Here is a 115,343-nt window from a genome sequence, read left to right as displayed (position 1 = left end):
ACCTGATAACATGGGATCAAATGACCGGCGGCCGGAAACCTAACGAGGAGTATATTTGCAGCAATTCAGACAGTCTTATCGGAGAAGTTGGGTTACATATCCTGTCCCGGAAGCATTTCATCAAGCGTGTGTGCTGTTTTCCTGATAATGACAAGTCAGGGGCGGGAATGAGGGCAATGCACGCCCTCGGATCTATTTTGGAACCCGAGGACATACAGTTTGGCTTTATGGATCATTTATATGAAGGGCATAAGGACCTCAGCGAGGGTAGGATGAAAAACAACACAGCAAATATCGGTGTCGGTTCACCGGGTCCTTCAATAAGCTTTAAGCCCAAGTTTTAATCTGGGGTATAATACGGATTTTTGGAAGCCCGGTCTTTTATCGCATTTATATTATAGTAAGGATGTTTGGCAAATTTAACCGGAGGCCGCTGTTCAATAAAGGTAAAGATATGGTCTTGTGATCCTCTCCTTACTTCATCTGGCGTGATTAACGGTCTAGACACTGGTCGAGCTTGCCGCATTCCGGGGATGTTTGTGTCATAATTCAAGTATGTGGACGATCCGGCCATCCGAGAGACGTAATCAGCGGTGAAATTGTCGTTTACCCCGAAATAATGCTTAATGGCAGCCCCGGCCATAAAAACTTCCCATCCATCACCGTAAATAGAATACAACTGGCTTAAACTTTGGAAGATAGGCCATAGGGTAATGTTGTAGCCTGCACCCATTGCCATGAAGCTGCTGATATCATTAATTTTACCAAGCGAGGGGAATTCGTCCAAAATAAAAGTTACTCTTTTTTTTCGGTTGCGGACAACCGCTCTTAAAGAAGATGCTACGACAATACGAAGCCATTTATATTGACTATCAATTTTATCGGGTGGAATAATCACATAGACCGTTGTATTGCCGTCTGAGATCTCATTGACATTAAAGTTTGAGTGTTCTACAGATCGCTGGAGAGAGGGCGATTTTAAAAAATCAGTGTGAGAACAGCAGTTTGACATGATGCTGCCATGGGTTTTAGGGCTGTTATTAATGATGTTTTGAGCTTCATTCGATGCCAAAGACACAATTTCGTTCGTTGACACGGACATTTTCATGAGAAGCTGCAAAAATTCATCCTCCGGTAGTCGTAGCCACCTCCAAATAGTTGTTAAAGTTTTAGTGTTTTCAACTTCATCACCCGACAACTTGAATCCCTGCTCTTCATCATCCATATCCTTTTGGTGGAGTTTTTCCCTATAATCAAGGATGCAGTGAGTAATTAATGCTGAAATCAATGACCTGGCGCGATTATCCCAATAGGGATCAGATGAGCCTGATTTTTCTGGAACTATCATCTCTGCGATCATCGAAGCGTCATCCGCGATAGCCTCGTCATCATCAAGGGGAATAATATCGAGAGGATTAAAAGTATCGGGGTTCTGTGAGTAGACTTTCCATGGGTCAATTACCCTTACTGTCCTGCCGGGGATTGACCTTTGATAATCAGCCGTGACAAAAGCGCACTCCCCCTTCGGGTCGATAACAAACCAAGAACCATCATACTCTCCAAGGCCTAGGAGGTTAGGGGCTATCAGATTAGTGAATTTACCTGAACGGGTTCCGGCCACTGTTATCAAATGCCCCTGTTTATGATAATCATACCCTTCTCCGATGAAGATTCCTTTTTTGTCAAGGTCTTCCAAATCACCGCCGTGCGCCCACCTTGCCGTGCCGAACATGTTTAAATTTGTTCTATGGTCAACCATCCGGTTTCTCCAAACATCAAATCCAAACATAAGAGCGTAGTAGCTGACTGAATAAGACAGGACGTAAATGACAACCTTTAAAGGATCACTACTCCAGCCAAAGATGGATACAAAGAACGTTATCCACAGGAAGTATAAAACAGCAAGCACCACCCAAATAAATAACGCAAAGATGATCATAGACAGCCGGGCGAACGGGTGCAGGGGGTATAAGGTGGGAGGGACATTCAAATGAAAAAGCTTCCGGTTGTAAGCTCGAATATATCCCCAGAGCGAACCCGCCAGAGTAATGGGGGAGAAGAACAGCCCTACTAGAAAGAGCGCGGTCTTGATCTTGGATTCCGGATCATACTTTGTTTTAAAAAGGTCGGCAACATCCTGAGATGTCCATGAGTTAAGCTTGTTCTTCATCATTGAGAATAATTAGGTGATAAAAAGAATAATTTGCACTTAACCCATAAGTGTAACCGCTGGCTAATTACTTGCATGACTTATTAAACGGTCATAAATATCTGATCTAGAGGGTGATAGGGGTTGTGAGGGCGGGATTTTTGGTATATATTGCAAGGACATGTTCTATATGTATCAAAACTCCGTTTGGACCCATTTAGAACGCCTTGCAATTGAGACGTTGCACTCTCCCTTGACCCTCACGTTGGAAACCATGGCACGACCACAATCCCTATCTAAGCGAAAAAACAAACCTCAGATATGCTTCTCGGATGCAGAGCTTGCGACCGCAGAGCAGAACGCCAGAGACGCGCGGATGACCTTTTCGGAGTATGGAAGGTTCTTGATGGCAGGGGTGAGACCGAGGCGTTTGAAGGCCACCGAAGCGCAGGAAATCCAATTGAAGGCTTTGTCGGCAATTCAGGAAATATCCGGAGCACTGGATAGGTTGAAATCCCGACTTCCTGATGATATCCTCCGTGAACTTTCAGCCGTCGTAAAATCGGCCGGCCAAAAAATAAACAAAGGTCTGTAATGGTAATCCGTGGAGCATCTAGGGGAAATGGACGGCAGTTGGCGAAATACCTTCTGACGAAATCTGACAACGAGCATGTCGAGCTGTTCGCCATTTACGGAACCTTGGATACGGACAGTCTTTCAAATTCCCTGATCGAGATGGACAGGTTTCACCTTCTTACCAAGAGCGAGAAACCGCTGTATCATTCCATCATCAGCCCAAGGCCTGAGGAGAGCCACCAGATGACAGACGAGCAGTGGATCAGATGTGCCGAGATACAATCTCAGGAGTGCGGATATCAAGGCCTTCCATGGGCGGCTGTGAGGCACTTAAAAGACGGCAGGTGGCATCTTCACCTCGTCTCACAGCGTTACGATCCCGCACTTGGGAAAATGCGGCCTGACGGGCTAAATTACCAAGCTCACGACCGGGCAAGGGAAAAAATGGAAATCGAATTTAATCACGAACGCACACCGAAGAAAAATCTCCGCCGTCCTGTTTTGAGAAAAGACGTGATCGATGCCTGGCGCACCTCTTCAACCGGGGAAGAGTTTATCGCCAAGTCCGCCGAGTATGGATACACCATTGCCGCCAGCACAACACGCCGTCCATATATGGTGATTGACGACACCGGGCGAAGTTATGACCTCATGAAAAAACTTCGTGTCAAGGAAGAGAAATTCTCTGTCCGCACCTCGGAAATGAGAAAAAGGCTCGAAGGAATTGAGCTTCCGATGGACAAAAACGTCATCCGAGACATTCGCGCACAGCAAAAAGTCAGGAACAAAACCAGTGAAATGAGACAGGAAGCCCTCGACGTTCAACGGCCAGAAACTGAGAAAGAGAGGCGCCAGAGGGAATTTATGGGAAAGTTCAAGCCCCGCGACCGGGATAAAGACCGGGAGCGTTGACATCAGCTAAAACGACAGCTAAAATAGAAATACTGGTGGGACGGCCATCCCCGAAAAGTCAGACGCTGCCAACTCAGCGCGAGAGCCAGTTTCATTTTTAACTAGTTGGAGTATGGTTATTGACCAAGCAAATCCCCGTATCAAAAGGCAAGTATTTCACAACCGTCGATGATGCTGATTATGATTGGTTATCAAGGCATAAATGGTCATTTTCAAATGGATACGCGTATCGCAGACGGAAAAAAGAAGATACTGAGGGGCCGAAATTTATTGCCATGCACCGTCAAATAATGGGCTTTCCATCCGGTATGGAGATTGATCATATTGATAGGCAGAAACTGAATAACTGCCGGTCAAACCTACGGATCTGCACAAAGGCTGAAAATACCAGGAACAGTAAAGCAAAGGGATCTAGTTTAAAGGGCACTACATTCATTCCCCGATTGAACAAGTGGATGGCGCGAATACGTGTAGACGGAAAGCTTTTTCATCTAGGAGTGTTTTCGAGCGTAGTCGAGGCATCAAAAGCTTATGACGATGCAGCAAAGGTACATTTTAGGGAATTTGCCTTTCTCAATAATTTTTGATTTATTTTTGACTGAAACAAAAAAGCCCCTAAAAAAGGGGCTTTCTGCGTAGCGGGGAGCAGGATCGAACTGCCGACCTTAGGGTTATGAATCCTACGCTCTAACCATCTGAGCTACCCCGCCGTAATTGTGGTGCAAAAGTATGTTAAATTAAATTATTACACAACGAATCCGTGTATTTTTTCGTTAAATTTTTGATTTGGCAAAACACTTAAAATTAACTTTAAGCAACATTTATTATTGAATTATGCTATATTACGACTTTTAAATCAGCGTATAAGATCTGTACTCTTATGGTCAACCCATTTAATTTTAGTTCGTATGGAAAAATATAAGTTTATTACTGAATTTGAATTGCGTTCATCACCCAAAGTACTCTTTCCATATATATCTACACCTTCTGGGCTGGAGCAGTGGTTTGCTGAGAAAGTGACCGTCCTGCCAGATCACCGCTTTGATTTTCAATGGGACGGCGACAGTCATATCGCTAAACAGACGGGATTAAGGATCAACAAGGCAGTGAGGTTTGATTTTGAAAACACAAGTGAGGATAATCTTGACAACAACCATGTGGAACTAAAACTTGAAGTAAGCGAGTTAACCCAGACGACCTTTCTTCGTGTGATAGATTATTCCTCGAACCGTGATCAGGATGAATTGACGTCACTTTGGGATGGATTTATAGTTAATCTGAGAGAAATTGTTGGTAGTTGATGAAAAAGCTTGATAAGCTTGTGCTTTCCTCCTTTTGGGGGCCTTTTATAATAACTATGTCGGTTGTGGTTTTCGTTTTTCTGATGAGGATCATGATCTTTTACATAGACGACTTTGTTTCCAAGGACCTGGGTATTTTTGACTATGCTCAGCTTTTTTTCTTCTTCAGCCTCATTACAGTTCCAACCGCGCTTCCGCTTGCTATGCTGCTTTCTTCTTTGATGGCATTTGGAAATCTTGGGGAGTTCTTTGAACTGACAGCTTTGAAAAGTGCCGGTATCTCAGTTGTAAGGGCGATGGCCCCGCTTTTCATCGTAGCGATTGGTATCAGTATTTTCTCATTTTTTTTCAACGACCGTGTTTCTCCGTGGGCGAATTTGAAAGGATACAGCCTTCTGTACGATATCAAAACGACAAAGGCCACACTCAAAATCAAGGAGGGGATTTTTTATAATGACTTGCCGGGTTACAGTATTAAGGTAGACGAAAAGGAAGAAAACGGCAAATTAAAGGGAATGGTCATTTACAAGCATAGCAACCGTTCTTACGAGCTTGGCAATACAGAAATAATCCTGGCAGATTCAGGAAGGATGTATTCGATCAATGACAACAGGTATCTGGTAATTGAATTATATAATGGAACGCGATATACTGATGAGGTGAACTCAGGGGGTGGGAGACCGGCGTATATCTCTTCAAGTATGACTGGTGCAAGCCCGAATTTTTCAAATTTCAGCCGCAATGGGTTCCGGCACTACCGTCTGACAGAAAGCTTGTCGTCATTTGGTATGAAGCGTACGGATGAGGGCCAGTTTAAATACCATGAGTTTATGAAGAATATCAATGATCTGACCTCAACGGCCGATTCGCTTCGAACTTCTTATATTGAAACCCAAAAGAACCTTGTCCCTGGCAGCCAGCAATATTATTCCTATAATTATAAGGAGGGAACTGATAAAACGATAAAAAGCGGGCCCTGGATTGATTCTTTGTTGGCGATACCTCTGTCGGACAGTCTGAAAAAGGAGGTTCTTACCAATACAAAAAATGCATCAGCCAGTATGCTCAGTTACGTTAAGTCACAGACGGATTATCTGCAGACGAAACTGAAAGATGCCAACAAGTATGAATTAGAAAAACACCATAAATATACCCAGGCGTTATCTTGTCTGATCATGTTTCTGATCGGCGCACCACTTGGCGCGATTATTAAAAAGGGTGGTTTTGGAGTGCCGGTGCTGGTGTCAATATTGTTTTTTATCCTGCTTTATGTACTGACCAATCAGGGTGATAAATGGGTGAAGGAAGGTTTGTTGGTTGTGCCCGTTGGTGCCTGGATGGCCAATACTGTATTGTTTTTGGCGGGGATGTATTTCATTAGCAAGGCCCGAAGTGATTCCCGACTTTTCGAAAAAGATGTCTATCAAATGTATGTTAAAAGAATTAAGACTAAGTGGGCAAGTAGATTCGGTAAAACACGCCTTATGGAATCGTAGGAAAATTATATTTTTATAATACGAGTAATAATATTAATTTTGCAACCTTATTTACGGCAAGGAGCCGTAAATTACTTTTTTATATTAAATCTGTTGTTACAATTATGTATTTAACCGCGGAAAAGAAGAGAGAGATCTTCGAGGCTAAAGGTTTTAAAAAAGAAGGCGGAGACACTGGGTCTGCTGAATCACAAATTGCTTTATTTACGTACCGTATCAATTATTTGAACGAGCACTTAAAAACGCACAAAAAAGATAATGACACAAGGCTGGGCCTCCTTAAAATGGTAGGAAAGCGCAGAAGATTGCTGGATTATCTTTACAAAAAAGACATTAACCGCTACCGTGCGATTATTGCCGAATTGAACATACGTAAGTAATTTTAGATCAGGGAACTTCATATCAATGAAAGTTCCCTGATTTTTTGCGGAAATTAACGAATTCATGAACGTCAGGATGGCGTTTTGCAGCTACAAAAAATCACAACTTTATGCTCTTTAATATAGTTACCAAGACTATACCCTTACCAGACGGCAGGGAAATCACAATTGAAACAGGAAAATTAGCGAAGCAGGCCGATGGTTCGGTTGTAGTAAGACTGGGCAATACGATGTTGCTTGCCACGGTTGTTGCAAATAAAGATATTAAGGAAGGTCTTGATTTTTTACCGTTATCGGTAGACTATCAGGAAAAATTTGCTGCTGCGGGAAGAATCCCAGGTAGCTTTCAGCGTCGTGAAGGTAAACTTTCCGATCATGAGGTATTGACCAGCCGTTTGGTTGACCGTGTGCTGCGTCCGTTATTCCCGGATGATTATCATGCGGAAGTACAGGTAAACATATTATTGATCTCAGCTGATGCGACTGCTTTGCCGGACGCATTGGCCGCACTTGCTGCTTCTGCTGCTCTTGCTGCTTCTGATATTCCTTTCAATGGTCCTGTTTCCGAAGTTCGTGTAGCCAAAATTAATGGTGAATATGTGATCAATCCTGGATCAGCGGAACTTGAAAAAGCTACTCTTGATCTGATGGTTGGCGCTACGTATAGCGATATCGCTATGGTGGAAGGTGAAATGGATGAAGTTTCAGAAGAAGAAGTTGTAGAAGCATTGAAAGTAGCTCACGAAGTTATTAAGAACCAATGTCTTGCTTTGAAAGAATTTGAAGCGGCGGTTGGAAAAGTAACCAAGCGTGAATATGTAGGTGACGCGTCGGATGTAGAGTTGGAGCAACGTTTGAGAGCATTTGCTTATGACAAAATTTATGCGGTGACTCAATTGGGTTCAACCAATAAAACAGTTAGAAAAGATGGTTTCAAAGCAGTTTGGGAAGAATTTACAGCTTCAATCGCAGAAGATGAAGAGGTAAACCAGTCGCTGGCGAAACGTTATTTCAATGACCTCGTTTGGGAAGCTTCCCGTCGTTTGGTATTGGACGAAAGAAAACGTTTGGACGGTCGTCGTCTTGATGAAGTAAGGCCTATCGCTTCCGAAGTTGACTTTTTGCCAAATGCTCACGGGTCAGCACTTTTTACAAGAGGAGAAACACAGTCATTGACCACGGTAACTCTTGGTACAAAAAATGACGAACAAATCATTGATACTCCTTTGAAGTATGGATACAGCAAATTCATGCTGCATTATAATTTTCCAGGATTTTCTACGGGTGAAGTGAAGCCTAACCGCGGACCGGGCCGTCGCGAGGTTGGTCACGGTAACCTTGCTTTGCGTGCATTGAAAAAAGTGCTGCCGCCTGTTGAAGATAATCCATATACAATCCGTATTGTCTCTGATATCCTTGAATCAAATGGTTCATCATCAATGGCTACAGTATGTGCAGGCTCACTTGCACTGATGGACTCTGGCCTAAAGGTGAAAGCACCGGTATCAGGAATTGCTATGGGGCTTATTTCAGATGAAGTGACTGGCAAATATGCTGTTCTGTCCGATATTCTTGGTGACGAGGATCACCTGGGTGATATGGACTTCAAAGTTACAGGAACTGAGAAAGGTATCACAGCATGTCAGATGGATATGAAAGTAAACGGACTTTCATTCGAAGTTTTGACAGAAGCTTTAATGCAGGCGAAATCGGGAAGGTTGCACATTCTGGGTGAAATGAACAAAACTATCACAGAAAGCCGTGCGGACCTCAAACCACATACACCTCGCGCAGTTGTTATTAAAATTGACCGTGAAATGATCGGTGCGGTAATCGGACCTGGCGGTAAGGTTGTTCAGGATATTCAGAAAGAATCCGGTGCAACTGTTTCTATCGAAGAAAAAGATGGCGCTGGTTTCGTAAGTATATTCTCTGCCGATAAGACTTCAATGGATAAAGCTGTGGCGAGGATCAAAGGAATTATTCTTGTACCTGAAATCGGAGAGATCTACAGCGGAAAGGTGAAGTCAATTATGCCGTTTGGTGCATTTGTTGAATTTTTACCCGGAAAGGATGGTTTACTACATATATCTGAGATCAAGTGGGAACGTCTGGAGAAAATGGATGGTGTGTTAGAGGTAGGAGAGGAAGTTCAGGTTAAGTTGGTTGAAATAGATAAGAAAACAGGAAAATATCGCTTATCCCGCAAGGTGTTGCTGCCAAAGCCGGAGAACAAAAATGATTAAAATGTTGTTTTTGGTAACAAGGGCAGTATTTAATGTCGTTATATATACATATTAATAAAAGATAGATGAGACAGCTAAAGATCAGTAAACAAATTACCAACCGGGAAAGTCAATCGTTAGATAAGTATTTGCAGGAAATCGGTAAGGTGGATTTGTTGACGCCGGATGAGGAAGTGACGTTAGCTCAGAAAATTAGGGATGGTGACCAGCTTGCTTTGGAGAGATTGACCAAGGCGAACCTGAGGTTTGTGGTTTCCGTTGCAAAACAATATCAGAACCAAGGCTTGTCGTTGGGTGATTTGATCAATGAAGGCAATTTAGGTCTGATCAAGGCTGCACAGCGTTTTGATGAAACTAGGGGTTTTAAATTTATCTCTTATGCAGTTTGGTGGATTCGTCAATCCATCCTGCAGGCGCTTGCTGAGCAGTCACGTATTGTACGTTTACCGTTGAACCGTGTAGGCTCTTTAAATAAAATTTCAAAGACTTTTTCTGAACTCGAGCAACGCTTCGAACGTGAGCCGTCACCGGAAGAGCTTGCAGAAGTGCTTGAAATTTCGTCTTCCGAGGTTGTAGATACCATGAAAATCTCCGGAAGACACGTTTCTATGGATGCACCATTTGTCCAAGGGGAGGAAAACAGCCTTTTGGATGTTTTGGAGAACGATCTGGAAGATAAACCTGATTCTGGTCTGGTAAATGAGTCACTACGCAAGGAAGTTCAGAGGGCTCTCTGCACTTTGACGCAGAGAGAGGCAGACGTAATTGCACTTTATTTCGGATTGAATGGAGAACATGCAATGACACTGGAAGAAATAGGAGAGAAGTTTAATCTTACCCGTGAGCGTGTTCGTCAGATCAAGGAAAAAGCGATTAGAAGGTTGCGTCACGTCTCCCGAAGCAAAGCTTTGAAGACATATTTGGGTTAGTGGAGATCAGTTTCCCTAAATAATTTATTATCAGTTAAATGGCCTCTTCATGAGGCCATTTTTTTATCAATATGGCAATTTTACAACCCTTGGTAGATCTTGCTGCTATTTGCTACAGGCAGGGAATACGGCATGTTGTTATTTCTCCGGGATCCAGAAGCGCTGCACTTACGCTGGCCTTCGCCAGGCATCCAGGCTTTCAAATTCAGGTCTGTATGGATGAACGCTCAGCTGGCTTCATAGCGATGGGCGTGGCACAGCAAACTGGCGTTCCTGCCGTTTTGATTTGCACTTCCGGCAGTGCTGCCTACAACTTCGCTCCGGCGGTCTCAGAGGCGTTTTTTCAGCAGATTCCGCTGCTAATTTTGACTGCGGACCGACCGAAGGAATGGCTGCATCAGTATGACGGTCAAACGATCCATCAGTTTGAGATTTACGGGAAGCATGTCAAGAGATCATTTGAACTCGCCGCTGACTATTGGCACAGTGACGTTCTGTGGGCTATAAACAGGATCACAAACGAGGCTGTCAATCTAACCTCTATGATTCCAATGGGCCCGGTTCATATCAATGTCCCGATCCGTGAACCCTTTTATCCGTCGGCTTCCGATTTATTTGTGCCCTCGCAAGATGTCAGGATTATCCGGCGGGAGCAGGCAGATGCCAGCTTGCCGGTGGAGACATGGCACCAGCTTATTAATGAATGGGAAGACTCTCCGAAAATACTTATTGCAGGTGGTCAGGGCAAAGCATGCGCAACTTTGAGTGAAGTATTGTCTTTAATTTCAGAGGAATGGGACATTCCGGTATTAGGGGATTGTATCTCTAATCTTGCCGGAAACGCTCGCTTTATTAAGCATCATGATTTGTTTTTAGGCAATGTCGATACTGAAAATTTGGCTCCGGACTTATTGGTTACCTTCGGGTTGTCATTTTTATCCAAGGAATTCAAACAGTTTATCCGGAAACATAAGCCCGTGAAGCATTGGCATATTACCCAGGATGAGATTATGACTGATCCAATGCAGTCCGTGACCCGGATCATTCCCGTTTCAGCGCTATATTTTTTTAAAAATATTTTTGAAAAGATTGATTATCAGCTTTTTGTTCAAAATTCAGATCCAGAATCTGACTCTTCGTACTTTGGCGAATGGATAAAAAATGAGTTGGATACAAAGCAAAAAGCGCAAATTTATCTGCAAAATCTAACATCGTTAAATGATTTAACTGTATTAAACTATGTTTTTAAGTTTGTAAAACCCGTCTATCAGTTACATATCGCAAACAGTATGCCGATCAGGTATGCGAATGTATTAGCAGAAAAATTCGAGAATAGCGAAGTTTACTGTAACCGAGGTACGAGTGGGATCGATGGTTGTGTTAGCACGGCAATCGGAGCTGCAATGGTCAATGGCAAACCAACAATTCTGATCAGCGGCGACGTTGCGTTTTTGTACGACCGAAATGGTTTACTTATTCCCGATTTGCCAGATAATCTTAAAATTGTGGTGATTAATAATGCAGGCGGAAATATCTTTCGGATGATTGATGGTCCAGCTGCATTGCCCGAAACAGAACAGTACTTTGAAACAAGGCACTCATTTTCTGCCAGGAGGACCTGTAAAGATTCAGGTATAGCCTATTTTGTTGTGAATGAAATTGATGCGCTTGAAACCACAATCCACTCTTTCCTGGAAGTCGAAGGAATCAGTTTGCTTGAGATATTGACCGATGCTTATGAAAATGAAAAAGTATGGAAAAATCTCAAACAAACATGTAGGGAAGTTAACCGCTAACGGCAGAATTCTGCCGCTTTTTCGATCGCCAGGGAATCATTCAGTATGATCCCCTGCCTCCATATTTTACATGCCTCTGACCTATTGTTCTGGTCAAAATGCGCCTGGCCGGTCAGGCCATATAACATTTCCACCGGTTCGGCGATTTCGATTGCTTTTTGAAATTCGGTTATGGCTTTGTCTGTCTGACCGGCCTTTTGGTAATAGATCCCCAAATTACGCAAGGCATAGCCATTTTTGGGAAGTACGGACAGTGATCTTTCAATCAGTTTTTTTGCTTCTTCCGGTTTGCTGGTTTGCAATAACACATAGCCTTTATTGTTGAGAGAAAACGGGTCGTTTGGTTTTGTGTTCAGGACCAAGTCGAAATACGAAATCGCCGTTTTCCAGTCTTTCTCTTTTGTCGCGATTAACCCAAGATTGTTTAGGGCCTGAGGCTGGGAAGGATCAAGTCTTAGCGCCTGGTTAAAATTATCTTTCGCGACTGCATAGGAGTGTAGCCGGTAATAAATTGCCCCTCGGTTCACGAGCGCTTCCACGTTGTTTTTGTTTAATCGCAGCGCGTGATCGTATTCAGAAATTGCTGAGGATTCGTTTCCTTCAACTTCCAAAATATTTCCTTTAATAAGGTAATACTTTGACGAATCCTTATAGTCTTTTTCGATCTGCTGAAGATCCATTCTCGCTTCTTTTAATTTTCCAAGATAAAGTCCGGTTTCTGCCCTGACGAGATTTGCTTGTGCGAGCGTAGGATCGAGGTTAATCGCCGCTGTTAAAATCTCGTAAGCTTCGTCAGGTTTGCCTAATTTCAACAAAGTTATCCCCTTATTGAGGTAGGCGTCTGAAAATTCTGCATTTTTGGCAATTGCTTCATCATATAGTCTCAGGGCTTCGGTATAGTTATTTTGATTGAGAGCCTGGTTTCCTTTTAAGAAAAAATCAGCAGCATCTTTCTTGTCCTGACTTCTGCACCCTGGGATCATTAGTACTAATATAGTTAGCACTAATGAAGTGAAGGTCTTGTAATACAACATATTAAATATTTAATTAAAATAATGAGATACATTAAAGACATTCCAAATGAAAATTTTAAGATTGGTTTGTACCACTGGAATAATAAGTACATCATTAAAATTGAGTCCGGTATGTATGAGCAAACTTACAAAATCGATGATTACGAACTTCAGAATCAGAAGGAATTAGAGGTTTGTCTCGATAAGCAGTTTTTGGCTACACTCAACGAGAAGTTCTCGTCTATGCATGAAGATTTTATGGAAGCCTTCCGGCGGAATGATATTTATATATAATAAGTAGACGGCTCCGTTGTCGCGGATGTATACGGTTTTTATGCACTCTTCGTTAAATATCAAATAATTTTCGAGAGGTAAGTGCGCACCAAAACAGCCTTTACTTGTATATGACCAATTACAATAATTCAATTAAAAACTCCACCAACTCACTCTCTATGGTTTTTAAACATGGCGCCTCCACTTTTGGAATGGGAATGCTTTTATATGTAGGCGTAAATACGGCTGCGGCCCAGAACACAATGAGTGTTACTGAACCCGAAGCCCACTTTCGGAATGGTTTAGAATATTATCAAAAATCTAATTTTGTCGCAGCCAGGCAGGAATTCGGGGAATTTCTAAATAATGATCATAAATTACTCAGTACCAGTGACTATAACAGGGTTACTGCGGAATATTATGTTGCGGTAACGGGTCTTTATCTGAATTATCCAGAGGCCGAAATACAGGTTGACAGGTTTGTTAAAAACCATGCAGAACATCCGAAGGCGCAGCAGATATACAGCGATCTCGGGAAATACTATTACGAGCAGGGGTCTTACGAAAAAGCCATTACCTATTTGGAAAAAGCCGTTCAGCATTCAGGTAACGGCATAAATAAGACGGAAAGCACGTACCAGCTGGCTATGTCTTTTTATAATACCAAGCAACCCGACGCAGCTTTGCCGTTATTTAATCAGGTCAAAACTGATGCCTCTTTTGCCAATGCTGGGGACGCTTCTTTTTACGCAGGAATTATTAACTATCAGAAAAACAACTTTCAGGAGGCTTATCAGGATTTTCAAAGAATAGAGAGTCATCCATATTATAAAAATGAAGCGCCCAACTGGATTATTTCCTCCCTGTATCAGCTGAAAAAATATGATGAGCTTGTTCAGTACGGGGAGAAGCTTTTAGCGCAACAACGAGGAAATACTAAACTGGATGACGTTGCTTTGTATGTCGCCGAGGTATATTACGAAAAGGGTGATTATGAAAAGGCTGTTACTTCTTACGAACGATACAAGCGTATGAAACCTGGGAATGTACCTCCCGCGGTTTCACTTCATCATGGGCATGCTTTGTTTAGAACTGGTAAGTTTGACGGAGTTATAACGACGCTAAAACCTCTCGGGATGGGCAAAGATTCTATTTCGCAGTACTCATCTTACTTACTAGGTATCAGCTATTTAAAGACAAGTAATTTAAGTTATGCTTTAACATCTTTTGATAACGCGGCTAAACTTGATTTCAACACCGTCGTAAAAGAGGAGGCCGCTTATAACCACGCAAAAGTTCAGCTCGAGTCGGGTAATAACAATGAGGCAGTGAAGGAATTCAGCGATTTCATGGCCAAGTATCCGCAGAGCAAACATACTGAGGAAGCAACAGAGTTAATTGCTGAGGGATATGCAGGTGCGAGTAACAACGCTGGCGCTATTAAATACATTGAAGGCCTTTCCAAGCGTAATGCTAAGATAAATGGCACCTATCAGCGTCTGACTTTTAATCAGGGAGTCGCGGAATTCAATCAGGAAAAATTTGAGGCTGCCATAGTTTCTTTCGATAAGTCACTGAAATTTCCGATTGACGAGCAAATCTCCAACTCGGCCAGCTATTACAAGGCTGAGTCTACCTATGGCTTGAAAAGAGTGGATGAGGCAGCAGCATTATATAATCAAATATCTAAAAATCCGAAGGCCGGCATATACGCCAGGAAAAGTCAGTATGCTCTGGGTTATATCTATTACAATCAAAAGAAGTATAGCCAGGCTTTGGGGCACTTCAAAACATTTGTAAGCAATACAGAAGGCATAGAGAGCCAAATGATCGAGGATGCGCACTCGCGCCTTGCTGACTGTTACCTCGCTGCAAAGAATTATACCGAGGCGATCAGAACATACGAGCAGGTGGCAGCCAAGGGAAAGGTTGATAAAGATTACGCTTTGTTCCAGAAGGCACGTGCTTATGTATACATGAGCCGTGAGGCAGAGGCCCGTCGTCAGTTTGAATTGCTGATCAGCCAATATGCGAACTCGAGATATCTGGACGACGCTTATTTTCAAATAGCAGATATGGATTTTCAGAGCCAGAGCTATTCAGCGGCTGTAAAAGGATTTACGAGGATGATCAATGAAAAGCCGCAAAGCCATCTGATTCCGGCAGCTTTATTACGGAGAGCGCAGTCTTATTATAACCTTCAGGTCTACGAACAGGCAATCGTCGATTTCCGCAAAATCCTGACGGAATATTCCGAATCTCCGTCAGCAAGCAGTGCATTGGAAGGAATTCAGGAAAGTTATACCGCTGTGGGGCGTCCGGAGGAATTTACGCAGGTACTTGGTGTGGTCAGGAAAAACAATCCTGGTAATGAAAAGCTGGAAGAAGTCGAGTTTGACAATGTCCGGAACCTTTATTATGCTGAAAAATATGAAAATGCGATTTCAGCTCTGCAAGAGTTTGTGCGTAGCTATCCTGCCAGCAAGCATCAGTATGATGCCAACTATTTTATCGCTTCGTCTTATGATAAAACAGGGAAAGTGAATGAAGCACTTCAGTATTTTGGCAAGGTGGTGAAGGAAAACCGCTCAACTTTCGTAGCAGCAGCGGCGCAAAGATCCGCGGAACTCGAAATCGGGCGCGGGAACTATAACAATGCAGTGACCAATTTCAGGATTTTACTTCGTAACTCTGAAAGTAAAAAGGAGCAGACACAGGCTTGGGTGGGGTTGATGGACACTTATTATACGTTGAAAAGCTACGATTCCACTTTGTATTATGCGCGCGAGGTGATCAATGTGGGCAATGTGGTTCCTGGAAGCATTGGAAAAGCGCAGCTTTATCTTGGCAAGGTTCCTTACGATCGTGGTGATCTGACCAAAGCAGCAGATGAGTTTAAGAAGATTATAGCTACATCCAAAGATGAGTATGGAGCAGAAGCAAGTTACTGGGCGGCTACGATCCTTTATAAAAACAAAAAATACAAGGAGGCCGAAACAGCGATTATCGAAATGGGTAAAGCCTTCGAAGGTTATGATTACTGGCGTGTGAGATCATTTATTCTTCTGGCCGAAGTTTATGTGGGTCTGAATGAAATGGGTCAGGCGAAAGCCACGCTGACGTCCATCATCGATAATTCGGATGATAAGGAGGCAGTGGAACTTGCGAAAGAGAAGTTGACCCAAATCGAAAAAAAATAGTGATAACCCACACAAGCTAACTGAAAATGTTCTCAATCATGACGAATTCAAATACAATACGCTCTTCCATATTTTTATTGACGCTTGGTTTTATCAGCCAATCTGCCTTTTCACAAAGAGGCGAGATAGAGAGTCAGACTTACGAGATAGTTAAAGAAAAAAGCATTGAATTTGCCCCGGCGAACCGTGTTTTTGATAAAGTGCAGCCTGTTAAGGGAGAAACAGGCCAGAAGAAGGTGAATTATCAGATTATTGATCCGCAGATTGACATTGCATCGCCGAAATTAACCCCTAGCGTCGGAGTCTCGTCGGATGAAAAGGAACGTCAGGATCAGCCTGACGTACTCAATAATTATATCAAGCTCGGAGGAGGAAATTATGGAAGGTTCCTGGGCGATGTTTTTGTGGGAGCAAGGCCAGCAGAAGACCTGGTTTTCACAACACAGTTGAAACATTTGTCAGCTGCGAATGGACCGGTTGATGGTAAAAATTCAGCCAATGCAGGAACGAATTTCAAATTGGGTGGAAAATATATTCAGAGTAAGTATAAAGTGGAAGCAGGCGTTGATTATGACCGTAAAAACTACTATTTCTATGGTTATAAACCGCAACCGGAAGGGGCGATTGTGAATCGCGATAGTATCAGGCAGACAATCAATCAATTTGGATTTAACCTTGGTTTTGAAAATACGGACGCCTCGGTTGCTGTGGATTACGCGGTCCGGACAAGTCTGAGCACGCTCCGCGACCGTTATAATGCGTCTGAGCTGGATTGGGGTACCAAACTCAATGCATCAGTGCCCATTTCTGAGTCGTTCTATGCTTTACTCGATGCGGACGCGTTTGTTTCTCAACGTGTGGACCGGCTGACATACCATCGTAACCTGTTTCGTGTTAAACCTACATTCAAGTATGTTAGCGACATGTTTTCAATTACTGCGGGTTTAAATGCTGTAAATGAGACTGATAGTGAGCTAAACATTAACAAGACCAAGGCATATCCTGTATTGAATATTGACGTATCTCCTTTTGCCGGTTTACATGTATTTGCCGGAGCGAACGGTGATATTGTACGGAACACATTGAAAAGTATGCTGAGTGAGAACCAATGGCTTGGCCCTAATGTGTTGATTGCCAATACCGAAAAAACTCTGGAACTGAGTGGGGGAGTTAAAGGTGAAACTACCGAGGGCTTTAATTACGAGGGTAAAGTATCTTATACGACTTACCGAAACTTCTATAATTTTAATAATTCGCTTGCCGATACTTCTAAGTTTTCTATTCTCTACGATACCGGGAAGACCAAAGTGCTGACAATTTCAGGTCAGGCCGGTTATAGTTTCAATGAGCTTTTCAAAACCTCTCTCAAAGTTAACTTCTATGATTACGCGGTTGGTGTTCTTGAAGAGGCGTGGCACAGGCCTGATCTTACATTGAACTGGTTTAATGCATTATCTATCAGTAAAAAGTTGTTTATAACTTCCGATTTTTATCTGCAAAGAGGAATAAAAGCAAAAAACTTTCAGAGCGGCGTGGTAACAAAATTGCCCGTAATTGCCGATCTGAATTTTAAGATAGACTATCTGCTAACCAGGAACTTCTCCGCATTCGTAACCCTGAACAACGTACTCGGTAAAAAATACCAGCGCTACCAGTACTACCCACAGCAGGGGTTAAACTTTATTGGAGGATTATCGTTTTCTTTTTAACTTCGCTGAGTTAACTCAAAACACGCTCCATGATCGCAGTTGAAAATGTTATTCGAAAATTGGTTGGGGATTACGAATTCGTGATCATTCCAGGCTTTGGTGCTTTGCTTTCGCACCAGGTTCCGGCAATTTATGATAACAGTTCTGAAACCTTTTCGCCACCTGTGAAGAAACTGGCTTTCAATGAATATCTTAAACTGGATGATGGATTACTGGCTAATTTTATATCAAGGCAAGAAAAGATCAGCCACACAGACGCAGTGGAATACGTAAGAAAATATACGGATAATCTGCGATCGGCGCTTGAAGTGAGCGGTAATGCAAGTATTGTAGGCATTGGTGAATTTTCAAAAAATATAGAGGGAAAACTAGTTTTTGAGCCCAAAACGGAGAAGTACTTTAAAGATGACTGGTATGGTTTTGAAAAAATAAAGGCCCGAAAACTTGACGCGAAAGTTGTTTCAATCCCTGCGATCGAAGCTATCGATAAAGGTGAAACTGTTGAAGTATTTGAATTCGAGGAGGAACGGGGAATTGCATTCAAATGGACCAGCTGGACTTCTGCTGCTGCGATTGCAGGCTTATTATGCGGTCTGAGCCTTTTCCTTTTTAATTCCCATAACTCGTATATAAAAAGCACATTGAATCCATTTACAGAGCTTTTTAATAGCTCAGCCGGAGAAAATGAGATGAAGGTGGAAGTACCGGCAATTCCTGAAAAGGAAGTTGAGGTGAAGGAAGAAGTTGTAGTGGATAGTATGAAAGATACTGTTGATGCTATGGTTACTCCGCCTGCTGTTGCAGATAGCGAGAAAGCTTCGGAGGTTATTGAAGAGGTAAAGCAAACACCGGTTGTCTCAGATGCTAAGTTTTACCTGGTTGCTGGTGCGTTCAGGGGTACGAAGCAAGCTAACGTGCTTCTTAATCAGCTAAAAGAAAAAGGCTATGATGAGGCTTTGATTTTACCAGGTGACCGGTACAGCAGTAAAGTGAAAGTCGCAGTTAAGGGTTTTGATAACGAAAGAGATGCCTACGTTGCTTCATCCCAGCTGAAATCTGTGATCGGAGAGCAAGGATGGGTGTTTAAAAAGAAATAATCAGTCTTACCTGATCCAGAGGAAGCAGCACATGCTTCCTCTTTTTGTTACATACGAAAATTTTTACTTTTACGTTTTCGAAAGAAAATAACCCTTAAAAACAATGATTGTATTACAAGCAGAAGATCGTCAGCGAATCGCTGTTTCCTGGGCCATTTCCTTTGGGATCACGATTGCTATGCTGGGCTTGTTCTTTTTTATTCGCCTGAACAGTTCCATTCCCAAAGTGGAGCCTATGGAGCTCTTTGTGGAGGTTAATTACGGAACGAGCAAGGTCGGGAGAGGAGATGTTCAAACATTCAACAAACCAAATGATAGCAAGGTAGCGCAAAATATGCGAGCAGACGCAGATGAGGTGAAGAAAGTAAAGTCAGTAGCCACTCCGAAACCTACGCCCCCCGTACCTCAAAAAGTTGAATCTCCGAAACCTACGAAGGTTGTAGCCGAAAAGCCTGTTATCGCTTCCAAAGTTGAAAGTCCGGTAGAAGCACCGGAAAAGACAGATGTTAAGAAATCAACTGGTAGTGAAAGTTCGTCTGCTCCCGTAACGAAGCCTGCACCTGAGAAAGCGGTGAATAAAGACGCGTTGTTTACAAAATCGTCCGGCAGCAAGTCGGGAAGTAACGGAACCTCTGGTACGCAAAGTGGTGTGGGAGGTAATAACAACGGTGACGATGCAGATGGAGTTGGCGATAAGGGATCCAAAAGTGGAAGTTTATTTGCAAAAACCTATAAAGGAGAAGGCGGCGGAGGCGGTACTGCGGTAGGCCTGAGCCTCTCTGGCTGGGGCTTTTCCAGAAGGCCTGTTGTAGACGATAATTCAGACGCTACGGGCGATATTACGTTCAAGATTACAGTTGATAAAAACGGTCGCGTCAAAAATATAGTAACGCAAAGCACCACTGTGACGGACTATGCAGTGGTGAATAAGTACAAAAGTGCAGTGAGAGACCTGACTTTTGTACCGAAATCCTCCAACGTTCCCGACGAATCCATAGGGACGATCACGTTTAAAATACGGTCAAGATAGTAGTAATGAATTATCAGGAAACAATTGATTACTTGTACAGCAGACTACCGGTTTTTCAAAATATAGGGGCCCGTGCTTTCAAGCCGGGCCTTCATACTACCAGGGAACTTTGTAAATTCTTTGGGGATCCGCAAGATACATATCCCACGATTCATGTGGCAGGCACCAATGGCAAGGGAAGTACATCCCACATGCTGGCTGCGATCCTGCAGGAAGCCGGATATAGGGTTGGATTATATACATCGCCTCATTTAAAGGACTTTAGAGAAAGAATTCGTATCAATGGAGAAATGATCTCCGAGGAATTTGTTGTAAATTTTACTAGTGATAATTTATCTAACATTGATAGATTAAATCCTTCTTTCTTTGAAGTAACTGTTGTGATGGCGTTTTCGTACTTTCATGAACGCAATGTGGACGTGGCCGTGATAGAAACCGGAATGGGTGGGCGCCTGGACTCGACTAATGTGATCAATCCCATTCTGTCTCTGATTACAAATATCAGTATGGATCATACACAGTTCCTTGGAGATTCGCTGGCGAAAATTGCTTTCGAGAAAGCAGGAATAATAAAGGACCAAACGCCCGTGGTCGTCAGTGAACACCAGGATAGTGAGATTAACGATGTGCTTTGTTCGGTAGCCAATCAGAAAAATACACGTTTACAATATGCTTCTGATTCGTTTGAAGTGGAATCATTTGGACTGCGCGACGGGAAATTAGCGGTTAGGGTAAAGGATAAAGAGAGCGGCGAATATATCTTTTCGGATTTGCGTTTAGACCTTACCGGCTCTTATCAGATGAAGAATCTTGCCGGCGTGATGACAGCAGTAAAGGTTCTGAAAGCTTTGAATTGGAATATCAATGAAGAATCGGTGTCAGGGGCTTTGGGAAATGTGGTTCAGCTTACTGGCTTAAAAGGGAGGTGGCAGCAAATAGGTTCCCACCCAGATATTTATTGCGACACAGCTCACAATAAGGCTGGATTGAGCGAAACCATTTCTTATTTCCAGAGTGTCTCGCATGGTCGGCAAAGTTTTGTGATTGGATTCGTGGCAGACAAGGATATTAACGGTATTCTGAAACTGTTTCCCAAAACGGCCAGCTATTATTTTTGTCAACCGTCCAATATGAGAGCATTAAAGGCGTCAGAACTGCGTACTATGGCCCTTGAATACGGATTAATTGGAGAATGCTTTGATAATGTAAATGACGCTTTAAAAGAAGCAATTAGAGACTCATCAGAAAAGGATGCGATTTACGTGGGGGGCAGCACATTTGTTGTTGCTGATCTTGATCAATTATAGTACACAGTTTAATTAAAGAATGGGAAGAAGGAAATTGGCGCATTACCAGTTTAGTGCAGAAGCAAGTAATGTAATTGAAGCTGGAAAACCGCTTTACACAGAAATTAAAGGCAAATGGAATAACCTTTACTTCAAAAATGAAAATCCGCTTGTTGTGGAACTCGCTTGCGGGAAAGGAGAGTACTCGATTGGTCTTGGAAAGGTTTTTCCCGAGAAGAATTTTATCGGTATGGACATTAAAGGAGATCGTATTGCCAGGGGAAGCCTGGTGGCGTCGGAAAGCAAGCTGTTGAATGTTGCATTTCTGAGGGCAGGAATTCAATATGCCCGCGAGTTTTTTGATGAAAATGAACTGAGTGAAATCTGGCTGATACATCCGGATCCGCAAGTCAGGGACCGTGATGAGAACAAGAGACTAACAAATCCGCTTTTTCTCAAAATGTACTCAGAGTTTCTGAAAAAAGGCGGGCAATTTTGCCTGAAAACGGACAGTTCTTTTCTGTACGATTATTCGTTGGAAACAATCAAAGCGTCGGGTCTTTTTAAGATTGTTGAACACACCGAGGATCTGTATGATTCTCACCTGATTGCAGATCATCATGATGTAAAAACGCATTATGAACAGATTTTCACATCAAAAGGGTACAGCATCAAATACATTAAAGCGGTAGCGTTATAAAAAAGCCGCTTATCCTTATCGGACAAGCGGCTTTTGTGTACCCAGTTATAATGATTACTTGCTCAGCAGTCCGGCGAAGTAGTATACAGTACGTACCAATTGTGATACGTATGACATTTCATTATCGTACCAGCTCACAGTTCTAACAAGCTGTGTATCGCCAACTTTCTGCACTCTCGTCTGAGTTGCGTCAAATAGTGAGCCGTAGCTGATTCCGATGATATCGCTGCTAACAATTTCATCTTCAGTATATCCGTAGCTTTCGTTGGATGCAGCTTTCATTGCTGCATTGATTTCTTCTACGCTGGTTTCTTTGCCAAGTATTACCGTCAATTCAGTTAATGAACCAGTAAGTGTTGGAACGCGTTGTGCAGATCCGTCCAGTTTACCCTTCAGTGAAGGAAGTACCAGACCGATCGCTTTTGCGGCTCCTGTACTGTTTGGAACTATGTTCTGCGCAGCTGCACGGGCTCTTCTCAAATCGCCCTTTGGATGCGGTGCATCCTGGGTATTCTGATCGTTGGTATAGGCGTGAATAGTTGTCATAAGACCATTCACGATGCCAAATTTCTCTTCTAAAACCTGTGCCATCGGAGCAAGGCAATTGGTTGTACAGGAAGCTCCGCTGATGATCGTTTCTGATCCGTCAAGAATGTCGTGGTTGACATTGAAAACGATAGTCTTAAGATCACCTGTTGCCGGCGCAGAAATCACAACTTTCTTAGCACCCGCTTTGATATGTGCACTTGCTGATTCCTGACTTGTGAAGAAACCTGTGCATTCCAGCACAACGTCTACATCGTGAGATCCCCAGGGGATTTGAGCTGGATCACGTTGAGCATATATTACAATGTTTTCGCCATTAACCACCACGGAATTGTCGGTGGATTTAACGTCGGCGTCGAAACGGCCTTGTGCGGTGTCATATTTTAGTAAGTGAGCCAGTACCTTCGGGCTGGTAAGATCATTGATGGCAACAATATCTATACCTTCCATATTGTAAATCTGGCGGTAAACCAGTCGACCTATTCGACCAAATCCATTGATTGCAACTTTAACTTTAGACATATCTTGTTTGATTGGTTATTTCAGTCGCAATATTAATAAAATTAAGGGGCCTATTAAAGGATACAGATGAAAAAGTCAAAAAGATCAGCACAAATACCCTTAACTATTAAAATTAGTAAATTTAATAGTAATTACCAGCATAATTAGTATTATCAAGATTGATTTTTACTAAAAAGAGTAGTAATCTGTGTGTATTTATTTGTTTTTAATTCTCGACTTATTGTAATTAATGTTATATTTGAAACACCTGCTAACGGTGTAGGCTTAAATAATAATTAACACGAACAATAATGAAGCTTATTTTGATGTCTTGTTTGCAGCTCATAAATTTAATAAAACAATATTTCTGTTTACCTATTAACTACCTAATAACAAGCAAGTTAAATACTTTATATTAATCTGATAAATCAACATGAGTTTCGAAGAACAAGTCGAGTCTTACTGGTCAAACCGGGAATTATTAAAAGAACAATCAGCTATTGAGTTCATCAAGAATAGTATTGAAGAGGTGGATAAAGGGAGACTTCGCGTTGCCTCGCCTCAGGAAGACGGAAGCTGGTTAGTAAATGAAGCGTTAAAAAAAGCGATCATTCTTTACTTTCCCATACAACAAATGGAGGTTAGCGAAGTCGGGATTTTTGAGTATCATGATAAAATGAAACTCAAAACAGGTTATGATAAACTGGGCGTTCGTGTTGTGCCGCCTGCCGTTGCCCGATATGGTGCATACATTTCAAAAGGGGTTATCCTTATGCCATCCTATGTTAACATCGGCTCATATATAGATGAAGGCACAATGGTTGACACATGGGCGACAGTAGGCAGCTGTGCCCAAATAGGGAAAAATGTACACCTCAGCGGTGGCGTTGGAATAGGAGGGGTATTGGAGCCAGTTCAGGCATCTCCGGTTATCATAGAAGATGGCGCCTTTATCGGGTCACGTTGTATAGTCGTAGAGGGTGCCCATATCGGTAAACGGGCGGTATTAGGAGCCGGGGTTACCATTACGGGAAGTTCTAAAATCATCGATGTTACAGGTGATAAGCCGGTAGAATACAAAGGATTTGTACCTGCGGACTCTGTTGTGATCCCTGGAACGTTGCCAAAGGAGTTCCCAGCCGGAACTTACCACGTTCCGTGTGCATTAATTATAGGAAAAAGAAAACCAAGCACTGATTTAAAAACTTCTTTAAATGATGCGCTGCGAGATAACCATGTAGCGGTTTAATATATTCTCATTTCTTCTAAAATCTAAGTAAAAGTGCGATATCTGACGGTATCGCACTTTTACTTTTATATCGAAGGTAAAGTTAAATCTCACTATTTACATTTGTTACATGTGATTTATATTTGTAAATGAAAGCTATAATTTATATTTATATATTAATTTAGTATGTTAAATAATTGAATTACATTTACACTTCACTATTGTAAATTACAGTTTACACTTCCATGGATTTAACTGAAAAGATAAAGCAGATACTTGCTGAGAAGAATTTATCCCCGTCGCTATTTGCAGACGAAATAGGTATTCAGCGTTCGAGTATGTCACATATTTTAGCGGGCAGAAACAAGCCAAGTCTGGACATTGTTCAAAAAATAATGCGCCGGTTCCCCGAATTAGGCCAAAATTGGATTTTAGAAGACGAAAATATTGCGTCCGGACCACTTCCGGCAACCGGTTCGAAACCAGTCGATTTACCCCTTTTCAACCCTGCAAAATCCACTACTTCCAGGTCCGCAGATTTAAACAGAAAAAAAGATCCGATCAACAGCCGGGCACAAGAAAACGTCAACCCGGACAAAACAGAAATAAAGGAAGAAAAGAAAATAGAAAGGATCCTGGTGTTTTATTCCGACGGCACATTTCAGGAATTCAAACAAACATCATTTCAGTAACATCACTGTTCCCTGATAATTTTTCCATTCCGTCTCGATAAAATACGGATAGTTTCCTGCGGGCAATGGCGCACTTTTATAAGTACCATCCCACGGTTTGTTATAGTTGGGAGAATGAAATATAATTTCTCCCCAACGATTATAAATACGTATTTCCCGAATGCTGTCATTCGCGTTAAAGATTTCGAAAGTATCGTTATGGCCATCATGATTAGGTGTAAAAGAATCCGGTATGTGTATTCGGTCTATAACGTACACAAATGTCCTTGTCTCCGCGAGGCAGCCGTTTTCCGAAGCAACCTGCACTACATATTCAGTATCCTGGGAGGGCGCGACCACTGCTATCGCACTATTCAAATCAGTTTCGAGGCCAGCAGCGGGAGACCATTTGGAACTGTAAGGAATACCAGAAGGCGACACAACAGGAGAGAGAGATGCTTTTGTCCCCTTAAGAACACCTTTGCGGTCCGGCAACAATACTTCCAAAACTTCCTTCGCCACCACGGCGGTGTCTTTCCCTCCGCACCCAAGCTTGTCATTCGTTACCTGCAGAATGTAAGTGCCCGGCTCTTCAATTTGTAAATCAGCACTTTGCTCAGCCAACGCCACACCGTCTTTGCTCCATTTAACAAGCAAATTTGTGTCAATCATGCCGCCATTTGCTAAAAGGGTAATAGATTCTCCTTCGCAAATTACGTCTTTGTCGAGGGAAATGACGGCTTGCACCGGGGCCGCGTAGCCAACACTCACTGCGACAGATGACGTATCTCCTGAACATTTTTTTGTGTAGCTTTTCACTACCGAGTACTGGCCAGTGTCCTTGACTGAAATAAAATTATTGATCTCACCGGGAATATTCTGTCCATTAAGCTGCCATTGATACGACCAATCTGGCGAATCATCAGTTTGAAGCATCACCGAAGTTTCTGGGCAAAAAAGAACTTCCGATACAGGTTCCTCGTCAAATATTATAACTGGTCTTTCCGGCGTATCGTTATTACAGTCAATCACCAACAATTGGAAATCCCTCCTGATGAGACCGATCCGGTTCCCGTTTCTATATTCTTCACACTGAACCGTAAATACATATAGCCCGATGACATTGGCATTAACAGTTAACAGTCCGTTATCTGAAATTTGCAACGGGCTTGCACCGGGTATTGCATTAGAGGCAGAAATACCCTGTTGCCACCTGATCAATGGGTATTCGTCTTTACTCCGGCTATTCCCAACCGGTTGGTTCACTGTGGTTGTTCCGCTGAAAGGTGTTACCAGGGAATATCGCAGCTCATCCCCGTCACCGTCTGATGCTGCCATATTCATCGAAAAAGGACGGTTACTGCATATATACTGTCCGTTCGGAGCAGTAAACTCTGGTGAGGAATTCCGGACAGACAAGGGCGGAAACTCCAAATAAAACACCATCCCCGTCCTGCCGGGATCGGCAATGTTATTAATATCGTTATTGCGACAACACCTTTCCCAGGCGATATAGTAGCCGTCAGGGTCGTCATATTTCCCGGAATTTAAAGCAATGGAACCCTTATACGTCCCCGCCAGGGTATTCAGGAACCTGCTGCTCGCACACGCCCGGTTCTGATATTGAATAGTCGCCGATGATATGTACGTCAGTTGAACCCTGTCCATATATACATCATCACGCTTTCTGTATATAAACAGGTCAACATTGATATCGCGGTTGCCGTTGACGCCCGGGCTTGGAAGGATCAGCTCATTGCCATCCCAGTATTGTATTAGCGTTACTTCATAACTGCCAGCAATGGATCCAGGGCGCATTTGCAGTTCTCCACCCATGATATGATCCGCCTTCGCAAACAGCGTAAATCCAAATAACAGTGTTAGATATAGTTGTATTTTAAATAAAAATGCCCCCATAAGCTCAATTTTATCAATACAAGTTGATTTAAAATTAACGATAACTGAGGAAGGCTGATGCAGGCGAAGTAAAACTATTTTCCTTCTAAAATCAAAACAAATGTGCGTGAGATACAATTCCAGTTATCAACCGGACTCAGCAAAACAGTACCACGTTCAAATACACGAGTTTTATAAATTAAATATTTCAACTATTATTTTGAACTATTAATTCTCAACGCTCTGGATAGTAGATTCATGTGTTGGTTTGTATTTACGTTATCCAGTCTCTTTCCGATTTCCCAACCAGCACATTTTCCAAATACCCACGGCACACTGGAGAAGGCCGGCCAAACGGTGAGCGGGGGCATCCCAAAACTTGTTAAGAACCCCGGTTGATAATCAGTAATATCGCCTTCATCGGTTCTTTTTATGGAGGATGTGGGAAGATTTGGTACTTCTCTATAGAAATCTATAAATTATTTATGAATAAAATTCGTTAACATAACAACAATATCTATCTCAATCTGTCTGCATTATTTATCCGGGCATCTCATTAAATGTATCCAAAATTCTTTATATCCTGAAAACCAGGAGTCTTCGCCGGGGAATAAGAAAATGTAAGTTCAAAATTTAAAAATGGCCCGGGCAAGACAGAACAGGATAGAAGGCCATGGCTTTCATTTTAGTATTGTGAAAATGTTCCCGCTAAAAAACCTTACCACTAACCCTTTACACTGTGTTACTTCAAGCAACTGAAACTTTTTGGCTTTGGCAATTTCTGGGACGGCTGCATCCGCTGCTAGTCCATTTTCCAATCGGTCTTTTATGTGTGGCCCTGGTCCTGGAACTTATCGACTGGAAACGTAAGTCGGCCGGGCTCCGTGATGCCACCGGCATACTCACCTGGATTGGTGCGATCAGCGCGGTGACGGCAGTCGCATTCGGTCTGATGCTTGCGAATGCAGAAGAGTCCAGCGGCACGAATCTGGAAATCCATCGCTGGGCGGGCATAGCAACGATGACTTTAGCTGTGCTTGCCACAATAGCCTTGCGCGCTCCAAACCGAACCTGGTACCGGTCTCTGCTTTTCGTGACGGTTTTCGGCGTTTCCCTGGCGGGCCACTATGGCGCCATGCTCACGCATGGGGATGACTACCTCACCAGCGTTTTGCCCTCGTCGGATCCTATTGAACCGTCCGGTACAGATGAACCTGATTTTATCCTTACCAATAACGGAGCATTAAATCCGCAGCAAATTCAGGAACTGAATGTAGAAGTACGGACGATACTGGCACATAACTGTTACAGCTGCCACAGCGAGACCAAAACAAAAGGCGACCTGCGGCTCGACAGCAAGGATGCAATCATGAAAGGAGGCGAAGATGGCGTCGTAGTGATTCCCAATCATCCGGACAAAAGCGAAATGATCAGAAGGATTTCATTGCCCAAAGGCCATAAGGAAGCCATGCCCACAAAAGGCAAGCGACTCACCGAGCGGGAAATCAATGTTCTGAAATTCTGGATTGAAAAAGGGGCGCTTTGGCCCGATGGTAAAGAAAAAAGCATTTATCGTGTTGCTGCACTTGAACCACGGATGCCCGTTCTTCCTCCGGCAAGCGGCGATCTCGTCAAACCTGTTGACCGGCTGGTGAATGCCTATTTCCAAAAAAACAAAATCGCCTGGCAAAATGTGGTCAACGACCGGATCTATATCCGCCGGGTATATCTTGATATTATCGGTCTGATCCCTTCCCCCGAAAAAGTGGATGCTTTTGTAGCAGACTCCAATCCCGACAAACGCGAAAAGCTGGCCATGGAATTGCTTAACCGTAATGACGACTATGCCCAGCACTGGATGTCGTTCTGGAATGATGCTTTGCGCAATGATTACTCCGGCACAGGTTACATCACGGGGGGCCGGTTTGATATTACCAAATGGCTCTATACTTCTTTGCAGGTCAATAAACCTTACAACTGGTTTGTTAAAGAACTCATCAGCCCCGACAAGCAATCAGAAGGGTTTATCAAAGGGATCAAATGGAGGGGCACGATCAATTCGAGCCAGCGTACGGAAATGCAGGCCGCTCAGAATGTGTCGCAGGTATTTCTGGGACTCAACCTCAAATGTGCCTCTTGCCACGACAGTTTCATCAGCGATTGGAAACTGGCAGACTCTTATGCATTTGCTAACATTTTCGCAGATACTTTGCTGGAAATTAACCGTTGTGATAAACCGACAGGCAAAATCGCAGGCACTAAAATGCTGTTTCCGGAACTCGGTGAGATCAGTGTGGATGCCAGTACTGAAAAACGCTTGCGGCAACTGGCGGATTTTCTCGTACAACCCAAGGACGGAAGACTGTACCGCACGGTGGTGAACCGTATCTGGGCGCAGTTAATGGGCCGGGGTATTGTTGAGCCGGTGGATATGATGGACAATGTACCCTGGAGCGAAGACCTCCTCGACTGGATGGCCTCCGATTTTGTTGCGAATGGTTATGACATGAAAAAACTCATCTATACCATTGTCACGTCAAAAACTTATCAGCTTCCCTCATCGTCTGTCAAAGAGGCCAGCGACATTATGGCTACCGATTACAAGTTTACGGGAATGGTGCGCCGCCGGCTTACCGCCGAACAATTCTCCGATGCCATCAGCGCCGCATTCAATCCGATGTATGCCGACTCGGCCGTTGTTTATAATTTGCTTCCCGACGGCCTAAAAAGCAAGCTACCCTTTGCCCGCGCCGGCTTTGTAAAAAATGACCCTTTCCTTACCTCGCTGGGTCGCCCCAACAGGGAGACTGTAAGCACCAGCAGGACTTCACAGGCAAATCTTCTGCAGGCGCTGGAACTAACCAATGGCAACAAGTTTACGGAAGCTTTGAAAGAAGGTTCTAAACAATGGCATGCCAAATATCCAACCTCCGACTCATTGGTAACAGGTCTGTACCGGCAGGCGCTGGGTAGGGCGCCTGTGCCGAAAGAGATCGCAGCAGCCAGGAAAATACTGGGTGCTAAGCCCAGCGAAGAAAGCATCCAGGACCTGGTTTGGGCCATCGCATTGATACCTGAATTCCAGCTTATTTATTAAACCATTTTAATAGTTTAAAATATATAATAAGTATTAATTTATATGATTCATTTTAAATGAAATTTAATACTTAATATTAATTATACATTTAAAAAGTATCAAAATAATTTCAGTTAATCCATTGATATTAAATGCATTAAAATCTTAACGACGATGAATATAAAATGGAACAGGAGGGAGTTTTTGCAGCATGCCAGCGCAGCAACCATGGCGGCATTGGCGGCAGGCGCTCCCATATCCAGTCTGCTATCGTCCTGTAAAGGAAAAGCAGGAGCCGATTCGTCTGCCGATACGGTCATATTACTGTGGATGGCAGGGGGCATGGCGCATACCGAAACGTTTGACCCGAAGCTCTACACTCCTTACCAGACCGGTATGGAGGGCAACCGGGTGCTAAGTACCTTCAAATCGATGCCGACGGTGCTGGACGGCATCCATTTTTCTGAAGGACTCCAGTCTATCGGAAAAGTGATGGACAAAGGAACGCTGATCCGGTCTTATGTAGCTGCGGACATGGGGCACATTCTCCATTCCCGGCACCAATATCATTGGCATACTTGCTACGAGCCGCCCCAAACCGTGGCCGCCCCACATATTGGCTCCTGGATCGCGAAAGAACTCGGGCCGAAAAATCCGGTTATACCTGCGTTTGTTGACATTGGTCAGCGCTTCACGGTAGGGGAAGCAGAAGAGCTCAAAGCTTTTCACACAGCCGGCTTTCTTGGAAATGAATTCGGGCCGTTTTTTATTCCCGATCCGAGTCAGGGACTGGAAAGTGTCCGGCCGCCGGTTGGTATGGATGCCAAAAGATTTGAAAGAAGGAATCAGCTTTACAATGAGCTGATCAACAACAGCCCGGTAGGGGAGTTTGGCAGCGACTATCAGCGTGAATCACTGAAAAGATCCATGGAACAAGCCTACGCGCTTTTGAATTCTCCCGAATCCAAAGCGTTTGACCTGAGCACCGAGCCAAAAGAAAGTTACAACATTTATAATACCGGCAAGTTTGGTCTCGGCTGTCTTCTAGCCCGCAGGCTTACCGAACAAGGAGCAAGATTCATCAGCGTAACCACTGAATATGAGCCGTTCAAAGGCTGGGACACGCATGAAAACGGGCATACGAGACTGGAAGAAATGAAAAAGCAGATTGACGGCCCGATAGCCCAGCTCATCAAAGACCTGGACAAACAGGGATTGCTGGACAGGACGATGGTAGTGCTTGCCAGCGAGTTCAGTCGCGACATGATGGTTGAAGGCCGGCCTGATGCAAAAGTGCAGGAGCAGGTAAGCCAGCCCGATATTTTATCCGAACTGAAATTCTACGGCATGCACAGGCACTTTACCGATGGCTGCTCAATGCTGATGTTTGGGGGAGGGATCAAAAAAGGGTTCGTTTATGGAAAAACAGCGGACGAAAGGCCCTGTAAAACGATCGAAAATCCTGTGAAAATCGACGGCATCCATCAGACTATCTATCATGCACTTGGCATCCCTGAAGACACGCAATACGAGGTTGAAAAAAGGCCGTTTTATACGACGCCAGACGGGAAAGGAAAAGCTGTCATGGATCTTTTGACATAGCCAAAAAGCACAACCAGAGTCATAAAAAGAGCATCCGGCAAGAAAATGCCGGATGCTCTTTTGCATTCGATATATCCAAGAAAGTCCGGCAAATTAAATATTAAACAAAACCAGACAGAGCAGGACAGTCAGTTGTTTCATTCCTTCTAGTATTGCATAAATATTACTTTAAGAATTAATTATTATCCTTTATCGATATTGGAAAATTGATTCTTAAACCTTCCATTTTTCCTAATACTACTAATTTATAAATTTTTCAAAAACACTATCAGGTGACAAAATATTTGCACCCGTTTTCAAATAAGATTAAACCAATAATTATTAAAATTTTTAATATACTCCTGGTAACACCGACTATTCCTAAACCCCTCTCAATAATTATTCACTCTAATCGCCTGCTATATGGATACAAAAACCTGACCTAACTCACTTTCAAACAAATTCTCAGAACCTAACGTAGATGGCCTCTGCTAGTTTTTTAACCTAACTGTTTGTATTATGACTCAATTTCGACCATTCCCTAATTGTGCCCGGTTGAATTCCATGCTAAAGTTGTCGGTAAGCCAGGTGCTTATTGGCGTTGCATGTGGAATGAACGCGGTGGCGGCAATCCATTCAACTCATGCACCTATCACAGAAAATAGTAAACTTATCCTCGACCGCTCGGTTAAAGGGAAAGTTACAGACGACACCGGTGAAAAGATACCGGGTGTAAGCATCGTTTTAAAAGGAACCACAACGGGTACGGTAACGGACGCCGAAGGTGACTTCAGCATCAATGTGCCGGATCAGGGTGGAGTGCTGATATTTTCTTCTGTTGGATTTCTTTCTCAGGAAGTTGCACTTACAGGTAGCAACACTATCAATGTGAAACTTGCAAATGACTCAAAAGCACTTACCGAAGTGGTTGTTGTTGGTTATGGTAGCCAGCTGAAAAGAGAAATTACCGGCGCCGTACAAACGGTAAGCGCAGCAGATATCAAAGATGTTCCGGTATCCCAGATTACGCAAAAATTACAAGGCCGCCTTGCTGGTGTCCAGATCAACCAGACCACTGGTAAGCCCGGCCAGGGAATGTCCGTCCGTGTTCGCGGACAGGTATCCGTATCCGCAGGTAGCGATCCGCTGTATGTAATTGATGGTTTCCCGATAACCGGGAATATCGGTGCATTGAACCCGGATGAAATTGAAGACATATCTGTGTTAAAAGATGCTGCATCAACTTCTTTGTATGGTTCACGCGCAGCCAACGGTGTTGTACTTATCACAACAAAACGAGGAAAACCGGGTGAAACAAACATTGGGCTTACTGCTTATTACGGGACTCAGAATGTACCGGAAAAAGGCCGGGTTAAAATGCTGAATGCCGTTGAATTTGCGCAGTTCAAAAAAGAATTTTACGAAGATGAACTGAAGCCGGTGCCCACAGAATTTCAGAACCCACAAGAATGGGCAAACAAAAACAGTGACTGGTACGATGCTGTTTTGCGTTCGGCGCCTATACAAAGCTACAACCTCACCATTACTTCAAACAAAGAGAAGTTGAAAACATCTGTTGTGGCTGGGATCTTCAATCAGAAAGGTGTCGTGATCAATAACGATTACAAACGTTATTCACTGCGTATGAACTCAGAGTACGATGTTTCCGACAAAGTTCAGATCGGTTTTAACATTGCTCCGCAGTACATTTATGACAATACGCCCAGAACAGACGGCGACCGGGGAACTGGTATACTCTTCAATGCACTGCACACCTGGCCGGTAATGCCAATTCGTGACGCAAACGGAGAACTGACCAAAGTGAACAATTTTCCATCCAGTACAGGAAATATCTTCAACTATCCGAACTGGGTCCGTGCTGCTGAAGAGCTGATCAACGAAAACAAGAATACGAAGCTGCTGGGCAACACATATCTGGTGCTTAGCCCAATCCCGGGTCTTAAGTTGAGAGCCACGTTGAATGTTGAATATGAAAACAACAAATTTTTCTTCTTCAACCCTTCGACGGCTACCAGTGCTATCAACGTTCCGATCCCAACTACGGCCGTTTCTATCCGCCAGGCACTTGAAAATGTGGGCTGGCTGAACGAAAACACTGCCGTTTATAACCGCAGCTTTGGCGATCACAACTTTGAATTACTGGCAGGGTTCACCCAACAACGTTACCGTCAGGATTTTAGCCGCATTCAGGCCGACACTTATACAGACGACAGGCTGCCAACGATCCAGGCTGCGATCAATATCAACCGGGGCGGTACACTCAGCGGTGTAAATGAATGGGCTTTGACTTCCTATCTGTCCCGTCTTTCTTATAACTACAAAGGAAAATACCTCTTTACGGCTGCTATACGTGCCGACGGGTCCTCTCGCTTCGGTGCCGACAATCTGTGGGGTACATTCCCTTCTGCATCTGCAGGCTGGGTGGTTTCAGATGAAGAATTCCTTAAAAACGTAAGGCAGGTTTCTTTCGCGAAGATCCGTGGTAGCTTCGGGGTAATCGGTAACAATAACATTGGTAACTACACCCAATATCCACTTGTGAGCAACACTGTAAATGCAGTATTCGGCAGTACAATTGCTACCGGCGCGGTAGTGACGTCTCTGGCAAACAGAAATCTGGGATGGGAAACTACCAAACAATTTGACTTGGGAATGGACCTCGGTTTGTTTAACGACCGTATCCAGTTTATCTATGACTATTACACCAAGCGGACCACCAATCTTTTATATGCTGTGCAGATTCCTCAGGAATCTGGTTTCCCTTTCTACAATGACAACATCGGCGAGATCAAATTCTGGGGCCACGAATTTTCTTTGACAACCAGAAATCTGGAGGGCAAACTTAAATGGACAACAAATGCAAACATTTCTTTCAACAGAAATAAAGTGATGGAACTGGCACCTGGTATCGACAGGGTATACGGGAGCTTCCACATTACGCAGGTGGGTCAGCCGTTCGGACAGTTCTATGGTATGGTGAAAGAAGGATTTTACAAGAATGCAGAAGAGCTGAAAAACTCACCTGTGATTGACGGACGTTCGGCGATCGGTACGATTAAACTGAAAGATGTCAATGGGGACGGCAAAATCACTTACGGTGGTGACGCCGATGACCGGACGATTATCGGTAATCCTTTCCCTAAATTTACTTACGGAATTGTAAATGACCTGAAATATGGAAACTGGGATTTCTCTATCGCGGGATCAGGTTCTTACGGTAACCAGCTTTGGGTTCGTCACCTTTACAGTACCGCCAACCTCGACGGTGTGTTCAATATGGTTGCTGGTGTGAAAGACCGCTTCCGTGTTAAAAATACAATTGTTGAAGGACGCGGTGTTGCTACTACTGTTATCAGTGAGGGCAACGGAATGTACGGAGCTACTAACAACGGCGGTAACTTCACTGGTATTGAGCGTGACTGGAACAGCTCGCATTTTGTGGCTGACGCATCATACTTTACGATCAAGAATATCACGATAGGCTATAACATCGGCAAGGTGAATAAGCTATTCAAATCTGCCCGTATTTATGGCTCGATCCAGCAGGTATATGTCTTCACCAAATACTGGGGCGGACCTAACCCTGAAACCAGTGCACAGGGTGACGGTAACGGCGACGGTGGGAACCTAAGTCAGGGTGTGGATTTCTCCAACTATCCTGTACCACGTACCTGGACTTTGGGTGTGAATCTCAACTTCTGATCCGGCACGTCATTTAACTTATCAACTCAAATATCAGAATATGAAAGCAAAATATATAGCGACCTGGCTTCTTACACTTTCGTTAACAGCTTGCCGTGAAGAATTCTTAACGGTAATCCCTGAAACGGCATTGAGCGCAGGCATTTTCTTTGTAAAAGAAGCTGATTTCCAACAAGCTGTGAACGCTGCTTATGTACCGTTCCGGCAGATGTACAACGAACGCGCATGGGTGCTTGAGGAAATGCATTCAGACAATAGTTATTATGCCAGAAACACTTTGTACGGGGCGGTTGACGCGACGGAAAATGTCGCCGATTTCGCTGTCCCGACTGCCGGTGGTGTTACAGCCAATGATAACGTACTGGTTCAATACCGCCTTAATTATCAAATCATTGCAAGGACAAATCAGATTCTTGCATTAATCGACGGCGTGGACTTTGATGCAGAAAAAAAGAAAAACCTGAAAGGTCAGGCATTGTTTCTGAGGTCTTTCGCGTACTTTGATCTGGTTCGTTTGTTTGGCAAAGTGCCGCTTCACCTTGTTCCTGTAACCGGTCGCGAGGATGCTCCGTTACCATTGGCAACCACCGAAGAAATTTACGCGCAGATCGAAAAGGATGCAAAAGAGGCTAGTTCGCTGCTTTTGAATAAGGCAAAACAGGAAGCAGGGCGGGCAACATCCGGTGCTGCCAAGGTAGTACTTGCCAACCTTTATATTACCCAGAAAAAATGGCCGCTGGCGGAACCACTATTGAAAGACGTCATTACAAACGATGGCTACACATTAATGCCTGATTATGCCAATGCGTTCTCGACAACCAGTGGAAACAAGAACAATGCTGAGTCAGTATTCGAGATCCAGTATATGGAAGGCTCGGCCGGATACAACGGTAACCAGATATACCGTTTCATTCCTTCTCCGATATCTGCCGCCGAAATTGCGCCGATCACCGGTACATCAAACCCTCAGCCGACTTCACAGGAAAGTAACAACATTCCTACTCCTGATCTGATCGCGGCTTATGAAGCGGATGACAAGCGGAAAGATATTTCGATTGGTTATGTTACTTTGAGTGGTAGTCTTGCCGATAACAAGGTGTACCCTTATATCAAAAAATACGCAAAAACACACTCTCTGCATAACAATACGGGCCAAAACTGGCCTGTGTACCGGTATTCGGAAGTTCTGCTTTTTATGGCCGAAGTCCTCAACGAGCAAGGAAGACCGGCAGAAGCAGCACCATTTCTGAACCAGGTTCGCACACGTGCTGGTCTTGCCGCCACGAAGGCTACATCGCAGGCAGATATGCGGGAGGCGATTTTCAAAGAACGGCGTGTTGAGCTGGCATTTGAAAACAAACGCTGGTTTGACCTGACCCGTACCGGCCGCGTGAAGGAGATCATCGGTGCTTATGGAGCGAAGGTGAAAGCAAATCCACAGGCCTACTATTTCCCGAAAGGTGCCGTTCCTCCACCGAATGCATTTACGGTTTTGGACGATTACTATGGCCTGCCGGCTGTTGAAGCAGCCTTGACGCCTCATTTTTAGGTCGAATTTTGAATGATTGAATAACGATCAATTTTGAATGAGTGAATGAGTGAATGAATGACTGAATAATTTCCCAATGAGTGAATGTGTGAATTCTGAATGAGTGAATTAGCTTGAACGGATGCAATACTAAAGTTTTGAATGCGCATGTGAATCATCTATCCCCATAATTCAAAATTGACACTCATTCACTCATTCACTAATGCTCTCATTCAAAATTAAAAAAGTGCTTCTGGCTCCGGCTGGTTGCACTTTTTTACTTCGATGATAGTCATTCGTGGTTCTATTACCCGACACAGCAGGATAGAGTCTTCAACGATTACTTCTAATATTGCGCGAATCAGATTATTTAAAGTAAAAGTGTGCTTTATTTAAGATAAGAGTATTATCCCAACGACGGAAACTTTACTTTGAAACTCGGGAATGCGTTAATTCGATTCAGTTATTCATCAGTTTATTCATAATCAATTACCTTTTTAAACTCTGAGCTGTAAAATGTACACAAAAAAACAATGGTCTAAACTTCCGATGACACTTGCGGCCCTACTGGCTGTGGGCGTTTTTTCTGGAGTTATGCTAAGCAACAGATCCGCCAAACATCGTCCCCCCGGCTCAAAAGTTGACAAGATCAAGTTACCCGAAGGATTTAAGGCTGAACATTTATATAGCCCGTCAGAAGAAAAAAATGGCTCATGGGTCTCTATGACATTTGATGACAAAGGCAGAATGATCACCTCCGATCAGTACGGAGGCCTTTTCCGCCTGGTTCTTCCGCCAATCGGTTCAACAGAAAAGCCAAAAGTTGAAACCCTGAGGGTAGAGGGGGATACTGCAAAAGTGGCAATGGGTTATGCACACGGTTTGCTATATGCATTCAATAGCCTTTATGTAATGATCAATAACCGTCAAAATCCAAGATTTCCAAAAGGAAGCGGTCTTTATCGTTTGCAGGATACCGACAACAACGATCAGTACGACAAAATCACGCTCCTGAAACCTTTGGTTGGCGAAGGAGAGCATGGGCCGCACAGCATTGTGCTTTCACCGGATAAAAAATCTCTTTATGTGGTAGCTGGTAACTTCACGGACCTGCCAAAAATGGACACATATCTTTTGATGCCCAATTGGAAAAATGATAACCTTTTTCCCTTCATCAAAGATCCACGGGGACACGCTGCCGACAGACATGCACCAGGAGGATGGATCGCCCATACCGACCCTGAGGGAAAAAGCTGGGAGCTTGTCAGCGCCGGTTACCGCAATTCCTATGATATCGCATTCAACGAAGCAGGTGACCTTTTCATCTATGATTCGGATATGGAATGGGATTTCGGTACGCCATGGTATCGTCCGACCCGCGTCTGCCATGCAACAAGCGGTGGCGACTATGGATGGAGAACAGGTTCTGCCAATACATCGCCCGCATTCGCAGACTTCCTTTCGCCGATCATGAACATTGGCCAGGGATCCCCTACGAACCTTATCTACCTGAACGAAGCACGCTTCCCCGCGAAATACAAGAATACGTTACTCGCATTCGACTGGAGTTTCGGTATTGTTCACGGACTGCATCTGAAGCCAAACGGATCAAGCTATTCCGCCGATCATGAGGAATTCCTTTCCGGAGCACCGCTTCCGTTGACTGACGGTGCCATTGGCCCGGATGGAGCATTGTATTTCTTAACAGGCGGCCGTCGCCTGGAATCCGATCTTTACCGTGTGTATTATGGTGATTATCAGAATATCCCCGCGGGTTCCAACACTGTTAAGCCTGTTCTAACAGAAGAACATAAGCAACGCACAGCTCTTGAAAAGTTCCATGCAAAAAAAGACCCGAAAGCAGTTGAAACCTCCTGGCCGTATCTGAAAAGCCCTGACCGTTTCTTGCGTTTCGCCGCAAGGTTAGCGATTGAACATCAGCCTGTTGCTGAATGGGAAAACAAAGTCTATGCTGAAAAAGACCCGCAGACATTGATATATGCATCAATCGCGCTGGCACGTGAAGGAGATTCGGCAAAAGTAGGAGGGCCTATTTTGAAAGGTTTAACCAAAATCGACTATGCAAAGCTCGATGATCTGCAGAAACAGGCGCTTCTGCGTGCTTTCGAATTGACGATCTATCGTACAGGCGAGCCAGACGCAGCGACGAAACAGGCCGTGATAGCTTATCTTAACCCAAAATATCCTTCACCTAATGCATTGCAAAATCGTTTTTTAAGCAAAATCCTGATAACGCTTGAAGCACCGAAAGCCGTTGAAAAGACTCTTGGGCTGATCGCAAAAAATGAAAAATTTGACGATAAGGATAACGAGATGGTAACCGCTTCTGCTGATCTTATTCTAAGAAATCCGCAGTATGGCCTTGACCTGGCTGGTCTATTGGAAAAAATGCCTCCGCAGCAGCAGACGTTTTATGCCATAATGCTCAGCAGTGCGAAAACCGGCTGGACGCCACAATTGAGCGAGCAATATTTCAAGTGGTTCCATAAAGCATTCAGCTATCAGGGTGGACGCAGCTACATTGGGTTTATCGACAAAGCCCGTCAATTGGCCCTGAAAAATGTTCCGAAGGATAAAGTTGCCTACTACAACAAACTATCTGGTGCTGAACTACTTACGGGAACTGGAAATGACCTGGTGAAAATGTACTCGCCGAAAGGTCCGGGCCGTGGGTGGAAAGTAGAGCAAGCCGTAGCCCTGGTTCAGGACAGCCTTCAAAACCGTGATTTCGAGCGTGGCAAGATGATATTCTCTGCTGTACTATGCAACCGATGTCACACAATTCAGGGACAAGGTGCTGATGTAGGCCCTGATCTAACGCAATTGGGAACACGTTTCTCTGCAAAAGATATGCTTGAAGCGATCATTGAACCCGATAAAGCTATTTCTGATCAGTACGCGTCGATTTCTTATACATTGAAAGACGGCCAGTCAGTTGTGGGTCGTCAGATCAATGAAGATGCAAATTTCTATTATATCGCACAGAATCCTTTTGATTCAAAAACAATTCGTAAAATCAGCAAAAAAGAAGTGGCATCGACGAAAATATCTACCGTGTCGGTAATGCTTCCCGGGTTGATCAACGGTCTGAACCCCGACGAATTGAAGGACCTTGTTGCTTACTTAATGTCTGGTGGAAATAAAAACAATCCGATCTACACAGAATCATCGAAAACCCCGAAAGGAGGGAAGTAACCTGATTAATTGAGTAGATTTTGAGTTATTGAACTTAATACAGTGGCGCCGGGAATCCAGATTGGTCTGCATACCCCAGGCGTCACTGTTATTTTTTTACATAAAAATCCCGGGAATGAAAGTACTTCGTAAACTCTTTGTATTATTATTTGTGCTGGCGGGGCTAGCGGCTACAAAAAGTACTGCCGGGACTCCCGAGGCAAAGAAAACTTACAAAGTCCTGATCATAGAAGGCCAGAACAACCATAGAAATATGACAGAAGGGACAGCAATGATGAAGGGCTATCTCGAAGAAACGGGTCTCTTTTCCGTCGATGTTGTAACAAGTCCTAAAAAAGGCGGGGACATGAGCGGCTTCAAACCGGATTTTTCGAAATACGATGTGCTGCTGACCAATTATAATGGTGACCCGTGGCCGGAAGCCACAAACGAAGCTTTTGAAAGATTTGTACAAAATGGGGGAGGCCTGGTGGTGGTACACGCCGCCGACAACTCTTTTCCGAAATGGGAAGCCTACAATAAAATGATTGGTATTGGCGGCTGGGAAGGCCGCAATGAAAAGTCTGGCCCTTATGTGTATTTTGACGAAAAAAAAGGGAAAATTGTACGGGACACAACGGCGGGAGTTGGTGGCAGTCATGGACATCAGCACGAATTTGTCGTTAAAACAAGAAATGCATCCCATCCGATCATGAAAGGATTACCTGCGGAATGGCTTCATCAGAAAGATGAACTATATGACCGTTTGAGAGGCCCGGCAGAAAACATGACTGTGTTGGCAACAGCATATAGTCCGGTTGAACAAAAAGGTTCGGGTAAAAACGAGCCTATGCTCATGACTTTGCAATTCGGAAAAGGCCGCATTTTTCATACCACGCTCGGTCACGAAAACTACTCTCAGAAATGCGTCGGATTTATAACTACATTACAAAGGGGCACCGAGTGGGTCGCCACCGGAAAAGTAAAACAGGACGTTCCCAAGGATTTCCCTACGGCTGCCAAAGGTAGCGCAAGACCCTAATCGACTCTATTTCTGGTAATTATTATCAAATATTAAGACATTCATACAATGAACAAAAAATCCGGCAGACGTTCCGTTTTGAAAAACATAGCAGCGGGCGCTGGCATATTATCATTCCCGCTTTCGATGGGCAGCGCATTGGCTGCGACTGAAAAAGCACTGGGCCCAAAATTGAATGGCAAAATCAACCACTCGGTATGCAAGTGGTGTTACAGCAAAATCCCGTTGGAAACCTTCGCTCAGGAAGTGAAGAAATTGGGGATGACATCCATCGAGCTGCTCGGGCAGGAAGAATGGCCGGTCATCAAAAAGTATGGACTTACCTGCGCGCTTCCCTGGGGTGAAGGCCTGACGAGAAGTATCGACAAAGGTTTCAACGATCCGGCCAATCATGAAGAACTGATCAAAGGATTTGAGGACGTAATACCGAAAGTGCAGGCGGCGGGCTACGACAAAATAATTTGCTTCTCGGGTAACCGCCGTGGAATGTCTGACGCTGATGGTTTGAGAAATTGTGCCGCAGGGTTAAAAAGACTGATACCCATCGCTGAGAAACACAATGTAACTTTGGTAATGGAATTGCTCAACAGCAAAGTCAATCACAAGGATTATATGTGTGACCGGACGGAATGGGGCGCTGCGCTCTGTGATATGGTCGGGTCCGAAAAATTTAAACTGCTTTATGATATTTACCATATGCAGATCCAGGAAGGCGACGTCATCGCAACAATCAAAAAATATCACAAGTATATCGCACATTATCACACGGGGGGCGTTCCCGGTCGGCACGAAATTGACGAAACTCAAGAATTGTATTACCCGTCGATCATGAAAGCAATTGTCGAAACCGGCTACAAAGGTTTTGTCGGACAAGAATTCGTCCCAAGCCGGAAAGATGACATAGCTTCTTTAAAACAGGGAGTCACTATTTGCGATATTGCCTGAAAATCAACTATTTAAACAACCACCTGATATGTCCAGCAGACGCTCAGCACTAAAAAATATTGCCGCTGGCGCGGGCTTATTGTCTGTAACAGAAGCCTTTGCAGCAAGCGAAAAAGCATTGGGAAGCACTTTGAACGGAAAAATAAATCACTCCGTATGCAAATGGTGTTATGGAAGTATCCCTCTTGAGACCTTCGCGCAGGAATGTAAGAAAATCGGATTGACGTCCATTGAATTGCTTGGCCCGAATGAGTGGCCAATCCTAAAGAAATACGGACTAACTTGTGCATTGCCAAGCGGTGCAGGGATGGGAATCGAAAAAGGATTTAATGATCCCGCCAATCACGATGAGCTTGTCAAAAGTTATGAGGACATTTTTCCTAAATTAAAGGAGGCAGGATATACAACGGTGATCTGCTTTTCGGGGAACAGGAGAGGGATGTCGGATATTGACGGCATGCGAAATTGTGCAGTAGGGCTCCGCCGTCTGATTCCTTCTGCAGAAAAATACAACGTGACCTTGGTAATGGAACTGCTTAACAGCAAAGTCAACCATAAGGACTATATGTGCGACCACACAGCCTGGGGCGCTGGTCTTTGTGAAATGGTCGGTTCCGAAAAATTCAAATTGCTGTACGACATTTATCACATGTCAATCATGGAGGGTGATGTGATCGCCACCATTAAAACGTATCATAAGTATATTGCTCATTATCACACTGGCGGTGTTCCCGGAAGAAACGAAATAGACGAAGGGCAGGAACTATATTATCCCGCAATCATGAAAGCGATCGTGGAAACAGGCTTCAAAGGTTTTGTAGCTCAGGAATTTATCCCAAAACGCGAACCACTTGCATCTTTGAAACAATGCGTTCAGATTTGTGATGTAGCATAGCATAGGTCGGCCTGAGCGCGATTGAAGGTGAGGTGCATACTACTTTTCCAATTTGCCCTCAGGCTGACAAAAGAAGTTAATTTTAAACTAAAAAACCACTTCTTTGTCGTTACAATATTTGCACCGTTTGTCATCCGGAAACTTTGCCGGATTTACATGGGGTATGATATTGTTCCAGTGGTAAGCGCGTTCACCATCGTGACTGCAGTGTACTTCTTCATTCAATATTTTAAAAGTATCGGGATTCGAATGAGGAAGTACTTTTCCGCGCCAATACACCCGGTTCTCATCCATCGTATAATATTGAGATAAAACCCGGAAAGTTTTCGGATCGATCTCTGTCAGTATTTTCAGACTGGCATCCTCGATTAAGTAAACGTGGTTTTTATCAACGGAATAACCATATCGGAGAATCCAGAAAGTGTGAAAATCCGCTGAATCCATGCGGATGTCGTTAGCGATAATACCCTTGGAATCGCTCCAATACGTAATGCCATCCATAGTTTCAAGAAAACTGAAATTTTTCGGATCATCTGAGATAATCCGGTCGCCCATAAAGACGGTTTTGCTATCCTTGTAAAATCCTTCCCTCAGTTCAACAAAGTTCCCGGGATCATTCGATAACACAGAGGTCCGGGAAAACACATGATTATTATCCTTTCCCAATTCTGAACCCAATACCTTAAACGTCTGCGCATCTGCATTCCGAAGCAATTCACCTGCATAATAAACATGTTTGTCATCCCGAGCGTAAAGCGACGTAACTTTCTGGCCGTGGGAAATTTCATCCAAAACTTCGAATGACTTTGCATTTGCTCCGGGTAGTTCCTTTGCCGATGCATTATTAAAACCCCCATAATAATATACCTTGCCTTGACGAACGTAATACCCGGCAGCGGCCAGAAAGCCAGGTTTGAAAGCTGACCTGGTGTCGGAGCAAGAGGCAAAAAAATTTGTCAAAAACGTCAGTATTCCCATCCTGAAAATAATTTTGATATACGTAATCCTTAAATTCATTCTCTGATACATTAGATCCGGAATAAGTATACAATAATTAATTCTGTTGGGTCAAGCCTAGCTATCGACCGTTTATTCTGCGGCGACTAAATTATTGTTCGGTTGTTTTTTCGGTGATTTTACTCGAAAATCAAAATCAGACATCTAATTGGACATGGTTAAAATAAACACGCACAAAGCTCATTTGCAGAAGAATAAGGCACATTTTCACAATTTAAATGCCGCTTAGGTTTTCACGAGCAGGAAATTCCCGGCCAATGCCTGGTTATGATCAATTCTCAAAGCATATAAATTTGTTTCATAATTTATATTATGTTAAATAGATATTCAACCATAAAAAAGACGCCCCATCTGGAGCGTCTTTTTTATGGTTGTTGTTGTACGTCCTATTCTTCAACGCAAGCAACTCCTTTTCCAGCGAACTGTTCAAGAACTCCGTTAACAGTTGTAAGGTTTTCCTTAGCTTCTGCTTCGTCTTTTGCCTGAATCGCTTTTTCAAAATATGGTTTTGCTTTTTTGAATTTACCACACACACGGCCTTCAATCTCTTTACCGCGCTGCTGGTATTCGGTCATGTTCATATTGTCAACTTCGCCTTTCAGCTGAACTGCTTCATTGAAATAATAAACACCCAGGTTGTAAAGCGCATCATAGTTGTTTGCATCTATCTGCAACACCTTCTGATAATTGGCAATCGCTTCTTTACCGGCGTTAGCCTGTTTAGCTTTCAACTCAGCCAATTCTTTTTCCAATGCTGCAACATCATTTCCTTTCGCAGCTTCAGCAGCGGTTTTGATTTCACCTTCAATGCTTGCAATTGTCGCAAGGGATTCTTTTTTCTTTTCGTTAACCTCAGCCAACTGACGTTTCAGATCCGCGTTTTTCGGTTGTTTCTTAATCAATGCACCAATACGCTTAACCTCTCCGTCATACACCTCGATCTTTCCTTTTTCACTTTCAAGGTTCTTGGTAAGATTCGCTGTTTTTCCAGCTCCTGAACCTAGTTTGCTCTGAATCTCCTTAATTTTCTGACCTGTCTTAGAACTGGTGTTATCGTAAAGGATTGCGAGGTTAACTATATTCTGTGCATTATTCGGATCTGATTTCGTGAGTGCTATCAACTCATCAATCGCCTGGTCTTCTTTGCCTGATGCAAGCAAAATATTGACAATTTCTGATTTCAAATCCTTGTTGCCCGGAGAACGTTCAAGACCCTTGTTCAAAGCTTCCACAGCTTTGTCAAAGTTGTTATCTGCACGGTACAACTGAGCCAACCCGTAGAATACACTAGGATCTTTTCCGCCGTTAGCTACGTATTTCTCGAACTGTTCTTTTGCAACATCCTTTTTATCAAGCTGTTGCGCGGCTATACCACCATATAGAGAAGCAAGAGTATCCTTTTTATTGATCTCCTGAGCAGCAGTGAACATCTCCAGAGCGCCGCCAAGGTTTTTGGCCTGATACTTTTCTGCACCCTGTTTTACGAAAGCATTGAAAAGCTGAGTTCCTTCCCCTCCTGCAAGCACATTGGACGCTTCCTTGGAAGATTTTCCTGGCTCGCCTTTTTTGGTCAGATCCAGTTCAACAACCTTTTTATATGCCTCGTAAGCAGTTTTTGCAGCGCTCGAATCTACTTCTGATCCTTGCAAAGCAATGTTTTCATAAAGTTTTGCCCTTTCCAACCAGAAAGAAGCCTTTGCGCTGCTTTTGGGGTCAGACACATCTTTATCGCTTTTTTCCTTATCCTTACGAAATTGATCTACCACGGCCTTGTTGACAGCATCATCCTGCGCAAACGCAGCCATGCTGAAAAGGCTAAGTGCAGAAACAAAAAACAGTTTTTTCATAAATATTAACTTTGGTTGTGATTGATTGTTCGTCTGTAAAATATAAATGGATTTGATATTTTTTCACAAAAATCATGCCTCTGGCTCGTCAAGACCGTCTGTCTCGTCCGCCTCGTCATCCAGAACATCATCTTCCTCCTCATCCAGATCATCAGATGCAAGGACTTCCATATCCACAGAACCTTCTATGATATCGACCGGCTTGGTCACTACGTTACCTTCTTCATCCAATTCTTCGGCTTTTTCATCCGGATCTTTCAATATCCGTGTCACCGATGTAATTTCATCAGAGTTATTGAGCTTGATCAACTTCACTCCCTGCGTGTTACGTCCTGCAAGCCTGATGTCTTCCACACTCATTCTGATGGCTATACCGTTTCTGGTAATAATCATCAGATCATCCTGCTCGGTTACTTCTCGGATTGCTACGAGCTTTCCTACTTTATCCGTGGCATTCATGGTTGAAACACCTTTACCACCACGGTTAGTGATCCGGTAACTGTCAATTGCTGAGCGTTTTCCAAAACCATTTTCAGAAACCACCAACAACTGCGCATCCTCCCGGTTTATACAAACCATACCGATCACTTTATTTTCCGGATCATTCAAGTTGATACCGCGTACTCCTGCAGCAGTCCTGCCCATCGGACGTACACCCTTCTCGTTGAAACGAACTGCACGGCCTGCACTTGAGGCAATCACAATATCATTATCACCATTGGTCAAAGCTACATTCAACAGCCTGTCGCCTTCATTGATCGATATCGCAATAATTCCGTTTGTACGTGGACGTGAATAAGCTTCCAGCAAAGTTTTCTTGATTGTGCCCTGCTGCGTACACATAATGAGGTAATTGTTGTTGATATAATCCTCATCTGACAAAGTACGCACATTGATCACCGAACGTATAGAATCACCGTTTTCAAGGCTGATCAGGTTTTGTATTGGCCTACCTTTCGAAGTTTTGCTTCCTTCCGGTACCTCATATACTTTCATCCAGAACAATTTACCATATTCGGTAAAAATAAGCAGGTAGTTCAGCATGGTCGCCGAAAACAAGTGCTCTGTAAAATCGGTATCCTTGGTTTTCACCCCGCGTGATCCTACCCCGCCCCTGGTCTGTGTGCGGTACTCAGACAACGGTGTACGTTTGATATACCCCTCATTGGAAATCGTGATAAGCATTTCATCGTCCGGGATCATGTCCTCGTCGCTGAATTCCTCCGCCGAAAATTCTATTTTGGTCCGGCGTTCATCGCCGTAACGGTCCTTGATCTCACCAAGCTCGGTTTTGATAATATCATACTTACGGAATTCATTCGCCAGAATATCTTTCAAGTCCGTGATCAATACCATGATTTCCTCGTACTCCTTCACAATCTTGTCTCTTTCAAGACCAGTCAGACGTTGTAAACGAAGTTCGAGAATTGCTTTTGCCTGAATTTCACTCAGCTCGAACTGCTCCATCAAGCCAGTCTTCGCAATCTCAGGATCGCGTGCACTTCTGATGAGGGCAATTACTGCATCCAGGTTATCCAGAGCAATCAGCAAGCCTTGCAAAATATGTGCACGTTTTTCAGCTTCACGCAGTTCGTACTCCGTTCTGCGGGTAATGACCACGATCCGGTGTTCTACATAATGCTTGATCAGATCTTTCAGGTTGAGCATTACCGGGCGACCTTTTACCAGCGCCACATTATTCACCCCGAAAGAAGACTGTAAAGGAGTATATTTGAAAAGGTGATTCAGAACAATATTAGGAATTGCATCCTTTTTCAGATCAAAAACGATCCGCATCCCGTCCCTGTCCGATTCATCACGGATATCTGAGATACCGTCCAGTTTTTTCTCATTGATAAGTCCGGCGATCCTTTCGATCATCGCGGCCTTGTTGGTCATGTAAGGAATTTCAGTTACGATGATCTGCTCCCTGCCGTTTTTGGCTACCTCAAACTGAGCTTTGGAGCGCATGATTATGCTTCCCCTACCCGTTTCAAAGGCCGAACGCACGCCATTGTAACCATATATAATACCTCCTGTCGGAAAATCCGGTGCCTTTACGTGCTCCATCAGCTCCGGGATCGTGATTTCCGGGTTATCGATGTAGGCCAGCACACCGTCCACTACTTCGGAAAGGTTATGCGGAGCCATGTTGGTAGCCATACCCACCGCAATTCCGGAAGAACCGTTTACCAGCAGGTTGGGGAATTTTGCGGGGAGAACAGTGGGCTCTGATAATGAGTCATCAAAGTTGGGCTGAAAATCAACTGTATCCTTGCCCAGATCATTCAATAATTCGTCTGCAAGCCGTTTCAGTCTTGCTTCGGTGTAACGCATAGCCGCAGGGTTATCACCATCCACGGAACCGAAGTTTCCCTGACCGTCCACTAACGGATAGCGCAGCGACCAGGGCTGAGCCATACGAACCATTGTATTGTAAACCGAAGAGTCACCATGCGGGTGATATTTCCCCAAAACCTCCCCTACTATACGAGCCGACTTTTTGTGGGAACGGTTGTAGTTCACACCCAAATCGGACATACCATACAACACACGCCTGTGCACCGGTTTCAAACCATCGCGAACGTCGGGCAAAGCGCGGGAAATAATAACTGACATCGAGTAATCGATGTATGCTCCACGCATTTCATCCTCAATGTTAATGGGGATAATGTTTTCACCAGAAGATTCTGCCATAAAGAATTAGAAAAGAATCGAAAATTTAAGTGAGAGACTGAAAATACAATCACCCAGTTTGATTAATACAATATTGTAAGTTGCAAAAACCAAATTTCGCTATTTTTAGGCATTCTAACAAACTATCTTTTGCTCTTCTTCTCCCCGCCTTTTCTATATAAGTGATCTTTGGGCTGTTATCGCGATTTAAAACTTGTGACAAACTTAATTCGCATCTTTCATTAAATTTTCCTTTCTTCCGGCTTATAACCTAAAAGCTCAATTCCCAAATTTATCCCTATGCCTTTATTCCTGACCTTTCTCGCGATACTCACCCTCATTGTACTGATTGCCTGGCTTAAAATTGACACATTCATATCATTTTTACTGGTATCCATAGGCCTTGGGTTCGCCAGCGGCCTGACGGTAGATGCAGTCAGCAAAGCCATACAGAAAGGCGTGGGAGGCACATTGGGAGATCTTGTACTGATCGTCGGGTTTGGGGCGATGCTCGGAAAAATGGTGGCTGACAGCGGCGCCGCCCAGCGGATCACGGATGCGTTAATTGGTCTTTTTGGCAAAAAATACCTCCAGTGGGGAATGGCCCTGGCTGGTTTTGTGATCGGTATCCCGTTGTTTTATAACGCAGGATTTGTGATCGTTATCCCCTTGATCTTTATGATCAGCGCCACGGCAAAGCTTCCGCTGTTATATGTGGGTGTTCCGATGTTGTCCGCATTATCGGTGGCGCACGGGTACCTTCCCCCCCACCCTTCGCCGGCTGCCATAGCAAGTCAGCTCAATGCGGACCTGGGCCAGACACTTCTTTACGGGATTATTGTCTCCATTCCTGCAATTGCCGTTGCCGGGCCCATTTTTGGAAGCCGCCTGAAACGTTTTCAGCCCAAGCCTGATGAAGATCTTTTCAACGTAAAACCACGCCCTGCTTCCGAACTTCCCGGACTTGGTATCAGCATTATAACCGCACTTTTACCCGTTTTTCTGCTTACGTCTATGTCGGCTGTGAAGCGCGTTTATCCCGATAATAAATTCATCGGGATTATGGCCGAACCATACTTCGGGATGCTGGTTTCTGTACTTTTTGCTGCATATACCCTAGGCATACTTCGCGGAATGGATATGAAAAAAATCAGCAAATCCATGGAAGAAGCCTTCAAAGGTGTTTCTGTAATCCTGCTGATCATCGCCGGAGCGGGCGTTTTCAAGGAAATCATGACTGCCAGCGGCGTGAGCACTTTCATTGCCGAAAGCCTCAAAGGAATCGACATATCACCTTTGCTGCTGAGTTGGGGAATTGCGGCGATCATCCGGGTATGTGTTGGGTCGGCAACAGTCGCCGGGCTTACGACGGTGGGTATACTGTCACCTCTGCTGATAAATTCCACCGTTCCCCCGGAGCTCCTTGTACTTTCCATTGGATCAGGCAGCCTAATGTTCTCTCACCTGAACGACGGGGGCTTCTGGCTTTTCAAAGAATACTTCAACCTGAGCATCAAAGACACGCTGCTTACCTGGTCGGTAATGGAAACAATTGTGTCCGTAATGGGATTACTGGGCGTATTAGTACTAAATTTGTTCCTTTAACCAATCAATATAACCCATACATCGCCTCGTTTCCCGCCCGGGATGCAGGGCAATTATTTATTTATTAAACAATGGAAAAAACACCAGAATCAAACTTCGCAGAACTTGGATTAAACCTGCCCCCTGCGCCGAAACCTGTTGGCGTATACAAGCCTCTTCTAATCGTGGACAAACGCTGGGTATATGTTTCGGGCCACGGTACTGTGCAGGATGACGGCTCCCTGATCAAAGGGAGGATTGGCAAAGATCTTGATGCCAATCAGGGTAAATTGGCTGCGCGCCAGGTAGGACTCGCTATACTATCAACTTTGAAGGCCAATCTGGGTAGTCTGAACCGGGTGAAAAGGGTTGTGAAAGTACTTGGTATGGTAAACTGCACCACAGACTTCGAAAAACATCCTTTTATTATCAACGGGTGCAGCGAGCTTTTTGCAAAAGTGTGGGGTGAAGAAAACGGCATAGGCGTTCGCAGCGCGGTAGGTATGGGCACATTGCCTGACAACATTCCGGTGGAAATCGAAGCCATGTTTGAACTTGAAGAAAAATGACCTGGTTCCAACTGAAAGATCCCGAGAAAGTTATTTCCCCTTCCCTGCTTTTTTACAAAGACCGTATCGAGAATAATATCCGCGGCATGGTCAATATAGCAGGAACTGCGGACAGGCTTATCCCGCATGTTAAAACCCATAAGACTGGCGAAATCGTTAAAATGCAGCTGGATCAGGGCATCAGCAAATTCAAATGCGCCACCATTGCGGAGGCTGAAATGGTGGCCGATGCGGGAGCAAAATGGATACTGATCGCTTATCAGCTCGTCGGCCCGAATATCGACCGGCTTTTTCGTCTACGGGAAAAATTCCCTGACGTTTCGTTTTCATCATTGATCGACAACGAAACTACGGCAACGGAGCTGGACAGTCTTTCGGCGGCAAAAGGTGTTACGTCAAGTATTTTTATTGATGTAAATAATGGTATGAACCGCTCGGGCCATGCTACCGATGTGTCGCTGCTTTCGTTGTACCGATTTATTTCCGCTCTGCCCAATATTTCATTTGCCGGTATCCACGTATACGACGGGCATATCCGTAATCCTGAATTTTCCGAAAGGAAACTGGTTGCTGACGAAGCCTACGACCAACTATTACCTCTGCTGGACCTGATCAAAAATGATCTTGGGCATGAACCGATGATCATTGCCGGCGGATCTCCTTCTTTCACTGTGCACGTTTTGCGGCCGGAGGTTTTTTTGAGTCCCGGAACAAATGTACTCTGGGACTGGGGCTACGGCGACAGGTTCGACGGACAGCCTTTTCAGCATGCAGCAGTGATATTAACGCGCGTTATTTCAAAGCCTGTCGAAGGAATTGTGACCATCGATCTGGGCCACAAGGCTATTTCCGCTGAAAACCCGGTCGAAAACCGGCTGCGTATCCTTAATCTCTCCGGCTACACAGTTCAAAGCCAGAGCGAAGAGCATGGTGTACTGGAAGTCAGCAACGACATTTGGGACACTATTAATATCGGAGACGTTTTCTATGCCATACCGTACCACGTTTGTCCCACTGTAGCATTACATGATTTCGCAACGGTTATTGAGAACAACGAACCTGTCGCGGAATGGAAAATAGTTGCCCGTAACCGAAGAATAACGATTTAAACCTATCAAAATATGTTTCTTTTTGATGCGCACCTCGATCTTTCCATGAACGCTGTGGAGTGGAACCGGGACTTGACGCAGGATCTTTATGCCATACGCGAACGCGAAAAACACCTTACCGACAAACCCGACCGCGGCAAAGGGGTCGTAAGTTTTCCGGAAATGCGAAAAGGGAATATCGGAATGTGCGTAGCCACACAGATTGCCCGGTTTATAAAACCCGACAGTAAAATTCCAGGCTGGCACTCGCAAGCTCAGGCATGGGCCCAGACCCAGGCGCAGATTGCCTGGTACAAAGCCATGGAGGAAGCGGGAGAAATGGTGCAGATCACCGATTTGAAAGGCCTGGACCGCCATCTCGCTCTCTGGAAAAATGCCAAATCGACGGAAAATCTGCCGATTGGCTACATTCTCAGCCTCGAAGGCGCAGATTCTTTTATCAGCCTCAAAAATCTTGAAATTGCCTACGGATATGGCCTGCGCGCCATAGGACCTGCACATTACGGGCCAGGCGTATATGCCTATGGAACTGACGCAGACCAGCCCCTGTCACAAAAAGGGAAAGACCTGCTGCGGGAAATGGACAGGCTCAATATGATCCTGGATGCCACGCATTTGTGCGACACTGCTTTCTGGGAAGCAATGAACATTTACAAAGGACCCGTTTGGGCCAGCCATAATCTGGTGCGCGAGATCGTGCCGCATAACCGCCAGTTTTCCGACGAAATGATCAAAGAACTTCTGAGCAGGAAAGCCGTTATTGGAATGGCCTTTGATGCATGGATGATGATCCCGGGCTGGGTAAGAGGAAAGACGACTCCACAGGAAACCGGCCTGAAAATAGAACATGTTGCCGCGCATATTGACCATATTTGCCAGCTGGCCGGAAACGCTCTCCACGTCGGGATCGGTTCTGACCTCGACGGCGCTTATGGCAAGGAGCAGTCCCCCGGTGATCTGGACTCTATTGCTGATCTTCAGTCTATCACTACCATTCTTTCTTCAAGAGGATATTCGGAAAAAGATATTGAACAGATCATGTGGCGTAACTGGGTCGATTTCCTGAATAGAAGCTGGGCGTAGATTACCCCTGTGTTAAATCATCGGCTTCCCGGAATATTTAATATTCGGATAAACAAAATCATAAAAGAGCTTTGCAACTTACGTCATCGTTGCAAGGCTTTTTTTATTTCAGCGTTTTACGAGATTTAACAATCCTTATTTGGAATTATTATAAATTACTTGCACTTTTGATAAATAAACGCAATCAGTAAAAAGCGTTACATACCATAACATCAAGCACTATCCTTTATTATCGTTGAAAATGGCTAATACATATAAGATATCATTCCGTACCAAACTTAAAAACAACAAATCACTGCAACGTCTTCATGACTGCCTCAAACAACTGAATGTAAAGCATTGGGCGTACGATTTTCAGGACTTGCTGCTGACCATGACCTCAGAATTATCGGATTTTACCAGGATACAGGCTGCATTAAGATCAGCGGGCTACGTCTGCCATTTTATAAAAATGGAAAACCTGAGCGATTCCACAGGCTTATCACTGACGTGACTGACCAATGCCTCGGCTTTGCGGTACGAGGTTTCGTTGAGCCTGCCGTATGTGCCGCTCATTGTGCGCAATAATGAATTGAAAAACGTCCCCAAGCCGCAGGCAAATGAATTTCCCGATCGATATCGGGATTTTTATTTTATCCAGGTTCTTTGCTTCCGCTTTTCGCAGGCACATCAGCATCATTTCCTGTTGCCTTAAAAATTCAGCTACCACTTTCGGCGCATTGAGATCGGCATCGGGAATATGTCCTTTGAAAGCTTTGTACTTTCGTCTACCAGTCTCCGGTTCCATCATGCTGATGAAGTAGGATCCCAGCCAGGTACCTTTAAATTGAGGGTTATCGCCGTACTTCGATCCGGTTTCAAGTTTCTTCACGATCAGAGGCAGGTAATAATCCCCGTAACTATTCAGGTGGTCCAGACATTGCGCGATACTCCAACCGCCGGAAACAGACGATTTGTTCAGAATTTCATCGTCCATATTCTGAAAATGTCGGATCACTTCCGAAATATGACCTTCTACCCTATTTTCCAGATGCTGTAAAAGTTGTTTTTTATCGACAGGCTTCATTTTACTGATCTTTTGATTCTCCTGCAAAATTGAGAACCGCCGTCCTTTCAACATTTGGTAAAAACCAAGATTTTCAAATCCTTACCTTATTTACAAGCTTGCTGAAATTTGTCGGATCTATTCCCAGATAGTTTGCCAGATATTTATGCGGCACGAGTTGCATAATATGAGGACTGCGGGACAGCAATTTTCTGAATTTTTCCTCCGATGAAAAGCATTGTATTTCCACCAGCCGTTCCATCACGCCCGACATCGATTCCGTAAGGCCCGTCCTGATCAGTCTCTCAATGCTCGGTTTGCGATCCATTAATTCCTTCAGTTCCGAAAATGAAGCCCTGAGAAAAGATGAAGGAGTCAGTGTTTCGTAATAGTATCGGGAAGGTTTTTCGAGCAAAAAAGAGTCTATTACCCCGCCAAATGAAGGTGCGTATGTGAAGACCAGGGTAGCTTCCCTGCCCTGGTCATCCAGGTAAAAAACCCGCTGAACCCCCTCTGTTACGAAATAAAGATATTTTTCTGTGTCATTCTCAGAAGTTAGCGTTTCCTTTCGCCGGGCCTTAAAAGGTTTCCAAATCAAAGAAAATTCCGTCCAATCCGCATCGGGAATCGGACGGATGGATGATATTATTGATCGCAGTAATTGCAGGGATTCCGACATTTGCCAACTAAAATACGCAAATTCCTACTCCCCGACCGACGACACCATAAAATTCAGAAAATGGAAAACCTCTTCCTGGCTTCTGATGTGGTTCCTGGCAGCGGAGAGGTCGTCCCCGATTTTAATGGTGTAAGAAGTGTCCGGCAAAGCTTCAAACATATCCTCGTCCGTAGTGTCGTCACCTATGGCAAGAACAAAATCGTAGTCACCGTTTTCCACAAAAGCTCTCGCCGCAGTACCTTTATTAAAAGCCGTTTTCTTTACCTCTACAACCTTATTACCGTCTATCACCTGCAAATTGAGCTCAGGTTGTATGTAATTTTTCAATTGCCAGAGCAGCTCCTGGGCACGCCGGGTGGCATACTCTTTATCGTCGGCTGTGCGATAATGCCAGGCCAAGGCAGTCTCCTTTTCCTCGACAAATGCCCCAGGGCACCTTTTGGCATATAATTCCATGATCGGTCGTATACTTTCCTTCCAGTTTTCCTCATAACTTTCATTCAGTTCCCACTTGCCCGTACCCTTCGATTTGATAAGTGCGCCGTGTTCCGCAATGATATGAACGGGAAAATCAACAAACAGATTATCAAGAAAATACCGGTCACGCCCGCTGATGATGATGACCGTGTCCCGCTTTGCGATTTCGAGGATCAGCTTTTTAACATCCTCGGAAATAATAGCCTTGGCCGGGTCCGGCACAATCGGTGCAAGCGTACCATCGTAATCAAAAAACAGGATTCTGTTTGAAGATGCCTCATAGGCCCTTCTAATCCCATCAATTCCTTTATTAGTCAGAAAAACCTGACGCAAACGTTCGTGTTCTTGTTCCAGCATTGTCATTTGTGTAAAAAAGTCATTGGTCCAGGCAAATACATCGTACTCGCTGATCCTTTCGCGCATAGCGTCCATTCGTTTGGTTTGCTCCTCTTCCGGCATATCAAAAGCCTGTTTGATGGCATCAGCAATATCCTGTCTGTCCAGCGGGTTAATGATGAGGGCTTCCCCCAATTCCGCGGCAGCTCCGGCCATTTCGCTCAATATCAGCACGCCCTTCCTGTCTTTGCGGCTGGCTACATATTCCTTGCAAACGAGGTTCATCCCGTCCCGCACCGGCGTGATTAGCGCTACGTCGCTGGCTGTATACATCCCTACCAGCTCGTGATAAGGCATAGAACGGTACTGATATATGATGGGTTGCCAATAAATGTTCCCGAAGTCTGCATTGATCTTGCCCACCGTCTGGTCAATATCCGATTTCATCTGCTGGTACTGTTCAATAGTGTCCCTCGACGGAACCACCACCATTACAAATGATACCTTTTCGTGCCACTCAGGATATGTTTCCAAAAATCGCTGGTAACCATATAAGCGGTGTCTGATGCCTTTTGAATAGTCGAGCCGGTCAACCGAAAAAATTATTTTTTCTTTCAGGGATTGGCGGGCTTCGTTTCGCGCGCTTTCCACTTTCGGATCATCGTATGCATTGTCGAATTTATCAAAATCGATACTGATCGGGAAAGAATCGACTTTTACGATCCGGTTGCTCATATTGATGTAGTGCAGCTTATTGCCGTGCCCCGATACCAGCCGCGCTGCTTTGAGAAAATACTCAACATAGTCATTGGTATGAAAACCGACTACATCCGCCCCGAGGATACCGTCGATAACGGCTTTTCGCCAGGGAACCGGTAGCATACGGAACAATTCGAAAGATGGGAAAGGAATGTGGAAAAAGAAGCCGACTTTATTCACCGGATATTTTTCCCGGATCATGTTGGGTAAGAGCATGAGTTGGTAATCCTGCACCCAAACCACATCACCCGGTCTGATAATTTCATCAAGTTTATCGAAAAAAAGCTGGTTTGCCGTTTTGTAGGCATCAAAATAGGCGTCGTCAAAAAGGGCCAGAGAGGGAAAATAATGACACAACGGCCAGATAAGATTGTTACAGAAACCCTCATAGTAATTTTCATTGACGTCCTCCGGAATAAAAACCGGGTGCGCCTCAAACTGCTCGTTTGCGAGAGACTGCCCTTCGAGTTCCTCCCGGCTGTTTTCCGAAAACCCGATCCACTGGATTTTTTTTGTTGAGCTAAATGCCGATCCGACCTTATCTCCTACCAAAGACAAAACGGCTGAAACCAGGCCGCCCGAGTTCTGAAAGAGCTGAACCTGATCATCTTCGCGAATAATTTTGAATGGTAGTCGATAGGCAACAATGATTAATCTTCCGGTACTTTCTTCTTGTTTCAAATTTTCCATAAGCTTCATGGAACCCGGATAACAAACCTCCGGATCCTGCATGTATTTAAACTGCGTACTCCTTAATATACCCCAAAACAGAGTAATGTACGGCTACATAATACGTCACTTTTATCCACAGTCACAAAATTTATGCCAAAATTTATTCAATCTGTTCGAAAAATACCTTTTGAAAAACGCATGAAACATTTGAAGAAATTCAGATTTGTCCTAGCTTAGTACCCGCAACCTCTTTCATCATATTACAGGAACGGATCAATCCGACCGGGCAAACAACACTGTAACCCGGCAAGCAATTCAATTTGCTGTTTTCCATAAACTAATGTGATGATTGAACACAAATACGGGCTATGCCCAAGATTAGTCAAGGACTACAATCAGGTAACCGCAGATTAATACTGTGCCACTCTTTGTTGTGGGTTGCGGGCGGCCAGAGATGGCCGCCATTTTTATGCCTGCGCTACAGACCGACCTAACTAAAGATGAAAGTAAATCCACAGTTCACCCTGACCCATTTTCAAAAATGGAAACTAGGTTTCAGCCTTGCGATCATATATATCCCGATCCGGGTGTATATCAATGTTGCCGTGATCGACCAGAAGGTTTTTTTTCACAAATTACCCCTCTGGATAGTCTCCCTGATCGTAAGCGTAGTCTTTTTCACCTTTTGGATCACCTTTATTGAGTGGCTTCAACAGTATCTCCATAAGCTTTTTGGTGATGTGTTCCTGTTCGAATTCAAATTTCCAAGCCAGCTCACCACCCTGGTGATTGCAATTGAACTGGCAGTACTTTTCAATTCAGGGTTCAGGACGCTCTGGCGCTTTATGGAAGTCAGCCTCGACCCGTTGTATGCCGTTAACAATCCTCCGCCCAGCACCCCGCAGATACTGTATATGGAAAATCAACGCAAAAGACTGAACAACGGATTGACTGTAATGGCGCTGATGGCTGCATTTTACCTGGCTGCCAACCGACGGGTCTACCAGCGCCTGCAAGAAGTACATTCCAACTCCGAGCGTTTGGAAAAAGAAAATGTAAAAGCACAGTTCAATGCACTGAAAAACCAGGTGAGCCCGCATTTTATGTTCAACAATTTCAGTGTATTGTCTTCCCTCATCGAAAGCGACCCTGAACTTTCCATTCAGTTTGTTAACCAGCTTTCCAAAGCCTACCGCTACATTCTCGAACAGGCCAGCTTCGACCATATCAAATTAAGGACCGAGCTTGAATTTGTTGAAACGTACACCTTTTTACTTAAAACACGCTTTGAGGAAAAGCTCAAAGTGGAAATAGAAGTTTCGGAATATGAGCGGGACCATTATTCCATTGTGCCCCTCACTTTACAGCTTTTGATCGAAAATGCGGTAAAACATAATCAAATGTCGAGCGAGAATCCCCTTATCGTCACAATTCGTACAAAAGATTTACAATTAATCGTTAGTAATCCGTTACAGTTACGCCCAGTCTCCGAGCCATCCACCGGCCTCGGGCTTCAGAACATTATCAACCGATATAGCCTGCTGAAATCCGGACCGGTAAAAATAGGCGAGCAGGAAGGGAGGTTTGTTGTCAAAATCCCTCTCATTACATGAATGTTTTAATCATTGAAGACGAAGTACTTACCGCAAAACGGCTGCAAAACCTCCTTGTTAGATACGATCCCGCTATTCGGGTCCTTGCACAAATACCATCAGTAAAACAAAGCATAACCTGGCTGGAAGACAGCCAGCACATCAAGCCCGACCTCATTTTCCTCGACATTCATCTGGAAGACGACCTTGGCTTCCGCATTATCGATCATCTTAATTTAACCATTCCTATCGTTTTCACGACGGCATACAACGAGTACACCTTAAAGGCTTTCAAAACCAACGGCATCGATTACCTATTGAAACCAATAGACTTTGCCGAGCTCAGCTCTGCAATTGATAAATTCAAACAATTGCATTTTACACCCGGCAAATTGCCCGATCTGTCCTCCATCACTTCTTTGCTCTACCAGCACAGCCGACAAGATGGATTCAAAGATAGGTTTATGGTGTCTGCCGGGAGCAAACTATTCAGCCTCGCTACCCGAGATATTGCCTATTTTACATTTGAGCAAAAAGCTACTTTCCTGAGAACCTTCGATGGAAAACGTTTTTCTGTGGATTACAGCCTCGACAAACTTTGCCAGCTTCTGGATCCCAAAGAATATTTCCGGATCAACAGGTCCATGATCGTTTCCATGACCTCTATCTTGTCCATCAATGCCCTCTCCGCCGGGAAAATCAAACTTGCCCTCAACCCCGACTTTGTCCAGGACGCCCTGGTAAGTACCGACAGGATTACCGATTTCAAACAGTGGCTTGGAAAGTGACCGGGTTCTTTCAACCCCAAAAAAAGCACCTTCGTTGAGCGATATCCGACATTGGAAGTTTTTTATTTTATGTTAAAAACATTCCGATGCATTTTTGATATGGTTCTGCCTAAAAGGCAGCCGACCATTCTAAAAAACATTTGTTGTCAGCGATGTTAGGATTATCAGTACAGAACGAGTTTGACATTATAGTGTGTGACACTGAGGAATGGCACGCTCACGCTGCGCGCTTTGATTTCTTTAAAATCATATATATTCTCGAAGGTAAAGGGGTGGTGGTACTTGATGATGAAAAATGCGATTATCAAAAAGACAGCTGGCTCCTGCTTCCGCCAGGGGCATCCAACCAGTTTGAAGCGTCCCGAAAAACAAGCATTTTTGCCGTAATCCTGGATTCTGAAAGGGCAACCGGCACCAAGCGGCTATCTGCCAACAACTCCGGCTTTTCCAAGTTGCTGCGCCAGATCGAAACGTTCTTTCTGAATATCAATTTTAAACAGGGAAAAGTAGCTGACAACCCAACCGACCGCCGCTCTTCCCGCCAGCTGATCGAGCAGATCATCCATGAAATGCACAACCGGCCGGATTACTTTCGGGCTATTATCAAAAACAGTGTGTTTCTGCTCATTCATATCCTTGCCCGGAATCTCAAGGAAACTTCCCTCCCCAAAGACATCGGCTCCCAATACAAAACCGATCAGATCATCCGCTATATCAAAGCGCATATCCATGACGACAAAAAGCTGAAACCAGATCATCTGGCGGCAAAATTTTTGTTGACCAAGGAAAACATCAATGAAGGTTTTCTGGTCGTGACCGGTGGTTCTATGAAAGAATTTGTGCTGCGCTACAAACGGGACCTTTTCCGGAGCCGGCTGCTTAGCATTGATGTTGACACCCTGCAGACAACAAAAATAGCAACGAGTTTTTAGTGCGCGCGTAGTGTAAAACAAGGGCTCCCCTATTTTCTCTTTCCTTCCCAAATCTGTTGCCTCACGTGAAGTGCAGGCCAGTTTCTGCATGTCCGGTAGTCTCCCGAAACCGTCGAATTTATTTTTCGGGTAACAATAATGCTGATAATGAAGTAATTTTACAATATATTACAAACTCATACTATGAATTATGAGATTATTATTTGTAAAATTGCAGTAGAACGTCGTGTATTATAGAATTAGATTTACTATTCCATCATTATTCAGCGCTTTACACTTCTATCTGACTTAAAATTATGACAACATCTATGCTACGTTTAGAGAGAGAAGAAGGAGTTCTCCTCGTCCTGATCGTCCTCCTCGCGCTTTGGGGACTATCTTATTTCCGCCTGGGAAATAAAACCATACTGGACCGGCTTTTATGAGCCTGGCCTTTCCATAAAGCGTTCAACCATCAGATTACCGCAGAAGCTCTTTCTATTCTAATGCTGGCCTATTTCGGAAGCAGGAATAAAAAGAGCTTCTGACCTTTATTAATGACCTGCCTTTAAAGAGCTTGCCATTTGAAAATGCAATTACCCGCCCATGTAACAAGTTCACGCCAATATGTAGTTTTGAAGAGAAACGTTTATTTTGCAGTAATGCTTTGAAAAATTCAACCTGGCCAATGCTATGCGCATCTCGATATCGAAAAAGTCCCCATCGGCAACAGATTTGCCTGAAATCCTGAAACAGGAGTTTTCCAGCCAGTATGGATATAAGCTGTTCGGATTGGGTAAAATCCCGACGATTATGGTAAGCAAATCCAACTTTGTGGGTGCTCAAATCACAGTCAGAGAAAACGAGATCGACATTCAATCCACAGCCCCATCGCTGGTGATGGCCTACATGCTAACCGTTATCGAATTTTTGGGACTTATAGCCTTTTTCCCGCTATGGATCGATAATCTGCGGAAGCAAGGCCGCTTGCTCGAAAAAGAGCTGGCCACGTTTTTCAACCAGAAATACAGCTAAGCTATCTTATCCCAAAAATGCTGCTGCAAATTGGCTATCAGCGTCGCCGTCCTCAATTGATTGACAAGATGATTGCGCATTTCAACTGTAATACGAATCCTGGACTCATCGAATAAAACTGCCTCAGCAAGCTCATTCAGGGATTCGATCACCTCAGACCCGGGGTCCCGGCTAAAAAATTCTTCAAGGACACGAAGAAGCTGCTTTACTTCCGAACTCAGAATTTCAACATTTGCTTTTGAATCATCACTTGTGTTCAAAGCTTTGCACTGTTTGATTGTTATGATTAAACTCCCCCGGAGAATCTACGCCTAAGAAACTAAGAGGCTCCGGGTTTTCCTTTATGTAAAATTTGTGTTCAATTACACAAATTTTTTATTTCGATTTCTTTTGACTCACTTCTCCAAAAATCAATTTGTGGTCGGAACGCAAGCCCGAAGGGCTGATATTATTATAACAAAACAAGGCCTATCGATGGAATCAAAACCCTGAAAGGGTGACATACCGGCAGGATGCCACCTTTCAGGGTTTACAGATTTTGGATACTATCATTATGCTATAATAATTACATCCCTTCGGGATTACTTTTACTTACAGATAACTCAGCCACCACTTTTCCCGGTGGCTTTGTTTGTATGCATCAAACTGTCGGCAAAACGGGTAAAGGACCAGGATAATCCCGACCCATACAGCATATACGACGCCTAAACTAAACCCGTAATCTTTCAGATCGATATCAAATTGCGTCTGGACCATGAGCTGCCAGCCATAACCCGTCAGTTCAGCCGCGACAGCAGCCAGAGTACGGATCAGGTACAGGTGCATGATATAGTAGAAAAAAGGCACGCGACCAAAAACGCAGAAGAAATCCACCAATTTTCCTTTCCATGTCTCGGAATTGGCCAAAAACAGAAACGCGCCGGAAAGTGTTACAAGGAGGTATAAAAGTGAAGGCGGATATTTGGTGACATTCAAAAACGACATTACAGTTTGCCCAACAGTCGCGTAGTGCTTCCAGGGCGAAGGATCGCCGTACACATTGATCCAACGTACCACCACAAACAATGCAACCGCCAAAAATCCGATCGTATTGAAAAGCCGTTTTCTGGCCGATGCTTCTACGGTAAGCCTGTAAAAATTCCCAAAGTAATAGCCCAGCGACATCACACCAATCCATGGTATGATCGGGTAAATGATATTTAAAGTATGCGTATCGGACAATTCCACGTGAGAGAGCTCGTGTAGCACGCTCCACAATGCACTGCCCTCGAAATGAACCTTATCCAACAGATTATGCCCGAAAATCAGCAGACAGGATAACAATAGAATTACTCCCTTGGGCAAATGGATAACAGCTGCCAGAAAAATCATACTGATCCCCAGGCACCAGATAACGGCCAGATCAATGTTCCTGAAACGGATGTCAAAATACCAGGCGAACGCAATTACGGTTAACTCAAGAAAAACCAGCCACAACCCGCGTTTCAGCAAAAAAATCGAAAGGTCAGTTTTTGTTTTTCTTTTACCCGACAAAAAAACAGACATTCCTGCCAGGAAACTGAACGTCGGCGCACAGAAATGGGTGATCCAGCGGGTCGTGTAAACCGGAAATGTTGCATTCTCGGGATCAGTAATAGAAAGGACGCTGCTCGATTGGTAAAAGTAGTCCCTGGTATGATCAAGTACCATCAGCACCATCACCAGTCCTTTTAAAAGATCGATCGATCTTATCCGGTTTTTATCTAACGGGGTCATGTTGAGTATTTTCCTGTTACCTACATCTGAAAGGCCGACACTACACGTTATCCGGTTAAAAAATCAAGGCAGCGCCGACCAAGCATTTGCCCCACACCTACGAAAGCGGCTCCGGAGGTGGTGCTCCGCCTGCCGGGCGTGTCTTATCTTCCGGGAGCGGGATAAAGTCGTGGTCGTCATTTGGCGGCAGTACGATCCTGCCCTGTTTCCAGTCTTCCTTTGCCTGCTCTATGCGTTCTTTCCTGGACGAAACAAAATTCCACCAGATAAACCGCTCCCCCAGCGGTTCACCTCCCAGCATCATCAGGGTAGTGTTATCTTTGGCAATAATTACAGGATCAACTCCCTTGTTGAACACCAGCATTTGTCCCTGCTGATACGTATGGCCGGATACTTCAACCGACCCTTTTACAATATAAAATCCACGTTCCGAATACCCCGCAGGCACCCCGAACCTTGCCCCCCTGGTGAGAACAACATGCAAATAAAACATCGGTGAATGCGCCTGAACTCCATTTTTCAAACCGTAGGCGTCACCCGCGATCAGGCGCATCCATATCCCTTTTTCGGTAAAAACCGGCAGTTCCCCGGTCGTGTAGTTTTTAAAAGAAGGTGCAGCCTCTTCATCCTTTTCAGGCAAAGCCACCCAGGTCTGTATCATTTCCAGCCCTCCCGTCAATGCGGCAGGATCTTCAAATCTTTCGGAATGCGCAATGCCACTGCCGGCGGTCATCCAGTTTACTTCACCCGGACGGATAATTTGTTCCACACCAAGACTATCGCGATGGGTTACCTGCCCTCCAAAAAGATAACTCACTGTCGAAAGCCCGATATGCGGATGCGGCAGCACGTCCAGCGACGATGGGTTTGCAGGAATATTGGCAACAGGCCCTGCGTGATCCATAAAAATAAACGGGCCTACCATTCTCCTAAGTCGGAACGGGAGGATTCTTTTGACCATCATCGATTCGTTGATGGCGGCCTGGCGGGCTTCAATAACAATGTCAAGCATAAATATTTTAGTTACTCAAAGATTTAACCGGATCAGCCAACGCGGCTTTACCGGATTGAAAGCTTATTGTGACAAGAGCGATAGTAAACGTTATAAGGGCTGTCAAGTAAAAATACCCCCATTCCAGTTCTATCCTGAAAGCAAAACCATCAAGCCAGTTTTTTGCAATTAAATAACTCAATGGCAAGGAGATACAAATTGAAATGAATATCATTTTTATAAATTCCCCTGATAGCAACCGAATTATACTGAATACCCCGGCTCCCAGGACTTTTCTTATACCGATTTCTTTAAGCCTGCTTTCAGCAGTGAAAGCAGATAGCCCGTAAAGTCCCAGGCAAGATATTAAAATCGACAATCCGGCAAAATAACGGGCCAATACCGAGACCTGCTGTTCAGATGCGTAAAGCGCCTGGTAATCACTATCCAAAAACTTATATTCAAATGACATACCCGGATGAAACTTCTTGTACGTCGCTTCCAGGTTTTTGATGGCTTCTCGTTCCTTCCCCGGCTGCATTTTTACGACGATCGTCGATGCCCCATTGTTGTCCAGCCGGAATTTGACCGGCTGTATCTTTTCGTGGAGAGATTGAAAATGAAAGTTCTTCACCACGCCGATAATTTCAGTGTCGTTACCCTGCCCTTTGATGACCGTGCCGATTGGGTTTTCCAGCCCCATTGCCTCAGCGGCTGCTTCGTTTATGATCACCTCCGATTGATTGGAGCCAAAGCTTTTGGAAAAAGTCCGTCCCTCCCTGATTTCAATTCCCAATGTTTCTATTAGTCCATAATTAACTCCGTACGACTGAAACGGAATACCTTTTCCGTTCCATTGCAAAACGCCCTGGCGGCCAAATGTTTCATTTATGACACTTCCGATCATATTCGAAGCTCTTTCTATGCCGGGTAAATTTTGGATTTCATTCAGAAAGGCCTCTTTCCCTTCCGATTCGAAACAGACCACATTGTTTTTATCAAAACCCAGATTTTTGCTTTGTACATAATCGATCTGTTTGTAGAGCACCAGAACCGACACGATAAAAATAACGGACAGGCTGAACTGAAACACTACCAGCCCCTTTCTTGTAAATTGTTCACCTATTGAATTGGCAAGCCTGCCCTTTAAAATAGTTGCAGGCTTAAATCCAGATAAGTACAGCGCCGGATAACTGCCTGCCAAAATCCCGGTTAACAATGTAATAAAGACCACTGTCCACATCATTTCTGTACTGAAATTAACGTGTATATTTTTATGTGTGATCTCGTTAAACCCCGGCATCAGCAGGAAAACAAGAGCTATGCCAATGATCAGCGAAAGAAAACTCATCACGATCGATTCTCCCAGATACTGCAGGATCAGCACTCCCCTACCGACGCCGAGCGCCTTTTTCACACCTACCTCTTTGACTCTTTTTGCAGCTTTGGCAGTAGACAAATTCATGAAATTGATACACGAAATGGCTAGAATAAACAAAGCAATTATTGAAAAAAGCCTTACATATTCAATTCTCCCACCCGATTGCCTGCCATTTTCATAGGTGCTGTAAAGATAATTGTCAGAGAACCGCGCCAGAAAAAATCTCCGGTTCGTGAGGTTGCTTTTGGAGGCAACATACCTGCTCAATTTTTGACCGAAACCGTCAACATCTACACCATTTTTGACTGTCAGATAAGTGCTGAAAGGCTCCGGTGCCCAACCTGGCCCCATTCCCATGATATCCTTCAGATCGTCAAATGACAACACAAAGTCGAAGTGTTCGGAGCTGTTGGCGGGAATATCTTTGAAAACCCCGGTAACGATACACTGCCTTTTGATGCCTGCCATTTCCCATTCGATCGTATTTCCAACAATGTTATCACTTGATCCGAACAAAATTTTCGCCTGACTTTCAGAGATAACAATAGCGTTTTTATCCGCCAGTACAGAGACATTGGAGCCCTGAATCAAATGATATGAGAAAATTCTGAAAAAATCCCCGGTAGCAAATTTGCCATTTCCTTTAACCTTTTTGCTATTTGCAGACAGTGTAAACGCAGGAAAAAACTTATCCGGAGTAGCTGTGGCAATATACCCGACCTCCGGCATTTCCTGACCCAAAACTTCCGACAGAACATGTGGCGTCTCCTTACCGGTTTCGATCCCTTTTTCACCATCAGTGTTGGTCATCACCTGATAAAGCCGCGCGTCGTTTTCGTGATATTTATCAAAACTCCTTTCATCATTTACCCAGAAACAAATCATCAAAATACTGGCCAGCCCGCATGCAAGACCTGTCAGATTGATAAAAAAAGTACTTTTATGCCTGCTCAGATTCCTGTAAATGATAACTAAGTAGTGTTTTAACATGGCTGAATTTTTTGATTTACTTTATGAGCAAATTACATTTTTACCAATAGAATGCAAATTAAAAGGGCCGTCTCAGAAAATCTCAGACGGCCCTTTTTACTATTCAAACCTAATGAACGGCTAAGCCAGGTCAAATCTGTCAAGATTCATTACTTTGCTCCAAGCCGCTACAAAGTCACTCACAAATTTACCAGAAGCATCGGAGCTAGCGTACACCTCTGCAATAGCCCGCAATTCTGAATTGGATCCAAATACAAGATCTGCGCGGGTGGCGGTCCATTTTGGTTGACCACTGGCACGTTCGCTTCCCAGGTACAATTCCTTGTCTGCTGAAAAAGCTTTCCAAGAAGTGCCCATATCGAGCAGATTAACGAAGAAATCGTTGGTTAGCTGCCCGGGGCGCGATGTGAAAACACCATTTTTGGAACCGTCGAAATTAGCGTCCAACACCCGCAAGCCAGCCACCAGAACTGCAAGCTCAGGGCCGGTAAGGGTAAGCAGCTGCGCCTTATCGATCAGCAATGCTTCAGTGGATACAGAAACTTTCGACTTTTTGTAATTGCGGAAACCGTCAGCAACCGGTTCAAGATATCCAACTGACTCCACATCGGTCTGCTCCTGGGAAGCATCCATGCGGCCAGGGGTAAAAGGAACTGTAATTGCATGCCCAGCAGCGGTGGCTGCTTGCTCAACACCGGCGGCACCGGCCAATACGATCAGATCCGCCAGCGATACACGCTTGTCACTCAGCGATGCGGTGTTAAATTCATGCTGAATGCTTTCCAATGCTTTCAACACTTTTTGTAACTGCGCCGGGTTGTTAACCTCCCAGTCTTTCTGAGGAGACAGACGGATACGGGCACCATTAGCGCCTCCGCGTTTGTCTGAACCACGGAATGTAGAAGCCGAAGCCCATGCCGTAGAGACCAGTTCCGATACGCTTAACCCGGAAGCCAATATTTTTGCCTTGAGGGCTGCAACATCACTTTCATCTACCAGTGCATGATCCACTGCGGGAATAGGATCCTGCCATAGCAATACTTCATCCGGCACATCCGGACCAAGGTAGCGGGCACGCGGCCCCATATCGCGGTGCGTCAACTTAAACCATGCCTTTGCAAAAGCGTCAGCGAAGTCGTCAGGATTTTCGAGGAAGCGCCTGGATATTTTTTCGTAAGCAGGATCGAACTTCAAAGCAAGGTCGGTCGTCAACATCGTCGGCGCATGCTTTTTTGAACTGTCGTATGCATCAGGTATGATCCCGCCCGCATCTTTCGCAACCCACTGATGCGCACCGGCAGGGCTTTTTGTCAATTCCCACTCGAAACCGAATAGGTTTTCGAAGAAGTTGTTACTCCATTGTGTGGGCGTTGTAGTCCATATTACTTCCAGCCCGCTTGTAATCGTATCTGCACCTTTCCCGGAGCCGTAGCTGTTGCTCCAGCCCAGGCCCTGCAACTCCACGTCAGCTGCTTCCGGTTCTTTGCCGACGTGATCGGAAGGAGCAGCACCATGGGTTTTACCGAAGCTGTGGCCTCCTGCGATCAGTGCAACTGTTTCTTCGTCATTCATCGCCATACGGCCGAATGTTTCACGAATATCCCTGGCGGATGCAACCGGATCAGGATTACCGTCCGGACCTTCGGGATTCACATAGATAAGGCCCATATGCGCCGCGCCCAGCGGATTTTCGAGGTTGCGTGAATGGATGTTACGTCCCGGATCTTCATCGGATGATACGACGCCATGTCCGCCAACCCCAGCTGATCCATCCGCATAGCGATGGTCGTTGCCCAGCCACGTAGTTTCCGAACCCCAGTATACGTCTTCATCCGGCTCCCACACATCTGCACGTCCGCCCGCAAAGCCAAATGTTTTGAAACCCATGGATTCCAGGGCAACATTCCCCGTAAGGATCATCAGATCTGCCCATGAAATGTTCCGGCCATATTTCTGTTTAATTGGCCAAAGCAGCCTGCGGGCTTTATCGAGGCTCACGTTATCCGGCCAGCTGTTTAAGGGAGCAAAACGCTGCTGCCCCGCCCCTGCTCCGCCACGGCCGTCACCCACGCGATACGTTCCTGCACTATGCCATGCCATGCGGATAAAAAGGGGACCGTAATGCCCGAAATCTGCCGGCCACCAATCCTGTGAATCGGTCATGAGCGCGTGAAGGTCTCGTTTCACAGCTTCCAGGTCGAGGCTTTTGAAGGCTTCGGCATAGTTGAAATCCTCACCCATCGGATTGGACAAAGATGAATGCTGACGCAGAATACTTAGCTTCAACTGATTGGGCCACCAATCACGGTTCCTGGTGCCGCCACCGCCAACACTTTGCTTCAAACTGCCATTGTGAAACGGGCATTTACTGATGTCGTCTGATTCTTTTTCCATTTTTATAAATTCATGTATTGACCAAAAACCTGCATTGTTATTTGTGCAGGTCGATAAAGTTATAATATCGAAAGAAATAATCACAATCGATTAATTCTATATTTCGATAGCTAAAATCTATTTTGGTATAGTCGAACCAACTTACTTGCTACCTGCCCTCGCTTCACCAAGGTCGATGGATTTCGGTAACTTTCATTTCAACTTTATGAAAACATTAACTATCAGCAAAGTAATATGAATTACTTCTCTTTGACGTTCTTTTTCGCTTTTAGCCATCTTGGGAAGCGGTCACCCTTGTCACCAAAGATGTCCGTCAGAAAAACATTTTGACGTCGACAGCTAGGCACCCTCTCACTTCCTCCCCCATTAAAATTTACCAGCGAAGCTGGTTTTCTGGCCTTTTTGGCCGCTTGTCTCCTGTAATTGCTCTATCCTCTAAACCGAGCTTCGTACATATATAAATATCTATTCTTTAATATATAATTTATCTATATATTAAAGAATAGATATTCAGCACAAACCATTTTGTACAACTAATTCAAAAGTCATGATGAAAAAACCAATATTCAACTGCCTGGCGATTCTGGCACTGGTTGGATTTCAAATGCAATGCACAACCGAAAATGAAGAATCGTCCGAAGATGAAATGTACAAAAGTATTTATGTTGATGAATTTAAGTTGCTATATTTTCGGCTGCTGCTGAGGAAAAGTTATAACAATTCAGAAGCTGTCCAAGAAATACTCGCTCTAGACCACAGCGGGATCACCGAGCCCGTTTTAAGTATGGAAGACATGAAACTGATTGATAGCTTAACTACCCTAGACAATTCCATTTTGAAAGCAGATTCCGCAAATCGTATTGGTAGAGTAGCTGAAGGAGCTGAGGGCAAACAGCAGTTGGGCTATATTCTTGAAACTCTCAGCGGCGGCTGGCTGGACAGTCTGGCCAAGAAGAGATTCAGAGAACTCGAGGTAAGCTTGCCGTAATTAATCCTTTCCCTACTATTATAACAACAATGAGCAACCACACCGGTTTAGCAAAAAGCAGACGATTGGTGATATAAGGCCTGATAACCATACACCAATAAAATAACTGTCGGACAAAAAACTGACGTACTTACCTAATTGCTGGAAGTAGTTGGTTCCTTATTTTCCGCCATGAGCATAGTCACAACTAAGCACGTTCCGCCAATTTTAGTTATTGGCCTTAGGGATATTTGCAGTCAGCGTTAGCGAGTTAGTTTTTATACCTTATCTGAGCCTGAGGCCCTCGCTTAGCCATCATGATCAAATTTTGAAAAGCCAGTCCCGGTTTTGTCTTATATCCTTTCCATGTTATTCTCTCCGTCCTGTTTTCAGCCTGGGTTACGATAAAATCAATTCGATCCTGGTGCATTGGACGCAGAGACCAAACCCCTGAATAGATCGCAACGGATCCTTCATCGTTGGATTCAATTTTTATTAACGGCTTTATGTGAACGCCACCCTTAACCATTCTGGGGTCGCAACTGATCTGATTAGAGGCTTTTGCTTCTCGAACAATCCAGCCTTTTTGAGTTAACAGGCGTGAGGTGTAAATAAAAAGGCTATCTGCAGACACTGGTGAAAAAGCATAGACCTGGGTTGCCCCGCCAGGAATATCGGAAATTTCTGACCTATCAATGATTAACGAGCTTTTGCATCCACTTGCAATAAGTACAACAACCAAAAACGAAATAGTGAATTTGAGGTAAAATCCGAACATGAAACACAGAAAGATTTTTATACAATTCTACAATTTATATCCAACTTTAAAACAAATGGATCAAAAATGTACGACGAAAAACTGAATCAGCTATTCGAATTCCGATTTCGCTTCCTACCAGTGGATGAGGTTCAGGAAGTCGCCTTTCCCGATAACAATGAATGAATGACCAACTATTGGCGTGTTGCTGAAAGATTCTGACATTTCCTTTTTGTCAACATTTGTAAATAAGATTTCCATAACTAATTTTACGCCTGACACCTGTATACTTTTACTCAATGATTCAACCTGCATGAAAAAAGCGCATTCCTACCTTTCAAAAACAAAAAAATCCTATCGCAAACCTGTTCTTAACAAATTTGGAAACGTCACAAAATTGACCAAAGGGAAACAAGGGAGTTTGTATGACGATGACACTACGGAGTTGACTTACTCTCCCGACTGAGTAAATTGGCGGTTCCAATGGATATTAAGGGATTTGTCGATTTTTATAACAAGGGCTCTCATTTTCACAATTACAGAAACAATGAAGATGTAATCGTTTGGAGCAATGGTTATATAGAACTTTCAGAAGATTTAAAGTCGGTCCCCTACAATGTTTGGATTGGAGTTGAAGAAACTGATGAGGTCAGGTTGTTAGGCTCTAAAACGCCGAAAACCTTGACCTCATCTTTTGCGTTCACCCAGAAATTAAAAGAATCGTCCGCCCAGGTGGACGTTGGGATCTGGTTCGATGCGAAAAGAAATACGCTTTCAATAGCCCGGAATCTGTTCGGGATGTTTCCGTTGTATTATCTGCTCGTTCCGAATCAGTTTCTGGCGTTTGCTACCAATTTGGCGACGCTCGTTCGCATGCCGCCCGCAAGAAACTACCTGGCTTACGATATCAACCGCATACTTGGTTATGCAACTTTTCGAAATGACCAGTCCCGCGACTATTCAGAAGACACGTTTTACCGGCATATTAACGCCGCACTGCCGGGACACTTGTTAGTCATCAGCCCGGATAAAAAAAGCAATACGTCATTTGCAGAATTCAGCATTACGCAGTGGGCCGACATAAAAACACTTCCTGAGTGTGGCGACGCATTTCGGGAGTTACTGACCAAATCCGTTGACCAGAAAACAAAAAACTTCTCCGGCTTACTCGGATCACATTTAAGTGGCGGTCTGGACTCTTCTTCGGTCAGTTCAATTGCTAAAATCCTTCACCCGGAGCAGTCTCTTCATACATTTTATTACAGCACGCGGGGATATAAAGGTGATGATCATGTTTATGCGAGGAGCGTTGCAGAAAACATCGGCTCTATTCACCACGAAGTCGTTCAATCAACAGATGATTTCGCTATTACTATTTCAAATACCTCGATATTCGGCCGACCCCAGGGGGCTTTAATGTCTCCTTCGTCGGCAGCGGCCGTTTACCGCCTGGCAAGGGAAATAGGTTGTAGTATTCTCATGAATGGCAACGATGGAGATTCTGTTGTGGGAAGCGGTTTGGAGCTATTGGAGTGGCTTTACAGGGATAAACAATGGCAAATGCTGAAAAGCCTTCTTCGGAAACGAGTTGGATACTTTTCACTGGCAGATCAATATCCCCACTGGGTCAACCTGACTTGCGATGAAAAAGCCCGGATTGTAGAGCAGAATTTCCTTTACAAGCGGCTTGCTGCAAAATTTACAAAACTGGGGATTTCAGAGTGCTGTCAACTATATCAAGAAACTGCCAGCCAATTTGAAATATCGCTCCCTTATTTGCTAAAACAAAGCCTTAAGGCATTAGCTGCCAAATTAACAAAGCCTTCAATTCAACCCATGAATATACTTCGTGGCGACTTTCAGGACATATCGCTCACACAACTGAATTCTGCTCCGAAACTTTCTGAGACGTTACGCGGCGATATTCCAATGGTTTATCAGCAATGGTTCGAGGATGTTTATAATCAGCACGCAATTGCGCTTAATGAAGAGAGATTTGCATTGGGAAACTTTTACGGATTCAAAAACACATCCCCGTTTTATGATAAGGAACTGTTCGAGCTATGTGTTTCCATACCTGCCATCATGAAGTTTGGAAACGGACAGGGGCGGGTACATTTCAGAGAAGCCATGAAAGGAATATTGCCGGAGCACGTCAGGCTAAGACATCAGAAGGCGACAGTTGGTGATTTCGGCAGGCAATTTACATTACGCCTTTACGAACAATCCAGTGAGTTATTGATGGATTCCACCGAAGTCTGGAATTTTGTAGATAGGGACAAATTTCAATCAACAATAAAATTCTTGCAAACCGACGGATTGGAAGTCAACACGTATAATCGCAGCTTGTTCCATGTAACCAAAACTATCTCCCTGGCTGCCTGGTTTGAATGGCTTAGAACAGAACGCCTTTTATAGAGTTGATGATGATCCAGAAATCCGTGCGTAATTGTTATTAACTGTTTGGAAGCAGTCCTGAAATCAACCTTGAGATTCATTGCTATTGAATGAAAGAAAGGAGCCAATTAAAAAAGCATAAATTTTCGTCTGGCAGACTTAGATTAACCATAGATATTCCCGAACACCGTAATAATCCTACCCAACTTCCTATACTTTCTTATTGAATTCTGGCGCTGCAATAAAGGAAGAGTGGCCCGTTTCGAACCACGCTTGACCAGTATTACGTTATATCGTTGGGATAAAAGATAGACAGAGCTATGTAAAATAAATGTGCCAATCCAACTTCGAAACCGGTTATCCTAAATGAATCGGAACCTGACAAATATACTTCAGATCGCCGTAGAGGTTATTTAGCGGTACGTTCTCACACAAAAGGTAGCCCCGAACCGGGGCTACCTTATCGATAACACTCTCCATTTAAAACCGCCGAAAAAGGGGTTATGCAAAAATACCCGATTAACATTTTCCCGAAAAACCAGGTTAGAAAATAGGGTGTTCTTCACGACCCTCCGGGTGTTTTTCCCGTTTAATCACAGTGTCAAAATTCAAGGGTGGGAGTACTGTAATTCAGGGCAGTTATATTCCGGGGGAATGCTTCGCAATTTTGACATAATACGCGGAAGATTGGGACGACGGTTGTTTACAAATACTAAAGAAACATTCAATCCCCCCCTTCGACAGAAAATTGCGGCTTAATCTTTTGTCCTCTTTATTGTTGCAATTCCACTTATATGGCTCTAAATACAAAGAAGCCGCCCATCTCTGAGCGACTTCTTTTCTTGCTCATTGTCGTACTTCACTCTGTGACAAGAGTCTTCACTATCTCTGTAAATGCATCCGACTTTATTTTCAGTAAATAAATGCCTGGATTTAATAACATTCCAGCGATGTTGACTTCTGCATTTTCACCTGGTTTGGCATTTTGAGGGGTCTGAATAGCGTGACTCGTTCCGCTTGCATTGATCAGCTCAAAAGAAACTGGCCCGGAATGTTCTGCTGAAAGCGAAACTGTAAACTGACCTTTGATGGGGTTTGGAAAAACAATCGAAGGCTGTTTCTCCTGAACTTCTGACAAAATTACTTCCTCGCCCAAGCGTGCAGTCATGTTTGAAGTCTGGACAATGGGTGTAGTCTGAAACACGAGCTGAGGCCCCAGAGCGCCTAATTCCTTGCTGTTCACAGTTGCCGTGACACTCGTTTTGTTTGGATCGTCTAACATAAAACTTACCAGTACGTCACCAGATTGCCGCTGTGCATTGACATAACTGGTCACATCAATTTCACGATATTGGGCAACTTCATTCACGGTGGTAGACCCAAGTGACGAAGTTGAGGCGGCAGGCGCATTGTTTCCGGTAAGGGTCTCCTCTGTCCAGCTATCATCATTGACGCCATAGGCATGGATGTCAGCGCTTTCCCAATAGGTAGACGTATAGAGGCGCAGTTTGGCCGAGGTGATTTCAGCCTTTCCGACGGGGAGTTGAAATTTTATATAGGTTAAGGCATCACCGATATAGGTGGGTTCTTGGTTAAGAACCCGACGAACGTTTAGATATTTCGCAGAACCGTAATTGGTATTTCTATAAATACCCATATTTATCATACCATCGGCCACTGGTGACAAAGTTGGGCTTGCAGTCACTTCAATGGCTGAAACTCTCGGAAGGTCTGCCGCACCAGTAAGAAAATCTATGTTTAGCATGCCGTCAGTGACCATGACTGGGATTGTCAGCTGAACTGCACGCAGCGCTCCCCCAGCCTCGGCAAAAATGTCGTAATTAGTAAGCTTGCGGCTTCCTTCTATGTTAACATTAAACTGTCTGCTGCCCGCGCCGCCTTTTTTACCTGGTGCGCCAAAATAAGTCTCTGCGAAATGCAGGATCACATTCACCAGTTCATTGGTAACTGGAATGTTGTAGCTAAAAGAAGGTGAACAGCGTCCGGAGCGATAAAGCACATCATTGGTCGTGTTGAGAATATCTCCCGAGGCGATGGAGCTCGTACGGTCGATACCAGCATAATACTGATCAGCGACAAATAGTTTTTGGGTCGCAGTCGTGAAAGCCGGTCCGCCGGCATTTATGCGTAGCAGCGTTTTAGGCGTACAGGCATCGGACAACCTGACTTCCTCGTCGGTGGAGCAGCCCACAGCATTCCCTGAAATGTTGGTATCTCCTAGTTTAACCTTCTCACAAATTATCTTGATCGCACATTCGGACAAAAGTGTATTGTTAGTAATCACAATAGAATTGGCGCTTTTCAATTGCGCAAGCTCCGAAATGCTGGTTAATGCGTTATTACCCGAAATTTCAAGATATCCGTCCAAAGATTCCATCCGCGCCATCCCTTTTAGACTTTTGAGGTTTTTATTATTGCCGATGTGCAGGTACCATCTCACCTGTTTAAGTCTTCTAAGTCCATTTAGATCCCGAATAATGTCATTTTGCGCTATAGAAACTGCTCCAAATACTGCCGTCACATTGTGCAGTCCTTCCAAACTAGTCAAAGCTGGATTTGCACCGATGGACAGTGTGTTATAGATTCGGGTAACGCCACTAAGCGCAGCGATACTTGTAAGTCGTTCATTGTAAACTATCCTAATACGTTGTAACGGCCGCACCAATTTTTGCAGGCCATCGATAGTGAGCAGGTTATCATTGTCTTCAATATTAAGTGAGCCGTCCAGTTGTTCCAGGGAAGACAAACCGGCGATACTGACCAAGTTTGGATTAAAATTGATGTTTAGAGATCCGGCGATCCGTGTGACACTCCGCAGCCCGTCCAGGTTTGTTATGTTGGTCGAAACGATGCCCACATTGCCATTAAGCACCGTACATCCAGGATAGGCCGTGCTAAAATTATCAACATCAGCCTGCGTTTTGAATGCTGCGACACTGCACGTCTGCGACCAGGCTGGGGTGGTTGATAATGCGAGAAGTAAAATGAGTTGTAAAATCTTTTTCATAAGTTTAATTCGGATGAGTATTTTAATAAACGTATTGTAACTAGGAGACAATAAACCGTGCCGGATACTGCTTGTAAAGAAATAATTTTTAAAGATTCAGGAAACGGTAAAAAATGAACAACAAAAATTGCGTTCCAGTAGGCAAGTTAAATACATCACTGACACCTTCATGTTGTATAGGAATCATACCGGCAGACCGGGCATAGCACTCATTGCTTTAGTTCGCCCCATCCGACCCACAAACCGGACCGCCAATAGCAATACAATTAAAGTTAGCAGCTTCTATCAAGATGCATCCAATTTTCTTCCCGGTTTTCCACCTAATTCCAACACCCTACTAGCTGACGCTTAACCACCATCTAATTTTATCTAAAAAATCCTATGCGCTCCACAAATTTAGGACTTGATCCACAACTGACCGGTCGACACAGCTTCTCCTTGAAAAAAACTAGTCCAACTTTTATTGCAAGTAAAGCAAAAAGCACCTAGCAAATTAATGCTAAGTGCTTGACTTTCAAGAGCCCCCAGTCGGGATCGAACCAACGACCTACTGATTACAAGTCAGCGAAAAGTGGTAAATGGCAGTAAATGCCTACAAGTAAAAGTGCCCATACGAGCTAATTTCAATGTTTTTTATTTTTTAGTTTACTACTGTTTACCTATATTTATTGAAAATGTTTGCAAATTGTTTGCAAATTTTTGACGGTAAAATCTTGCAGTATGGTAGCATCAGCCCCGAAATTGGCACTCATCCTGGATAAAAGGTTTGCAAAAAAAGAAGGATTGTATCCGGTAAAACTCCGAATTACGTACCGCCGTGAATCCAAGTACTACCCGACAGGTCAGGATATGACTGAGGAAGATTTTGTAAGGCAGCGTGATTGCGAGCTTCTGCGGGCGAAAAAATACATTGGGACAAAGGAGTATGCGCAGCTTTTAGCGGTCAGCAAGGGCCTGAACAAGCACGTCACTGATGCCAATCAAATCATCTCCCAAATGAAGGTTTTTAGCTTCGATCTTTTTGAGGACCGGGCGGCTCACCGGCCTTCTACTGATTCGGACGATGTATTCGAAGCGATCGAAGAAAAGATCGCTTCATTGAAATCCGATGACAGAATAGGAACGGCGATCACCTACGAAAATGCCCTCACTAGTTTTAAGAAGTTTCACGCAAAAAAGAAGCTTTCTTTGGGAAGCATCAATGTCCGTTTTCTGCGGGCCTACGAGAAGTGGATGGTTGACAATGGGGCCACGTTGACTACGGTGGGATTTTATTTGCGGAACCTACGTGCTGTGGTCAATATTATGATCGATAGCGACAAACAAAAAATGGAGGAGTATCCATTTGGCCCTCGCCGCTATGTAATCCCTACCAAGAAGAATTCTAAACGCGCTTTGTCTAATGAAGATCTGCGTAAAATCATCAACTATCAACCTGACCAGTTCGAACAACGGTACCTGGCATACTGGCTCTTCATGTACATGGGGAACGGAATGAACCCAACCGATATGGCACGGCTTAAATATGCCAATCTTAGGTCTGATCGTGTCGTTTTTGTACGTGAAAAAACAAAAAGGACCAACCGGGAGAGTACGCTGATAGAAGTGCACTTGTTGCCTAGAATGAAACAGATTATCGAGGAATGGGGCAATGCACCTATTGATGAAAATTATATTTTCCCCGTGCTGGACGAAAGTATGGATTCATTAAAAGTGAAAAGGGCGGTGCAACAGCTCGTTAAGCAAATCAACAAATACATGCGGCGCATCGGTGAGAAGCTTAAAATTGAAAAAGAGATAACGACCTACGTGGCGCGTCACAGCTTTGTAACTAAACTGATCTCTGAAGGTGGTACACTCATGGAGATCAAATCGATGACCGGCCACAAAAGTATCACCACCACAGAGGGTTACGTGGGAAGTATTGAAGACGAACGTCTAAAAACAATCACTAGCCGCCTTTTGAATTTCTAACTATGGATATTGTTCCGGAAAGATTGGCTCTACTGGAAAACAATGGGTTTTTCCGGTTTTTCAATGACGATGATCCCAGCATTACCGAGTTTGCAACAAGCGAATGTACAGTCCTTCAAAATTGGGGCATCGAGCTGGAAGCCGTTATTAAACAACTTGGCGAGCTGCTAGTCGAATGGGCCGCATTAATTTATCTCCGGTCAGAAATCGTTGGCGGTTTTATTGCTTCCAGGAAAAGCGAACTTGCTGTGTTCTCCGAGCGCATTTCCGGAATTACTTTTTTCGGAAAGGATGACCCTGATTTTAACAGGACCGAATTACGGGAAGTCCTGTACTATGTCATCTACGGCCAGCCTGCTTCGTTTAACAATGTCTCACTATTTGATTATTGGATAGAATCCTGGCAGCTGATACTGGATCAGCTTAATCCCAAGCAAGTCAGTGAACATCTTGTTAAGCTCCGCACAGCTGAAAGCAAATTCTATCCTGTTGATGGGTATAGCAAGTACCCACGAATGGGACTTAGGTTTTGGCAACGGGCCATTGATCTTGCCCAACATACAGCCCAGCTCCAAAACATCCCGGCGACAACTTCCGCCCCTGCTACTCCCGTATATCGGCCGACTAAAAGTCCTGCAGGCGACCTGTACAGTTACCTGAAAGGCGTGGACATAGAAAGCTTCAAAGGGCAGCTCTGCCAGCGCGGCATCTTAAACAGCCGGTCTCATTTCGTCCCCAGGAAAAACACATTTCATAAACTCACCCACATCCTTGCATTACCCTACATTTTAAAGCACCTCGGTGTCATTAACGAGCGGTTCTTCGATTGCACCCAACTGGAACGGGTTGATATCTATACCGCCAGCTTTTCAATCCGGTTCGGGCGCAACATCCTATCTGACCTGGCAGTCACAGACTTTATGACCCAGCTTGAAAACAAAGACAGAAACGACGTTGCCTGGGCTTTCTACAATGAAGTGACCGCCTCGTTAGATGCTTCCAGGTTACCCGACTAATCCATTCTTTACTTCTGTTTATCAATGTCGGGTCTCTTGTCATGTCAGATGACCCATTTTGAAGCCTCTTCGAATTTCATTTGCAATTGTTTTTCAATCACTATTAACAATTGCCAAAATGAAAACTTACCCATCAAACATTACCAAAAGCACCTACCGGGAGGAAGAGACGACATTTGACGGCCTTGTCCAGAGACTTGTCGAGAAAGCACTACTCAATGTATCCGAGCCGCTGATCGAGACAGTCGTAGAGCGCGTGATCACTAGAAAGATAGCCGACGATACCGAACACCCCATGGAGATCGAGGAAGCCGCATTGCTGGTGAAAAAATCAAAGCAGACGGTCTATGCCTACTGCTCACAAGGAAAGATCCCCTTTCACAAAAGTGGCAGCCGAAATATTTTCTTCCGCAAAGAGCTGATCGAATGGCTCCGGTCAAACCGATAAACCCTCCTTGTCATGAAAGCCAGACACGAACAAGATATTGCTACTGCAATAACAAGGACCGGATACGTCCGGATTGGGACCAGCTATTACAAACTCGTTGACCGTCCAAACCTGGATGGGTCATTTGAAAGTAAATTGTCCCTTTGGTCAGTTGAATGCATCAAGGCCGATTATGGGAGGGATTTCGTTTCAGAGATCCCCAAGCTGCACGGTTTCTGCCGGTTCCCCGATCATTTCGGTTTCCAACAGGTTATCGGCAAGTTCTATAACCTTTACCACCCCTTTGAGCACGAAACGAAGGCAGGTAAATGTGAAACATGTCAAGAATTCGTGAGGCATATCTTTGGGGAACAGTACGAACTTGGGCTGGACTACCTGACGTTGCTTTTGAAAAATCCCCTTCAGAAGCTGCCCATCCTTTGTCTGGTCAGCAGGGAACGGAGCACGGGAAAAACCACCTTTCTTAATTTCCTTAAATCGATTTTCGGCCGGAATATGACCGTTAACACCAATGAAGAATTCAGCTCGAACTTCAATGATGACTGGGTATCGGCATTGATCATTGCAATCGACGAGACGTTCCTGGAACGAAAGCAGGATAGTGAAAGGATCAAAAACCTGAGTACGGCGCTTAAATATAAGTCCGAGGCAAAGGGCAAGGACCGCAACGAAGTGGAGTTCTTTGGTAAGTTCGTGCTTTGTTCCAATAATGAGGACAGTTTCGTTTTCATCGAGCCAGGTGAGACCCGGTACTGGGTAAGAAAAATCGAGCCTTTTGCAAAAGAAAACATCCGCTTGCTCGCCGAGTTGCAGTCAGAGATCCCGGCATTTCTGGATTTCTTGCTCAATCGCCCGCTTTGGAGCACCAACCAGTCCAGGATGTGGTTTGATGTCAAACAGATCCAAACACCTGCGCTCAAAAAGCTGATCAAACGCAACCGCAGCAGGGTCGAACTTGAATTAATAGAGGCACTTCAATACGTGATGGATGCCCGAGATCTTTCGAAGTTATGTTTTTGCACAGCTGACGCATTGAACTGGCTTGCCACGCGCGGAATGCGCGGTATAGATTCTACACAGATCAAGCGCGTATTGCAGACCGAGTGGGGCTTAAAGCCGAGCCCTAATTCGAATGCCTATACCAGGTACACCCTGCTTTCCGACAGCAGTGTCTTTGAAAGCCAGCACCGCGGGCGCTACTATCAAATTGACCAAGACCAGCTTGATAAACTGATGATTTGATGAAAATAGAACATAAGTAACTGGTTGTGAATACACTATCATTCATCAAATGTTCATCAGAGCTTCATCAAAATGAAAATACTATGAAGGTTTGCGGTTGAAAGGACAAAAAGTTGATGAAAATGATGAAGTCCTGATGAGCCATAACCTACTTGTTTTCAATTGCTTAAATACAATTTTCATCAGATCATCAAAAACAAGGTGCATTAACCCCGTAGAAACCGCGGTTTTTGAGATGCATTCATTCAACATCAAAACGATCACTATGACTTGTGAACAAGCCAGGGAGATTTCCATTGTCGAACTCCTGCAAAACTGCAACATCCATCCGCAACACGTCCGCGGCCAGGACTATTGGTACCTTTCGCCTTTACGCGACGAGAAGACGCCATCATTCAAGGTCAATGCAAAATTGAATCTTTACTATGACCACGGCAGCGGCCAGGGAGGCGATATCATCGACTTGGGCCGCCAGCTTTTCCAATGCGATACAAAAGCATTGCTGCAAAAACTTGGGTCTGAACATTTTTTGTTTCACCCGCAACTGTTCGCTGCAAGGGCTGCGCATATACAGAGTAGCGTTACCCCTGACACTATCCAAACGGCGATCCAGATAACTGCTACAAAGGATTTGGGAAGTAACGTTGCTATCAGCCAATACTTGCAAAAGCGCGGCATTGACCTTTCGATTGCCGGGCCTTACTGCAAGGAGGTTTACTACCAGGTTGGAGACAAGAGCTACTATGCCGCCGGCTTCGAAAACCGCTCAGGAGGTTATGAGCTCAGAAGCCAGCACTTCAAGGGCTCATCATCCCCAAAGGACATTACCCATATCAATAGCGGGCACAAGTCAGTGTGTGTATTGGAAGGCTTCATGGATTTCCTTTCTCTTTTAACACTGCGAAAACACACGCCGGTCCAAAGCTATTTTCTCGTGCTCAATTCCGTCAGTCTGGCAGACCGGAGCCTGGAAATTCTCAAAGATTACCGGACCGTTTTCATCTATCCAGACCGGGACGAAGCGGGAAAAAAGCTATTTGGAAAATATCAGGATGCAGGACTAAACTGCGTGGACGCCTCGGGCATTTATCGAAACCACAAGGATCTCAACGAGCTTCTAATGTCAAGCAAATCGCACGAAAAACAGATCAAAGAGCAGCAGACTTTCAAAAAGTCTGGCGGGCTGCATTTGTAAAAGTCATCAGAGAGCAAGTTTGTGTTTTCGCTTCGCAAAAACCCGTCCCGCTTCCGCGCGACTGGAAACTTGCCTTTTACTCCCGTTGGTCGCAAAAGGGTTAATACAGATAATGGAATGTGAGATGGAAAAGACAGAAATCAAAGACCCAAAGCCCTACAATCCCAAAGGCGGCAGGCCACCTAAAAAAGTAAAGCGGCAGAGCCAGCTTATGGTTAGGCTGACCGAGACGGAGCGTTTTCTGATTGAAGAAAAAGCCAGGGATGCAGGCATGAAACCAAGCGCCTGGTTCAGACAAGCTGCTAAGAAAGCAAAAGTAATCGCCAGGCTCAAACCCGATGACCTCAGGCATCTGCGGACACTAACCGGTATGGCTAACAACCTGAACCAGCTTACGCACCTTGCCCATAAGGAAGGTTTGACATTCATTAGGCAATGTTGCAAGGAGCTGCTTTTAGAAATCGATCTGACCTTAAAACAGCTTAGTATCGATGATCGGTAAGGTAAAGATTGGAAGCAATTTCGATGGTGTAGTCCGGTATGTGATAGAAAAGCAGGAGGCCACTCTGTTAATGGCCGAAGGTGTAAGAACAGGTGAAGTCCAAGCTATGATCCAGGATTTCAACATGCAAAGGAAAGTCAATCCGGACTTGACAAAAGCTGTCGGGCATATCTCGCTGAGCTGGAGCAAGGAAGATGCCGCTAGACTATCGCCTGACATTATGAAGCAGCGTGCTTTGGAGTACATGGAAAAGATGAAGATAATGAGCACGCAGTTTATTATTGTGGAGCACCAGGACAAAAACCATCCGCATCTACATATCATCTACAACCGGGTGAATAACGAAGGGAAGACCATCTCAGACCGGTTTCAGAAAGATAGGAACCACAAGGTCTGCAAAGAGATCACGCTCAGATACGGATATCATTGGGGTAAGGAAAAACAGCAGGTCAACCGGCAGCAGCGTAAAGGTGCAGACAAAATCAGATATGAATTGTATGATGCTATCAAATCAGCAAGCGCAACCGCTGCAAGCTGGAATGAACTGCGCGCCAGGTTGGAAAGGCAAGGCATCGAGACCATTTTCAAGTATAAATCTGGCACTAGTGAGATCCAAGGTGTCAGCTTTGCCAAAGGCGATCTGCAATTCAAAGGATCAAAGATAGATCGGAGTTTAAGCTTTGGCAGGCTAGATGCGTTGATCCGGCACAACCAGGAACTGGCGATGTCGCAGCCATTTCGGATGCAGCCGGAATATCTGCCCGACCGGCTGCAAGAAAGATCTCGGCCCGCTCCTATCTCCCTGCAAAGCACAGACGATAAAATACTGGATGACTTGCTCCGACCTGTCCCGCAATTTGAACAACAGAATCCGAATCCATCAAAAAGGAAAAAACGTAAAAAATACTTAGGACAAAGCTTATGAAAAAGATAGAAGAACAACTCGAATCCATTGAAGAAGTGCTTTCGCTTGTGATTAGGAAAAGTGCATCTATTGAGGGCCTGATCCAAACGGCGACTGAATTTCAAAACAAGACGCTTGGAGATACGCTGATGGAGCTAAAAAAGTATTTAGAACATCATTCGTCAGCTCAACATTGGGAGACCTTTTCCCAAATAAAGCAAGCACTTGTGACTACCCCGAAGGAATCACAAGTAAGGCACCACCATCATTTCGACCTTCGTTCGAAAGGCTTCATTATCTCGGCAGCAGCCTTGCTGCTCTCAACGGCCATAAGCATCGCAGTGGCTATTAGCAATTACAACGAAAGCAGCAGGCTGAAAGAAACTGATCTCAAATTCCGGATTGCCAGGCAGCTCAGCCCGGCACTTACGGCGAGAGTTGATAGTATTTATTACAAAGACCCTGACCGGGCAGAGCTTGAAACGCAGAAGCGTGAGGCACATGAGCTAACCGTAAAGGAAGCAGAAGAAGTTTTCAGTAGGCGACGAGAGGAGGCTGAGGAGGCGCAAAAACAACTAAAAAGACTTAGAAGTGAACATAAACTTTAACTTTCACTCTAATCCAGAGGGAAGGCTTAACTGCGCCATTATTTGCTTCAAATTCAAATTACTTTGTATTAGAATATTCAGCAGCCGTTACCGGCTGTAGCCACTTGACCCTTCCGTTAGCATGATTAGGTGTCACTGCCATTTGAACAAAGCTGGTTTCGGGAGAAGCACCGTGCCAATGCGGCGTTTCGGGCGGGCATTTCACTGCATCACCTTTTCGAAGGACTTGGATGGGCTTGCCTTTTTCCTGATAATAGCCAACACCATCGATAGCGATAATTCCCTGGCCACCTCCATGTGAATGCCAGTATGTCCTGGCACCTGGCTCAAAGGTCACAGAAGACACTGGAATATTGAAAGCACTATCAGCTTGGATCAATGGGTGAACCCATGCTTTTCCAGTGAAATTGCTAGCTGGAGCCAGCTGTCCTTTTGGGAAAATCGACGTGCTTGGCGACCCGGCATCTTTTACCTGGGCACTTACAAAGATATGCGTAAGCGTCAGCAGGAATGCTAATAGCAAACGGATTAGTCCTTTTGATGGCTGCATTTCGCGGGGTTTTAGATTAATTGAGATTGCTTAAAATCCTGTATTCATTTGGGGTTTGCCCGATCCGCTGTTTGAACAGGCGGCTAAAATGCTGGGGATATTTAAAGCCCAATTCAAAGGCGATCTCGTTAACGGTTTTGTCGCTACTAAATATCCTTTCCTTGGCGGCTTCAATCACCTTCATTTGAATGTATTCCTGGGCAGTCTGGCCGGTTTCTTTCTTAACCAGGTCACCAAAGTATTTTGCTGACAGGTTGAGCTCTTCGGCGCAATACGAGACAGACGGCAAGCCAATGGTCTGAGGTTTCTCTGAGCTAAAATAACTGCTCAAAAGGGTCTCAAATTTTGCCAGGATTCCCCTGTGTATGTTATCGCGCGTAATAAACTGCCTGTCGTAAAAGCGTGTGCAATAGTCCAGGAACAATTCAAGGTTAGCGACAATGAGTTTTCTGCTGTGCTTGTCAATAGCGTGTTCTAGCTCATACTTGATCTTGCCAAAACAATCCATCACAATCTGCCTTTCACGCTGGGACAAATGCAGCGCTTCATTGACCTGATAACCGAAAAACGAAAATTCATGCATCTTCCCATTGAGCGGAATACCTAAAAGCAGATCAGGATGAAAGACGAGCGCGTGGCCTTTGGGTTGATAAAGCTCCCCGTCATTTTCGACAGTGAAAACCTGTCCAGGAGACATGAAGACAAGCGTGCCCTCCTGATAATCATAATATTCTTTCCCGTAACGAAGATCGCCGCAGACGACATCCTTTAAGAAAATCCCGTAGCAGCCCATGTATTGGCTGGTCTTCTTTCTGGGACTTGCGGTTGACAAATCAATCACAGTTACCAGCGGGTGCAGTGTTTCCTGTTGGTTAAATGCATTGTATTGATTTACAGTTTCGAAACGAATGATGTCTTCCATAGTCTGAGAATTTTATATGCCCAAAGTTACCCAATTCATTACCCGGTTGAAAACCTGGAAAGTCAAATCAGGAATATTGGTAGACAAATCGGGAATCTGTATACCATTTGCTCTGAAAGCAAAGCCGAAATTTACAATCCAATTAAACTGCGGAAATATCCAAAAAATGAGAAACATACTTACAGGTTTAACTTTCATTTTAAGTTTTGGTTTGCAGGCCCAGCAAACATCACCCAACACGGATGCCAGCGCAAGTCCTACGGTGCAGACAAGCGCTGGAACTTTGCGGGGACTCACAGAAGCAGACGCTGATGTCTTTAAAGGAATACCCTATGCGGCAGCACCGGTTGGAGAATTCCGGTGGCGGCCCCCGCAGCCATTCCCGGCGTGGCAAGGGGTAAAGGATGCAACCAAATTTTGCGCAGATTGTGCGCAGGCTGGTTGGCCGCGCCAGGCGGGCAAGATCCGGGAAAATACATCGGAGGATTGTCTGTTTCTAAATATATGGAAGCCTAGTGCAGCCAAGCTGGGAGCCAAACTACCTGTCATGGTATGGATTTACGGAGGCGGGTTTGTGGGCGGTGGGAGTTCCTATCCTGAAACTTTCGGCACTCAGTTTGCCAAACAAGGCGTCATTCTGGTGAATTTCAATTATCGCCTTGGTCGGCTCGGACATTTTGCGTTCCCTGCATTAAGCGCTGAGCATCCCAATGAGCCCAAAGGAAGTTATGCCTATATGGATCAGATCGCGGCGCTTAAATGGGTGCAGCAGAATATTGCCGCATTTGGTGGTGATCCAAAGAATGTGACGATTTTCGGCGAGTCTGCGGGTGGGGTTTCAGTGCATTCACTGCTGACCATTCCATCTGCGAAAGGCCTTTTTCAAAAGGCAATTATCGAGTCGGGCGGCGGCCGTGACGGCGTTTTATCAAGCAGGCCGATCAGTAAAGAAAACGCCGATAAATACTACCCTGTTTCCGCTGAGACAATAGGTGTAAACTTTGCTGCTAAACATGGTATCCAGGGTAAGGATGCAGCAGCCTTGGACAAACTGCGCTCACTTTCTGTAGAAGATATTGTCGATAATGGACAAGAAAGCAATGGCCAGGGCGGGGCGCTGATTTACGCCGGGCCGATCCTGGACGGCAAATTGGTTGTAGAGACATTCGAGCAGGCATATAAGGCAGGCAGGCAGATCCGTGTTCCAATCATCATTGGTTCGAATAGTGCAGAAGTACCGGCTGGCTTTGTGAATGCAAGGTCAAAGGACGAATTGCTCGCACAATTTGAACCTGTACGTAAGGAAATGACTGCTGCCTATGATCCGGATGGTAAAACAGACTTCGCTCAAATGCTTTCGATGGTCAACACCGATAAAGTTTGGGCAGAGCCAGCCCGGTTTACTGCAAGTGCGGTCACAGCCAAAGGTGACAAAGCCTACGTTTATCTTTTCTCCTATGTTGCAGCTGCTATGCAACAGCGGATGCGTTTTGGTGCATCGCATGCTTCCGAAATCGCTTATGTTTTTGACAATCTGATGGAGCGCAACGGAGCTACAATTGCACCAACAGACAAACAGGTTGCTACGATGATGAACACGTATTGGGCCAATTTTGCCAAGACATCAGACCCGAATGGTAAGGGCTTACCAAAGTGGCCGGTTTATTATCCAGGGAAAAACGAAATCATCGAGTTCCGCTCTGACGGCTCAGCTATGGGCGGGCCCGACCCTAAAAAAGCACGGCTAGATGTGATGCAGAAGGCTGCGGAGAAATAGACTGAAAGCGGTTCTGGCATAGCTTTCCTGACTGGGTCTGACCCAATCTTCTACCGGGAATATTGGTAGAGAAAACGGGAATCTATATACCAAACATGCCCCTGGAAAGGCGGAACTTTGCATCATCAAAACAAAGACCACTATGGAAACAGTAAAATTAAATAACGGCGTAGAAATGCCAATTCTGGGGTTCGGGGTTTTTCAAGTGCCGGACCTGGCAGAATGTGAGAGAAGTGTATTGGACGCGATCGATACAGGTTACCGCCTGATTGATACGGCAGCGGCCTACCAGAACGAAGAAGCCGTAGGGAATGCAATAAAGAAAAGTGGCCTTGCCAGGGAAGAGCTCTTTATCACTACAAAGCTCTGGATACAATCCAACGGATACCAGGATACCAAAAAGGCATTTGAAGTATCGCTGAAAAAGTTACAGCTGGACTACCTGGACTTGTATTTGATCCACCAGCCATTCGGCGATGTGTATGGAGCGTGGAGTGCAATGCAGGAACTATATAAGGAGGGTAAAATCAGGGCAATTGGTGTAAGTAACTTCCAACCTGACAGGCTCATTGACCTGATCATCCATAACGAAATAGTGCCGGCAGTCAACCAGATTGAAACGCACCCTTTTCACCAGCAGATCCAGACACAACAGTTCCTGGAAGAAAACAATGTGCAGATCCAGTCCTGGGGGCCATTCGCAGAAGGTAAAAACGGCTTGTTTCAAAATGAGCTCTTAGCCTCGATTGGTCAAAAATATAACAAAACAATCGCGCAGGTAGTCGTCCGTTGGCTCACGCAGCGGGGGGTGATTGCAATTCCCAAATCAGTCCGTAAAGAAAGAATGGCAGAGAACCTGAGCATTTTTGATTTCCAGCTGAGCGCGCAAGATATGGACGCGATCAAATCTCTTGATACCAATGCGAGTAGCTTCTTTGATCACCGTGATCCCAATATGGCGAAATGGCTAGGTGAAAGAAAGCTCGACGACAAATAGCCTACACGAGGCCGAGAAATTAATATTTAACCTCTAAATCAACTTATTACTCATGCAATTGCATTCTCAATCATTTTTCAAATCTATTTTGGCATCTACGTTTTTAGCGCTATGCTCCGTGCTGGCAGGTACTCAATCATCACTGGCACAAGGCGCAGCTGGGCAGGAGCAGCATATCATTGACCTTTCAAAAAAGAAGTGGCAATGGATGGCTGACAAGAACGTGGACGAGCTGGCCAAGCTCTTTGATGACAAAGCAAAATTTGTCCATATGAGCGGCACCTGGAAAAAAGACGAAGAGCTGGAAATCATCAAGACCGGAAGCATCTGGTATAAAAACGCAGACGTCAAAGATGTTGCTGTCGAGATTGTGGGTAACACGGCAATCATTTGGAGCCGGATTATGCTTTCAGCGATGGTAAGGGGCAATGAAGCCAATACAGAGTTTACTGTTACAGAGGTTTATACAAAACAGGCCAGTGACTGGAAACTGTTGGCGCTTACATTCAGCAGCGTGCGCGATACGCATGTCATTAAACATTAAACCTGGGATACAATGAAATCAAACGTAGATAGAACAATCGCCAGAAATTTTACCTGCCTGATGCTTGCAGCGGGCTTGATCCTAGGATCTCAGGTAGCATTCGCGCAAGCTGAAAATAGCGCCGAGCAGAAAATCATTGCACTTTCTAAAACGAAATGGCAATGGATGGCAGACAAGAATGCAGACTCGCTTGCGGCGCTCTTTGATGAAAAGGCTGTCTTTGTTCACATGGGAGGATCATGGGGCAAACAGCAGGAAGTCAATATCATCAAGTCCGGGGGTATTCATTACAAAAAGGCAGATATCCATAAAGTATCTGTTAACATCATTGGATCAACGGCTATCCTTTTAAACAGGATTACACTGTTAGCGGTCGTTGGCGGCCGCGAAGTCACCAACGAGTTTGAAGTGACGGAAGTGTATGTGCAGCAAAAAGAAGGTTGGAAACTGGGATCACTCTCATTTACCAAGGTGGGAGGATAATAAACAGATCAGAAAACATGAAACTAACCGCTCCGTTAGCACACCTGCTGCTGGCTTTTTTGTTTTTGGTTTCGGCTTGCTCTTCTACTCAAACTGAGCGGATCGATGCTGAAACGGGCCCTGATGTGGCAGCTGGCAAGATCCTGATCGTCTATTTATCCCGCACGAAGAATACCAAGGCGGTTGCGGAAATGATCCAGAAGAACGTAGGTGGGAGACTGGTAGCGATTGAGCTGGAAAAGCCCTATCCTGAGAATTACCAGGCAACTGTCGCGCAGGTAGCCAGTGAAAACCAGTCGGGATATCTGCCGCCTTTGAAAACTAAAATTGATAGTATCGCCCAGTACGATGTGGTCTTTGTTGGCTTCCCAACCTGGGGGATGCAGCTCCCACCGCCGATGCAAAGTTTTTTAAAACAATACGATTTGAGCGGTAAGACCATCATTCCCTTCAATACGAACGGTGGCTACGGCATTGGCAGCACGTTCGAAACAGTCAGGCAGCTATGCCCGAACAGTAAAATACTGGAAGGTTATTCGACCCGGGGCGGTCTTGAAAGGGACGGGCAGCTGCTGATGATCAAGGATGAGAAAGCACGCCAGACCCAGGATGAGATCAAGCAATGGCTCGAAAAGCTTAAAATAATTTAATGCGAACAATTTGATTCAAGCGTCGCAGATTAAATGCAATAGATATGAGAAATAAAGCAATACTAAGCCTTGTATGTGTGGTATGCTCCATAGTTAGCTTGCAAGGCCAGGCACAGAAAACTAAAAGTCAGAAACCTTTAATCATCCAGGAGCAGGGCGCTTTTTCTGCTGGTGGCAGTGTAACCAAAAGTGAAGGCACGTTCGACGCGCTCAAACCCTGGAATGTAGCGCAGGGCGGACAAACCCGCCACGGGGACCATGCCGATGTGTTTTACCAGATCCCGCCAAAGGCAAAGCGACTTTCTATGGTTTTCCTGCATGGCTACGGGCAGTCGCGCCGCAGCTGGCAAACCACGGCCGATGGAAGGGAAGGCTTTGCCAATATCTTTCTAAGAAAAGGCTACGGTGTTTATCTGGTAGACCAACCCGGGCGTGGCCACGCAGGGCAAACTTCAAAACCGGGGCAGATCACGGCCATACCAGATGACCAGACTTGGTTCACCCAGTTCCGGATCGGCTTGTATCCAGATTTTAATGAGGGTGTCCAGTTCCCCAAAGACAGCGTATCGCTCAATAATTTTTTCCGGATGATGACGCCCAACACGGGCAGTGTCGATGAAGCAACGATTGTAAATGCTATGTCGGCAGTGATGGATAAATCTGGCGACGGGATCTTGTTTACCCATTCGGCCGGTGGTTCGCCGGGATGGAAGACTGCTGTTAAAAACCAGCATGTTAAAGCCGTTGTGGCCTATGAGCCGGGCGGGTTTACTTTTCCCGAAGGCCAGGAACCCGAAGGCAACCGTGGCGGTAAAGGAGTGCCGCTTGATGAGTTCAAGAAACTGACCAGGATACCCATCGTGGTTTATTTTGGTGATTTCATCCCAAAAGACGAAACGAAAGCAGCTTCACTTAATTTTTGGAGAAATGTCTTGGCTACGGCGCGCCAGTGGGCAAAAGTGGTAAACAGCCACGGGGGCGATGCTACTATTGTCCATTTGCCAGAGATAGGTATTAAAGGCAATACCCATTTTCTGATGTCGGATTTAAACAGTGAGCAAGTTGCAGGCGTGTTGGAGAAATGGTTAAAAGAAAAAGGCTTGGACAAGTAATCAGCAGACTATGGATTTAAGCAAAATTAAATTGAGAACGAGCAGGTTAAAATCATCTGCCATAATAACGGTGTTAGCGGTAATTTTGGTGGCTACTAGCGGCATGAATGCACAGAAAGTGACCAGCTCCAAAGAAGGGTTAGATTCAAAAGAGAAAAGTATCATTATTATTTCTTCCCTGACAGCACAAGGTGAGATCCCAAAGCTAAAAAAACAGCTTGAAGGGGGCCTTGATGCAGGTTTGAGTGTCAATGAGATTAAGGAAGTCCTGGTACATACCTATGCCTATTGTGGCTTTCCACGGAGCATTCGAGGCCTGCAAACATTCATGCAGGTCATTGAAGAAAGGAAAGCCAGGGGCATTAATGATAATATGGGAAAAGAAGCATCGCCTGCTGCTGCTGATAGCAACAAATATGAGCGCGGCAAAAAAATATTAGGAGAGCTGACGGGCACGCCGCAGCCCGAGCAGCCTTCGGGCTATGGGGCATTTGCGCCGGCCATAGACACATTCTTAAAGGAACATTTGTTTGCAGACATCTTTGAAAGAGATGTGCTGACCTACGGCCAAAGGGAACTGGTGACCATTTCGGTAATCAGCGCTATTGGCCAGGCAGAGCCGATGCTCAAAAGCCATTTGAACATTTCACTACGTACAGGTTGGTCGCCTGCCCAGTTAAAAGAGTTTGTCACGGTCATTGCCCCAACAATTGGCAAGCAGAAAACCACAGCGGCAAATACAGTTTTAAACGAAATATTAAGCAGCAATAAATCCGACGAAAGATAAAAAGTATCATCTCACCATCAATGTAAACACTATTCACCATGGCCAAAATCACATTAAACATCAACAAAAAGGATTACCCTTTGGAAGCTGATCCGCAAATGCCGCTCTTGTGGGCGATCCGCGATCTGGCTGATCTGAAAGGGACTAAGTATGGTTGTGGGGTCGCGCAGTGCGGGGCTTGTGTGGTGCATTTAGACGGCGAAGCAGTACGCTCTTGTGTGACCAAGGTCAGCCGGGCTGCTGGAAAAAAGGTGGTAACGATCGAGGGGTTGTCTGAAACAAATTCACACCCTGTCCAGAAAGCCTGGCAGGAAATTGACGTGCCGCAATGCGGTTATTGCCATTCCGGGCAGATTATGTCGGCTGCGGTGCTGCTGCGCGAAAAGCCTAATCCGACCGACCAGGATATTGATGATGCGATGGCGGGTAATATTTGCCGCTGTGGCACCTACCTGCGGATTCGCGAGGCAATCCACATGGCTGCCGAGATGCAGAAAAAAACAGGTACGAAGGGTTAACACCGTCCATTTTCAAACTCACCTTATGAAGCAAAAATCAGAAAATGGAATGAAACTATTTGTTCCAAAAAAGGCCGCTACCGTGCTGTCAATATTCATTTTTATCATCGCCGTCGGGGCATCTGCATTCCGAAATGATGCGCCGGTAAAACAGATTACATTCAGTACCATTAACCGTGATAGCGTAGCGTCGGTGCAAGCTTTTGAAACTGTTTACAAAACGCTGATGAGCCCGCGCTGTATGAACTGCCATCCGGCTGGTGATGTGCCATTGCAAGGTGATGACAGCCATTTGCATGCGATGGGACCCAAACGTGGCTTGGATGGCAAGGGCGTCTATGCCATGAAATGTTCTAATTGCCATCAGGAAACCAACATAGCTGGCCTTCATATGCCGCCCGGCAACCCTGAATGGCATTTGCCGCCTGCTGCCATGAAAATGGTTTTTCAAGGAAAAAGTGCGCATGAGCTAGCTAAACAGCTGGTTGACAAGAAGCAAAATGGGAACAAGGATATCAAAAAGCTGATCGAGCACGCCGATGATGGGCTTGTGCTGGCAGGCTGGGATCCGGGAGAAGGAAGGACATTGCCACCGGTAACGCATGCGGAATTCAAAAAAGCCTGGATTACCTGGCTTCAAAGTGGTGCTTACGCCCCCAAGAAGTAAGGCTTTCAATTAAGGATCATCAACGACAAAGTAAGAACACAATGGAAAAAAGACAATTAGGAAAAAGCGGGCTTGAAGTATCAGCACTTGGCCTGGGTTGCATGGGATTGAGCTTTGGCTACGGCCCGGCGACAGATAAAAATGATGCCATTGCACTAATTAGGGCTGCATTCGAGCGCGGTGTGACTTTCTTTGACACTGCCGAAGCTTACGGGCCATTTACCAATGAAGAGCTGCTGCGCGAAGCACTTGAACCTTTTCGGGATCAAGTAGTGATTGCGACAAAATTTGGTTTTGAAGGTGGCGACTCGAAAGGCGGGCTTAACAGCAAGCCTGAAAATATACGTGCATTTGTTGAAGCATCACTCAAACGCCTTAGAACAGATCGCATCGATTTGCTATATCAACACCGGGTCGATCCACAGGTGCCAATAGAAGATGTGGCCGGAGCAGTAAAAGAGTTGATCCAGGCTGGAAAAGTCAAACATTTCGGACTTTCAGAAGCAGGCGCGCAAACGATTCGCCGGGCGCATGCGGTTCAACCAGTCGCTGCGTTGCAAAGTGAATATTCATTATGGTGGCGAGAGCCAGAAAATGAGATTATCCCCACTCTTGAAGAGTTGGGGATCGGTTTTGTTCCATTCAGCCCGTTAGGCAAAGGGTTTTTGACTGGGAAGATCGACGAGAACACAAACTTTGACAAAAACGATTTCAGAAATATCGTACCCCGCTTCACCATAGAAGCACGTAAGGCAAACCAGGAAATGGTGGAATTGCTTAATCGTATTGCGCAGCAAAAAGGTGGAACAGGAATGCCTGACACAGGAATGCCTGCCACCCCGGCGCAAATTGCATTGGCCTGGTTGCTCGTGCAAAAGCCCTGGATTGTACCTATTCCAGGAACAACGAAGCTGCACAGGTTGGAAGAGAACTTAGGCGGGGCAGCTGTTCAACTTAGCGAGCAGGACCTGGCTGAAATTGAAAGTGCAGCGTCGAAAATTAAAATTGAAGGGGCGCGATATCCCGAAGCGTTGCAGAACCGGGTTGGCAAATAGCCCGTGGACGCTGCTTTATTTGCTATTGCTGATGAAAGTCTGTCCTTACAGGATTAGCCCGAAAAGATAGAAATACATGCACTTGGCCAGTTAGAGATTGAAGCAAAAAAGATTCTTAGTTAACTATTTAAAGATATCCGAACATGGACAAAGATAAAACAGCCTTGAACAGACGCTCTTTCCTAAAAGCTTCAATCCTGTCTGGTGGCGGAATGATGCTTACCGTGAGCTGGTTATCCAGCTTCAAATCTGCTGATGAGACCCAGGCGCTGGGCTTGCCTGAGCAGTGGGCAACCCTGAATGGTTACATTCATATCTTACCTGATAACAAGGTGAAGCTCATTTGTCCCAACCCTGAATTTGGTCAGAATGTAATGACTTCCCTGCCGATGATGCTGGCCGAAGAACTGGATGTGGATTGGAAAAACGTGAGCGTCGAAATGGGGCCACACGATCCGGCCAAACTCGGGGCACAGTTTACAGGCGGAAGCAATTCTGTGCGCATGTACTGGAAACCCCTTCGTGAGGCCGGGGCAGCTGCCAGGCAGATGCTGCGAGAAGCTGCCGGCCAAACCTGGAATGTGCCAGCCAGCGAAGTGAGCACCAAGGCAGGTGTCTTGTCGCATTCGAGCGGGAAATCGGCCAAGTATGGAGATATGGCCAGCAAAGCAGCCAGCGTGCCTGTACCAAAAGATTTGAAGCTGAAAGCACCAAAGGATTTTACCATTGTCAGCAAGTCCAAAAAGAACGTAGAAATAACGAAGATCACTTCCGGCCAGCCGCTTTTTGGGTTGGATTATAGTGTTGACGGAATGCTGATCGCCATGATCCAGCACCCGCCTGCTTTTGGAATGAAGCTGAAATCTTTCGATGCCGCCGAAACATTGAAAATGCCGGGTATTAAAGATGTTTTCACGCTGAAATTATACGGGGACGATTTTGAACAAGGAGGTTTTGATACGCGCACATTTAATGACCTGCTGGTTATTGTCGGAAGTAGCACCTGGGAAGTGATCAGTGCGCGTAAAAAGCTGGTCGCCAACTGGGAAGCAGCTGGTGATGTGAAAGACACAATGGGTGGAAGGGGCGGAAAAAGGGAAGTTACCGTTCCGGGAGCCCTTGAAAGTACAACTACGCAAATGCAGCAAATGCAGGAATATGCTGCCAAGCCGGCCCAGGAATTGAGACGAGATGGTGATCCGGAAGCTGCTTTCAAGAATGCAGCCCAGGTGATCGAGCGTACATACAACGGGCCCTTTTTAGCCCATAATTGTATGGAGCCAATGAATTTCTTTGCCCATGTGACAGATGAAAAGGCGTTGGTAGCGGGGCCCTTGCAAGCCCCAGGTTGGTCTGAGCCTACACTTGCAAAGCTACTGAACCTGCCTGCCGACAAGATTGAGATCCAAATGACGCGCATGGGCGGCGGCTTCGGACGCCGGGCTTACGGGCATTATCTCTACGAAGCTGCGCTGATTTCCAAGAAAGTCAAAGCACCGGTGAAGCTCATGTACACAAGGGAGGACGACATGACCTACGGTATTTACCGCCCGATGTACACAGCCACTTACCGCGCTGCTTTGGACGGCAATAAAAACCTGATTGCTTTTCATGTGAAAGGAGGCGGCATTCCCGAGCATCCAATACATGCAAACCGTTTTCCGGCCGGGGCTGTTGACAACTACCTGGCCGAAGGCTGGCAGATCGCCTCAAACATTACCATAGGTGCTTTCCGGGCTCCCCGGTCCAATTTCAACGCAGCTGCCGAACAATCGTTTCTAGATGAAGTAGCAGAAGCAGCTGGCAAAGATCCGATCGCATTCAGGCTGGAACTTTTGAAAAGGGCAAAGGAAAAGCCGGTAGGCAAAAACAACGAATATGATGCAGACCGTTACGCAGGTGTACTGGAACTGGTGCGTGATAAATCAAATTGGAATAAGCCGGGAAATGAAAAATACAACCGTGGGGTAGCCGCTTATTTTTGTCACAATTCTTATGCGGCGCATGTGGTGGATATGGTAACGCGCGATGGTCAGCCTTATGTCGAGCGCGTGTTCAGTGCAATGGACTGCGGGATTGTCATTAATCCTGATGCAGCCACCAACATGGTGCAAGGAGCGGTCGTGGATGGGATCGGTAACGCTTTTTATGGCCAGTTGACCCATAAAGACGGTGCCGCCCAGCAAAGCAACTTTCACAATTACCGGATGATCCGGATAAACGAAGTGCCCAAAAGCATTCAAGTCCATTTCGTGCAAAACGAACTGGATCCGACCGGATTGGGGGAACCTCCATTTCCACCGGTCTTTGGGGCCGTGGCGAATGCTTTATATAAGATGAAAGGCAAGCGTTATTATAACCAACCTTTCAAGGACGACACGGAAAAAGTTATTTAAAGCATCAGAAGATATGAGATAATCACTTTGACTCGACCCACAAGCTTATCGCTTCGTGGGTCTTTTCTTTCGTTAATTTAAAATCAGCGCTTTCGTGGATTTCTGATCCGTTCATATTGCACACCCAAATGTTTGCAAATTGTTTGCAAATAAAAAAGCACTTACAAGTTTTACCTTGTAAGTGCTTGATTTTCAAGAGCCCCCAGTCGGGATCGAACCAACGACCTACTGATTACAAGTCAGTTGCTCTACCAGCTGAGCTATGGAGGCCTCTCTTATTTCTGATAGCGTTTCTTATTCCGTTATCATGGTGCAAAAGTAGGCGTAAAGACTATACAGTGCAACTTATTGAGGTATTTTTTTTCAACTTTTTTTAAGTTTTTAGATAGCCTCCTGAATAATAGACAGTTGGTGTTTTAACTCTTCCAGCTGTCCTAGGGCACTATTTATCTTTCTTTCGAATTCTGCTTTCAACCTGTCCGATGTTTTAGACTTGGCAAAAAACTCGATATTATTCTGCCACAAGGCAATATCGTTTTCGAGTTGCGTAATCTTGCGACGGATATCGTTTTCTTTCCGGAAAAGGCCGCGGCTATTCTCTCCGTCCCGCACCAGTTCAACTTCACTTTCCAATACCGCCTGCTCTTTCTCTTTGCTGGTCAGCTGGCCGATTGCGCTAACGTATGTATTAATCGCAGCAATGTACCGTTTTTGTACCGCCTGCATGTCCTTTTTCGGTACAAAGCCGATGGATGACCACTCGCTCTTGAATGCGCTCAGCAAATTCAGAGAAGACTCGTCTTTGTCGGTCGCAGCAGTCTCGATGCGTTCGATAAGATCCAGCTTATTTTTAAGGTTGGTCTCGAACTCCACTTCAACTTCCTTGTTCTTCGCGCGTTTCTGATCAAAATACGCGTCGCAGGCTTTTTTGAACCGGTCATAAATGGTGTCCTTATATTTTTCGGGAACCTGGCCAACGCCTTTCCATTTTTTCTGCAGTTCAATTACTTTCTGAGTAGTAGAAGGATTGTCTTCACCTGTCGCCAAAATCGTTTCTGCTTCTACACAAAGCTGGTTTTTCAATTCGAGGTTTTGCTCTCTCTTCGATTCCAGCTGGCGGAAAAATTCACCTTTATTATTGAAGAAGGTTTTGAGCGCCGCCCAGAATTTCTTGCTCAGCTCTTTCCCCTCCTCTCTTGGCATAATACCTTTCAAGGCTACCCATTGGTCTTGAAAAGCCATGATTTCCTTCGTCTTCGCATTCCACTCCTTGATACTTCCGGAATTGTAGGACGTGAACGGAACAATCGCTTCGTAAATCTGCTGCTTCTGTTCGTAGTTCTCCTGCATGGATTTCTTCTGATCGGCAAACTGGCCGCGCTGCGCATCATATAATACATCTAACGCTTCTTTAAAGCGCTGCCACAATTTTTCCTGCTCCTCTTTGGGTGCAGGGCCCAAATGTTTGTAATCCTCAAAAATATGATTGGCTTCATTCAGGATTTCCCTGGTCATCGGACGGCTCTCCAGTGATTTGCCCAGCTCCTCTACCTTTTCGCACAATTCCGCTTTCAGCTCAGCATTACGGCGCCTGTCGAGTTCTTTTAATTCAAAATAAATATTACGGTTGCTGAAATAACGGTCGATCAGTGCATTGTAGGTAGCCCAAAGTGTGCCGTTATGAGGCGAAGCAATATTTCCCGCGAGTTTCCACTCATCCTGGATCTTCTTAAACTCTTCCCAGCTGGACTTAAGACCAGATGCGTCCGTCTCGCGGCTTCCTTCGTCGTCCAGTAAAGTACGGAGACGCTGCAAAAGAGCCGTTTTAACGTTAAAATTCTTTTCTTTTTCTTTCTCCTGACCCTGATAGTAGGAGTTCTTTAAGCCTCTTATTTCGCGGCTCAGTGAATCTATTTTCTGAGTTTCGGCATCATACTTGTATTCGAAACCGTCTTCTCCGCCGGTTTCAGCAATAAAAGTAGTCAGGGCTGATTCCCTTTCTTTTAATTTGATCTGATCCAGAACAGGCCGGATTTCTTTGACCAGCGACTCTGCCTTTTTCAGCAAAGCGGGTTTAGATCCGTCACTTTGAATTACGGAAAGTTCGTTTTCCAGCAATTTCACCAGTTGCTCCTTGGATAATTGGCTATAATCAACGTCTGGCGTTTCCTCCTCATGCTCCTCCGTCAACTCATTGTTAAGATCAATTTCAAGGGTATCAATTGTTTTTTGTGTCAGGTCTTCCTGCTCTTCGCTTTTGACCCCTTCTTGTTGTTCTTGTGCCATCGTAATTCCAGTTTCGTACGTACGTCTCTTGTAGATTACAAATCTAATAATCTTTCCTCTGAAATGGCTACTTTTGGCCCTTTAACATGAACATATTCCAAAAACAATGGATCATAACATTGGAAAAATTCGCCACGATTATACTTTAAAGGGACTTTCAAAAAAAGATCTGGATCCTGATCCGCTCAGGCAGTTCAGAATATGGTTTAATGAAGCGGTAAATAGCGGTATTACAGAGCCTAACGCAATGCTTTTAAGTACTGTCAGCAATGGCCGGCCTTCGTCCAGGATTGTACTGCTTAAAGATCTTGATGACACAGGATTTATGTTCTTTACGAATTATAAAAGCAAGAAGGGTGAGGAAATGGCAGGTAATCCTCAGGTATCACTTACCTTCTTCTGGAAGGAATTTGAAAGACAGGTAAGAATTGAAGGGAAAGTTGAGAAAACTTCCCTTCAGGAATCGGACGAATATTTCGCTTCCAGGCCACGCGGAAGTCAGATCGGGGCCTGGGTTTCCAGCCAGAGTTCAGTCATAGAAAACAGGAACGTGCTGGAAAAACTGACGCAGGAACAGGAGTCGCGTTTCGCCGGTGGCGAAGTGCCCCGTCCGCCTTACTGGGGAGGTTACCGGGTGGTTCCCGACTATATAGAGTTCTGGCAAGGCAGGCCAAGTCGGCTGCATGACCGGCTCACCTATCATAAAAATGCAGAAGGGCTTTGGTCTGTCGAAAGACTGGCACCTTAATAAAACGTTTTGCGCTGTTAACACAAAAAATGCCGCCAGTTAGTAACTGACGGCATTTTTTAAATTCCAGTGATCTTTATTTTCTCTCGCTCATCGGAACAAATTCTCTTTTCGGCGCACCTACATATACCTGGCGCGGACGACCGATCGGCTCTTTGTTTGTACGCATTTCTTTCCACTGCGCAATCCATCCCGGCAGACGGCCGATCGCAAACATGACTGTAAACATATTGGTCGGAATACCAAGCGCACGATAAATGATACCCGAGTAAAAGTCCACGTTTGGGTATAGTTTCCGTGACACGAAATATTCATCTTCAAGGGCAGCCTTTTCCAATTTCTGGGCAATTTCCAGAACCGGGTCGTTGATGCCCAATTTGTTGAGAACATCGTCTGCCGCCTTTTTAATGATGCGGGCGCGTGGGTCGAAATTCTTATAAACACGGTGACCAAAACCAAACAGGCGGAACCCGCTGGATTTATCCTTCGCCATATCAATATATTTCTGAGTATCTCCGCCGTCGTTTTTGATAGCTTCAAGCATTTCAATCACCTCCTGGTTTGCACCACCGTGAAGGGGGCCCCAAAGTGCACTGATACCGGAAGAGATGGATGAGTAGATATTTGCATGTGAAGAGCCTACCAGCCTTACTGTCGATGTAGAGCAGTTTTGCTCATGGTCGGCGTGCAGGATCAATAGTTTGTTCAAGGCCGCTGACACAACCGGATCAACTTTGTACTGGGCTACCGGAAGCGAAAACATCATATTCAGAAAATTGGAGCAATAGTCCAGATCGTTCTGCGGATAATTTACAGGATGCCCCTGCGATTTTTTATATGACCATGTAGCGATCGTCGGCAGCTTGGAAAGCAGGCGGATGATATGCAATTCCGTTATTTCTTCAGTATTCTGATCAAATGTTTCAGGGTAGAAAGCACTCATAGCGCTCACCAGCGAAGAAAGCACGCCCATCGGGTGTGCATTTACAGGAAAGCCTTCGAAGATTTTGCGCATATCTTCGTTTACGAGCGTATGCGTCCTTATTTCATGTTCAAACTCAGCGAACTGTTTTTCGGTAGGCAGTTCACCATATATCAACAGATAAGCAACTTCCAGAAATGATGATTTTTCAGCCAGATCCTCAATCGAATAACCTCTGTAATTCAGTATACCTTCTTCTCCATCCAAAAAAGTTATGGCGCTTTTTGTAGCACCTGTATTTTTGTAACCTGCATCAATCGTAATGTACCCGCTCTGGTCACGTAACTTCGCAATATCAATCGCTTTTTCATGTTCACTTCCTTCTATAACAGGGAACTCGTACTTCTTACCTTCAAGGGTTAATTCAGCTATTTGGGACATATAAATGAGAATAAATTTAAAAAGGTTAATGACTTGATAAAGCAAACCAGGCCAACTCAATCCAAAGTTTTTTGTGGTTACGGATTTACTTATCCAATAAATTAATTTTGTGTTAATCCATGCCAGGACTAACCATTTCCCGGCGAAACACAAGCCGCAATATCCTAAAAAACTGCGTAAATTCTATTATTATCCGTGTTTTATTTGTGAAAATACAAGACTCAGGCAATAATATTTCACAATTTGAAGGATTAATAATAATATTCTATCGTACAAAATATCATCCAAAAATCCCCGTCTTTAATTTCCGCTAATGCTGATTTCCTGTGCCGGCTTTACCATTTTCGCTTTCCACAGGCAAGTTTTTGGCAGCTCTATTTTTCTGAACCATTTTCTTTACAAAATACCTTCCATACAGTCCTGCGAGTATTATCGGCAGCAAATGCGCCCCATAAATAAATGCTTTTCCTGTGATCCGGTACGAAAACGTTGAGAATGTGGTATATACATAACCCAGCCATCCCAATGCAATCGCCAGCAGCACAGCATAACAAACCAATGCCACAGGGTATTTCGAAAATCGGTACAACAGTTCACAAATCAACAGCGAAATCCCGACCACCAGCAATACCGTAACCAATGCCCTTGGAAAATTCCGGATATAACTGTGCTTATACACTAAAATTCCGATTTTCCCGATCAGATTGGGATGTGCCAGTAGGTAAGCGTCGGTTACGCTTAGTACCAGTAAAAGCAAAATACTACTGATCTTCTTGTTCATTGTTAAGTACGACGTCTTTTAATTATTCTTACACTTACGTTTCAGCAATCATTTTATGCTGAAATTCCTTGTAGGCGGCCGTCACGATCCTGATCTGCTCTTCATCAGGCAGATCAAAGTCAAGCCACCGTATCTGAATGCCATCCTTTTCCATTTTTCGGAAAAAGGTCATCTGTCTTTTTGCGAAACGATGGATTTCTGTTTCAAGCTGCTTAGCCATTTCCTGGTAAGGCAGCTGGCCTGTCAGGTAATTCGTTACATACTTATATTCCAGACCATAATAGATCAGTTGTGCAGGCGTAAGGCCGCGGGCCAGAAGCGCCTCCACTTCTTCTATCAGGCCGTTTTCCAATCTAAATTTTAATCTTCTGGAAATACGCTCCCGACGCACATCCAAAGGTGGGTTTAGTCCAAAAACGATAGATTGGTATGTAGGTGAATTTCTTGTAAACTGGTTTTGTTCTTCGGGGTTTTCTTTCAAAAAAGTGGAAATTTCGATCGCGCGGATCAGTCGTTTCCTTGTGGATGTATCCGCCAGGTTCCGGTAAGACGTATCCATCTCCTGAAATCTGGCCAGCAATTCTGTCGTTGAAAGGCTTTCAAGTGCTGTTCTCAGTGTTTCACTGACAGGTATTGAAAAGTAGGCATGGCCCTGTAACACGGAATGAATGTAAAAACCGGTTCCGCCACATACAACCGGGCAATGCCCTTCTGCTGCCACCTGCAAAAATGCCAGACAAAAATCTGCCTGATATTCGCTTACATTGTATTGTTGGCCCGCGTCCAGGATATCGATCAGATGATAGGGAATGTTTTTCCCATTGATGCAGTACTCTTCCAGATCTTTGCCCGTCCCGATGGTCATGTCCCTGTAAACCTGCCGGGAGTCGGCGCTGATGATCTCGCCATTCAATTGATCCGCCACGTGCGTGGCCAGGTGTGTCTTGCCGGAAGCCGTGGGGCCCAGTATCACCAGGAGCGGGAATTGCCGGAATACCGGGTTAATTTCTGAGGTCAAGTTAGAAAATCGGATTAGTAATTGCCAGACTAGCGAAACAAGTACCAAACGTACAAAGTTGCCTCAGTTAATCCAAAACACGTATTTTTAAAAATCAGGTACTCACCGTTTTAACGTACTTCATACTCCCTGCATTAAATACCGTGGTGATGTCTTCAACGTGCTGAATGTCGGCGTCCTCTTTAAGTGGACGCTCTTTTGGTGACGTAAATCTTCTGTTACTTTTCAGATCGAGTAGAAAAGACATTGGCGGGGTTTCTGAAACGGGTTCAAATCCGAGCCTGGCATAGCTTCTGCCATCGGACCATTCGAGATCAGCATAGGTCATGATATCGTCTGGTTTTTTCTCTCCTGAAAATGCCTTAAGAAGTTTGTCAAGCCCGCCCACGACATTGGTAGCTGCTATACTTGCGAAACGTATCAACTCGTAAGATCTGAACGCCTTACCTGGCCGCTGAAAAATACGTGGATGACTAAACGTTGCAACTGCCACGAGCATTTCCTCACCCTCCCGATCGTGCTGAAAATCAGCATTGAGGATACGAAAATATCGCTTTGGCAAAAACAACCCATACTGATACTTCGATCCCACTGATCCATTCAGATGGTATTTTTCCAGAAACGCCTGCGACGTAATTTTGTCAATACGGCGCACCTGCGTCAGCCGTGCCGGTATTTTCTGGGACGTACCTAGCATCGCCAGTAGTCTCGACTTTACAATTTCCTCTCTTCCGAGCCAGTAATCTTGCCACAGTATGATGGCCGCCCTCCCCTCTTCTCTTCGATTTCTCACTTTCTCGAAGGCCTCACTAAGGTTACCCAACGACCGCCCTGTCCGCCATTCGTGCAGACTTACCAATGTAATCTTCAACAAAACCCGGTTCTCCCGGCTGATTTCAATTTCGGGAAAAAGTGTCTCGACGACGATACAATCAAATCCCCTGGACATGAACCATTTGCAAACCTCATCCGTGAAAGATTGTTCCCTATCCAAGAAACAGCTGTTTTGATTTCCTGGGCAAGGTAAGCCGGGTTCGGATAAAAACAAAAAAGCGCCCTTTGACGAGGCGCTTTTACTGATTCATTCTGACGTAATTTTACTCGCCTCCAAGACCAAAAATCACACCAACATTCACACCGCCAAATTTCGAAGTTGATTCAAAATCAATGTTACCGGCTGATCCTGTGGTCGAACTGTGATTTTTATTACCAAAAACAAAATGATATATCCCCTCTACCTGTATACCCATATTGCCGAACGCGAAGATCAGACCCGCTCTCGGCGCAGCACCGAAATTGCTGTGACGGGAAGATTCCAAAATCGTGTTTCCGTTCAACTTAGCGTCATATTTGGAAAAATATACCCCTGCGTCAGCTCCAATATAGGGTCTCAGTAAGCCGCCCTCGGTGAAATAGTAATCCAGTGTCCCTGTAACCGGTGTCAATGTTCCCGTTGAAGTCAGGTTTTGCCCCGCGAAGGTGTAGTCGCTACCGTCAGCATATATTTTACCTGCTATACCGAATGCAAACTGAGGAGAAGTGAACACCCTGAGGTTTGCGCCCCCACCGGCTACTGTTTTCGAATCCTCTACATCCGATTTTGCAATTCCACCTTGCAAACCCAGTGAAAACTGTGCATTGGCAGCCGAACCGATTGTCAAAATAAATGCCACTGCTATAAATGAGCGAACGAGATAATTTTTCATGTCTGATAAATGGTTACTGAATTGATGAATAACCAATGGTGCCAAAATCAGTCCATACATAGGCGGGTTCTGCCGAAAAACCACATTACGCTTCGCCAACAAGCTTTTTAGCTATACTTTGATTTTTTTATCGCCGAGATGACAACCGCAGTTTTGTGCAAAATATTCCTCATTGCCCCAATGTTGAAAGAAAAGGGAAAGGACAGGACTAGGCCTCCAGGCGCGCCGCTTCCCAACCAATTAATGCCTTTTTACGCAGGCTGCCCCAGCGGTATTCCCCCAGCACTCCCTCTTTGCGGATCACTCTGTGGCAGGGGATCAGGTACGCGATCGGATTGTCGCCTACTGCTGTCCCTACCGCACGCACTGCGCCTGGGTTTCCGATACTCCTGGCAATTTGCTGATAAGTTGTCACGGCTCCGTTGGGGATATTCAGCAGCGCTTCCCATACTTTGAGCTGAAAATTTGTTCCCTGTACCAGCAGCGGTAGCTTTTCAACCGAATTGCTGTCACCCTGAAAAATGCGCGCAATGTATTTGCCGGTGACCGAAACGTCAGGCTTTATGGAGGCGTAATGCCATTTTTTGGCAAGAAGTATAAGTTGTTCATCTTTTGTGGTAGCGTCTACAAATGCCATTGCACAAATCCCCCTGGCGGTGACGGCCAGGAAGCATTCACCAAAAGGTGTGTCATGAAACCCGTAGAAAATATCCAGTCCTTTTCCGGAAGTTTTGAATTCCTGCGGTGTGACAGCTTCAATGGAGATAAAATGATCATACACTCTGCTCTGACTGGAAAGCCCGGCAGATTCCGCCAGTTCGATCAGATTGGAAGTTTCCTTAATCTTCCCTTTCAGATAGCCCGTAGTGATGTATTGAAGAAACTTCTTGGGACTTACCCCGGCCCATTCCGTAAAAGTACGCTGAAAATGAAACTGGCTGATACCGACTTCTTCGGCAACTTCAAACAAAGAAGGCTGCTCCTTGGCATTGGCAACGATAAACTCGATCGCCTTTGCGATTTTCTCGTAATTATAAGTTTCCTGTGTCATTTGGATCAATAATTTGTTGAACAAAAATGGCTCTGAATCCGTCCCTGTTCAACCTGAAACTTGCTTAATATGCGCGGTGCTGTCGATACAAAATGAGCCGGAAACATATTCAGAATCTTAAAATCACGTTCTTTTTAAGTATTACTCAATTTATTCCTTTTAAAATCTTCGTTTAATGAAGCGTTTACTTACTACGATATTTCTATTTCTGTGGGGACTTTCAGCCTCCCACGCCCAGAATTTCAAATCGGATCTTAAAAAGCTGCAGGCACAGGTTGAAACAGCTTATAAAAACAAAAAAGTAACTGAAATTGAATACGGTAAGCTCAAAGATGAGCACAATATTATCAAACTGGCGATTGAAAAAGCGGAAGCTGACGATGTGGTAACGCAGGATGAAAAAAATAAGATCTACTCAAAGATCCTCCGTGCCCGGAAACGCCTGGCAAAATACAAAACCAACGCCGAAGTATATTAACCCAATGCCCTGAAATGAATTGTGATCTCCGACACCTAATCGTCAGAGATCACAATTTCAAGGGAGACTTTATACAAATCAGTAATCCTTTTTGCTATCTTTTTTCGCCTTCTTTTCTGCCCTCTTTTCTTTCAGATTTTTTTCAGGTTCCTTCTTTGTGCTTCCTTTATCAAGATTCTTGCCTTTCGCCATGACTGTCAGGATTTATTGGTTATGTTGGTAAAATAACTGAAATAGTTACATATATTGTATTCTGCCGGGCTACTTTTTTGTGATCCAGTCCATGATCAGATTGGCACGGGCCCCGGTTTCACCGGTACTCGGACTTTTTCCTTCACCACGCAGGTCGCGGACGATCTGGTCAATGAGCTGCTGCTGAACGTGGGCAGGGTAAGGAATGTTTAAAACCTCTGTACCTGTTTCGGTTTCGACTTTGATATCGAATTTCTCAAAAAACGAAAACGATATCCTGCCCTTAGAGCCGATAATCCGGGCGACGTCTTCCCGCTGTTCCTTATTGACTGTATAACACCAGCTTCCATTTCCCAGAATACCTGATTCAAACTCAAAATTGGCAACTACGATATCGTCGGCCTCGTACAGGCCCGCCTGGTTCCTGGCTATCCCTGCCGCATATTTGACAGGGCCGAACACATATTCAAGGAAATCGAACTGGTGGGAAGCCAGGTCGTGAAAATGTCCTCCGCCCGAAATCGAGGGATCTACCCGCCAGCGTGGCTTAGCATTCTCCCCTACTTCTTCATCATAAGGCTGCCACTGAAGACAGATATTTACAAACCTCACATCGCCAACTACTTTGTTATCAATCAGTTCCTTTACTTTTTGAAAGTAATCGAGCGACCTGCGGTAATATGCGACAAAAACAGGAACTCCGGTTTTTCTGCTTTCTTCATTGATCCTGTCGCACTCCGCAGCATTCCTTGCCATTGGTTTTTCAATATACACCGGTTTGCCTGCACGCATCGCTTTTATAGCAAGCTCTTCATGGGCGTCAGGCGGGGTAGCAATGTAAATTGCGTTGATTTCAGGATCGTTGATCAGGTCGTCTGCACTGCTGTACCATTTCGGAACGTTATGACGCTCGGCATAATCCGCCGCTTTTTCAGCATCGCGCCGCATAACGGCCACCAGGCCGGAATTTTCTACTTTATTAAACGCAGGCCCGCTTTTTACCTCCGTTACATTGCCACAGCCAATAATACCCCATTTTATCTGGTCCATAGGAAAGTTATATGTTTGAACTAATCATTGAATATCATAATTATTTATACTCGGAAATCTACTTTAAACTTGCAGTAACATTCGACACCCTACCATGGAAATCCAACCCAACAACCCCCTTCACGGCAAAACCCTGGAATCTATCCTTAACGAACTGGTTGATTACTACGGCTGGGAACAAATGGGCTATCATGTAAACATCAACAGTTTTCAGCATGACCCCAGCGTAAAGTCCAGCCTTAAATTTCTGAGGAAAACACCCTGGGCCCGAAAAAAAGTGGAAGATCTTTACGTCAGGATGCTGGAACGAAAGTAGATTTGCTAAAAGAGATTACATATTCTACAACCTTCAACTTATCCATTATGCCCTTTGTAGATTATTATCAAATACTTGGAGTCGATAAAAAAGCAACAGAAAAAGATATAAAAAACGCTTACAGAAAGCTGGCAAGGAAATTTCATCCCGACCTGAACCCTAATGACACAGAGGCGGAGAAAAAATTTCAGCAGCTTAACGAAGCCAATGAAGTGCTCAGTGATCCTGAAAAAAGAAAGAAGTACGATCAGTATGGACAGGATTGGCAGCATAGCGAAGAATTTGAAAAAGCACGGCAGGCACGAGGTGCACGACAGCAGCAGCAGGGAGAATGGTTCTCCGGAGACAACGGAGGGGGATTTTCAGATTTCTTTGAATCGATGTTCGGCTCCGGAAGTGGATTTGGCGGCGGCCAGCGCCAGGCAAGGTTCCGCGGGCAGGATTACCAGGCCCAGGTAACAATGAGCCTGCGGCAAGCTTACGAAACCCAAAAGCAAACGCTCACTGTAAATGGTAAAAACATCCGGATCACGGTTCCGGCCGGTGTCGAGAACGGACAGACGATCAAAATTACCGGCCATGGCGGACCTGGCTCCAACGGCGGCCCGAATGGCGACCTGTTTATCACTTTTACAGTTGAAAACGATGAAAAATTCAAACGGTCGGGCAATGACCTGCACCTTAAATTTGACCTCGATCTTTATACAGCCGTTCTGGGAGGAGATGTTGTGATCGAAACCATGAGCGGGAAAGTGAAGCTGCCGGTTAAACCTGAGACGCAAAACGGAAGTGTAGTGAGGCTGAAAGGAAAAGGTTTTCCGGTTTACAAAAAAGACGGTGAGTTCGGTGATTTGTATGTGACTTTTGAGATAAAGATCCCTACCAACCTCACAGAACGCCAGAAGGAATTATTTACCGAGTTGTCCAAATCCTAATCGATGCAAACATGGAAAATGATCAATTGATAGCTACCGAGATATTCTGCACCAACTACGGTATAGAATATTCATTTGTACAGTCGTTGCAGGAAAGCGGGTTGATTGAGACAGTCGTCATCCGCGAAACCCAGTTTCTGCCCGTTCCCCAGTTACAGAAGATCGAACGCGTAATTCGTTTGTACCATGATCTCGACATCAATATTGAAGGGATTGAGGCGATTGATACGCTTCTCAACCGGATCGATTACATGGAAAAAGAGATCATTGCACTTAAAAACAAACTCAGGTTTTACGAAGGCAACACATATTAACCCGGTCATATCGGATTACAGGCGTATCTTTGGGGATTGTTAAAAAAGCAGGTTTGCTTTCCCCAATTGATTGTCTATGAAATTTGAAGATTACCATATTGCCCCTGAGATCAAGCGCAGCCTGGAAGCGACCGGGTTCAAACGCCCCACGGATATCCAGTTTAAAGCCATTCCTGCGATAATGAAAGGAGAAGATGTGCTGGCTATTGCGCAGACTGGCACAGGTAAAACCGCTGCATTCGCCATTCCGGTGATTGATAAAATCCACAAGCAGAAATCTTCCAGCCGGACCGACGGCATCAAGTGTGTGGTAATGGTGCCTACCCGCGAGCTCGCGATACAGATCACCGGCGTTTTTGACACCATTGCCAGGCATACACGTGTAAAAGCATTCAGCGTATTTGGAGGCGTGGAACAGGGCCCGCAGATCGCCCAGCTCGAAAAAGGCATCGATGTGCTGGTCTCCACTCCCGGCCGCATGTTTGACCTCGTAAGCCAGGGTTATATACAGCTGAACAGGGTCGAAACGCTGATCCTCGATGAAGCTGACCACATGCTCGACCTGGGATTCATCAAGGACATTCAGGATCTGATCAAATTTTTGCCCAAGAACCGCCAGACGCTGTTTTTCTCCGCTACTATCAATGAAACCATCAAAAAACTTGCGTATTCGCTCGTGAGAAATGCAATCCGCATCCAGATTTCCCCGAACAATCCTGTTGCCCGGAATATCAAACATTCGGTTGCATTTATCTCCATGGACGACAAACGTTTTTTTCTGGAAAGGATCATCAAAGAGAATCCGGAAAGCAAGATCCTGGTATTTGTTCGCACCAAAGTCCGGGCGGAAAGGGTTTTTAATGCGCTGGAACGCATGGAAATAAAAAGCCTGACAATCCATGGCGACAAAGAACAGGCAGACCGGCTTGTCGCGATGAACGCATTCAAAAAAGGTGATACCAGGGTAATGATCGCCACCGACGTGAGCGCAAGGGGCATTGATATTCCCAACGTGGACTATGTCGTGAATTATGACTTGCCCGAGCAGGAAGAAAACTACGTTCACCGTGTAGGCCGGACAGGCCGGGGAACCCAGAAAGGGATTGCTGTCTCATTCTGCAGTCCGGAAGAAAAACCATTACTGGAAGCTATACAGGCTTATCTGGACAAACCCATCGATGTGCTCGATATCAGCAAAACCGAATATTCCCAAACGCTTGATTTCACTGAGGATACTACCGACGATATCGGCGCTTTGATGCGGGAAGTGGAAGAGTTTGAAAACAGGAAAAGGAAAAAGAAGAAATAATAAAGATTGTCCATAACACAAAAAAGGCTCACAAATGATTTGCGAGCCTTTTTTGTGTTATGGATTTATCTAGATCAGTCGATTTTGTCAGCTACGATCTGGCCACGGATTTCTCCGTAAATGTTTTGTGCAGTAGGCATGTTCACGTAAAGCGTTCCAGCAATAAGTACCGCCTCTTCCATCGCAGTTTTCAACTTGATAGTACCCTGAACCTGACCAGTTGGATTTTCAGCCAATGTATACAAAATGGGACCAGCTTCCCAAGCCGGGCTTGGATTATTGATAGTTACCGAAGTAGGTGTAAGATTTTGAAAAGTAATATTGTATTTCAAATCCCTGGTAGTTTTGTTGTATTCAAAAACACCGGTGCCTTGCGCGGAAGATGTAGCTTTCGGAACAGTTGGTGTACTATTGATTACTGCGGAGAACCTAACTATATCATCTTTGTGAGGTCCTTCCTCTTTGCAAGATGACACAAGTCCTAACATTACAACTCCTGTGATTAATAGTAAAAAACGTTTCATTGGCTTTTTCATACATCATTAATTTAAAAAATTTAACCCTTAAATATATACAAACTTATCACCTTACAAAAATAGTACCAGCAACAGCACTCAAATAATCCACAAATCACTTTTGCGGATGTAAACGATCCTGTTATTCCAGATCACCCTGTTCCAGTGATCCACGGAGCCCAATATCACCAGTTTGTGCCCCTTTCCGACTTTTTCTACAACCGGCGCCGCCGAAGACGGATCATCCCGTAAAAACGTATTTTCGTTTACAATAATGCACGTCTGATAAAGAGAAGGAACGTTCAAAATACCCAACAAAGCCACCAGATAAATCACGATAGATACCTTGTGAATCTGGAGAATGGGTTCTCTTCTACGCACTTTTGTAACCATAATTACAACTATATAAGTCCCCAAAGTTAGAAGCAATATTGGAATGTAATCACCATATCTTCGGTAAAATATTATAAAATAGTTGTAATCATCAAATTCATAGCCTGTTAGATTCTGCTCCGCAGCAAGTTTATCCATTTTCTCAAATAATTTCCTGGAAGGATTGATCAAGGCCAGTTTGCTGAGGTAAAATAGGCAGTCCGTGTAGTTGTTTGTCTTTTCTGCCAGGAAAGCAAGTTTCAAAAGCAGGCTCTGATTATTTTTTTCTTCTTCTTTAAAATTTTTTTTGAATAAGATCAGGGCCTCCGGATACTTCGCCATAGCAAACAGAGAATCAGCAGCTTTTAACTCCATCTTATTCGCTGAAACTGTCTCTGAAACCGGAAAAAAGGTCAGCATGAAAATCCAAAACAACAGGTATTTCTTAATTGGGGCTTGCATTATACTTTTTAGAATTCTACTTTTGCATCGCAATTACGGAAAAGGCACCGGCTAATCCAACAGATTGTAACGATTGAAAAAACGATTCCGTAGCTCAGCTGATAGAGCAATACACCGCGCGGCGTCCGCTTTTAATGTATGGGTCTTGGGCCTTCTATCTTAACTGCACAAACTGATATTGAACAGTAAATCAATAATAGGATTCCGTAGCTCAGCTGGTAGAGCAATACACCGCGGCGTCCGCTTTTAATGTATGGGTCCTGGGCCTTTTACCTTAACTGCACAAACTGATATTGAACAGTAAATCAATAATAAGATTCCGTAGCTCAGCTGGTAGAGCAATACACTTTTAATGTATGGGTCCTGGGTTCGAATCCCAGCGGGATCACTTGAAGAAATAACAAAAAGCATCAAAAGCCTGCAAATCAACAGATTAGCAGGCTTTTTTCTTTTCCGGTTATGTCAAAATATTCAGTTTTTCGCAAATTTTTGGTGCGTAATTCGGTGAGTTCGAGGATCTGCAAATTTTACTCACCAGAATCGCTGTAACTTATTGTAAAACAACCTGTTTACGCCGTAAACATCTTGTGCTAATTAGGCTTGCAAGACTACTTTTGTTCAACTTTTAAGCTAAAAAGGCTATGAAAACAAAACTGAGTCTGCTTTTCTATTTGAAGAAGCCGAAAAACTATCAAAAAGGGCCTGTGCCGATTTACCTGCGGATTACGGTTGAAAGTAAAAGAGCGGAATTTACGACCGGGCGAGAATGCGAGCCCAGCCGATGGAATGCGGTTGCGGGAAGAGTTACCGGCGCGAAGGAAACAGTGAAGTCCGTCAATGCCTATCTCGGCAATCTCGAACAGCAGTTGTTAGATGCCCAGGCTGCATTGGTTCGCGACAATGCATTAATTACAGCGGAAGCGATAAAAAACAAGTTTCTCGGCGTCGGTCCAAAGCAGCGGTTACTAATGGCAGTGATCGCTGACCATAACGAGCGGATGAAGGCATTGGTCGGGCAGGAATATGCGATTGGTACACTTAACCGCTATAAAGTTTTGGAGCGTCATACCCTGGCGTTTTTGAAGGGGAATTTCAACACCACTGAATTTGACATTAGCCGCATCGATTTTGCTTTCATCGCCGATTACGAGTTCTATCTCCGCTCGGTTCGCAAGATGGGCAACAATGCAGTGGTGAAGCACATGAAAATGTTTCGCAAGATTGTCAACATCTGCCTGGGCAATGGCTGGATGAACCTTGATCCGTATCTGAACTTCAAGGGCAAGTACAAGAAGGTTGATAAGGCGATTCTTACCAGAGCCGAACTGGACTTGATGGCTAACAAGGAGTTCGCCAGCGATCGGCTCGCCCAGGTGCGGGACACTTTTCTCTTTTGTTGTTTCACCGGCCTGGCTTATTCGGACATCCAGAAGCTACAAAGAAGCCAGATAACGCGAGGAATTGATGGTGAGCAATGGATTTTCAGCCAGCGGACAAAAACCAATATTAAATCGCATATTCCGCTTCTGCCGGAAGCACTTCAAATCATTGACAGATATAAAGACCATCCGCTATGTGAATCTCGGGGCCTAGTGTTGCCCGTGCCGAGCAACCAGAAGATGAATGATTATCTGAAAGAGATTGCCGTGATCTGCGGGATTGACAAGGTTCTTACCTCACACGTAGCCAGGCACACGTTTGCGACGACCATTACCTTGCAAAACGGCGTTCCCATTGAAAGTGTTTCGAAAATGCTAGGGCATACGAATATCCGGACAACACAGATTTATGCGAAGATCCTAGACTCGAAGGTTAGCGAAGACATGCAGGCTTTGAAAGGGCGGCTTTCCAGACGCTCTGGCACGGAAGGATAGCGCCGCACCTTCTCTCTCACGACCCCTTCGGTTTGTGAAAGGGGATCGCGAGAGAGAAGGTGAAAATCAGAAAAAATTTGTGATAAAATTGTCAACGAATGCAAGGAGCAGAATTGGGCGGAGGAATATCAATTGCTCTTTATATTTTTGTGCCCGAACGGCCTATCTACTTGGCATTCATTGAGGACACATGACAACACAGAAGCTCAATACGGTAAAGCAAACTTTTGGTTTTTTCGCAATGTCGATCGCTTGGACATCGATGAATATACTTAACTCGCTTTATCAAGTTGCAGCACACGGTGAGTCAAATGAGAGCGAGGTTGTTATTTTCTGGTCGGCACTATTCATGACACTCGCATGGGCTATATTCATAATCTACCCAACTAATAAGCTTGACCATACAAAGCGAATATTTGGGCCTAAAACCCTGCCTTTCGTTACATTATCTTACGGGGGATTCGTATATGCAATCCTCGCCGGCGGGTTATTTCGTAGTCTAGAATTAGTGACGATGTTTTTACCTCTAGCCTTAGTGGCTGGCTTTATTTTTGGAATCGCATACTCTCAGCTAATTACCTCATCAAGGCTGATCAATTTTCTAAACAATCAACCACTCTGGAAAGGTATTTTCTTTCTTTCACCTGCTTTCCCGCTTTTCTTTTTTCTTTGGTTTTTACCGACTGTCGCTCCTTCATTAGTGTTTCGGTATATGCCCGACGCGATCAGAGACGATATAATTCGCAAGACAATCCCGAAATACAAGGTTGGCGACGATTTTGAACCGTTAAGAAGAACTTTACCCGGCTACTTAACATATATGGATGATGGCAACGCAAACATAACAGCAACGATGGAGGATTTTGCGTTCGTCCTTCAAGTTCACTGTTACAAAATTGTAAGACTTGAATATGGAAAAAGTGGTAGGGAAATTAATGGAACAGTATACGGTAAGCTGCATGATGAGCCTTGTTTGTAATGTGATTTTCGCTCACGACATTCACATCATATGAGCTCGGTTTTAGTCTAAGTCGCTATTAATATTCTTTCATTCGCACGCAGATAAATTGTACTTATTCATTCATCATTTGTTGGCTTATTCCGTCCGGATTGTTAACGATTGCCTCTTAACCGCAATCGGCCAGATGTCAGATTGTATCACAATCTTATCTGGCCCGCTCAAACGCTCCGGAGTCGCTGGCGGGAGAGTTTTATAAATATTCCAAGCCAGCAAGAATAGGGACTCGTTGTAGAGGTATGCCATTTTCCTTCTTAAGGATTCTCAATTATTGCGAATCATTTGTTGATACAAAAAGTTTCGGGCGTTAATAATGAACTTTTAGTTTGAATCGTTAATTTGAGATCCAGTTTCGATTACAACAAAATATGGGATATAAACTCACCTGTTTCAAATGCAGAAAAGCATTTAACCTAATTCTGACGCTACTGTTCGTCAGAATCAGTCAGAGAAATGTCCTGAATGTGGGGAAGCTGCTGTTATTTTAAGCCACAGATTTCGCCCACCTAGACGCCATAGCATTAGTCGGTGGACGGTAGTTGAATTTCTATATGAGAATGGGTTTATTTACGAACATATCTTTGAGAATGTTAACGCGTCGAAAATTAAAGGTTATGTCGAATACCCAACAACCATGGAAGAAGCGAAGGAATTTGTAAAGCTTTATGCGAATCAATCTGAGTTATTACGAAAACCTCGATTATGATCCTTAGCTTTCTGTTCGGAAATACCTTTTCAAAAGAGGTAACCTTGCAGCATGAAATTCTCAAGTGGGAGATTTTAATAATTTCCTTACTTTTGAGCTAATTGCAAGCCAGTCACCGCAAATTGGTGAGTGACATGGTGAGTAGACGATTTAGCAGGACACAACTTATTGAAAAGCAATTTGTTACATCAAAAAGTATGATCCCAGCGGGATCACTTAAAGCGCCTCAAAGGGCGCTTTTTTCGTTTAAAAACGTCATTTTTTCACTGTTTTCGAAGATAAGCACATCATTCTGATTCAATCCAGATCAAAGCATTCGGTAACCTATTCGGTAACCTGCTTTGCTTACTAAATTAGGTTACCGAATGGACATGTTTGACAGAGGCGATTTTGACCAAGGTTTCTCAAACATCAATGTTTTTCTAACCTTAAACTGTGAGGATGATGAATTTCAAACAGAACCTGACTGTACTCTTCTGGCTGTACAGACAAAAAGCAAAAGCAGACGGCAAAGCCCCCATCTATGCCAGGATTACGATTGACGGTAAGTACACCGAAATTTCAACAGGAAAGAAAGTAAACCCGGCATCTTGGGACTCGGAGGCCAAACAAGTGGTCTGACGTGGTTCCCTTTTGGTTTACACTTTTGCGGGTTAGTAAATATTTAAAAACTTCAATTCTTATCCAGTTTGTCGGTAATATTCGGCTTCAAAAGCTGCTGGATTTAAATAGTTCAAAGAGGA

At 44.7% G+C, this 115,343-nt stretch carries 97 protein-coding genes and 3 tRNA genes (1 of these 100 running past the window's edge); 68 read left to right on the top strand and 32 right to left on the bottom strand.

Annotated elements, in window-relative coordinates:
• Positions 1–344: the end of a hypothetical protein gene (locus FBF61_RS31800; protein WP_138485029.1), read on the top strand. It extends 649 nt beyond the left edge of the window; 344 of the gene's 993 nt are visible here — the last part of the coding sequence; its start codon lies off the left edge, out of view; its stop codon occupies positions 342–344.
• Here the strand turns inward: FBF61_RS31800 and FBF61_RS31795 are convergent.
• Entirely contained in the window at positions 341–2,173 is a 1,833-nt protein-coding gene (locus tag FBF61_RS31795; RefSeq protein WP_138485028.1) for a type IV secretory system conjugative DNA transfer family protein, read from the bottom strand. The genes FBF61_RS31800 and FBF61_RS31795 overlap by 4 nt on opposite strands.
• Positions 2,174–2,423: 250 nt before the next feature.
• Here FBF61_RS31795 and FBF61_RS31790 point away from each other — a divergent pair, with 250 nt between their 5' ends.
• The 3 genes from FBF61_RS31790 to FBF61_RS35690 all read left to right on the top strand — a co-directional run bounded on the left by FBF61_RS31790 (position 2,424) and on the right by FBF61_RS35690 (position 4,224).
• A complete protein-coding gene (locus FBF61_RS31790; protein ID WP_138485027.1) occupies positions 2,424–2,744 on the top strand; it encodes a hypothetical protein in 321 nt (106 codons plus the stop codon).
• Entirely contained in the window at positions 2,744–3,637 is an 894-nt protein-coding gene (locus tag FBF61_RS31785; protein WP_138485026.1) for a relaxase/mobilization nuclease domain-containing protein, read from the top strand. Before FBF61_RS31790 ends, FBF61_RS31785 begins: the two co-directional genes overlap by 1 nt.
• A 275-nt stretch (positions 3,638–3,912) precedes the next feature.
• Positions 3,913–4,224, top strand: a complete 312-nt coding sequence (locus tag FBF61_RS35690) for an HNH endonuclease (protein ID WP_374756639.1) — start codon at positions 3,913–3,915, stop codon at positions 4,222–4,224.
• A 49-nt stretch (positions 4,225–4,273) separates the two neighbouring features.
• Here the strand turns inward: FBF61_RS35690 and FBF61_RS31775 are convergent.
• Positions 4,274–4,347 (bottom strand) — tRNA-Met (locus tag FBF61_RS31775).
• A 198-nt stretch (positions 4,348–4,545) separates the two neighbouring features.
• Here FBF61_RS31775 and FBF61_RS31770 point away from each other — a divergent pair.
• The 6 genes from FBF61_RS31770 to menD all read left to right on the top strand — a co-directional run bounded on the left by FBF61_RS31770 (position 4,546) and on the right by menD (position 11,785).
• Positions 4,546–4,938 carry an START-like domain-containing protein gene (locus tag FBF61_RS31770; protein ID WP_138485024.1) on the top strand — a complete coding sequence of 131 codons (393 nt, stop codon included), beginning with the start codon at positions 4,546–4,548 and terminating at the stop codon, positions 4,936–4,938.
• The gene (locus FBF61_RS31765) at positions 4,938–6,434 is read left to right on the top strand and encodes an LptF/LptG family permease (protein WP_138485023.1); all 1,497 of its coding nucleotides are present in this window, start codon (positions 4,938–4,940) and stop codon (positions 6,432–6,434) included. Before FBF61_RS31770 ends, FBF61_RS31765 begins: the two co-directional genes overlap by 1 nt.
• Before the next feature lie 104 nt (positions 6,435–6,538).
• Positions 6,539–6,814 carry a 30S ribosomal protein S15 gene (rpsO, locus tag FBF61_RS31760; protein ID WP_138485022.1) on the top strand — a complete coding sequence of 92 codons (276 nt, stop codon included), beginning with the start codon at positions 6,539–6,541 and terminating at the stop codon, positions 6,812–6,814.
• Positions 6,815–6,924: 110 nt separating this feature from the next.
• On the top strand, positions 6,925–9,060 hold the full coding sequence (pnp, locus tag FBF61_RS31755; RefSeq protein WP_138485021.1) for a polyribonucleotide nucleotidyltransferase: 2,136 nt from the start codon (positions 6,925–6,927) through the stop codon (positions 9,058–9,060).
• 65 nt (positions 9,061–9,125) lie between these two features.
• Entirely contained in the window at positions 9,126–9,989 is an 864-nt protein-coding gene (locus FBF61_RS31750; RefSeq protein ID WP_015810559.1) for a sigma-70 family RNA polymerase sigma factor, read from the top strand.
• Between the two features lie 71 nt (positions 9,990–10,060).
• Positions 10,061–11,785, top strand: coding sequence for a 2-succinyl-5-enolpyruvyl-6-hydroxy-3-cyclohexene-1-carboxylic-acid synthase (gene menD, locus FBF61_RS31745; protein ID WP_138485020.1), 1,725 nt, complete (start codon positions 10,061–10,063; stop codon positions 11,783–11,785).
• On the opposite strand, the gene FBF61_RS31740 is transcribed toward menD, so the two are convergent.
• Complete coding sequence (locus FBF61_RS31740; RefSeq protein ID WP_229215319.1) at positions 11,782–12,768, bottom strand: tetratricopeptide repeat protein; 987 nt, start codon at positions 12,766–12,768, stop codon at positions 11,782–11,784. The two genes, menD and FBF61_RS31740, sit on opposite strands and share 4 nt — an antisense overlap.
• 72 nt (positions 12,769–12,840) lie before the next feature.
• On the opposite strand from FBF61_RS31740, the gene FBF61_RS31735 reads away from it, so the two are divergent.
• From FBF61_RS31735 to trmB, 7 genes are all read left to right on the top strand, one after another.
• Positions 12,841–13,092, top strand: a complete 252-nt coding sequence (locus tag FBF61_RS31735) for a hypothetical protein (RefSeq protein ID WP_138485018.1) — start codon at positions 12,841–12,843, stop codon at positions 13,090–13,092.
• Between the two features lie 110 nt (positions 13,093–13,202).
• On the top strand, positions 13,203–16,271 hold the full coding sequence (locus FBF61_RS31730; protein WP_166444665.1) for a tetratricopeptide repeat protein: 3,069 nt from the start codon (positions 13,203–13,205) through the stop codon (positions 16,269–16,271).
• A gap of 38 nt (positions 16,272–16,309) precedes the next feature.
• Complete coding sequence (locus FBF61_RS31725; RefSeq protein WP_138485016.1) at positions 16,310–17,980, top strand: TonB-dependent receptor; 1,671 nt, start codon at positions 16,310–16,312, stop codon at positions 17,978–17,980.
• A 29-nt stretch (positions 17,981–18,009) separates the two neighbouring features.
• The gene (locus FBF61_RS31720) at positions 18,010–19,077 is read left to right on the top strand and encodes an HU domain-containing protein (RefSeq protein ID WP_138485015.1); all 1,068 of its coding nucleotides are present in this window, start codon (positions 18,010–18,012) and stop codon (positions 19,075–19,077) included.
• A 103-nt stretch (positions 19,078–19,180) separates the two neighbouring features.
• Positions 19,181–20,107, top strand: a complete 927-nt coding sequence (locus tag FBF61_RS31715; RefSeq protein ID WP_138485014.1) for a superantigen-like protein SSL4 — start codon at positions 19,181–19,183, stop codon at positions 20,105–20,107.
• A 5-nt stretch (positions 20,108–20,112) separates the two neighbouring features.
• Entirely contained in the window at positions 20,113–21,414 is a 1,302-nt protein-coding gene (locus FBF61_RS31710; RefSeq protein ID WP_138485013.1) for a bifunctional folylpolyglutamate synthase/dihydrofolate synthase, read from the top strand.
• A gap of 19 nt (positions 21,415–21,433) precedes the next feature.
• The gene (trmB, locus tag FBF61_RS31705) at positions 21,434–22,093 is read left to right on the top strand and encodes a tRNA (guanosine(46)-N7)-methyltransferase TrmB (RefSeq protein WP_138485012.1); all 660 of its coding nucleotides are present in this window, start codon (positions 21,434–21,436) and stop codon (positions 22,091–22,093) included.
• Between the two features lie 54 nt (positions 22,094–22,147).
• On the opposite strand, the gene gap is transcribed toward trmB, so the two are convergent.
• Positions 22,148–23,161, bottom strand: coding sequence for a type I glyceraldehyde-3-phosphate dehydrogenase (gene gap, locus FBF61_RS31700; RefSeq protein WP_138485011.1), 1,014 nt, complete (start codon positions 23,159–23,161; stop codon positions 22,148–22,150).
• 412 nt (positions 23,162–23,573) lie between these two features.
• Between gap and FBF61_RS31695 the strand changes: the two genes are divergently transcribed.
• The gene (locus FBF61_RS31695; RefSeq protein WP_138485010.1) at positions 23,574–24,389 is read left to right on the top strand and encodes a 2,3,4,5-tetrahydropyridine-2,6-dicarboxylate N-succinyltransferase; all 816 of its coding nucleotides are present in this window, start codon (positions 23,574–23,576) and stop codon (positions 24,387–24,389) included.
• 224 nt (positions 24,390–24,613) lie between these two features.
• Positions 24,614–25,060: a helix-turn-helix transcriptional regulator gene (locus tag FBF61_RS31690; protein WP_138485009.1), complete on the top strand. Its 447-nt coding sequence runs from the start codon at positions 24,614–24,616 to the stop codon at positions 25,058–25,060.
• On the opposite strand, the gene FBF61_RS31685 is transcribed toward FBF61_RS31690, so the two are convergent.
• Complete coding sequence (locus FBF61_RS31685; RefSeq protein WP_138485008.1) at positions 25,049–26,956, bottom strand: T9SS type B sorting domain-containing protein; 1,908 nt, start codon at positions 26,954–26,956, stop codon at positions 25,049–25,051. The genes FBF61_RS31690 and FBF61_RS31685 overlap by 12 nt on opposite strands.
• Before the next feature lie 769 nt (positions 26,957–27,725).
• Here FBF61_RS31685 and FBF61_RS31680 point away from each other — a divergent pair.
• The 8 genes from FBF61_RS31680 to FBF61_RS31645 all read left to right on the top strand — a co-directional run bounded on the left by FBF61_RS31680 (position 27,726) and on the right by FBF61_RS31645 (position 42,920).
• On the top strand, positions 27,726–30,032 hold the full coding sequence (locus FBF61_RS31680; RefSeq protein ID WP_138485039.1) for a DUF1549 domain-containing protein: 2,307 nt from the start codon (positions 27,726–27,728) through the stop codon (positions 30,030–30,032).
• A 153-nt stretch (positions 30,033–30,185) separates the two neighbouring features.
• On the top strand, positions 30,186–31,613 hold the full coding sequence (locus FBF61_RS31675; protein WP_138485007.1) for a DUF1501 domain-containing protein: 1,428 nt from the start codon (positions 30,186–30,188) through the stop codon (positions 31,611–31,613).
• A 543-nt stretch (positions 31,614–32,156) separates the two neighbouring features.
• Positions 32,157–35,315: a SusC/RagA family TonB-linked outer membrane protein gene (locus FBF61_RS31670; protein WP_229215318.1), complete on the top strand. Its 3,159-nt coding sequence runs from the start codon at positions 32,157–32,159 to the stop codon at positions 35,313–35,315.
• Positions 35,316–35,355: 40 nt separating this feature from the next.
• Positions 35,356–36,864 carry a RagB/SusD family nutrient uptake outer membrane protein gene (locus tag FBF61_RS31665; protein ID WP_138485005.1) on the top strand — a complete coding sequence of 503 codons (1,509 nt, stop codon included), beginning with the start codon at positions 35,356–35,358 and terminating at the stop codon, positions 36,862–36,864.
• 495 nt (positions 36,865–37,359) lie between these two features.
• Positions 37,360–40,059, top strand: coding sequence for a c-type cytochrome (locus FBF61_RS31660; RefSeq protein WP_138485004.1), 2,700 nt, complete (start codon positions 37,360–37,362; stop codon positions 40,057–40,059).
• A 115-nt stretch (positions 40,060–40,174) separates the two neighbouring features.
• Positions 40,175–41,080 (top strand): ThuA domain-containing protein, encoded by a 906-nt coding sequence (locus tag FBF61_RS31655; protein ID WP_138485003.1) that lies wholly within the window; start codon positions 40,175–40,177, stop codon positions 41,078–41,080.
• 48 nt (positions 41,081–41,128) lie between these two features.
• A complete protein-coding gene (locus tag FBF61_RS31650; protein ID WP_138485002.1) occupies positions 41,129–42,025 on the top strand; it encodes a hydroxypyruvate isomerase family protein in 897 nt (298 codons plus the stop codon).
• 28 nt (positions 42,026–42,053) lie between these two features.
• Positions 42,054–42,920 carry a hydroxypyruvate isomerase family protein gene (locus FBF61_RS31645; protein ID WP_138485001.1) on the top strand — a complete coding sequence of 289 codons (867 nt, stop codon included), beginning with the start codon at positions 42,054–42,056 and terminating at the stop codon, positions 42,918–42,920.
• A gap of 87 nt (positions 42,921–43,007) precedes the next feature.
• Here FBF61_RS31645 and FBF61_RS31640 read toward each other — a convergent pair whose 3' ends face one another.
• The 3 genes from FBF61_RS31640 to gyrA all read right to left on the bottom strand — a co-directional run bounded on the left by FBF61_RS31640 (position 43,008) and on the right by gyrA (position 48,481).
• A complete protein-coding gene (locus FBF61_RS31640; protein ID WP_166444664.1) occupies positions 43,008–43,937 on the bottom strand; it encodes a DKNYY domain-containing protein in 930 nt (309 codons plus the stop codon).
• Between the two features lie 386 nt (positions 43,938–44,323).
• On the bottom strand, positions 44,324–45,784 hold the full coding sequence (locus FBF61_RS31635; RefSeq protein ID WP_138484999.1) for a tetratricopeptide repeat protein: 1,461 nt from the start codon (positions 45,782–45,784) through the stop codon (positions 44,324–44,326).
• Positions 45,785–45,856: 72 nt separating this feature from the next.
• On the bottom strand, positions 45,857–48,481 hold the full coding sequence (gene gyrA, locus FBF61_RS31630) for a DNA gyrase subunit A (RefSeq protein WP_138484998.1): 2,625 nt from the start codon (positions 48,479–48,481) through the stop codon (positions 45,857–45,859).
• A gap of 279 nt (positions 48,482–48,760) precedes the next feature.
• Here gyrA and FBF61_RS31625 point away from each other — a divergent pair, with 279 nt between their 5' ends.
• The 5 genes from FBF61_RS31625 (at position 48,761) to FBF61_RS31605 (ending at position 53,298) form a co-directional block, all read left to right on the top strand.
• Positions 48,761–50,065 (top strand): gluconate:H+ symporter, encoded by a 1,305-nt coding sequence (locus FBF61_RS31625; protein WP_138484997.1) that lies wholly within the window; start codon positions 48,761–48,763, stop codon positions 50,063–50,065.
• A gap of 71 nt (positions 50,066–50,136) precedes the next feature.
• Positions 50,137–50,613, top strand: a complete 477-nt coding sequence (locus tag FBF61_RS31620) for a RidA family protein (RefSeq protein WP_138484996.1) — start codon at positions 50,137–50,139, stop codon at positions 50,611–50,613.
• Entirely contained in the window at positions 50,610–51,722 is a 1,113-nt protein-coding gene (locus FBF61_RS31615) for a D-TA family PLP-dependent enzyme (protein ID WP_138484995.1), read from the top strand. The genes FBF61_RS31620 and FBF61_RS31615 overlap by 4 nt, the downstream gene beginning before the upstream one ends.
• Positions 51,723–51,734: 12 nt before the next feature.
• A complete protein-coding gene (locus FBF61_RS31610; RefSeq protein WP_138484994.1) occupies positions 51,735–52,805 on the top strand; it encodes a dipeptidase in 1,071 nt (356 codons plus the stop codon).
• Between the two features lie 241 nt (positions 52,806–53,046).
• On the top strand, positions 53,047–53,298 hold the full coding sequence (locus FBF61_RS31605) for a hypothetical protein (RefSeq protein WP_138484993.1): 252 nt from the start codon (positions 53,047–53,049) through the stop codon (positions 53,296–53,298).
• Here the strand turns inward: FBF61_RS31605 and FBF61_RS31600 are convergent.
• From FBF61_RS31600 to FBF61_RS31590, 3 genes are read right to left on the bottom strand one after another with little or no spacing between them, the layout of a single operon-like run.
• Positions 53,287–53,925 carry a DinB family protein gene (locus FBF61_RS31600; protein ID WP_229215317.1) on the bottom strand — a complete coding sequence of 213 codons (639 nt, stop codon included), beginning with the start codon at positions 53,923–53,925 and terminating at the stop codon, positions 53,287–53,289. The two genes, FBF61_RS31605 and FBF61_RS31600, sit on opposite strands and share 12 nt — an antisense overlap.
• Before the next feature lie 19 nt (positions 53,926–53,944).
• Complete coding sequence (locus FBF61_RS31595) at positions 53,945–54,529, bottom strand: Crp/Fnr family transcriptional regulator (protein ID WP_138484991.1); 585 nt, start codon at positions 54,527–54,529, stop codon at positions 53,945–53,947.
• 24 nt (positions 54,530–54,553) lie between these two features.
• Entirely contained in the window at positions 54,554–56,791 is a 2,238-nt protein-coding gene (locus FBF61_RS31590) for a bifunctional alpha,alpha-trehalose-phosphate synthase (UDP-forming)/trehalose-phosphatase (protein ID WP_138485038.1), read from the bottom strand.
• 482 nt (positions 56,792–57,273) lie between these two features.
• Here FBF61_RS31590 and FBF61_RS31585 point away from each other — a divergent pair, with 482 nt between their 5' ends.
• From FBF61_RS31585 to FBF61_RS31570, 4 genes are all read left to right on the top strand, one after another.
• Positions 57,274–58,386 carry a sensor histidine kinase gene (locus FBF61_RS31585; protein ID WP_138484990.1) on the top strand — a complete coding sequence of 371 codons (1,113 nt, stop codon included), beginning with the start codon at positions 57,274–57,276 and terminating at the stop codon, positions 58,384–58,386.
• Positions 58,383–59,153, top strand: coding sequence for a LytR/AlgR family response regulator transcription factor (locus tag FBF61_RS31580; RefSeq protein WP_138484989.1), 771 nt, complete (start codon positions 58,383–58,385; stop codon positions 59,151–59,153). The genes FBF61_RS31585 and FBF61_RS31580 overlap by 4 nt, the downstream gene beginning before the upstream one ends.
• 152 nt (positions 59,154–59,305) lie before the next feature.
• The gene (locus FBF61_RS31575; protein WP_138484988.1) at positions 59,306–60,085 is read left to right on the top strand and encodes an AraC family ligand binding domain-containing protein; all 780 of its coding nucleotides are present in this window, start codon (positions 59,306–59,308) and stop codon (positions 60,083–60,085) included.
• A gap of 672 nt (positions 60,086–60,757) precedes the next feature.
• Positions 60,758–61,099, top strand: coding sequence for a hypothetical protein (locus FBF61_RS31570; RefSeq protein WP_138484987.1), 342 nt, complete (start codon positions 60,758–60,760; stop codon positions 61,097–61,099).
• Here FBF61_RS31570 and FBF61_RS31565 read toward each other — a convergent pair.
• The 5 genes from FBF61_RS31565 to katG form a co-directional block, all read right to left on the bottom strand.
• A complete protein-coding gene (locus tag FBF61_RS31565; RefSeq protein WP_138484986.1) occupies positions 61,096–61,359 on the bottom strand; it encodes a hypothetical protein in 264 nt (87 codons plus the stop codon). The two genes, FBF61_RS31570 and FBF61_RS31565, sit on opposite strands and share 4 nt — an antisense overlap.
• 331 nt (positions 61,360–61,690) lie before the next feature.
• On the bottom strand, positions 61,691–62,854 hold the full coding sequence (locus tag FBF61_RS31560; RefSeq protein WP_138484985.1) for an acetyltransferase domain-containing protein: 1,164 nt from the start codon (positions 62,852–62,854) through the stop codon (positions 61,691–61,693).
• A 97-nt stretch (positions 62,855–62,951) separates the two neighbouring features.
• Entirely contained in the window at positions 62,952–63,866 is a 915-nt protein-coding gene (locus FBF61_RS31555) for a pirin family protein (protein WP_138484984.1), read from the bottom strand.
• Positions 63,867–63,873: 7 nt separating this feature from the next.
• On the bottom strand, positions 63,874–66,216 hold the full coding sequence (locus tag FBF61_RS31550; protein WP_138484983.1) for an ABC transporter permease: 2,343 nt from the start codon (positions 66,214–66,216) through the stop codon (positions 63,874–63,876).
• A 120-nt stretch (positions 66,217–66,336) separates the two neighbouring features.
• Entirely contained in the window at positions 66,337–68,610 is a 2,274-nt protein-coding gene (gene katG, locus FBF61_RS31545) for a catalase/peroxidase HPI (protein ID WP_138484982.1), read from the bottom strand.
• A 547-nt stretch (positions 68,611–69,157) separates the two neighbouring features.
• Between katG and FBF61_RS31540 the strand changes: the two genes are divergently transcribed.
• On the top strand, positions 69,158–69,598 hold the full coding sequence (locus FBF61_RS31540) for a hypothetical protein (RefSeq protein WP_138484981.1): 441 nt from the start codon (positions 69,158–69,160) through the stop codon (positions 69,596–69,598).
• Positions 69,599–69,848: 250 nt separating this feature from the next.
• Here the strand turns inward: FBF61_RS31540 and FBF61_RS31535 are convergent, their stop codons facing one another.
• Together FBF61_RS31535 and FBF61_RS35330 are read right to left on the bottom strand one after the other, a co-directional pair.
• Positions 69,849–70,355 carry a hypothetical protein gene (locus tag FBF61_RS31535; protein WP_138484980.1) on the bottom strand — a complete coding sequence of 169 codons (507 nt, stop codon included), beginning with the start codon at positions 70,353–70,355 and terminating at the stop codon, positions 69,849–69,851.
• A gap of 114 nt (positions 70,356–70,469) precedes the next feature.
• On the bottom strand, positions 70,470–70,595 hold the full coding sequence (locus FBF61_RS35330) for a hypothetical protein (protein ID WP_262712846.1): 126 nt from the start codon (positions 70,593–70,595) through the stop codon (positions 70,470–70,472).
• A gap of 52 nt (positions 70,596–70,647) precedes the next feature.
• Here FBF61_RS35330 and FBF61_RS34795 point away from each other — a divergent pair, with 52 nt between their 5' ends.
• Positions 70,648–70,800, top strand: a complete 153-nt coding sequence (locus tag FBF61_RS34795; RefSeq protein ID WP_166444663.1) for a hypothetical protein — start codon at positions 70,648–70,650, stop codon at positions 70,798–70,800.
• 17 nt (positions 70,801–70,817) lie between these two features.
• Positions 70,818–72,752, top strand: coding sequence for an asparagine synthase-related protein (locus FBF61_RS31530; RefSeq protein ID WP_138484979.1), 1,935 nt, complete (start codon positions 70,818–70,820; stop codon positions 72,750–72,752).
• A gap of 838 nt (positions 72,753–73,590) precedes the next feature.
• On the opposite strand, the gene FBF61_RS31525 is transcribed toward FBF61_RS31530, so the two are convergent.
• A complete protein-coding gene (locus FBF61_RS31525; protein WP_138484978.1) occupies positions 73,591–75,759 on the bottom strand; it encodes a CBM96 family carbohydrate-binding protein in 2,169 nt (722 codons plus the stop codon).
• Between the two features lie 720 nt (positions 75,760–76,479).
• On the opposite strand from FBF61_RS31525, the gene FBF61_RS31520 reads away from it, so the two are divergent.
• The 8 genes from FBF61_RS31520 to FBF61_RS31485 all read left to right on the top strand — a co-directional run bounded on the left by FBF61_RS31520 (position 76,480) and on the right by FBF61_RS31485 (position 83,648).
• On the top strand, positions 76,480–77,733 hold the full coding sequence (locus FBF61_RS31520; protein ID WP_138484977.1) for a tyrosine-type recombinase/integrase: 1,254 nt from the start codon (positions 76,480–76,482) through the stop codon (positions 77,731–77,733).
• 2 nt (positions 77,734–77,735) lie between these two features.
• The gene (locus FBF61_RS31515; RefSeq protein ID WP_138484976.1) at positions 77,736–78,749 is read left to right on the top strand and encodes a hypothetical protein; all 1,014 of its coding nucleotides are present in this window, start codon (positions 77,736–77,738) and stop codon (positions 78,747–78,749) included.
• 118 nt (positions 78,750–78,867) lie between these two features.
• Positions 78,868–79,197, top strand: coding sequence for a helix-turn-helix domain-containing protein (locus FBF61_RS31510; RefSeq protein WP_138484975.1), 330 nt, complete (start codon positions 78,868–78,870; stop codon positions 79,195–79,197).
• Positions 79,198–79,209: 12 nt separating this feature from the next.
• A complete protein-coding gene (locus tag FBF61_RS31505) occupies positions 79,210–80,439 on the top strand; it encodes a primase-helicase family protein (protein ID WP_138484974.1) in 1,230 nt (409 codons plus the stop codon).
• A 265-nt stretch (positions 80,440–80,704) separates the two neighbouring features.
• Complete coding sequence (locus FBF61_RS31500; RefSeq protein WP_166444662.1) at positions 80,705–81,634, top strand: DUF8464 domain-containing protein; 930 nt, start codon at positions 80,705–80,707, stop codon at positions 81,632–81,634.
• Positions 81,635–81,758: 124 nt separating this feature from the next.
• Positions 81,759–82,136, top strand: a complete 378-nt coding sequence (locus tag FBF61_RS31495; RefSeq protein ID WP_166444661.1) for a MobC family plasmid mobilization relaxosome protein — start codon at positions 81,759–81,761, stop codon at positions 82,134–82,136.
• Positions 82,126–83,061 carry a relaxase/mobilization nuclease domain-containing protein gene (locus FBF61_RS31490; protein ID WP_138484971.1) on the top strand — a complete coding sequence of 312 codons (936 nt, stop codon included), beginning with the start codon at positions 82,126–82,128 and terminating at the stop codon, positions 83,059–83,061. The genes FBF61_RS31495 and FBF61_RS31490 overlap by 11 nt, the downstream gene beginning before the upstream one ends.
• Positions 83,058–83,648, top strand: coding sequence for a hypothetical protein (locus tag FBF61_RS31485; protein WP_138484970.1), 591 nt, complete (start codon positions 83,058–83,060; stop codon positions 83,646–83,648). The genes FBF61_RS31490 and FBF61_RS31485 overlap by 4 nt, the downstream gene beginning before the upstream one ends.
• A 58-nt stretch (positions 83,649–83,706) precedes the next feature.
• On the opposite strand, the gene FBF61_RS31480 is transcribed toward FBF61_RS31485, so the two are convergent.
• Entirely contained in the window at positions 83,707–84,198 is a 492-nt protein-coding gene (locus FBF61_RS31480; protein WP_138484969.1) for a cupin domain-containing protein, read from the bottom strand.
• 16 nt (positions 84,199–84,214) lie between these two features.
• The gene (locus FBF61_RS31475) at positions 84,215–85,120 is read right to left on the bottom strand and encodes a helix-turn-helix domain-containing protein (RefSeq protein ID WP_138484968.1); all 906 of its coding nucleotides are present in this window, start codon (positions 85,118–85,120) and stop codon (positions 84,215–84,217) included.
• A 166-nt stretch (positions 85,121–85,286) separates the two neighbouring features.
• Here FBF61_RS31475 and FBF61_RS31470 point away from each other — a divergent pair, with 166 nt between their 5' ends.
• The 11 genes from FBF61_RS31470 to FBF61_RS31420 all read left to right on the top strand — a co-directional run bounded on the left by FBF61_RS31470 (position 85,287) and on the right by FBF61_RS31420 (position 96,106).
• The gene (locus tag FBF61_RS31470) at positions 85,287–86,897 is read left to right on the top strand and encodes a carboxylesterase/lipase family protein (RefSeq protein WP_138484967.1); all 1,611 of its coding nucleotides are present in this window, start codon (positions 85,287–85,289) and stop codon (positions 86,895–86,897) included.
• A gap of 142 nt (positions 86,898–87,039) precedes the next feature.
• Positions 87,040–87,894: an aldo/keto reductase gene (locus FBF61_RS31465; RefSeq protein ID WP_138484966.1), complete on the top strand. Its 855-nt coding sequence runs from the start codon at positions 87,040–87,042 to the stop codon at positions 87,892–87,894.
• 52 nt (positions 87,895–87,946) lie between these two features.
• On the top strand, positions 87,947–88,438 hold the full coding sequence (locus tag FBF61_RS31460; RefSeq protein WP_138484965.1) for a nuclear transport factor 2 family protein: 492 nt from the start codon (positions 87,947–87,949) through the stop codon (positions 88,436–88,438).
• Between the two features lie 12 nt (positions 88,439–88,450).
• Complete coding sequence (locus FBF61_RS31455; RefSeq protein WP_310590295.1) at positions 88,451–88,921, top strand: nuclear transport factor 2 family protein; 471 nt, start codon at positions 88,451–88,453, stop codon at positions 88,919–88,921.
• Between the two features lie 17 nt (positions 88,922–88,938).
• Positions 88,939–89,571: a flavodoxin gene (locus FBF61_RS31450; RefSeq protein ID WP_138484964.1), complete on the top strand. Its 633-nt coding sequence runs from the start codon at positions 88,939–88,941 to the stop codon at positions 89,569–89,571.
• A gap of 44 nt (positions 89,572–89,615) precedes the next feature.
• Entirely contained in the window at positions 89,616–90,683 is a 1,068-nt protein-coding gene (locus FBF61_RS31445; RefSeq protein ID WP_138484963.1) for an alpha/beta hydrolase, read from the top strand.
• Positions 90,684–90,786: 103 nt separating this feature from the next.
• The gene (locus FBF61_RS31440; protein WP_138484962.1) at positions 90,787–91,470 is read left to right on the top strand and encodes a carboxymuconolactone decarboxylase family protein; all 684 of its coding nucleotides are present in this window, start codon (positions 90,787–90,789) and stop codon (positions 91,468–91,470) included.
• 38 nt (positions 91,471–91,508) lie between these two features.
• Positions 91,509–91,988, top strand: coding sequence for a (2Fe-2S)-binding protein (locus FBF61_RS31435; protein WP_138484961.1), 480 nt, complete (start codon positions 91,509–91,511; stop codon positions 91,986–91,988).
• Between the two features lie 25 nt (positions 91,989–92,013).
• Entirely contained in the window at positions 92,014–92,655 is a 642-nt protein-coding gene (locus FBF61_RS31430) for a hypothetical protein (protein ID WP_138484960.1), read from the top strand.
• Positions 92,656–92,696: 41 nt separating this feature from the next.
• A complete protein-coding gene (locus tag FBF61_RS31425) occupies positions 92,697–93,710 on the top strand; it encodes an aldo/keto reductase (RefSeq protein ID WP_138484959.1) in 1,014 nt (337 codons plus the stop codon).
• 143 nt (positions 93,711–93,853) lie between these two features.
• A complete protein-coding gene (locus tag FBF61_RS31420) occupies positions 93,854–96,106 on the top strand; it encodes a xanthine dehydrogenase family protein molybdopterin-binding subunit (RefSeq protein ID WP_138484958.1) in 2,253 nt (750 codons plus the stop codon).
• 197 nt (positions 96,107–96,303) lie between these two features.
• On the opposite strand, the gene FBF61_RS31415 is transcribed toward FBF61_RS31420, so the two are convergent.
• Together FBF61_RS31415 and FBF61_RS31410 are read right to left on the bottom strand one after the other, a co-directional pair.
• Positions 96,304–96,376 (bottom strand) — tRNA-Thr (locus FBF61_RS31415).
• 111 nt (positions 96,377–96,487) lie between these two features.
• Positions 96,488–98,392, bottom strand: coding sequence for a DUF349 domain-containing protein (locus FBF61_RS31410; RefSeq protein ID WP_138484957.1), 1,905 nt, complete (start codon positions 98,390–98,392; stop codon positions 96,488–96,490).
• 106 nt (positions 98,393–98,498) lie between these two features.
• On the opposite strand from FBF61_RS31410, the gene pdxH reads away from it, so the two are divergent.
• Positions 98,499–99,140 (top strand): pyridoxamine 5'-phosphate oxidase, encoded by a 642-nt coding sequence (pdxH, locus tag FBF61_RS31405; protein WP_138484956.1) that lies wholly within the window; start codon positions 98,499–98,501, stop codon positions 99,138–99,140.
• A gap of 76 nt (positions 99,141–99,216) precedes the next feature.
• Here pdxH and FBF61_RS31400 read toward each other — a convergent pair whose 3' ends face one another.
• From FBF61_RS31400 to FBF61_RS31375, 6 genes are all read right to left on the bottom strand, one after another.
• Entirely contained in the window at positions 99,217–100,503 is a 1,287-nt protein-coding gene (locus tag FBF61_RS31400) for a citrate synthase (RefSeq protein WP_138484955.1), read from the bottom strand.
• A gap of 310 nt (positions 100,504–100,813) precedes the next feature.
• Positions 100,814–101,284, bottom strand: coding sequence for a hypothetical protein (locus FBF61_RS31395; RefSeq protein WP_205748342.1), 471 nt, complete (start codon positions 101,282–101,284; stop codon positions 100,814–100,816).
• A 34-nt stretch (positions 101,285–101,318) separates the two neighbouring features.
• Positions 101,319–102,302, bottom strand: a complete 984-nt coding sequence (miaA, locus tag FBF61_RS31390) for a tRNA (adenosine(37)-N6)-dimethylallyltransferase MiaA (RefSeq protein ID WP_229215316.1) — start codon at positions 102,300–102,302, stop codon at positions 101,319–101,321.
• A gap of 94 nt (positions 102,303–102,396) precedes the next feature.
• Complete coding sequence (locus FBF61_RS31385) at positions 102,397–103,296, bottom strand: hypothetical protein (RefSeq protein ID WP_138484954.1); 900 nt, start codon at positions 103,294–103,296, stop codon at positions 102,397–102,399.
• Between the two features lie 103 nt (positions 103,297–103,399).
• Complete coding sequence (locus tag FBF61_RS31380) at positions 103,400–104,008, bottom strand: outer membrane beta-barrel protein (protein WP_138484953.1); 609 nt, start codon at positions 104,006–104,008, stop codon at positions 103,400–103,402.
• A gap of 208 nt (positions 104,009–104,216) precedes the next feature.
• A complete protein-coding gene (locus tag FBF61_RS31375; RefSeq protein ID WP_138484952.1) occupies positions 104,217–105,059 on the bottom strand; it encodes a methylated-DNA--[protein]-cysteine S-methyltransferase in 843 nt (280 codons plus the stop codon).
• A 175-nt stretch (positions 105,060–105,234) separates the two neighbouring features.
• Between FBF61_RS31375 and FBF61_RS31370 the strand changes: the two genes are divergently transcribed.
• Positions 105,235–105,537: a hypothetical protein gene (locus FBF61_RS31370; protein WP_138484951.1), complete on the top strand. Its 303-nt coding sequence runs from the start codon at positions 105,235–105,237 to the stop codon at positions 105,535–105,537.
• Between the two features lie 261 nt (positions 105,538–105,798).
• Here the strand turns inward: FBF61_RS31370 and FBF61_RS31365 are convergent, their stop codons facing one another.
• A complete protein-coding gene (locus FBF61_RS31365; protein WP_138484950.1) occupies positions 105,799–106,779 on the bottom strand; it encodes a Gfo/Idh/MocA family protein in 981 nt (326 codons plus the stop codon).
• Between the two features lie 94 nt (positions 106,780–106,873).
• Here FBF61_RS31365 and FBF61_RS31360 point away from each other — a divergent pair, with 94 nt between their 5' ends.
• From FBF61_RS31360 to FBF61_RS31345, 4 genes are all read left to right on the top strand, one after another.
• On the top strand, positions 106,874–107,095 hold the full coding sequence (locus FBF61_RS31360) for a VF530 family protein (protein ID WP_138484949.1): 222 nt from the start codon (positions 106,874–106,876) through the stop codon (positions 107,093–107,095).
• 47 nt (positions 107,096–107,142) lie between these two features.
• Positions 107,143–108,030: a DnaJ C-terminal domain-containing protein gene (locus tag FBF61_RS31355; protein WP_138484948.1), complete on the top strand. Its 888-nt coding sequence runs from the start codon at positions 107,143–107,145 to the stop codon at positions 108,028–108,030.
• 11 nt (positions 108,031–108,041) lie between these two features.
• The gene (locus FBF61_RS31350) at positions 108,042–108,344 is read left to right on the top strand and encodes a chaperone modulator CbpM (RefSeq protein ID WP_138484947.1); all 303 of its coding nucleotides are present in this window, start codon (positions 108,042–108,044) and stop codon (positions 108,342–108,344) included.
• A 76-nt stretch (positions 108,345–108,420) separates the two neighbouring features.
• Positions 108,421–109,653 (top strand): DEAD/DEAH box helicase, encoded by a 1,233-nt coding sequence (locus tag FBF61_RS31345; protein ID WP_138484946.1) that lies wholly within the window; start codon positions 108,421–108,423, stop codon positions 109,651–109,653.
• Between the two features lie 74 nt (positions 109,654–109,727).
• Here the strand turns inward: FBF61_RS31345 and FBF61_RS31340 are convergent, their stop codons facing one another.
• Together FBF61_RS31340 and FBF61_RS31335 are read right to left on the bottom strand one after the other, a co-directional pair.
• Positions 109,728–110,189, bottom strand: coding sequence for a CHRD domain-containing protein (locus tag FBF61_RS31340; protein ID WP_138484945.1), 462 nt, complete (start codon positions 110,187–110,189; stop codon positions 109,728–109,730).
• A 78-nt stretch (positions 110,190–110,267) separates the two neighbouring features.
• Positions 110,268–111,002, bottom strand: coding sequence for an SH3 domain-containing protein (locus FBF61_RS31335; protein WP_138484944.1), 735 nt, complete (start codon positions 111,000–111,002; stop codon positions 110,268–110,270).
• 315 nt (positions 111,003–111,317) lie between these two features.
• Here FBF61_RS31335 and FBF61_RS31330 point away from each other — a divergent pair.
• From FBF61_RS31330 to FBF61_RS31315, 4 genes are all read left to right on the top strand, one after another.
• A tRNA-Lys gene (locus tag FBF61_RS31330) sits at positions 111,318–111,390 on the top strand.
• 253 nt (positions 111,391–111,643) lie between these two features.
• The gene (locus tag FBF61_RS31325; protein ID WP_138484943.1) at positions 111,644–112,876 is read left to right on the top strand and encodes a site-specific integrase; all 1,233 of its coding nucleotides are present in this window, start codon (positions 111,644–111,646) and stop codon (positions 112,874–112,876) included.
• Between the two features lie 190 nt (positions 112,877–113,066).
• Entirely contained in the window at positions 113,067–113,855 is a 789-nt protein-coding gene (locus tag FBF61_RS31320) for a hypothetical protein (RefSeq protein WP_138484942.1), read from the top strand.
• 1,186 nt (positions 113,856–115,041) lie between these two features.
• Positions 115,042–115,221 carry an Arm DNA-binding domain-containing protein gene (locus tag FBF61_RS31315; protein ID WP_229215315.1) on the top strand — a complete coding sequence of 60 codons (180 nt, stop codon included), beginning with the start codon at positions 115,042–115,044 and terminating at the stop codon, positions 115,219–115,221.
• Positions 115,222–115,343: the final 122 nt, after the last annotated feature.

The organism is Dyadobacter bucti (genome assembly GCF_005869225.1).
Lineage (GTDB): Bacteria > Bacteroidota > Bacteroidia > Cytophagales > Spirosomataceae > Dyadobacter > Dyadobacter bucti.
Note: the sequence above shows the minus strand (reverse complement) of the source record. Positions and strands in the feature narration are given on the sequence as shown.

Coding starts and splice junctions, on each gene's coding strand:
- FBF61_RS31795 (WP_138485028.1), bottom strand. CDS start 2,173: ATGATGAAGAACAAGCTTAACTCATGGACATCTCAGGATGTTGCCGAC.
- FBF61_RS31790 (WP_138485027.1), top strand. CDS start 2,424: ATGGCACGACCACAATCCCTATCTAAGCGAAAAAACAAACCTCAGATA.
- FBF61_RS31785 (WP_138485026.1), top strand. CDS start 2,744: ATGGTAATCCGTGGAGCATCTAGGGGAAATGGACGGCAGTTGGCGAAA.
- FBF61_RS35690 (WP_374756639.1), top strand. CDS start 3,913: ATGCACCGTCAAATAATGGGCTTTCCATCCGGTATGGAGATTGATCAT.
- FBF61_RS31770 (WP_138485024.1), top strand. CDS start 4,546: ATGGAAAAATATAAGTTTATTACTGAATTTGAATTGCGTTCATCACCC.
- FBF61_RS31765 (WP_138485023.1), top strand. CDS start 4,938: ATGAAAAAGCTTGATAAGCTTGTGCTTTCCTCCTTTTGGGGGCCTTTT.
- rpsO (WP_138485022.1), top strand. CDS start 6,539: ATGTATTTAACCGCGGAAAAGAAGAGAGAGATCTTCGAGGCTAAAGGT.
- pnp (WP_138485021.1), top strand. CDS start 6,925: ATGCTCTTTAATATAGTTACCAAGACTATACCCTTACCAGACGGCAGG.
- FBF61_RS31750 (WP_015810559.1), top strand. CDS start 9,126: ATGAGACAGCTAAAGATCAGTAAACAAATTACCAACCGGGAAAGTCAA.
- menD (WP_138485020.1), top strand. CDS start 10,061: ATGGCAATTTTACAACCCTTGGTAGATCTTGCTGCTATTTGCTACAGG.
- FBF61_RS31740 (WP_229215319.1), bottom strand. CDS start 12,768: ATGATCCCAGGGTGCAGAAGTCAGGACAAGAAAGATGCTGCTGATTTT.
- FBF61_RS31735 (WP_138485018.1), top strand. CDS start 12,841: ATGAGATACATTAAAGACATTCCAAATGAAAATTTTAAGATTGGTTTG.
- FBF61_RS31730 (WP_166444665.1), top strand. CDS start 13,203: ATGACCAATTACAATAATTCAATTAAAAACTCCACCAACTCACTCTCT.
- FBF61_RS31725 (WP_138485016.1), top strand. CDS start 16,310: ATGACGAATTCAAATACAATACGCTCTTCCATATTTTTATTGACGCTT.
- FBF61_RS31720 (WP_138485015.1), top strand. CDS start 18,010: ATGATCGCAGTTGAAAATGTTATTCGAAAATTGGTTGGGGATTACGAA.
- FBF61_RS31715 (WP_138485014.1), top strand. CDS start 19,181: ATGATTGTATTACAAGCAGAAGATCGTCAGCGAATCGCTGTTTCCTGG.
- FBF61_RS31710 (WP_138485013.1), top strand. CDS start 20,113: ATGAATTATCAGGAAACAATTGATTACTTGTACAGCAGACTACCGGTT.
- trmB (WP_138485012.1), top strand. CDS start 21,434: ATGGGAAGAAGGAAATTGGCGCATTACCAGTTTAGTGCAGAAGCAAGT.
- gap (WP_138485011.1), bottom strand. CDS start 23,161: ATGTCTAAAGTTAAAGTTGCAATCAATGGATTTGGTCGAATAGGTCGA.
- FBF61_RS31695 (WP_138485010.1), top strand. CDS start 23,574: ATGAGTTTCGAAGAACAAGTCGAGTCTTACTGGTCAAACCGGGAATTA.
- FBF61_RS31690 (WP_138485009.1), top strand. CDS start 24,614: ATGGATTTAACTGAAAAGATAAAGCAGATACTTGCTGAGAAGAATTTA.
- FBF61_RS31685 (WP_138485008.1), bottom strand. CDS start 26,956: ATGGGGGCATTTTTATTTAAAATACAACTATATCTAACACTGTTATTT.
- FBF61_RS31675 (WP_138485007.1), top strand. CDS start 30,186: ATGAATATAAAATGGAACAGGAGGGAGTTTTTGCAGCATGCCAGCGCA.
- FBF61_RS31670 (WP_229215318.1), top strand. CDS start 32,157: ATGCTAAAGTTGTCGGTAAGCCAGGTGCTTATTGGCGTTGCATGTGGA.
- FBF61_RS31665 (WP_138485005.1), top strand. CDS start 35,356: ATGAAAGCAAAATATATAGCGACCTGGCTTCTTACACTTTCGTTAACA.
- FBF61_RS31660 (WP_138485004.1), top strand. CDS start 37,360: ATGTACACAAAAAAACAATGGTCTAAACTTCCGATGACACTTGCGGCC.
- FBF61_RS31655 (WP_138485003.1), top strand. CDS start 40,175: ATGAAAGTACTTCGTAAACTCTTTGTATTATTATTTGTGCTGGCGGGG.
- FBF61_RS31650 (WP_138485002.1), top strand. CDS start 41,129: ATGAACAAAAAATCCGGCAGACGTTCCGTTTTGAAAAACATAGCAGCG.
- FBF61_RS31645 (WP_138485001.1), top strand. CDS start 42,054: ATGTCCAGCAGACGCTCAGCACTAAAAAATATTGCCGCTGGCGCGGGC.
- FBF61_RS31640 (WP_166444664.1), bottom strand. CDS start 43,937: ATGAATTTAAGGATTACGTATATCAAAATTATTTTCAGGATGGGAATA.
- FBF61_RS31635 (WP_138484999.1), bottom strand. CDS start 45,784: ATGAAAAAACTGTTTTTTGTTTCTGCACTTAGCCTTTTCAGCATGGCT.
- gyrA (WP_138484998.1), bottom strand. CDS start 48,481: ATGGCAGAATCTTCTGGTGAAAACATTATCCCCATTAACATTGAGGAT.
- FBF61_RS31625 (WP_138484997.1), top strand. CDS start 48,761: ATGCCTTTATTCCTGACCTTTCTCGCGATACTCACCCTCATTGTACTG.
- FBF61_RS31620 (WP_138484996.1), top strand. CDS start 50,137: ATGGAAAAAACACCAGAATCAAACTTCGCAGAACTTGGATTAAACCTG.
- FBF61_RS31615 (WP_138484995.1), top strand. CDS start 50,610: ATGACCTGGTTCCAACTGAAAGATCCCGAGAAAGTTATTTCCCCTTCC.
- FBF61_RS31610 (WP_138484994.1), top strand. CDS start 51,735: ATGTTTCTTTTTGATGCGCACCTCGATCTTTCCATGAACGCTGTGGAG.
- FBF61_RS31605 (WP_138484993.1), top strand. CDS start 53,047: ATGGCTAATACATATAAGATATCATTCCGTACCAAACTTAAAAACAAC.
- FBF61_RS31600 (WP_229215317.1), bottom strand. CDS start 53,925: ATGTTGAAAGGACGGCGGTTCTCAATTTTGCAGGAGAATCAAAAGATC.
- FBF61_RS31595 (WP_138484991.1), bottom strand. CDS start 54,529: ATGTCGGAATCCCTGCAATTACTGCGATCAATAATATCATCCATCCGT.
- FBF61_RS31590 (WP_138485038.1), bottom strand. CDS start 56,791: ATGGAAAATTTGAAACAAGAAGAAAGTACCGGAAGATTAATCATTGTT.
- FBF61_RS31585 (WP_138484990.1), top strand. CDS start 57,274: ATGAAAGTAAATCCACAGTTCACCCTGACCCATTTTCAAAAATGGAAA.
- FBF61_RS31580 (WP_138484989.1), top strand. CDS start 58,383: ATGAATGTTTTAATCATTGAAGACGAAGTACTTACCGCAAAACGGCTG.
- FBF61_RS31575 (WP_138484988.1), top strand. CDS start 59,306: ATGTTAGGATTATCAGTACAGAACGAGTTTGACATTATAGTGTGTGAC.
- FBF61_RS31570 (WP_138484987.1), top strand. CDS start 60,758: ATGCGCATCTCGATATCGAAAAAGTCCCCATCGGCAACAGATTTGCCT.
- FBF61_RS31560 (WP_138484985.1), bottom strand. CDS start 62,854: ATGACCCCGTTAGATAAAAACCGGATAAGATCGATCGATCTTTTAAAA.
- FBF61_RS31555 (WP_138484984.1), bottom strand. CDS start 63,866: ATGCTTGACATTGTTATTGAAGCCCGCCAGGCCGCCATCAACGAATCG.
- FBF61_RS31550 (WP_138484983.1), bottom strand. CDS start 66,216: ATGTTAAAACACTACTTAGTTATCATTTACAGGAATCTGAGCAGGCAT.
- katG (WP_138484982.1), bottom strand. CDS start 68,610: ATGGAAAAAGAATCAGACGACATCAGTAAATGCCCGTTTCACAATGGC.
- FBF61_RS31540 (WP_138484981.1), top strand. CDS start 69,158: ATGATGAAAAAACCAATATTCAACTGCCTGGCGATTCTGGCACTGGTT.
- FBF61_RS31535 (WP_138484980.1), bottom strand. CDS start 70,355: ATGTTCGGATTTTACCTCAAATTCACTATTTCGTTTTTGGTTGTTGTA.
- FBF61_RS35330 (WP_262712846.1), bottom strand. CDS start 70,595: ATGGAAATCTTATTTACAAATGTTGACAAAAAGGAAATGTCAGAATCT.
- FBF61_RS34795 (WP_166444663.1), top strand. CDS start 70,648: ATGAAAAAAGCGCATTCCTACCTTTCAAAAACAAAAAAATCCTATCGC.
- FBF61_RS31530 (WP_138484979.1), top strand. CDS start 70,818: ATGGATATTAAGGGATTTGTCGATTTTTATAACAAGGGCTCTCATTTT.
- FBF61_RS31525 (WP_138484978.1), bottom strand. CDS start 75,759: ATGAAAAAGATTTTACAACTCATTTTACTTCTCGCATTATCAACCACC.
- FBF61_RS31520 (WP_138484977.1), top strand. CDS start 76,480: ATGGTAGCATCAGCCCCGAAATTGGCACTCATCCTGGATAAAAGGTTT.
- FBF61_RS31515 (WP_138484976.1), top strand. CDS start 77,736: ATGGATATTGTTCCGGAAAGATTGGCTCTACTGGAAAACAATGGGTTT.
- FBF61_RS31510 (WP_138484975.1), top strand. CDS start 78,868: ATGAAAACTTACCCATCAAACATTACCAAAAGCACCTACCGGGAGGAA.
- FBF61_RS31505 (WP_138484974.1), top strand. CDS start 79,210: ATGAAAGCCAGACACGAACAAGATATTGCTACTGCAATAACAAGGACC.
- FBF61_RS31500 (WP_166444662.1), top strand. CDS start 80,705: ATGACTTGTGAACAAGCCAGGGAGATTTCCATTGTCGAACTCCTGCAA.
- FBF61_RS31495 (WP_166444661.1), top strand. CDS start 81,759: ATGGAAAAGACAGAAATCAAAGACCCAAAGCCCTACAATCCCAAAGGC.
- FBF61_RS31490 (WP_138484971.1), top strand. CDS start 82,126: ATGATCGGTAAGGTAAAGATTGGAAGCAATTTCGATGGTGTAGTCCGG.
- FBF61_RS31485 (WP_138484970.1), top strand. CDS start 83,058: ATGAAAAAGATAGAAGAACAACTCGAATCCATTGAAGAAGTGCTTTCG.
- FBF61_RS31480 (WP_138484969.1), bottom strand. CDS start 84,198: ATGCAGCCATCAAAAGGACTAATCCGTTTGCTATTAGCATTCCTGCTG.
- FBF61_RS31475 (WP_138484968.1), bottom strand. CDS start 85,120: ATGGAAGACATCATTCGTTTCGAAACTGTAAATCAATACAATGCATTT.
- FBF61_RS31470 (WP_138484967.1), top strand. CDS start 85,287: ATGAGAAACATACTTACAGGTTTAACTTTCATTTTAAGTTTTGGTTTG.
- FBF61_RS31465 (WP_138484966.1), top strand. CDS start 87,040: ATGGAAACAGTAAAATTAAATAACGGCGTAGAAATGCCAATTCTGGGG.
- FBF61_RS31460 (WP_138484965.1), top strand. CDS start 87,947: ATGCAATTGCATTCTCAATCATTTTTCAAATCTATTTTGGCATCTACG.
- FBF61_RS31455 (WP_310590295.1), top strand. CDS start 88,451: ATGAAATCAAACGTAGATAGAACAATCGCCAGAAATTTTACCTGCCTG.
- FBF61_RS31450 (WP_138484964.1), top strand. CDS start 88,939: ATGAAACTAACCGCTCCGTTAGCACACCTGCTGCTGGCTTTTTTGTTT.
- FBF61_RS31445 (WP_138484963.1), top strand. CDS start 89,616: ATGAGAAATAAAGCAATACTAAGCCTTGTATGTGTGGTATGCTCCATA.
- FBF61_RS31440 (WP_138484962.1), top strand. CDS start 90,787: ATGAATGCACAGAAAGTGACCAGCTCCAAAGAAGGGTTAGATTCAAAA.
- FBF61_RS31435 (WP_138484961.1), top strand. CDS start 91,509: ATGGCCAAAATCACATTAAACATCAACAAAAAGGATTACCCTTTGGAA.
- FBF61_RS31430 (WP_138484960.1), top strand. CDS start 92,014: ATGAAGCAAAAATCAGAAAATGGAATGAAACTATTTGTTCCAAAAAAG.
- FBF61_RS31425 (WP_138484959.1), top strand. CDS start 92,697: ATGGAAAAAAGACAATTAGGAAAAAGCGGGCTTGAAGTATCAGCACTT.
- FBF61_RS31420 (WP_138484958.1), top strand. CDS start 93,854: ATGGACAAAGATAAAACAGCCTTGAACAGACGCTCTTTCCTAAAAGCT.
- FBF61_RS31410 (WP_138484957.1), bottom strand. CDS start 98,392: ATGGCACAAGAACAACAAGAAGGGGTCAAAAGCGAAGAGCAGGAAGAC.
- pdxH (WP_138484956.1), top strand. CDS start 98,499: ATGGATCATAACATTGGAAAAATTCGCCACGATTATACTTTAAAGGGA.
- FBF61_RS31400 (WP_138484955.1), bottom strand. CDS start 100,503: ATGTCCCAAATAGCTGAATTAACCCTTGAAGGTAAGAAGTACGAGTTC.
- FBF61_RS31395 (WP_205748342.1), bottom strand. CDS start 101,284: ATGAACAAGAAGATCAGTAGTATTTTGCTTTTACTGGTACTAAGCGTA.
- FBF61_RS31380 (WP_138484953.1), bottom strand. CDS start 104,008: ATGAAAAATTATCTCGTTCGCTCATTTATAGCAGTGGCATTTATTTTG.
- FBF61_RS31375 (WP_138484952.1), bottom strand. CDS start 105,059: ATGACACAGGAAACTTATAATTACGAGAAAATCGCAAAGGCGATCGAG.
- FBF61_RS31370 (WP_138484951.1), top strand. CDS start 105,235: ATGAAGCGTTTACTTACTACGATATTTCTATTTCTGTGGGGACTTTCA.
- FBF61_RS31365 (WP_138484950.1), bottom strand. CDS start 106,779: ATGGACCAGATAAAATGGGGTATTATTGGCTGTGGCAATGTAACGGAG.
- FBF61_RS31360 (WP_138484949.1), top strand. CDS start 106,874: ATGGAAATCCAACCCAACAACCCCCTTCACGGCAAAACCCTGGAATCT.
- FBF61_RS31355 (WP_138484948.1), top strand. CDS start 107,143: ATGCCCTTTGTAGATTATTATCAAATACTTGGAGTCGATAAAAAAGCA.
- FBF61_RS31350 (WP_138484947.1), top strand. CDS start 108,042: ATGGAAAATGATCAATTGATAGCTACCGAGATATTCTGCACCAACTAC.
- FBF61_RS31345 (WP_138484946.1), top strand. CDS start 108,421: ATGAAATTTGAAGATTACCATATTGCCCCTGAGATCAAGCGCAGCCTG.
- FBF61_RS31340 (WP_138484945.1), bottom strand. CDS start 110,189: ATGAAAAAGCCAATGAAACGTTTTTTACTATTAATCACAGGAGTTGTA.
- FBF61_RS31335 (WP_138484944.1), bottom strand. CDS start 111,002: ATGCAAGCCCCAATTAAGAAATACCTGTTGTTTTGGATTTTCATGCTG.
- FBF61_RS31325 (WP_138484943.1), top strand. CDS start 111,644: ATGAAAACAAAACTGAGTCTGCTTTTCTATTTGAAGAAGCCGAAAAAC.
- FBF61_RS31320 (WP_138484942.1), top strand. CDS start 113,067: ATGACAACACAGAAGCTCAATACGGTAAAGCAAACTTTTGGTTTTTTC.
- FBF61_RS31315 (WP_229215315.1), top strand. CDS start 115,042: ATGATGAATTTCAAACAGAACCTGACTGTACTCTTCTGGCTGTACAGA.